Source organism: Achromobacter sp. 1011811831 (assembly GCF_059760905.1).
In genome coordinates this window covers 1-112586 of sequence record NZ_JCBANG010000006.1, presented here as the reverse complement: position 1 = coordinate 112586, position 112586 = coordinate 1, and the positions used below count along the sequence as shown (strand labels likewise).

Sequence of the window (112586 nt, the reverse complement as noted above, 5' to 3'; positions counted from 1 at the left end):
CAAGATGCTGGCCGGCAACAAGGCATGAGCGTTCTTCTTTTTTCCACCGCTACATCGATAAAGGAAACAACATGGGTCTGCTGAATTTCATCAAGGACGTGGGCGAGAAGCTTTTCGGCGCCAGCGAAGCCAAGGCCGCCACCGTCGACGAGCTGAAGAAGGAACTGGACAAGCACGGCCTGAACGCCGACGGACTGCAGATCGCGGTCGACGGCGACAAGGTCACGGTCAGCGGCACCGCCGCCAATACCGAAACCGCCGAGAAGATCGCGCTGGCGCTGGGCAACACCGTGGGCGTGGCCCAGGTGGACAACCAGCTCAAGGCCACCCAGGCCGCCCCCGAGGCCAAGATGTACACGGTGCAGAAGGGCGACAACCTCTGGAAGATCGCCGAGGCGCAATACGGCAAGGGCCAGGGCGCCAAGAACACGCTGATCTTCGAGGCCAACAAGCCCATGCTGACCAGCCCGGACAAGATCTATCCCGGCCAGGTGCTGCGCATCCCGCCGGCGGCCTGACGCCCACGCAAGCATCCGAATAGCCGGAAGGCGCGCCCGCGCCGCCCGGCTGATCGCGGCACTGATCCCCCAGATTGCCGCGATGACTTGGCCAGACGCAATGTCTGGCCATTTTTTTGGGGCCGCCGGGCGAGCCTTACTTCATCCCGAAGCGGCCCAGCCCTTTCAGGCCGCCCATGGCGCGCATCATCTTGGCCATGCCGCCCTTCTTCATCTGCTTCATCATGCCCTGCATCTGGTCGAACTGGGCCAGCAGGCGGTTCACTTCCTGCACCGGCACGCCGGAGCCGGCGGCGATGCGGCGCTTGCGCGAGGCCTTGATGAGTTCAGGCTTGGCGCGCTCGGCCGGGGTCATGGAATTGAGGATGCCTTCCGTGCGGCGCAGCTGCTTCTCGGCCTGGCCGCCCTGCAGCTGGCCGGCGGCCTGCTGGAACTGGGCTGGCAGCTTTTCCAGCAGCGAGCCCATGTCGCCCAGCTTCTTGACCTGGCCGAGCTGGTCGCGGAAGTCGTTCAGGTCGAACTTGTTGCCCGACTTGATCTTGGACGCGAGCTTCTGCGCCTCGGCGATGTCGATGTTCTTCTGCGCCTGCTCGACCAGCGACACGATGTCGCCCATGCCCAGCACGCGCTGCGCCATGCGCTCGGGATAGAACGGCTCCAGGCCGTCGAGCTTTTCCGAGACGCCGACGAACTTCAACGGCTTGCCGGTGACGTGGCGCACCGACAGGGCCGCGCCGCCACGGGCGTCGCCGTCCAGCTTGGTCAGCACCACGCCGGTCAGCGGCAGCGCGTCGGCGAAGGCGCGCGCGGTGTTGACCGCGTCCTGGCCCTGCATGGCGTCCACCACGAACAGCGTTTCCACCGGCTTGACCAGGTCATGCAGCGCGCGGATCTCGCGCATCATGGCCTCGTCGATGCCCAGGCGGCCGGCCGTGTCCAGGATCAGCACGTCGTAGTGATGGCGGCGCGCGTGGTCGACCGCGTTGCGGGCGATGTCCTCGGGCTTCTGGCTGGGGTCGGAGGGCAGGAAGTCCACGCCGACCTGCGCGGCCACGGTCTTCAACTGCTCGATGGCGGCGGGACGGTAGACGTCGGCCGACACCACCAGCACTTTCTTCTTGCCGGTCTTGCGGCCGTGCTGGGTGTGCTGGCCCTCGGACAGCCAGCGCGCCAGCTTGCCGGTGGTGGTGGTCTTGCCCGCGCCCTGCAGGCCGGCCATCAGGATCACGGCGGGCGGCTGCACGGCCAGCGACAGTTCGCCGGAGTCGGCGCCCAGGTCGCCGCCCATCAGCGCGGTCAGTTCCTTGTGGACCACGCCGACCAGGGCCTGGCCGGGGCTGAGGCTGCCGGCGACTTCTTCGCCCAGCGCCTTGTCCTTGACCCGGGCGACGAACTCGCGCACCACGGGCAGCGCCACGTCGGCTTCCAGCAGGGCCATGCGCACTTCGCGCAGCATCTCCTGGGTGTTGGCCTCGGTCAGGCGGGCTTCGCCGCGCAGCGTCTTGACGACGCGCGACAGGCGTTGAGTTAGGTTATCGAGCATGAGAGGCGTTTCCGCTTAAACTAGTCGACTCGAACGGTGGCCGCCCGCGCGAATTCCGCGCTTTCCGGGTCATTTGGACCCCGGCCCCATCCTGACGACGGTTTCTATGTCACTAGGCATTGTATTTCACGCGGCGGCCGCCCTGGCCTACGCGCTGCTCGGGGGGGCTTTGTGGCTCCGGCTGGCCGGCGCTGGCGCCGGCGCCAGCGGCATCGAACAGACCGGCAAGATCGCCCGCGCCTGCCTGCTGGGCGCCCTGGTGCTGCAGGGCATCGGCCTGCAGCAGTCCATGCTGGGCGCGCAGCACCTGTTCATCGGCTGGGCGCTGGCCCTGTCGGCGGCCATCTGGCTGGGCATGGTGGTGTTCTGGCTGGAAAGCCTGCTGGTGCGCATCGACGGTCTGCAACTGCTGCTGCTGCCCGCCGCCACCATCGCCAGCGCCCTGGCGGCGCTGTTTCCCCAGGGGCAGTTCGTGCCTCACGCCAACGACGCCTGGCTGCGCGCCCACCTGCTGATCGCGCTGGCTGCCTATGGCCTGATCACCATCGCCGCCCTGCACGCCATGCTGATGGCGCTGCTGGACCGCCACCTGCACCGCCCGCTGGACGCGCCGGCCGAGCGCAGCATGATCGGGCGCGTGCTGGATTCCCAGCCGCCGCTGCTGGTGCAGGAACACCTGCTGTTCGTGATCATCTGGATCGGCTTCGCCGTGTTGTCGCTGGCGGTCGTGTCCGGCTCGATCGCCTCGCTCAAGCTCACCGGCAAGATCCTGCCCTTCGACCACAAGACCGTCTTCACGCTGCTGTCCTGGGCGACCTTCGGCGTGCTGCTGCTGGGCCGCCACGTCTGGGGCTGGCGCGGCCGGGTGGCGCTGCGCTGGACGCTGACCGGCTTCGGCTTCCTGATCCTGGCCTACACCGGCAGCCGGTTCGTGCTGGAAATGATTCTGCATCGGGGTTGAACGTGGGCAAGCTGCTGTTCTGGATCGTTATCATCATCGCGGTGCTGTTCGTGGCCCGCATCGCCGCGCGCATGGCGGCGGCGCGCGACGCGCGCCCGGCTTCCCCGCCGCCCAAGCCGCCCGCCCAGCCCGGCGGCGGCGCCGAGGCCATGGTGCGCTGCGCGCACTGCGGCATCCATCTGCCCCGCTCGGAAGCGCTGCTGCAGAACGGCCGCACCTGGTGCAGCGCCGACCACGCGCAGCGCGGACCGACCGGCAAATAGCCGGCAGATAACCCACGAACAACCCACGAACGCCGCGCGCAGGCGGCAAATGAGCGACGATCAGCCGGCCGCCTGCCGGTTGCGCGTCTTCGGTCCGCCGCATCCGGCCCGCTGTCCCTGGGCATGTCTCCAAGCTTGGCATAATGGCCGCTGGAGACACACACTCACCGAGCATCGAATTGCCATGGCCCTGCAACTGGATCGACATGGCTGGCTGAGACCGGCCCCCGGCGTCACCCTCATGCCCTCGCCCAACCGCGACGCGCGCCCCGCCGGCGCGCAGGTGTCGCTGCTGGTGCTGCACAACATCAGCCTGCCCCCGGGCCGCTTCGGCGGGCCGGAAGTGGCCGGCCTGTTCCTGAACCGGCTCGACTACGGCTCGCATCCCTGGCTGGAACGGCTGCGCGGCCTGCGCGTGTCGGCGCATTTCTTCATCCGCCGCGACGGCGCCGTGATCCAGTTCGTGTCCACCGAGGACCGCGCCTGGCACGCCGGCGTGTCGCGCTACGCGGGCCGGGAACGCTGCAACGACTTTTCCATCGGCATCGAGCTGGAGGGCACCGACACCCTGCCCTACGCCGACGCCCAGTACCAGGCCCTGCGCCAGCTGGCGCCCGCGCTGCGCGCGCGCTACCCGCTGGCCGCCGCCTGGGGCCACGAACACATCGCCCCGGGCCGCAAGACCGACCCCGGGCCGGCTTTCAACTGGACGCGCTTCGGGCGCGAAAACGGCTTCGCGCGGCGGCAACTGCCGCCCGCCTGATGCGCCGTCTCATCACTCAAGGAACGGATATGCTGAAGATCTGGGGACGACTGACGTCCGTCAACGTGCAGAAAGTCATGCTGGCCGTGCGCGAACTGGCGCTGCCGCACGAGTTCATCCTGGCCGGCGGCGCGCATGGCGTGGTCGACACGCCTGAATACGCCGAACGCAACCCCAACCGACAGGTGCCGGTGATCGACGATGGCGGCTTCGTGCTGTGGGAATCGAACGCCATCGTGCGCTACCTGTCCGCCCGCTACGGCGCGGGTTCGCTGTGGACCGAGGATCTGGGCCTGCGCGCCGATGCCGACCGCTGGATGGATTGGCAGGCCACCGAGTGGCAGCCCGCCATGGTGCCTGCCTTCCTGGGCCTGATCCGCACGCCCGAGGACAAGCGCGACCGCGCCGCCGTCGACGCCTCGATGCAGCGCGCCAATGCGCGCGCGCTGATCCTGGAACGCGCGCTGCAGGGCCGCGAATTCATCGCCGGCCGTCAGCTGAGCATGGGCGACATCGCGCTGGTGGCCTCGGCGCACCGCTGGCTGGGCCTGCCGGCCGAGCGGCCGCAGACGCCGGCGCTGTCGGCCTGGTACCGCCGCATCATGATGCGGCCGGCCGCCCAGGGCGTGCTGTCGCTGCCGCTGGAATGATCCAGCCCAGTTCCGCCGAGATCCGCATGGCCGCGTCGCGCACCACCGGCACCATCTCGTCCATCCGCTCCAGCGACATATAGGGCACGGTGCTGGACACGCTTATGGCGGCCACGATGCCGCTGGACGCGTCGCGCACCGGCGCCGCCACGCAGCGGATCGAAGGCTCGTTGTCTTCCAGGTCGAAGGCATAGCCCTGCGCCGCGTAGCCGCGCATGCGCTCGCGGAACGCCTCCCAGCCCTGCTGTCCGCCGGGCGCGCGCGACGACACCGGGCCGCCCACGCGGTGCAGCGCCTTCCATTGCGGCTCATCCGCGTCCAGCAACAAGGCCTTGCCCACGCCCGTGGCCGCCAGCGGCATGCGGTGGCCGACGCGCGAGCGCATCTCCAGGCCCTTCTTGCCGGGGATTTTTTCCAGATACAGCACTTCGTCGTTGTCACGCACCGCCAGGTGGATGGTGTCGCCCGTCAGCTCGGCCAGACCGTCCAGGTACGGGCGCGCCAGCGTGGCCAGCGGAAAGGCCTCGCGCGCCTGAAAGCCCAGTTCGATCAGCTTGGGGCCCAGCACATAGCCCACGCCGGGCAGCACCCGCAGATAGCGTTCCTGCACCAGGCAGCTGGCCAGCCGGTGCGTGGTGCTGCGCGCCACGCCGATGCGGGCGCACAGCTCCTTCAGGTCGCGCGCGCCGTCGGCCACGGCCTGCACCACAGCCAATCCGCGCATCAGCGTCTGCGTGCCGGCGGGCGCGGCGGCGTCGGGGTCCAGGGGCGTGAGGGAGGAAGCATCGGTCATGGGAATCGTCACGGCGGCGAGCGCGGGAAAGGAAGCGGGAAGGCGGGGGAAATGCGAGGGACTGCGAGCGGGGGATCCCGTTTCAGGCTCACACCAAATTCCCTATATATGGGATTAAATTCTATATTTTGAGAATTTTCAAGCGCTGATCTAGAATTTTTCCCAATGCCCGGCCGCCGTCCTTTGCGCGAGTCCCGGGCCTGGACACAACAAGGTCCGCGCCCTCCTTGCGCTTTCCCGAGCCGGCGCGGCCAGACACGAGACAGACTCAGATGACATCCGCCACGCCCGCCCGCGCCGCCCTGATCGCGCTGGACTGGGGCACGTCCTCGCTGCGCGCCTACCGCCTGGACGGCGCCGGCCGCACGCTGGACGCGCGCCACCTGCCCTGGGGCATCATGCGCCTGCCGCAACCGCTGCAGGATGGCGCCGCCACGCCGGCCTTGTCCGGCTTCGAACTGGCTTTCGAGCAGGCTTGCGGCGACTGGCTGCGGGCCGAGCCCGCGCTGCCCGTGATCGCCTGCGGCATGGTCGGCAGCGCCCAGGGCTGGCAGGAGGCCGCCTACCTGGACGTGCCGGTGGACCTGGACAGCATCGGCACGCTGCTGACCGTGGTCGAGCGGCCCGGCGCCACGCCCGTGCGCATCGTGCCCGGCCTGATCCAGCGCCACGGCCTGCCCAACGTGATGCGCGGCGAGGAAACCCAGGTCTTCGGCGTGCTGCGCGACGCTCGCGCCATTCCGGACGCCGGCCTGCTGATCGGCCTGCCCGGCACGCATTCCAAGTGGGTCGGCGCGCGCCACGGCCAGGTCACGCACTTCGACACCTTCATGACCGGCGAGGTCTACGCCGCGCTGCGCGGCCACACCATCCTGGGCCGCACCATGAGCGATGCCGCCGCGCCCGACATGGCCGCCTTCGAGCGCGGCGTGAAGGTCGCCGGCGCGCCGGAAGGCCGCGCCGGGGTGCTGTCCACCATCTTCAGCACGCGCGCGCTGGGCCTGACCGGCGAACTGGCGCCGGCCTCGCAGGCCGACTACCTGTCGGGCCTCTTGATCGGCCACGAGATCGCCGCCCTTGCCGCCATGCTGCGCGCGCAGGGCCAGGCGCCCCGCATCGTGCTTTGCGGCGAGCCGGCGCTGTGCGAGCGCTACACGCTGGCCATGACCCACTACGGCCTGGGCGCGCCCGAACAGGCGCAGAACGCCACCGAGCGCGGCCTGTGGCACCTGGCGCTGGCCGCCGGGCTGGTCCCCTCATCTTCGATTTCCGCCTAGGAGCCCCTCCATGACGCATCCCGGTCTGCAAACCGCCATGGCCCATTGCGGCCTCATCGCCATCCTGCGCGGCATCACGCCCGCCGATGCCGCCGCCACCGCGCGCGAGCTCTACGCCGCCGGTTTCCGGCTGATCGAAGTGCCGCTGAATTCGCCCGAACCGTACGCCAGCATCCGCGCCATGCGCGACGCGCTGCCGGCCGACTGCCTGGTCGGCGCCGGCACCGTGCTGGATCCGGCCGACGTGGCGCGCGTCAAGGACGCCGGCGGCGAGATCATCGTCATGCCGCACAGTGACCCCGCCGTGATCCGCGCCGCCAAGGCCGCCGGCCTGGCTTCCAGCCCCGGCGTGGCCACGCCCACCGAGGCCTATGCCGCGCTGGCCGCGGGCGCCGACGTGCTGAAGATGTTCCCCGCCGAGCAGCTCGGCCCCGTCGTGCTCAAGGCCTGGCGCGCCGTGCTGCGCCCACCTGTCGCGCTGGTGCCGGTGGGCGGCATCACGCCCGACAACCTGTCCACCTACGCCCAGGAGGGCGCCAGCGGCTTCGGCCTGGGCTCCGCCTTGTACAAGCCCGGCCAGACGGCCGCCGAAACCGGCCAGCGCGCGCGCGACTTCGTCGCCGCCTGGCAACGCGCCTATCCCGCCCAGGAGACCCAAGCATGAAGATCACCAAGCTCACCACCTACATCGTGCCGCCCCGGTGGTGCTTCCTGAAGATCGAGACCGACGCCGGCATCGTCGGCTGGGGCGAGCCCGTGGTGGAAGGCCGCGCGCACTCGGTCGCGGCCGCGGTCGAGGAACTGTCGGACTACCTGGTCGGCAAGGACCCGCGCAACATCGAGGACCACTGGACCGTGCTGTACCGCGGCGGCTTCTATCGCGGCGGCGCCATCCACATGAGCGCGCTGGCCGGCATCGACCAGGCGCTGTGGGACATCAAGGGCAAGCACCTGGGCGTGCCCGTGTCGCAGCTGCTGGGCGGCAACGTGCGCGACCGCATCCGCGTGTACTCGTGGATCGGCGGCGACCGCCCGGCCGACACCGCCGCGGCCGCCAAGAGCGCCGTCGAACGCGGTTTCACCGCCGTGAAGATGAACGGCACCGAAGAGCTGCAATACATCGATTCGTTCGACAAGGTCGAGAAGTGCCTGGAGAACGTGGCCGCCGTGCGCGACGCGGTCGGCCCGAACGTGGGCATCGGCGTGGACTTCCATGGCCGCGTGCACAAGCCCATGGCCAAGGTGCTGATGAAGGAGCTGGACCCGTACAAGCTGATGTTCATCGAAGAGCCCGTGCTCAGCGAGCACTACGAGGCGCTCAAGGAACTGGCGCCGCTGACGTCCACGCCCATCGCGCTGGGCGAGCGGCTGTATTCGCGCTGGGACTTCAAGCGGGTGCTGTCCGAAGGCTATGTGGACATCATCCAGCCGGATCCCTCGCACGCTGGCGGCATCACCGAAACGCGCAAGATCGCCGCCATGGCCGAGGCCTATGACGTGGCGCTGGCGCTGCATTGCCCGCTGGGCCCGATCGCGCTGGCCACCTGCCTGCAGATCGACGCCGGCTGCTACAACGCCTTCATCCAGGAACAGAGCCTGGGCATCCACTACAACGCCGCCAACGACCTGCTCGATTACGTCAGCAACCGCGAGGCGTTCGCCTACCAGGACGGCATGGTCATGATCCCGCAGGGGCCGGGCCTGGGCATCGAGGTCAACGAGGAATACGTCAAGGAACGCGCCGCCGTCGGCCACCGCTGGCGCAACCCCGTCTGGCGCCACGCCGACGGCAGCTTCGCCGAATGGTAGGCCGATAGAAGAACGCGAGAGAGGAGACCCCCTTGACCACCGCCACCCACCTGGGCGCGCAACGCGCCCAGCGGCCGACCCGCAGCCGCTATCTCATCATGGTGATGTTATTCATCACTGTCGTGATCAACTATCTGGACCGCAGCAACCTGTCCATCGCCGCGCCCGCGCTCAAGGACGAGTTCGGGCTGGACACCGTGCACGAAGGCCTGATCCTGTCGGCCTTCGGCTGGACCTATGCCGCCATGCAGATCCCCGGCGGCTGGCTGGTGGACCGCGTGGCGCCGCGCGTGCTGTACGCCGCCGCGCTGATCCTGTGGTCCGCCGCCACGTTCTTCATGGGCTTCGCCAGCAGCTTCATCGTGCTGTTCGTGCTGCGCCTGGCGGTGGGCGCGCTGGAAGCGCCCGCGTATCCGATCAACAATCGCGTCGTCACCACCTGGTTCCCGGAAAAGGAACGCGCCACCGCCATCGGCTTTTACACGTCCGGCCAGTTCGTCGGCCTGGCCTTCCTGACACCGGTGCTGGCCTGGCTGCAGCACCACTACGGCTGGCACATGGTGTTCGTCAGCACGGGCCTGTTGGGCATCGTCTGGGGCGTGGTGTGGTTCATGGTGTATCGCGAGCCGCGCCAGTTCAAGGGCGCCAACGCGGCCGAGATCGAGCTGATCCAACAGGGCGGCGGCGTGGTCGACCTGGAGAAGCGCGTGACCGAGGAAAATGCCCCCACGGCGCGCCCGCAAGACGGGCTTCCTGCCCCCCAAGGGGGCGCCTTTCGCCTTGGGGCGGCCCGGCGGCGAAAGAAAGCGCCGTTCTCGTGGACCGACCTCGGTCTGGTCATGTCCCAACGCAAGCTGTGGGGCGTGTACCTGGGCCAGTTCTGCCTGACCTCGACGCTGTGGTTCTTCCTGACCTGGTTCCCGACCTACCTGGTGAAGTATCGCGGCATGGACTTCATCAAGTCGGGCTTCCTGGCCTCGGTGCCCTTCCTGGCCGCCTTCGTCGGCGTGCTGTGCTCGGGCGTGCTGTCGGACTTCCTGATCCGCCGCGGCGCCACGGTGGGCCTGGCGCGCAAGCTGCCCATCATCCTGGGCCTGCTGATCTCCACGTCCATGATCGGCGCCAACTTCACCGATTCCACGCCCTGGGTCATCTTCTTCCTGGCGGTGGCCTTCTTCGGCAACGGGCTGGCCTCGATCACCTGGTCGCTGGTGTCGGCGCTGGCGCCGGTGCGGCTGCTGGGCCTGACCGGCGGGGTGTTCAACTTCGTCGGCAACCTGTCGTCCATCTGCACCCCGATCGTGATCGGCTTCCTGGTGTCCAAGGACAGCTTCGCGCCCGCCATCGTGTACGTGTCCTCGCTGGCCCTGCTGGGCGCGCTGTCGTACATCCTGCTGGTGGGCAAGGTGGAGCGGATCGAAGCCTGAGTCCCCGTCCGCGCGCTTGCCGCAAAGCCCTTGGCCTGTTCAGGCCAAGGGCTTTTTTCCTGGATAGCCCGGCTCTGCGCGACGGCCTCGCGCCGTGGCCGCTCAGACCGCCGGCCGCATCCACACATGCGCTAAATCCTGCGCCCGTCCACCTGCGCGGCAAGGCGACAAGGCTTGTCCGTCCTATTTTTGTTATGTTATAACAATTCAAATTATCCAAAAATTGCTCACTGCGATAGGTGTGCCCCCCCAGCGCCGTTCGCCGCGCGCCGTGGTGCCACGGTCGCCCGCAGCACCCCTCCATTCAGGAAACTCCCTCCGTGCTCGAAGCCATCGGCCTGACCAAGCGCTACGGCGACCAGACCGCGCTCCATCCGCTGACCCTGCGCATCGCGCCCGGCGAGATCTATTGCCTGCTGGGCGCGAACGGCGCCGGCAAAACCACCACCATCAACCTGTTCCTGAACTTCATCCAGGCGGACGGCGGCAAGGCGCTGATCAACGGCCTGGACGTTGCGCGCGAGCCGCTGGAAAGCAAGCGCCACGTGGCCTACATCCCGGAACAGGTCAACCTCTACGGCACCCTGAGTGGCCTGGAGAACCTGCGCTATTTCGCGGCCCTGGCCCTGGGCGAGACGCCGCCGCGCGAGCGCCTGCTGACCTGGATGGCGCAAGCCGGCCTGGACGCCGCGGCGGCCGACAAGCGCGTGGCCGCCTATTCCAAGGGCATGCGCCAGAAGGTCTGGATCGCGGTGGCGCTGGCCAAGAACGCCCGCGCGCTGCTGCTGGACGAACCGACATCCGGCCTGGATCCGTCGGCCGCCGCCGAGTTCACCGAGCTGCTGCAACGCGCCAGCAACCAGGGCGTGGCCATCCTGGCCACCACGCATGACCTGTTCCATGCCCGCCAGACCGCCACGCGCATCGGCATCATGAAGCGCGGCCGCCTGGTGGAGAACCTGGACAGCAGCCAGATCAGCGACGTCGACCTGCAGGCCCTGTACCTGGAACACATGAGGACCGCCGCATGATCACGCTGATCGCACGGAAGGATCTGCGCGAGCGGCTGCGCGACGGCCGGCTGTACTGGGCCGGCGGCATCGTCGCGCTGCTGCTGCTCACCGCGCTGGCGGTAGGCTACGCACACCAGCGCGATGCGCGCGCCGAACAGGCCGCGGCCCAGGATGCCGACTACCGGGACTGGCTGCGGCAGGGCGCGCGCCATCCGCACGACGCGGCCCACCAGGGTATGCACGTGTTCAAGCCCGATCCCGCGCTGGCGCTGCTGGACCCCGGCATCAATCCCTATATCGGCAACGCCATCTGGCTGCAGGCGCACCGGCAGAGCGAAGTGAAATTCCGGCCGGCGCAGGACGCCACCGGCCTGCAGCGCTTCGGTGATCTGTCGGCGGCGTGGATCCTGCAGGCGCTGGGCCCGCTGCTGGTGATCGTGCTGGGCTTCAATGCCTTTTCCGGCGAACGCGAACAAGGCACGCTGCGCCAGGCGCTGAGCCTGGGCGTGGCGCCGCGCCAGCTGCTGTGGGGCAAGGCAGCCTCGCTGGGCCTGAGCCTGCTGTGGCTGCTGGCGCCGGCGGGCCTGGTCGCCGCCGTCGCCGTGGCGCTGGCTGGCGGCGGCGCGGACGCCGCGCTGCGCTATGCGGCCCTGCTCGGCGGCTATGCGCTGTATCTGGCCATCTTCGTCTTCGTCACGCTGGGCGTCTCGGCGGCCGCGGGTTCATCGCGCGTGGCCATCACCGTGCTGCTGGCGATCTGGATCGCCAATACCGTGGTGGCCCCGCGCGTCATGGCGCAAGCCTCGCGCGCGCTTTATCCCAGCCCCACGCGGCTGGAATTCAACCAGGCGCTGAACGACGATCTCAAGGCCACCTCGGACCGCGTCTGGATGCAGGCCTTCGGCACCACCGAACGCTGGAGCCGCGACGTGCCGCTGAACCAGTGGGGCCTGGCGCTCAAGCTGGACGACCAGTCCAGCTACAAGGTCTATGACCGCCACTACGGCCGGCTCTGGGACACCTGGGAACGCCAGCAGACGGTGCAGGAAGCGGGCGGCTGGCTGATGCCGCTGCTGGCGCTGCGCGCCTATTCGGCCACCATGGCCGGCACCGATTTCGCGCATCACCGCGACTTCACCGTGGCCGCCGAAGGCCAGCGCCGCGTGATCCAGGATCTGGTCAGCGCCGATCTGGTGGCGCATGCGGATCCGCTCGGGCACCAGCACTTCTCCTATAAGGCCGGCGCCTCGCTGTGGGCCCGCGTGCCGGCCTTCGACTACCACCCGCCCTCCGCCGGCTGGGCGCTGCGCCACGGCGCGCCGGCCCTGCTGATGCTGTGCGCCGGCCTGGTCCTGAGCCTGGCCTTCGCGCTGCGCGCCGTCGCCCGCCAACCCGTGCTGTAGGAACGCGACGATGTCCGCCTCCCAGACCCCGCGTTTCTTCCTGGTCCTGCGCCACGAGCTGCGCCTGCTGCTGCGCGAACAGGTGCTGTGGCTGGCAGGCGGCCTGTTCCTGCTGCTGGTGGCCTACGCCATGTTCAACGGCCTGCTGCAGACCACCCAGCGCGACGCGGCGCAGGCCGCGCTGGCGCAGGCCGACGCGCAGGCGCGCGACCGGCTGCAGGCCCAGCTGGAGCGCATCCTGGCCGGCCAGGAGACGCCCACGCCGTTCGGCAATCCGGCCAGTCCCGCCAACGTGGGCGGCGGCCTGGGCGGGCAATACGCCATCCTGCCCAGCCTGCCGATGGCGCCGGTGGCGCTGGGCCAGACCGACCTGTTCCCCTCGCAGTTCAAGGTGACCTATCAAAGCAAGGTCAACTTCATCCACAACAACGACATCGAGAATCCCTGGCACCTGCAAAGCGGACATTTCGATCTGGCCTTCGTGGTGGTTTACCTGCTGCCGCTGCTGATCTTCGCGCTCAGCTACAACCTGCTGTCCGGCGAAAGGGAAGACGGCACGCTGCGCCTGTTGCTGTCGCAGCCGCTGACGCTGGGCACCCTGGTGGCCGGCAAGATCGCGCTGCGCGCCGCCGTGCTGCTGGGCGCGGCGGTGGCCGTGCCCCTGGCCGCGCTGCTGCTCGCCCGGCCGCAACTGCTGCACGCCCCCGCCGCCGCCATCTGGTGGACGTTGCTGGTGGGCGCCTACGCGCTGTTCTGGTTCGCGGCGGCGGTGGCCGTCAATGCCTATGGCCGTTCGTCGGCCGCCAACGCCGTGACGCTGATGGCGGCCTGGGTGCTGCTGGTGCTGGTGGCGCCCGTGCTGCTGAACCTGGCCGCCACCTGGATCGAGCCCGCGCCCTCGCGCGCCGAACTGGCCACGCGCACCCGCGTCGCCACGGCCCAAGCCATGACGCGCAACGCCGACCAGCTGTCCACCGACTACGCCCACATGGATCGCCCCGAAGTGCTGCTGCCCAAGGACGGCCGCATCGACATGCATGGCCGCGCCATGGGGCATGCGCGCGTGCAGCGCGAGGTCGACAAGGCGATGCAGCCCGAGCTGGACCGCTACGACGCGCAGATGGCGCGCCGGCAGGCGCTGATCACGCGCTACAGCCTCGTGTCGCCGGCCGCCGTGGCTTACGAGGGCATCACCGCGCTGGCCGGCACCGGCGAGCACCGCCACGCCGCATTCATGCGCCAGGTCGACCGCCATCATCGCGCCTGGAAGGACTTCTTCCTGCCGCGCATCGACGCCGGCCTGGCGATCACGCCCGCTGATTTCGCCTCGATGCCGCGCTTCCACTGGCATGAGGAACAGGCCGGCATCGGCCACGCACAGGCCTTGCGGGCGCTGATGCAGCTGCTGCTGCCGGCCTGCGCCTTGCTGCTCCTGGCCGGCTGGCGCATGCGCCGCTATCGCCTGGCCTAGGACACGCATCATCCGCCCTGACCGGCACACCACATACGCAAGCACCACGCACCGGGGAAAACATCCATGAGGAAAGTCCTGTCCATCGCCGCGGCCTTCGCGGCCTGCGCGCCCGTGGGCGCCGAAGAAGCGCCCGAGCAGTTGTCCCCCATCACCGTCGAGGCCCGCGACGAGCAGCCCGGCCTGCGGCTGGAATCGCGCAGCGGCACGGCCTCGCGCCTGGGACTGACGCTGCGCGAGACGCCGGCGTCGGTGGAGATCCTGTCGCAGCAGACCATGCAGGAACGCGGCGCGCGCACCTTGAGCGAGGCGCTGCGCGGCGCGGCCGGCATGGCCGGCGGCGGGCCGCCGTCCTCGCCCACCACGCTGTCCACGCGCGGCTTCACCGATATCCTGTACCTGTACGACGGCATGCGCATGTCGGGCGCCGGCGTCACCAACCGCGTCCAGGACACCTGGAACTACGAGCGCATCGAGGTCCTGAAAGGCCCCGCATCGGTGCTGCAGGGCGACAGCGCCATCGGCGGCATCGTCGACTTCCAGACCAGGCGGCCCGACCGTGACAATCCCGGCCGCCAGGCCATGCTGTCCTATGGCAGCTACGGTTCCACGCGCGCGGCCTTCGGCCTGGGCGACAAGTTCGGCGAGACCGGCGCCTATCGCCTGGACTACAGCCGCAACGACAGCCGCGAGGCCATCGACCGCAACAGCCAGACGCTGGACCACCTGACGGCGGGGCTGTCCTTCGACGTGGCGCCCGCCACGCGGCTGGACCTGTCCTACGACTACTCGCGCGACAGCGGCCACGCCTATTGGGGCACGCCGCTAGTGCCGCGCAGCGTGGCGCGCGATCCGACCGGCGTGGTCAGCGCGCCGAACGACATGGTGCTGGACCGCGGCATCGCCCGCAACAACTACAACGTGCGCGACGACAGGAACACGTCCGAAGCCCACTGGCTGCGCGCGCGCATCACGCACCGGCTGACGCCGGAATGGACGCTGCGCAACGATTTCGCGGCCAACAAGGTGGACCGGTTGTGGCGCAACTCGGAGTCGGCCGTGTACCGCGCCCCGGCCTGGATCGACCGCGACCAGACCCTCATCACCCATCACCAGCGCTACATCGTGAACCGTTTCGACGCCACCCACGAGGGTCCACTCGCCGGCCTGTCGAACAAGTTCGTGATCGGCGGCGAGCTGAGCAAGACGAGCTTCGACAGCGAGCGGCGCTTCTCCAACCGCTCGGCCGCGACCGCCGACCGCCTGCGTGTGCCGCTGTTCGGCCCGGACACCGGCTACTACGACAATGACCCGGCGCTGATGGCCGGCGGCGGCAACCGCACGGACTACGCCACCGACGTGCGCTCCGCCTCGGTCTTCATGGAGGACGCCATCAAGCTGACGCCGGCCTGGACCGTGGTGGCCGGCTACCGCCACGACCGCATCCGCGTGGACCGGGGCATCAAGGACCTGAACCTGGGCACGCGCAGCGACTTCGGCACGCGCTATTCCTCGAACTCCGCGCGGCTGGGCACGGTGCTGGACCTGACGCCGTCCTCGTCCGTCTATGCGCAGTACACCAACGCCACCATGCCGGTCGGCTCGCTGTTCCTGCTGTCTTCCGGCAACGCCGCGTTCCCGCTGTCCAAGGGCGAGCAATGGGAAGCGGGCTTCAAGCAGAGCCTGGACAATGTGGAATGGACCGCGGCGGTCTATCACATCGCGCTGGACAACGTGCTGTCGCGCGATCCGAACAACCCCGGCGTGGCGGTCAACAACGGCAAGCAGTCTTCGCGCGGCGTGGAGCTGTCGGCGGCCTGGCGCGTGACGCCGCAGCTGACGCTGTCGGGCAACGCCGCCATGCTGAACGCGCGCTTCGATACGCTGACCGAGGCAGACGGTTCATCGCGCGTGGGCAACACGCCGCCCAACGTACCCGAGCGCGTCTTCAACCTGTACGCCGACTACCGCTTGCGCGACATACCGGTCAATCTCTACCTGGGCATGAACCACACGGGCCCTATCTACACCGACCGCGCCAACCGGATCCGCATCAACGGCCACACCACGATGGACGCGGCCGTCAGCTACCGGATGCGCAACGTGCTGCTGACCTTCCGCGTGCGCAACCTGACCGACAGGCTGTATGCCTACTACGCCGGTCGCTCGGAAAGCCAGGTGCTGCTGGCGCCAGGACGCACGTACGAACTGACCAGCAGCTTCGAGTTCTGAGGCAGGCGCCACATCCAGCCAGCAGATCAATGAGAATTTGCCGGCACGGATGCAGCGTGGCGGACGCCCGTGCGGCGTCCGCCCAACCGGTCCCTCAGCAGGCCTGCGCGGCCAGCTTGCGGCGCTGGTTGCTGGCGCGTTGCAACAGCACCAGCGCCAGCCCGGCCACGGCGATCAGCGCGCCGGCCACCGGCACCGCCGCATAGCCCATGCCCGCCGAGATCACCGCGCCGCCGGCCGCCGCGCCCAGCGCATTGCCCAGGTTGAAGGCGCCCACGTTCACCGACGAGGCCAGCCCCGGCGCCTCGGTGGCGGCGCGCATCACGCGCATCTGCAGCGGCGGCACCACGGCGAAGGTGCCGAAGCCGAAGATCAACAGGCCCACGGCCGCGCCGACCTGCGTGGACGCCAGCCACGGAAAGGCCAGCATGTCCACGATCACCAGCACCAGGAAGGCGATCAGGCTGCCGTCCAGCGAACGGTCGGCATAGCGCCCGCCCGCCGTGTTGCCGATGGTGAAGCCGATGCCGATCAGCACCAGCATGGCGGTCACGAAGCCGGGCGACGCGCCGGTCAGCTCGGCCAGCGTCGGCGCCACATACGTGTACAGCGTGAACATCGCGCCGGCGCCCAGCACCGTGGTCAACAGCGCCACCAGCACCACCGGGCTCTTGAGCACGGCCAGCTCGCGCCTGAGGTCCGGACGGCGGCCCGCCTCGCCGGCCGGCAGCGCGGTCCACAGCGCCAGCATCGCCACCAGGCCGAGCACGGCGGTGGCGGCGAAGGACATGCGCCAGCCGATCACCTGCCCCAGCCACGTCGCCGCCGGCACGCCGCCCACGTTGGCGATGGTCAGCCCCAGGAACATGGTGGCGACCGCGCTGGCCTGCTTGTGGCGCGGCACCACACTGGCCGCCACCAGCGAACCCAGGCCGAAGAAGGCGCCATGGTTCAGGCTGGTGACCAGCCGCGCCAGCAGCAGCGTGGTGTAGTTGGGCGCCATCGCCGACAGCAGGTTGCCCAGCGTGAAGATCGCCATCAGCGCGATCAGCGCCTTGCGCCTCGACCAGCGCGACAGCGCCAGCGTCATCAGCGGCGCGCCCAGCATCACGCCGATGGCGTAGGCGCTAACCAGCATGCCGGCGCTGGGAATGGACACGTCCACGCCTTCGGCGATCACGGGCAGCAGGCCCATGGGCGAGAACTCGGTCACGCCGATGCCGAAGGCGCCGACGGCCAGGGCCAGCAGGGGCAGGCCGCCCTTGTTGGCGGGGGTTTCAGGGCTTGTCATGCGCAGTTCCTTGGAGTCGTTGGTTCCCGGGGCGAGTCGCGCGCCTGGACGGCTCGACGGCCGCTGCATGCGTGGAAACCCTTAGGAGAGATGGGCGCAGTATGACGGGAGGATCATTGCGGAAAAAGCCCGGCGTTTGCCAAACACCTTTGACTCCCGGTCATGAATCCGGCCCGGGCCTGTATCCCCGGAAAAGAAAAAGGGCGCCCCGCAGGACGCCCCCTTCCCTACCCCACGCCCCGCCTACTTAAGCAGCAGCGCGTTCAAGCGCTTGACGAAGGCCGCCGGATCGGCGATCTGGGCGCCTTCGGCCAGCAGCGCCTGGTCCAGCAGCAGCCGGGCCCACTGGTCGAACTCGCCGTCCTGGGCCGCGCGGATGCGGGCCAGCAGCGGATGCTCGGGGTTGATCTCCAGCACCGGCTTGACGTTGGGCGCTTCCTGGCCGGCGGCCTTGAGCATGCGCAGCAGGTGCGGGCTGAGTTCGTTCTGGCCCACCACCACGCAAGCCGGGGAGTCCACCAGGCGCAGCGTCACGCGCACTTCCTTGACCTGGTCTTCCAGCGTCTTCTGCAGGCGCTCGACCAGCGGCTTGAAGTCCTCGGCCACTTCGGCCTGGTGCTTCTTTTCTTCCTCGTCGGCCAGCTCGGCCAGGTCCAGGCCGCCCTTGGCCACCGAGACCAGCGACTTGCCGTCGAACTCGCGCAGGTACGACAGCATCCATTCGTCGACGCGGTCGGACAGCAGCAGCACCTCGATGCCCTTCTTGCGGAAGATCTCCAGGTGCGGGCTGTTGCTGGCGGCGGCGAAGGTGTCGGCGGTGACGTAGTAGATCTTGTCCTGGCCTTCCTTCATGCGCGCCACGTAGTCGGCGAAGGACACGGTCTGCGCCTGGTCGCCGCTATGGGTCGAGGCGAAGCGCATCAGCTTGGCGATGCGTTCCTGGTTGGCCTGGTCCTCGCCGGCGCCTTCCTTCAGCACCTGGCCGAACTCGGACCAGAACGCGGCGTAGTCGTCCTGGCGGTTCTCGGCCAGGTCTTCCAGCAGCGACAGGATGCGCTTGGCCGAGCCTTCGCGGATGGCGCGCACGTCGCGGCTTTCCTGCAGGATCTCGCGCGACACGTTCAGCGGCAGGTCGGCCGAATCGATCACCCCGCGCACGAAGCGCAGGTACGAGGGCAGCAGCTGGTCGGCGTCGTCCATGATGAAGACGCGCTTGACGTAGAGCTTCACGCCACGGCGGCCGTCGCGGTCCCACAGATCCATGGGCGCGTGCTTGGGCACGTACAGCAGCTGGGTGTATTCGCTGCGGCCTTCGACGCGGTTGTGGGTCCAGGCCAGCGGGTCGTCGTAGTCGTGCGAGACGGTCTTGTAGAACTCGCGATACTGTTCCTCGGTCACGTCGGACTTGCTGCGGGCCCACAGCGCGTTGGCCTGGTTCACCGTTTCCAGCTCGTCGGTCTTGACCTGCTCGCCCTTCTCCTGATCCCACTCTTCCTTCTGCATGCGGATCGGCAGCGAGATGTGGTCGGAATAGCGGCGCAGGATCTCGCGCAGCTTCCAGCCGTTGAGCAGCTCGTCCTCGTCGGCGCGCAGGTGCAGCGTGACGTCGGTGCCGCGGCTGGATTTTTCAGCGGCGGCGATGGTGAATTCGCCCTGGCCGTCGGATTCCCACCGGATCGCGTCGGCCGAACCGGCGCGGCGGCTGACCACGCTGACCTTGTCGGCCACGATGAACGAGGAATAGAAGCCCACGCCGAACTGGCCGATGAGCTGCGCGTCCTTCTGCTTGTCGCCGGTCAGCTGCGAGAAGAACTCGCGCGTGCCCGAGCGGGCGATGGTGCCCAGGTTGGCCACGGCTTCCTCGCGCGACAGGCCGATGCCGTTGTCCGAGATGGTGATGGTGCGGGCATCCTTGTCGTAGCGGACCGTGATGCCCAGCTCGCTATCGCCTTCCAGCAGCGCCGGCTGGTCGATGGCTTCGAAGCGCAGCTTGTCGCAAGCGTCCGAGGCGTTCGACACCAGCTCGCGCAGGAAGATTTCCTTGTTGCTGTACAGCGAATGGATCATCAGGTGCAGCAGCTGCTTCACCTCGGCCTGGAAGCCCAGGGTTTCGGACGCGGACGGCGTGGCGGTTTGGCTCATGGGTATCGGCGTGTATGTTGGAAATTTAGGGACGGAATATTTGGACCAGACCGCGCAAGGCTGCGCGGCGGCCGGGAAACCCTACTGATGTGGGGGCCAATCGCGGACTTTCAAGGGCGGGCGGCTGATCCGCTCCAGCCGGCTTGCGCGGCGGGCCAGCGACCGTCACCCCGCCCGCTCGCTGCCCGGGTCAGCCGCGATACTCGCTGGCGATGCCGCTGTCCGTCAGCTGCCGCCGCAGCGTCTCGATGCAGGCCTCCAGCTCCGCCCTGGGCGCGCGGCGAAAGCGGATGTTGTCGACGCTGAAGATGTATTCCCCGCTGCTGCCGGCGTGCCGGGTCTGGACGACGAAGGCGCCGACGTAGCCGGCTCGTTCCGACCCTTGCGCCGAGAACACCACGCGCTCGATGTCGCCCAGCGGATAGCGCCGGCTGACGACGCGGCCCGCCACCAGGTGACCATCCTCGATCCGGAAGGCATGGGCGCGCTTGACCGCGGCCAGGCCCGCCAGCGGGCCGCCGATACACAACACCAGCAGGACGATCAGGAACAGGGCGATGGTCGTGTTCATTGCGTTGAATCGGCCTAGAAAATCGAGAAGATCTTGCGGTAGCGCGTCTTGGCTTCCAGCACGGTCTCGTACTGCGGCACCGCCAGCTTGCCGCCGCGGATCAGCTTGCGGATATCGTCGGCCGTGATCTGCCGCGTCTCTTGCGAGCGCAAGAGGAAGTCCGCCGCGACAGGGTCCATGATCTGGTAGATCGGGTTGGAGATGAGCTGCGATGGCCCCATCTCGTCGAAGTAGTAGAGCGTGCCGCCCTTCTGCCAGACCGTGCCGAAGTTGTGATACACGACGCCGCGCTTGATCCACGCGCCATCCGGCGCGTCCCGCAGCCGGTTGACCAGCGTCGAGCGCGACACCAGCCCGCCGCCGCTGCCTCGGGTGGAACGGGCCCAGGCTTCCTCCGCCCGCAGGAACAGCGTCTGCTTGCCGTCCGAATAGACATAGGGCGACAGCTCGGCATACGCCCCCGAGGCGAAGGGATCGTCGCCCGCGCGCTCCAGCTGCCGCGCCTGCGTGTTGTAGAAATAGAGGCCGTCCTTGCTGGCGAACAGCGCCTGGTAGACGTGCCGGCCTTTCTCGTTGATCAGCCGGTACGGCGCATGCGTGGCGTCGAAGGGCTGCGCGCCCACGTACACCATGCCGTCGCGCGGGTCGCGCAGATAGGGCTGCTGGTACAGGTCGCCCACCATGAAGGCGTGCAGCGCGGGATTATCCGACAGCGGCAGCGGCTGCTGGTGGAAATAGACGCGGCTTCCATCGGCGAAGAAATCATCGCTGGGCCGCACGTCGCCATCCCGGCCCGCCGGTACGCGCCGGAGCGTGGCGGGGTTCGCCTGGGGCATCTCCAGGCCCCGGTAGAACGCGCGCGCGCCGTCGGTGGCCAGGTCGCGGTCCAGCAACGGCCGGTAGGGCCGGGCGCTGGCCGGCAGGGCCACGTAGGGATACAAGTAGGTCTGCGGCTTGGGCCCCGCGCCGGCCCGGTGCTGGATCTTCTGCCAGAACTCGTCCAGCGGCTCCAGCTCCCGGTTGAGCCTGCTGTGCATCGAACAGAAGTAGGTGGCCGCGCCATCGCTGAAGTAGCTGTTGCCCAGGTAGCGCGCCGATGCCGGCCGCAGGTCCGGCAGGATCAGGTTGCCGCAGTACACGTGGCGCTGGTCCCGGCCCGCCTGCCTGCCGTCGAAGGCGCCGGTGTCGAAGGCCTGGAAGCTCGCCGGGTCCGCCGCGTCGATGCGGTAGTAGCCGTTGCTGGGCACGGCGGCATAGACGACATCCTGGTAGCGCTTGTAGATGCTGTTGCCATAGGACTGCCCGTGGTCGATGGTGGCGAAGTTCTCGTCATCGCCCGACATCAACCAGAACAGCAGGAACATGGGCAGGATCGCGACGATCAGCACGATCGTGATGACGATCCGTTTGGCTCTTTTTTGCATGGCGTGGCGGTCCGGCGGGCGCGGTTGCGCGCCCTGGCCGGCCCTGGGTTGGCGGCAAGGGATTCTAGCAAGCGGCCCGTCCCCGACCGACTCAGCGTCGACGCCCTGCGACGGGTGGGGCACGCTGCGGGGGCTTCCCCGCTAAAATCCCGCACTTTCCTCCCATCCCTCCCGTCCCTGGCCGGCCCATCCGCCATGCAACCCGCCTCCCTGACCCAACCCGCCCCCCACGACGCGCACGACGCCGACGCCCCCAGCCACGACCTGGTCTACGGCCCCGACGATCGCCCCGCCGCCCCTGTCGCCTTTCTCGCCGCCCTGCAGCACCTGCTGGCTATCCTGGTGCCCATCGTCACCCCCGGCCTGCTGATCTGCCAGGCGCTGGGCGTGTCCAGCCGCGACACCACGCTGATCGTGTCCATGTCGCTGGTCATCTCCGGCATCGCCACCTATGTGCAGTGCAAGCGCTTCGGCCCGCTGGGCGCGGGGCTGCTGATCGTGCAGGGCACCAGCTTCAACTTCGTCGGCCCGCTGATCGCCGGCGGCACCCTGATGGTCAAGCAAGGCACGCCGGTCGAGGCCGTCATGGCCACGATCTTCGGCGTGGTCATCGCCGGTTCCTTCGTGGAAATGGGCGTCTCGCGCATCCTGCCCTTCGTCAAGCGCCTGATCACGCCGCTGGTCACCGGCATCGTGGTGCTGCTGATCGGCCTGACGCTGATCAAGGTCGGCCTGGTCAGCATGGGCGGCGGCTTCGGCGCCATGGCCAACGGCACCTTCGCCAGCGCCGAGAACCTGGCGCTGTCGGGCCTGGTGCTGGGCACCATCATCCTGCTGAACCGCGTGCCCGTGGTCTGGGTGCGCAGCACGGCGCTGGTCATCGCGCTGGCCGTCGGCTACCTGGCCGCCGCCTGGATGGGCCGCCTGGACTTCACCGGCGCGCGCGAAGCCGCGCTGTTCCAGGTGCCCACGCCGCTGCACTTCGGCCTGGGCTTCTCGTGGTCGCTGTTCGTGCCGATGCTGATCATCTATCTGGTCACCTCGCTCGAAGCCATCGGCGACGTGACCGCCACCAGCAAGGTGTCCAAGCAGCCCGTCGAAGGCCCGCTGTGGATGCAGCGCATCAAGGGCGGCGTGCTGGTCAACGGCGCCAACTCGCTGCTGGCCGGCGTATTCAACACCTTCCCCAGCTCGGTGTTCGCGCAGAACAACGGCGTCATCCAGCTCACCGGCATCGCCAGCCGCCACGTCGGCCTGTGGATCGCCGGCATGCTGGTGGTGCTGGGCCTGTTCCCGGCCGTGGCCGGCGTGCTGCAGGCCGTGCCCGAACCCGTGCTGGGCGGCGCCGCCATGGTGATGTTCGGCGCCGTGGCCGCCTCGGGCATCAACATCCTGGCCGGCATCCGCCTGGACCGCCGCGCCCTGCTCATCATCGCCGTGTCGCTGGCCCTGGGCCTGGGCGTGTCGCAAGTGCCGGAAATCCTGTCGCACCTGCCGCACGCGGTGAAGAGCGTGCTGGAATCTGGCGTGGCGACCGGCGGCATCTGCGCGCTGGTGATGAACTGGTTCCTGCCTGAGAAGAAGTAGACGGGTGCGGGCCGGGCGACACAACCGTCCGGCGCCTTACCGCTACCGGCGAGGCTTGCTACCCGGCGAGCCGCCGGCAACGCCCTGCCCGGGGCCGCCGCCTGACAATTTTTCCCAGGCCGCATATAATCGCGGTCTTCGCTTCTCCCGCAGCCGTCTTTCGGGCATCAGCCCAGGCATGGTGCCAAAGCATCTTGCCAACCCCGACGCGCTCGCGACCCTCCTGCCCGAGTGGTGAAATTGGTAGACGCAGGGGACTCAAAATCCCCCGCCGCAAGGCGTGCCGGTTCGATTCCGGCCTCGGGCACCATCTTCTGATCTTCCCGCGCAAATCGTGCATCGTGGAAGATCCCGCAATACCAGCCCCCCCCGGATGTAGCAGACCTGCCGCGCGCCTAAGGCACGCACAACCCTGCACGGTCCGATGCGCCTGCCACAAGCGCAGCCCGGAGCACGCAGCCGTCCTGGCCATTCGTCGGCAGATTGGGGGCTTGCACATGCAGATCAAACCTGCCCTCTGCGATACGCGATCGGTACAGTGCTGCTGCGCGTCATCGCAACATCGTGATGGCATCCGCTTCAACATCGCCCCCGACGACAGGACGTTCCAACCCACGCTGATGGATGGTCGGGCCACACCTATCATTATCTGTCATTGCAATTTTTATTTGAATTTGCGATATTCATGCCTATGCACATCATCTCCAAGCAAGCATTGCGCGAGTTCTGGGCACATCATCCCGGATCCGCCAATGCGCTGGCCCATTGGCATACCACGCTGATGCATGCCCGGGCCGCCGATTTCTCGATGCTGAAGAGGGTGTTCAACACCGTCGACTGGGTGAATGGATACGTTGTTTTCAACGTCGGGGGCAACAAGTACCGCATCGTTGCCGACATCATGTTCCGGTCGCAAACCGTCTTCATCAAGCATGTCTTTACGCACAAGGAGTACGACTCATGGCAGCCGTAATCCCACATCTGGCCGAGTTGGCCCGCAGTTATGACGCATTCCGCACGGTGGCAGGCGTAGGCGCGATCCGCAGCGAAGCAGACCACCGCCGCGCCTTGGCGTTGATTGAAGCCATTCTCGACGAAACCCGCGACACGCCCGCGCGCGAAGACGCCTCGCATCCGCTGGCCGATCTGCTGGATCTGCTGACGGCGGCAGTGCATGAGTACGAGGCCGACCACTACGCCATCCCGGTCTCATCGCCCCGTGAGGTGCTGCGCTTCCTGATGGATCAACATGGGCTCACTCAGTCCGACCTGCCCGAAGTCGGTAGTCAAAGCGTGATCTCCGAGATCCTGGCGGGACGCAGGACGTTCAATACCCGGCAGATTGCCGCCCTGGTGCAACGATTCCATGTAGCTGCTGACGCCTTCATCGAGCACGATGCCGCGCGCTAGCGATCGCGCCCGCCCCGTAAATTCCGCTCCTTGGACTTAAAGGGAATTCCCCGATACTCCCCTCCAGGACCCGTCGCTACCATTCGCCGCACTTCAGCCTCCCGGCTGACGCGAAAACAGACATATCCCTGCAGTACGGAGACACCATGAAAGCACTGAAACTTGCCGCGGCGGGCGCCGCGCTGTTCGTTTCGTCCTGGAGCGCCCACGCTGGCGCGACGTTCGACAGCATCAAGAACAAGGGCTTCGTCCAGTGCGGCGTGTCCACCGGCGTGTCGGGCCTGTCGGCCAACGACAGCAAGGGCGACTGGGTCGGCCTGGACGTGGACCTGTGCCGCGCGATCGCCATCACCCTGTTCGGCGATGCGTCCAAGGCCAAGATCCTGTCCATCAGCGCGTTGCAGCGCTTCACCGCCCTGCAGTCCGGCGAAGTGGATGTACTGACCCGCAACACCACGCTCTCGCTGACGCGCGACACCACGCTGGGCCTGATCGGCGTGGGCGTGAACTACTACGACAGCCAGGGCATCATGGTGAACAAGTCCCTGAACGTCAAAAGCGCCAAGGAACTGGACGGTGCCACGGTCTGCGTGCAGCCCGGCACCACCACCGAGCTGAACCTGGCCGACTGGTTCCGCGCGCAAGGCATCGCGTTCAAGCCCGTCGTGGTCGAGCGCCTGGACGAGATCATCCGCTCGTTCGCCGTGGGTCGCTGCGACGCCTTCACCGGCGACAAATCCCAGCTGGCCGCCGCGCGCAGCACGCTGGCCAATCCCGATCAGTACATGATCCTGCCCGAGAACTTCTCCAAGGAGCCGCTCGGCCCCATGGTGCGCCAGGGCGACGAGCAGTGGTTCAACATCGTGCGCTGGACCATGTACGCGATGATGGAAGCCGAGGAATACGGCATCACCTCCAAGAACGTGGACGAAATGCTGAAAAGCACCAACCCCAACGTGCAGCGCCTGCTGGGCGTGACCCCGGGCATGGGCAAGAACCTGGGCGTGGATGACAAGTGGGCCTACAACATCATCAAGCGCATCGGCAACTACGGCGAAAGCTACGAGAAAAACCTGGGCGAGAGCAGCCCGCTGAAGCTGCCGCGCGGCCTGAACGCCTCGTATCGCGATGGCGGCCTGATTTACGGCTGGCCAGTGCGCTAGCGCCACGGCGCCGATGACGGCGCCCACCGCATGCATCGGGACGCCTGCCTTTGCCGGCGTCCCTTTTTTTGACCACTGGAAACCACTGCGGCAACGCGCGCCGTCTATGATGGCTGGGCGCCGAGTCCGCCCAAATGCGTTACTCTCCCCACCCCAACCGATTTCCCGCAAGGAGCCTCTCATGGCAAAAGCCGCCGCCCGCCACATCCTGGTCTCGACCGAAGCCAAGGCCAACGAACTGAAGACCGCCATCGAGAACGGCGCCGACTTCGCCCAGGTGGCGAAGGAAAACTCCAGCTGCCCGTCCAGCCGCGACGGCGGCAACCTGGGCACCTTCGGCCGTGGCGAGATGGTCAAGGAATTCGACGCCGTGGTGTTCAGCGCCCCGGTCGGCGAGGTCCAGGGCCCGGTCAAGACGCAGTTCGGCTACCACCTGGTCGAAGTGACCAGCCGCCAGGACTGAGCCGTCCCGCAGCGACAGCAAAACGCCGCCAGGAGCGATCCTGGCGGCGTTTTTCATTGCGCCCGGCCTATTGCCGCGCCTGGAACAGCTCCGGGTCGAACGGCTCGGGCTGCGCCAGCACGGCCAGCGCCCCGACGATAAGCGCGTACATGCCCTGCGCGAACTCCGCCTCGACCTGGGCCTCTTCGGTGGCGCGGTCCGGCCTGGCGGCGGGCTCTTCCCCCGCCACCGAATACACCGTGTCGGCCACGGCGATGCAGTGGAACGCCACCGTCGCCAGCAGCACGCGCGCCTGGTCCGGCGGCACGCCGTAGACGCGCGCGACCTCCGTCTGGTGGCCGTGGATCTTGGCCATCATGGGCTGGGTCGTGACCGACGGGCGCAGCAGGTACGGCGCCAGTCCGGGATGCGTCTTGACCATGTCGCGCAGCGAGATGACCAGCGCGACCAGGTAGTCCCTCAGTTCGGGATGGGTATCGGCGCCGGCATGCGGCACCGGCCAGCGGGTGAAGATCTCCTCGGCCACCATCAGCTTGAGCGCCTCCAGGCTTTCCACCCGCTTGTACAGCGCCATGTGGCTCACCCCCAGCGCGGCGGCGACATTGACGAAGCTGACGTTCGGCAGGCCGACGGCGATGCCGGCATCGGCAATCCGTTCACGCGTGATGGTGCGCGGGCGTCCGCGAGCCGCGGGCGGGGTGTCGGGGGGCATGGAGTCTCCGTGTGATGGGCGGCAACCCGGGGTTCTGCCGCGCCAGCCTCTGAACGGGGAGTTTACTTCGCCGGCCGAATTAGTTTAGTATTCGTAAACTAATTCATCTAATTAGTTCAGATTCTCATTTACATCTGCGTTTCCATGACTATCCCACCCCAGCCTCCGGGGGGCGACCGGGCGGGAAACCCGCCAATTCCGTATTCCTGGATGCCCCTGTTCCATGAGCGCTCGTGACGCGGCCGCGGCCGGCCCAAACCCTCCCTCCCCGATCCGCTGGGCCCTGGCGCCCATCCGCGCCCGCCTGATGCTGGCGGCGGCGCTGGCCGCGACCGGCACCGCGCTGACGCTGGCGCCGCTGGCGGGCATGGTCCGGATCGCGCAGATCGCCCTGGGCGGCGCCGGCGGCGACATCTGGACGCTGGTCATCGCCAGCGTGGCCAGCCTGTTCGCGGGCATGGCGCTGATCCTGGCCGGCGAACTGGCCGCCCACCTGGCCGACAACCGCCTCACCCATCACCTGCGCCTGGCCGCCGCGCGGCGGCTGTCCCGGGTACCGCTGGGCTGGTTCACGCAGCGCGCCTCGGGCGAGGTCAAGCAGGTGCTGCAGGACGACATCGCCACCCTGCACAGCCTGACCGCGCACTTCTACACCGCCGTGGGACGCGCGGCGGGCGCCATCGTCGCGTCGGCGGCCTACCTGTTCGCCATGGACTGGCGCCTGGCCATCGTCGCGCTGCTGCCGTTTCCGGGCTTCTTCCTGTTCCTGCGCCGCGCCATGAAGGCCAGCGGCGCGCATATGCAGGAATTCGTGGAACGGCTCGGCCGCATCAACAGCGCCACGGTCGAGTTCGTCAACGGCATACCCGTGATCAAGGCCTTCGGCGACAGCGGCCGCGCGCATGGCGGCTATCGCGAGGCGGTCGACGGTTTCGCCCGCGCCTTCGCCGCCTTCGCGCGCCCGCTGGTGGGCACCATGGCCCATGCCCACGCGATGATCGCCCCGGTGACGGTGCTGGGCCTGGTGCTGGCCTTCGGCCTGCTGTACGCGCATCTGGGCTGGATGGCGCCGCTGGACGTGCTGCCCTTCGCGCTGGTCGCGCCGGGCATCTGCGCGCCGATGCTGCTGCTGCACACGCTGCTGCATGACCTGGGCGGCGCGGCCGGCGCGGCCCAGCGCGTGCAGGCGCTGCTGCAAACGCCCACGCTGGACGTCCCCGCGCCCGGCCAACAGCAGCAGCCCGACGGCCAGGAAATCCGCTTCGAGGACGTCAGCTACGCCTACGGCCCGGACCATCAGGCGCTGTCGAACCTCAGCTTCACGCTCGCGCCCGGCACGGTCACCGCCGTCGTCGGTCCGTCAGGCGCGGGCAAATCCACGCTGGCGCGGCTGCTGCTGCGCTTCTTCGACCCCACCAGCGGCCGCATCACGCTGGGCGGCGCCGACCTGCGACAGCTCGACAGCACGGCGCTGTACCGCCGCATCGGCTTCGTGCTGCAGGACGTGCGCCTGATCCACGCCAGCGTGCGCGACAACATCGCGCTGGGCCGGCCCTCGGCCAGCCAGGCAGAGATCGAGGACGCCGCGCGCACCGCCAACATCCACGAACGCATCCTGGCGCTGCCGCGCGGCTACGACTCCGTGGTCGGCGAAGACGCCCTGCTGTCGGGCGGCGAACGCCAGCGCGTGAGCATCGCGCGCGCCGTGCTGCTGGATCCGCCCGTGCTGGTGCTGGACGAGGCCACGGCCGCCGCCGATGCCGGCAATGAAGTCGCGATCCAGGACGCCCTGTCGCGCTTCGCGCGGGGCCGCACGCTGCTGGTGATCGCGCACCGGCTCGACACCGTGATGCACGCCGACCGCATCCTGGTACTGGACGGCGGCGTCATCGCCGAACACGGCACGCATGCGCAACTGCTGGCGCAACAGGGCCGCTACGCGCGCCTCTGGGCCATGGGCGGCTACGAGGCGCCCGCGCATCTCCCGGAATTCCCATGCTGAAAACCTTCCTGCAACTGCTGGGCGAAGACGCGCCCGTCTTTCGCCGCTATGCCTGGATGGCCGTGGCGCATGGCCTGCTCTGCGGGCTGACCATCGCCGCGCTGGCGCCGCTGCTCTCGCGGCTGCTGGCCGGCGACCTCGGCGGCGCCGCGCGCTGGCTGGCCGCGCTGCTGACTGGCGTGGTCGCCTGCTGGGCGTGGCGCCGCCGGGTTGAACAGGCCGGCGTGCGCGTCGGCACCACGGTGCTGCAAACCGCGCGCCACCGCCTGGGCGACCATGTGGCCAGCCTGCCGGTAGGCTGGTTCACGCCGCAGAACACGGCGCGCCTGTCCCACATCGTCACGCAAGGCACGATGGCCGTGGCCCAATTGCCCGCGCACGTGTTCACGCCGGTGATCGGCGGCCTGGTGACGCCCTTCGTCATCGTCGCCGCCTTGTTCGCCCTTCACTGGCAGCTGGGGCTGATCGCGCTGGCGGCGCTGCCGCTGCTGGCCGGCGTGCTGTTCCTGACCGGCCGGCTGGCGCGGCACGCGGACGGCGCGTTCCATGAACGCTACGCCGGCGCCAGCCAGCGCATGGTGGAGTTCTCGCAGGCGCAATCGGTGCTGCGCGCCTTCAATGGCGAAGGCGGCGGCATGCGCTTCCTGGAGCAGGCGGTGGACAGGCAACGACAATCGGCGACGCGGCTGATCTTCCTGTCCTCGCTGGCGGCGGTGCTGAACGTATGGGCGATCCAGGCCGTGTTCGCCGCGCTGCTGGTCGCGGCGGCCGTGTGGCTGAACGGCAGCCTGGGCGGCGCCATGGCGACGCCTGACGTGATCGGCGCCATCGTCGCCCTGCTGCTGGTGGGACGCTATATCGATCCGTTGCTGGAAGTGGCCGGCTACGGCGACGCGCTGCGCGGCGCGCGCGGACAGCTCGACGCGATCCGCGACCTGTTCGCTGTCCAGCCGCTGCCCGAGACGGACGCGCCCCGGGCGCCGAGCGACGCCGCCATCGAGCTGCGCGGCCTGCATTTCCGCTACGCGCCCGACGCGGCCGAGGTGTTGCGCGGCATCGATCTGCGCATCGCGCCGGGCAGCATGACCGCGCTGATCGGCCCGTCGGGGTCGGGCAAGACCACGCTGGCGCGGCTGATCGCGCGCTTCTTCGACGCCAGCCAGGGCAGCGTGCTGATCGGCGGCGTCGACGTGCGCAGGATGTCAGGCGCGCAACTGGCCGGCCAGCTCAGCCAGATCTTCCAGGACAGCTATCTGTTCACGGGCAGCATCGCCGACAACATCCGCATCGGCAAGCCCGGCGCCACCGAGGCCGAGCTCATGCAAGCCGCGCGCCAGGCCGGCGTGACGGAGATCGTCGCGCGCCTGCCGCAAGGCATGGACACCCCGGTCGGCGAGGGCGGCGCGCGGCTGTCGGGCGGCGAACGCCAACGCATCGCCATCGCCCGCGCGCTGCTCAAGGACGCTCCCATCCTGCTGGTGGACGAGGCGACCGCGGCGCTGGACGCCGAGAACCAGCACGTCATCGCCGAGACGCTGGCGCGCCTGCGCGGCCGCTGCACGCTGGTCGTGATCGCGCACCAGCTGTCCACCGTGGCGATGGCCGACCAGATCGTGGTGCTGGAAGACGGCCGCGTCGTCGAACAAGGCGCGCCGACGCAACTGCGCGAACGCCAGGGCCGCTATGCCGAGTTCCTGGCCCAGCGCCAGGCGGCCAAGGGCTGGCGCATCACGGCGACCGACGGAGCGCGGCCCTGATGCGTCTGCGCCTGTCCCTGCTGCTGCTCGCATTGAGCTGCGCGTCGGTGCTGATCGGCGCGCGGCAGATGGAATGGCAACAGCTTTTTTCGATGTCGGGCGACGCCTGGCTGACGCTGACCGCCAGCCGGCTGCCGCGCCTGGCGGCGCTGGTGCTGACCGGCGTGGGCCTGTCCGTCTGCGGCGTGATCCTGCAGCACATCGTGCGCAACCGCTTTGTCGAGCCCGGCACATCCGGCGGGCTGGACGCCGCCAAGCTCGGCATCCTGGTGTCGCTGACGCTGGCGCCGGCCGCCGGCACCGCCAGCCGCATGCTGTTCGCGCTGGCCTTCTGCTTCGCGGCCAGCATGGTCTATGTCGCCATCATCCGCCGCATCAAGTTCCGCAACACGGTGCTGGTGCCCGTCGTCGGCCTGATGTATGGCAGCGTGCTCAGCGCCATCGCCGAGTTCTACGCCTACCGCCACAACATCCTGCAAAGCATGCAGGGCTGGCTGCTGGGCGATTTCTCGCGCGTGGTGCAGGGCCGCTACGAAATCCTCTACCTGGTGCTGCCCGTGGTCGCGCTGGCCTATCTGTACGCGCACCGCTTCACCGTGCTGGGCATGGGCGAGGAAATGGCCGCCAGCCTGGGCCTGGGCTACGCCGCCACGGCCGCGCTGGGGCTGGTGCTGGTGGCGGTGACGGTGTCCGCCAGCGTGATCGTGGTGGGCGCGATTCCCTTCATCGGGCTGGTGGTGCCCAATCTGGTCGCGATGCGCTATGGCGAGAACCTGGGCCGCACGCTGCCCATCGTCGCGCTGGGCGGCGCCTCGCTGCTGCTGGCCTGCGATATCGTCGGCCGCCTGCTGATGTACCCGTTCGAAGTGCCGATCGGCCTGACGGCCGGCGGCGTGGGCGGCGTGCTGTTCCTGATACTGATCCTGCGGGGGCTGCGATGAGGCGCGTCTCCCGCCTGTGGCTGATCCTGGCGGCGGTGGCCGCGCTGGCGGCGGTATTCGTGCTGGCGGGTTCCGGCCTGGACATTGGCTACGTGATCCCGAAGCGGCTGGTCCGGCTGGCCGCCATCGTCGTCGGCGGCGTCTGCGTGGCGCTGTCGGCCATCGTGTTCCAGACGCTGGTGAACAACCGCATCCTGACGCCGGCCATCATGGGCTACGAGGCGGTCTACCTGCTGTGGCAGTCGCTGCTCCTGCTGCTGGCCGGCGCGCAGGCCCAGGCGGCGCTGGGCGCGGGCGGCGGCTTCCTCGTGTCGCTGCTGCTGATGCTGGCCTACTCCTGGGGCATCCATCGCTGGCTGCTGCGCGGCGGCCGCAACGACGTGTACCTCCTGCTGCTGGTCGGGCTGGTGCTGACGATGGTGATCGGCACCTTCACGCAGTTCGTGCAGCTGCGCATCAGCCCGGGCGAATTCGCCGTGTTCCAGGGCCTGAGCTATGCCTCGTTCAACCGCGCGCGGCCCGACACGCTGCTCTATGCCGCGCTGGCCGTGGCGGCCGTCTGCCTGGCCTGCCGCAAATCGCTGCCGGTGCTGGACGTGCTGGCGCTGGGCCGCGAACAGTCCCTGTCGCTGGGCGTGGACCATCCGCGCCATGTGCGGCGCTACCTGGCGCTGATCGCCGTGCTGGTGGCGGTGTCGACCAGCCTGATCGGGCCGACGGCCTTCATGGGCATCTTCGTCGCCAACATCGCCTATGCGCTGGCGGGCAGCGTCAGGCATCGGATCGTGCTGCCGCTGGGCTGCGCCATCGCGATCGCCATCTTCCTCGCCGCCCAGCTGCTGGTCGAGCATGTCTTCAACTACAAGACCACCGTCAGCATCCTGGTGAACCTGGTGTGCGGCGCGTACTTCCTGGCGCTGACGGTCCGCGCCCGAGGCACCTCATGATCGCCGTCCGCAATCTCCACAAAGCCTATGGCGCCAAGACGGTGCTGGCCGACGTCAGCTGCGAATTCCCCGCCGGCCGCGTCACCTCGCTGATCGGCCCCAACGGCGCCGGCAAGTCCACCCTCTTGATGCTGATGGCGCGGCTGCACGCGCCCAGCCAGGGCCAGATCCTGCTGGACGGCCGCGACGCCGGCGCCATCCGCATCGCCGACTACGCCAGGCGCGTGGCCACGCTGCGCCAGTCGCCGGGCTTCAACCTGCGCCTGACGGTGGACGAGCTGGTCGCCTTCGGCCGCTTCCCATACAGTCGCGGCGCGCTGACCGCCCAGGACCGCAAGGCCATCGACGAGGCCATCGCCTTCCTGGACCTGGCGCCGCTGCGCCAGTCCTACCTGGACGAACTGAGCGGCGGCCAGCGCCAGATGGCCTTCCTGGCCATGACCATCGCGCAGCAGACCGACGTGCTGCTGCTGGACGAGCCGCTGAACAACCTGGACATGAAGCACGCGGTGCAGATCATGCGCGCGCTGCGCCGCCTGTGCGACGAGCATGGGCGCACCGTGATCCTGGTGATCCACGACATCAATTTCGCGGCCAACTATTCCGATCACATCGTGGCGCTCAAGCATGGCGCGCTGCGTTTCAGCGGCCCGGTCGACGAGGTCGTTACCGAGCCGCGGCTGGGCGAACTGTACGACCTGGATTTCGAGATCGTGCCGAACGGACGCGGCCGTCTCTGCAATTACTTCACCCCCTCTGGAGCATGAGCGTGTACTGGAAGATCAAGCGCCGGGCAGCGGCATCGGCAATGGTTGTGGCGGCCGTCCTGGCAGGTTGCGGCGACGGCCCCGCAGAAGCGCCGAAAGCCGCGAAGGCGCTGGCCGCGCCCGTCACGGTCAAGCACCAGCTGGGCACCACCACGGTCGCCAATGTGCCGCGCAAGGTCGCGGTGCTGGACATGAACGAGGCCGATTTCCTCGACCAGCTCGGCGTGCCGATCGCCGGCATGACCAAGGACTATGTGCCGCACTTCCTGTCCAAATACAAGGACGCGCCCGACGTGCAGGACCTGGGCGCCATCGTGCAGCCCAACCTGGAACGCGTGCACGCGCTCAAGCCCGACCTGATCCTGATCACGCCGATCCAGGCCAATCATTATCAGGAGCTGGCCGAAATCGCGCCCACGCTGCATTTCGACGTGGACTACAAGAACAGCCAGCGCACCCACATCGCCACCGTGAAGCAGCACCTGCTGACGCTGGGCCGCATCTTCGACAAGGAAGCGCTGGCGCGGCAAAAGGCCGCCGAGCTGGACGCCAAGGTGGAAGAAGCCCGGCGCGTGACCGCCGGCCGCCCCGAGAAGGCCATGATCGTGATGCACAACAACGGCGCCTTCAGCGCGTTCGGCGTGCAGTCGCGCTATGCCTTCGTGTTCGACGCCCTGGGCGTGCAGCCCGCCAGCACCGCCGTCGAGACCAGTCTGCACGGCCAGCCGATATCCAGCGAGTTCATCCAGGAGGCCAATCCCGACATCCTCTACGTGGTGGACCGCAGCGCCGTAATGGAGCGCCGTCCCGTCATGGACGCCGAGCGCATGGCCAACCCGCTGCTGCGCCAGACCAATGCCTGGAAGAACGGCCGCGTGGTGTTCGTCGACGCCGACGCCTGGTACATCACCGCCGCCAGCGTGACCTCGCTGAAGCTGCTGATCGATGACGTGATCAAGGGCTATCAACGCTGACCCGGCATCGGGTCCCTGGCTTCCCGCTATTCGCTTTCTTGTCCGGCTCCGGCCGGCAACCGCTACCCCGTTTCGAACGAAAGGAAACTGGCATGACCACACTCGGCCATACACAACGCACCGCCCGGTCCGCCGGACAGGCGGCGCACTCCCGCAACGGCCTGCCCGCGCCGCGCGCCACCGCGCTGTTGCTGGGCCTGACGTTGGGCGCACTGGCGTCCTCCGCGCTGGCGCAGACGAGCGGCAGCGCGGCACCGGCCTCGACGGAGGCGGCAACCCTGGCGCCCATCAAGGTGCAAGGGCATGCCGAGGAAGTCGGCGCCTACGCCGGCGGCCAGGTGGCGACCGGCGGCCGCGTCGGGCTGCTGGGCGACAAGGACTTCATGGAGACGCCGTTCAACACCATCAGCTACACGGACAAGTTCATCGCGGACCGGCAGGCTCGGGATATCACCGACGTGATTTCCGCCACCGATCCCACCGTGTTCAGCAACGGCCAGACCGGCGCCATCAACGAGTTCTATTACATCCGTGGTTTCTCATCGGCCATCGGCGACGTTTCCTTCGGCGGGCTGTACGGCATCTCGCCCTACTACCGGGTCTCGCCCGAGATGTTCGAGCGCATCGACGTGCTGAAGGGCCCGTCCGCGCTGCTCAACGGCATGCCGCCCGGCGGCTCCGTCGGCGGCAGCGTCAACCTGGTGCCCAAGCGCGCCGGCGACGATCCGCTGGCGCGCCTGACAGGCACCTATATGTCCGACGCGCAGTTCGGCACCCATGTGGACCTGGGCCGGCGCTTCGGCGACAACAAGCAGTTCGGCATCCGCTTCAACGGCGTGTACCGCGACGGCGAAGGCGCGATCAACAACCAGAAGCACAAGTCGCAGCTGGGGTCGCTGGGCCTGGACTGGCGCGGCGAGCGCGCCCGCGTCTCGGCCGACCTGTACAGCAGCGAAGACCGCGTCAAGGGCCAGACGCGCGGCATCAGCCTGGCGCCCGGCATCGCCGTGCCCAGGCCGCCCAAGCCCGACACGCTGCTGAACCCGGACTGGGCCTTCGTCGAGACCAAGGATAAGGGCGCTGTCATCCGCGGCGAGTACGACATCAGCGACCGGCTCATGGCCTATGCGGCCTTCGGCGCCAGCAAGACCAACTACAAGCAGAACGGCGCGATCTCGGCCCAGGTGCTGAACCCGGCCGGCGACTTCAAGACGGTCATGGGCCAGCTGGCCTTCGATGTGGAGAAACGCTCGGGCGAACTGGGCCTGAAGGGCAAGCTCGACACCGGTCCGGTCAAGCATCAATGGGCCTTGAACGCCACCCACTACTCGCACACGCAGAACGACTACGGCCGCCGCAGCGTGCCGGGCGCGGACTGGACCACCAACATCTATCACCCGGTCTGGGGCGATGCGCCCGCCTTCATCGCGCCACACATCTCCAAGACCAAGCTGCGCCTGGCCAGCTACGGCCTGGCCGACACGATGTCGTTCGCCGAGGACCGCGTGCAGCTGACGCTGGGCGTGCGCCGCCAGCAGGTGATCAGCGACACCTACAACATCAAGACCGGCGACCGCACCTCGCGCTATGACGAAAGCGCGACCACGCCGGCCGCCGCGATCCTGGTCAAGGTCACAGACCGCGTGTCGGTCTACGCCAACTACATCGAAGGCCTGAGCCAGGGCGCCACCGCGCCCATGACGGCGGCCAACGCCGGCGATGTGTTCGCGCCCTACAAGACCAAGCAGAAGGAAATCGGCCTGAAGCTGGACCTGGGCGACTTCGCCCACACCGTCAGCCTGTACGAGATCAAGCGTCCAAACGGCTACACCGATCCATACACCAACGTCTTTTCCTTCGGCGGCGAACAGCGCAACCGTGGCGTGGAATGGAGCTTCTTCGGCACGCCGTGGACCGGCCTGCGCCTGATGGGCGGCGTGGCCTACGTCGACCCCGAGCTCACCAAGACCGCCGGCGGCGTCAACCAGGGCAAGACCGCCACCGGCGTACCCAAGCTGCAGGGCAAGCTGGGCGTGGAATGGGACGTGCCCGCCGTGCAGGGCTTCACGCTCACCGCCAACGCAACCGCCGCGACCAAGCAGTACATCAGCGCCGACAACTCGCTGTCGGTGCCGGGACGCGTGGTCTATGACGTGGGCGCGCGCTACGCCACCACGGTCGGCAACCACCCCGTGACCTTGCGCGCCAACGTGCTGAACGTGACCAACAAGGCCTACTGGGGCATGCCGCAGCTGACCAGCCTGGGCCTGGGCGCGCCGCGCACGTTCATGCTGTCGGCGACGGTGGATTTCTAGGCACGAGCGCAAGCGCTCCGTCGGCGCCCCTGGGCCGACGGCCGGGCATGTCGCCGGCATGGGTCTGCTGCGGGATGGCCGCAATGCTGGCTTTCCGCCGTCCCCAACCTCCGGTCGGGACGGTCCGCGCTACGCCTGGTCCTCCGAGTAGATCCCCGCCGAGATCGTGGCGCTGCCCACGATCATCTCGCCGTAGATCACGGGCACGGGGTTGCCCTGCGCCGTGGTGTTGACCGGGCCGTTGAAGTTGTAGGAAGCGCCGTTGTCCGGACCGTCCTTGACGCTGAGCAGGCGCTGCTGCGGCGTCAGCAGCTGCGCCACGCCGCTCAGCGCCATGGCCGCGCCCATGGACGCCAGCCCGGCGGACCACGTGGCGGTGGTGCCGGACCACATGGCCACGTTCAGCCCGGGAATGAAGCTGGCCGCGATCATGGCCACGCCCAGGATCACCTGGAACAGGCCGCCGCGCTTGGCGCCGGCCGGCATCGGCGCGATGCGGATCTCGTCCTGCCCGGCAGGCAGGCCGAGTTCGTCCTCGGCCAGGTTGCGCCGGCCGATGAAGCAGGCATAGCGCACGCCCTTGTCGCCGCTGTCCAGCATGCGCCGCTCGAAGCCGGGCAGCAGCGCGCACAGGGCGCGCACGGCTTCGGCGGCGCTGCCGACGGCCAGGCGGTGCAGGCGGCCGAATTCGGCGCCCAGGGCGCCGTAGAGGCGGATGGTTTTGAGGGCCGGCGTCATGGTGTGCCAGGCTCCGCGTTGCCGGCCGTGACCAATGGCGCGGGCGCATGCCATTCGCCGCCGGCGCGCCGCCAGCCGATGCCGCAGTGCGACGGGAAGTCGCGCAGCAAGGTCATGCCCTGGGGCGGCTCGTAGGCGCGGTCCGGAGACAGCATGATGGCGTTGACGGCCAGGCCGTCGTGATCCAGCAGCAGCGCGATCAGCGCCGCGCCGGCCGCGTTGCCAGCGCTCGTGGCGGGATCATGGGTAGGCGTGTTTTCTTGTGTCATTCAATACTCCAGGATGACGATGCCGGAGCGACCTGCCGCGCCAGCCGCGTAATTGCCATTGGCGGCGCCACGCGAGCCGCCGCCTCCTCCACCGCCCGCGCCCCAGGCACGGGAATGCGGCGGATAACCGGCGCCGCCGGCATAGTCGAGCGAACCCGATCGATGTCCGCCGGCCCCCCCTGCGCCAAATGGCGAGAACCCACCGCCGCCGCCATTGCCGGGCGGAGAGGCATAACCGCTCAAGCCTGCGAACCAAGCGGTGCCGGTACCGCCTGGCTGCCCGCCGCCCGCGCCCGAAACACCGCCGAAGGTATACGAGGCGCGACCGCCTCCGCCCCCGCCAGACAGGCTTTTCAGCACGGAGGCGCCTTGCTGGATCAGGGTTTGGCCACCCGCTGTGCCGTCGGTGGTAGAACTGCCGGTACCTCCGCCGGCGCCGATGGTGATGGCCAGAGGAATGCCGGGCGCGACGGCCAGTTCGCCTTCGTAGTATTCACCGGCGCCACCGCCCGCGCCGCCGCCGGAGCCAATGTAGACCGTGCCATAGCTGGGGGTGTTCTCGGTCGCGCCTTGATGCGAATACGCCCCGCCTCCGCCGCCGCCGATCGCGCGGACAAACACCCGGCGCACATAGGCAGGCACCGGCACCGAACCCGACGCCGTGATCTCGAGCCGGGTATTGCGCTGTCCCGGTTTCAGGTAATAGCCGGCGGGCGCGGCGGCATCCCATGCCATCCAGCCGATGCCGTCCACATAGACCTCGCCGGCGTCCGCCTTCGGCAGCTGGGCAACGCCGCTGAGGCCGCCCGAGATCCGCCACGCCCCCCAGGCGCCGGCCGCGCCGTCCCCGGAGCGCGTGTACATGCCGGGCTTGGCCGCCGGCCCCGCGTCCAGCAGCGCCGTCTGCAGCACGCGGCCGGTCGATGCCACGGCGGTGTAGAGCACGCCAGCGGCGGGCGCGGCGGGCGGGAAGTTCAGTCCCGCCGTCATCGTCTCTCCGGCGTCCCAGGTGTAGTAGCTCTCGCCCAGGTAGCAGCGGTTCAGGTCCACACCCGCGCCCGCCAGCCGCACATGGGTCATGTAGCTGCCGCTGGCTTCGTTGATGTCCTCCGTGGTCGCGATCTTCTTCCACGGCGTCCAGCTCTCGCCCACCAGCGAGCGCGTGTACGCGCTGTTCGAATTCAGCGCCCGATAGACCTGCACGGCGCCGGACACGGGCTGGTCGCCCTGCCCCGCCGCCGACAGTACCTCCAGCTGCCCGGCCTGGGCCACCGGGAAATGCTTGCCGGCGCTGGCGGCGGAAATGGACGCCACCGTGTACAGGCCGCGCAGCGCGTAGTTGTCCAGGTCGGCCTCGGCGGGCAGCGGGCCCATGTAGGGCAAGGCATGCGCGCGCAGGGGCTTGAGCAATTGCACGGCGGGCACGGCGCCGTCCTCGTCCAGCGCGGCGATGCCCTTCGGCGCGCCGCGATAGGCGCGGATCCAGTCCTGATCCACGGCCTCGGCCCAGGCCGACCATGACCGGTCCACGCCGCGCACGCGCCAATAGCGCTGCGGCGCCTGGCTGGCGCCTGCGTCGGCGGTATAGGCCTGCAACACGGCATCGCCCGCGGCCTGGACTTCCAGGAAACCGGCGCGCGGCGCGGGATAGTGCGCGCCCGCCGCCGCGCCGGCGTCCGCTTCCTGACGGTAGGCGCCCGGCGCGACGGTGCCGTCCAGGTCATGGGCGGCCAGCGGCAGGCTGGCGGCGCGCAGCGGCGAAACCTGGGCCTGCGGAACGAGGCCCTGCCCGTCCAGCGTGGCCACGCCCAGCGCGACACCCTTCTGCGCGGCGGGAATGGCGGCGGCCGCAAGGGCCTGCACGGCCAGCAGGTCGGATTGCTCAGCCGCGCGCGACCAGGCGGTCCACGCGCCCGCGTGCCAGACGCGCCAAAAGATATGCGGCGCCACGGCGGTGCCGGCGCCGTCGCTGATGTAGACCTGATAGCGCAGCGCGCCGGTGTTCCACACGCGCAGCAGACCGGCGCGCGGCAGCGGATAGTTCTTGCCGCTGGCAGCGCGCTCGTCGGCGTTCTGGTAGTACACGCCGGTATCGGCCAGTGCGTTCAGGTCCGTGCCGGGCTCGTCCAGCGGCCGGGCGATGGCCTGGCTTTCCAGCAGCCCGATCGCCGGGCCAATGGCCTGGAAGTTCTGGTTGATGCGATCGAAGGCGGTGCGGTGCGCATCGCCGGTGTGATCGTTCGGCGACTGGCCGATGTTGATGGTGTCGAGTTTCTTCATGAAGTGCCCTGTAATTCGCCCGCGCGCCGGCGCGAAGGCTGGCTGACGCCGGACGAAAAAAAACCCGCTAAGCGGGCGGGTGCTCGTTCGCGGGGCCGGAACTGCCGGCCGCCTGGACGGGTTTGGGATATCGCTGCTTGACGCGCTGGCAGTCATCCACCCATTGCTGCACCGACGCCGGCAACGGCTGGCCGGCATCGCGAAGATGGCAGGCGAATTTCATGATGGCGTCGAGCTGGTCGCCGATGGCGGGGTAGGCCCGCGCGCGCAGGGGCGCGTAGGGCTCGCTATGCCGGATTTTCAATGGTGAACTCCTTGTCGAGGTAGGGCCAGGCTTGGACCGATACGCGGTAGCTTCCCGGTTGATCGAATTCCAGTTCGGCCATTTCCGTGGTCGCTTCGTATCGGCGGTTGTTGATCAGGATCTCGCAAGGCACCGGAAGACTGCTCAAAACCCGGTCTTGCAGAATCGCCGGATTGTCCAATCTCGGCACTACCTGACCATCACGAACGTAGTGCGTACTGCCGTCGACAGCCCCCTCGACATGGCCAATCGCCTGATTCAAATTTGCGACATCGTCAATCAGGTCCTGCTGCAAGGAACACATACTGAAAATGCGCCCGTCCGCGTCATAGAGAGAGAAGGTTTTCATCGCAAAAGTCCCATCAAAGCGATATCCCCGGAGGCATATCCATAGCCATCTCCGGGACGAGGAAACGTAACAGTCAAGGTGTAGGTTCCAGGATCCAAGGACCTGCTCAACCAGGATGCAGGCGCAATGCCGCTGAAGCCAAAATTGGAAGACCAGACTCCGTGCGGATTGTTCTCCCATCGATAGTCGCCCGAAAAGTTGTGATTCTGCATGACCAAAATCCGCGCAGGCACATTGAGCGAAATAGAAACCGAAGCGGTCGTTGTTCCTGAATACACGCCCATCTTCAGAGAAAAACTGACCGAGTTGTTCACCACTACCGCGCCACTGGCAATGCGCAGCGTATCCACCTGAGCAATACCGATGTTCGCGGTCTTGATGTATGCATCCGTCAGGGTGGCCATCTTTGCGGTCAGGGAACCCGCATTGAGACGATCCACGTTCAGGTAGCCGGCGTTGATCTTCTCGGCGTCCAGGTTGCGAACCATCGCGTTCGTGATCCGCCCAGTCCCGATCACCGCATCATTGATCACCGTCTGCCCGTTCTCGATCACGAACGGCGTCGTGACCGCGCCGTTGGCCAGGCTCAGGAAACCGAAGCGGTCGGCCAGGAAATACACCGAGCTTTGTACCTGACCGTCGGGATTGGTGTATGCCCCCAGCGACATGCCTGCCGCATAGACCTTGTTGTCCTGCGTGACCTGGGCCTTGACGCTCCACGTGGCCTTGAGCTTGCCGTCCAGGCCGGCCAGCGCCGTGCGCGATTCCTGCACGCCGGCGGCCGCGCCATTGGCTACCGCCAGCGTGGTGTCCACCCGCGTGGCCAGCGCCCCGTCGGCGTCGACCCGCTCCGTCTTCTCGGCCGTGATCGCGGCGCGCGCCTGGTCCAGGCCGGTGGTCAGCCCATCGATGGTCGAGGTCAGTTCCTGCGCCAGCTGGTCCCGCTTGATCTGGCCGTTCAGGTATTCCAGGATCTCGCTGGCCTGCCAGCTGGCCTCGCCCATCACGCCCTGTCCGTCCGGATACCAGGCGCCGATCTCGCCGTTCAGGGCGACGATGCGGCCCCAGAAGTAGAAACGCTTGCCGGCGGACAGGCCAGATAAAGTGTGCGCGTTCTGCGGAAAGGCGAAATCCCCCAGCTTGATCGCGCTGGCGCGGTCATTGGTCGGGCCGTACCAGATCTCGGTGCGCTGCGCGGTGAAGCGCCCTTCCGGAAAGCCCCAGCGCAGGCCGATGCCGAACACCTGCGATTGCGTGGCCAGCTGGGCCAGCGCCGGCGGCGGCGCCAGGTCGCCCTGGAGCTGGGTCTCGGTCGAGCTGGCCCAGACCGAGGACACGTCGGCGACGTTGATGGCGCGCACCCGCGCCACATAGGCGCCGGCGCGGATGTCGGGCAGTTCCAGCGTCAGCGAGCCGGTGCGACCGGCCTCGACCCAATCGGAATTGTCGCGGCGCCACTGCACGTGGTAGGCCACGGCGGACGGCGCGGCGGCCCACGAGATCTCGGCCACGTGACGCGCGATGCCCTGGTCGATGACCGAGCGCGAGGCCAGCCGGATGTTCTGCGGCGCGGCCTGCACCGACGGCGGCACGACCGTGATGGGCTTGGGATCCAGCCGCGTGCCGAAGTCCACATTGTCGAACTTGCCGGGCTCGTGCTGGATGGCGGAAATCTCGGCCACCAGCCCTTCCTTGCGCTTGACGGCAAGCACGCGGAAGGTCTGCGCCGACAGCGCCTCGGATTCCAGCGTCCACACGCACTCGGCCTGCGGCGCCTGCGAGAACGGCGCGGTGACGGTGATGTGCAGCACCGCGCCGGGCAGGCCCACCAGGTCGGCGGTCAGCTCGGTGGTGTCCACGGTGAACTCGGTGTTGTCCGCGGTGAGCCCGGTGCCCACCGCGCCCGCCACCACGCGCGTCTCGGACACGCCGCTGGGCAGGTTGACGGTCAGCCGGTCGCCGTGGCGCACGCCCAGCTCCGCGTCCACCGTGACCACGGTGGTCGTGGCCTCGCGGATGCGGCCGCCGATGCGGCGGCCGGCCAGGTGCTGGTCGGCGACGCGGATGATGCTGCCGGGACGCACGCGGCAGGCGTCCAGGCCCACCGAGAACGTGACCGAGCGCGTTTCCAGGTTGGAGGTCAGCAGCATCCACTTACCGACGCGATGCGCCTGGCCGCGCGAGGTGCAGCCAAAGCCCGTTACCTCGACCTGCTGGATGCCGTAGCGCGCGATGCCCTCGCGGTTCTCGACGTACTCGACCTTCTGCCGGCCCATCTCGGACAGGTCGTTCCACGACACCAGCGCCACCGTGTAGCGGGTGCCCAGGGCCGAGCCCACGTAGCTGAACTTGCCATCCACCACGTTGGCCGACGAGTAGGTATAGACCGGGTCGGACGGCATGTCGGCGGCCGCGAACACCGAGGCATTGGCCCAGTAGGCCATGCCTCGGAAAATGGACGCGAAGTCCTGCACCACGCGGTAGGCGTCGGCGGCCTGCTGCAGGTAGACGTTGCAGGTGAAGCGCGGTTCCTTGCCGCCGAAGCCGTCGTCGACCAGCTCGTCGCAGTAGCGGCCGATCTGGTACAGGCCCCACTTGTCGAGCCAGCCGGCCGGCACGCGCGTGCCCAGGCCGTAGCGGTCGTTGCTGATCAGGTCGTGGAAGACCCAGGCCGGGTTGTTGGTCCAGGCCAGCTTGAAGGTGCCGTCCCAGACGCCGCTGTAGCTGCGCAGTTCGGGATCGTAGTTGGACGGCACGCGGATGATGCGGCCGCGCACGTGATAGGCGCGCGTCGGGATGCTCTGGAACTGCGAGGCGTTGATCTTGATGCCGACCACGGCCGACATGGGATAGCGCAGCTTGGCGTCGATGACCTCGGTGACGCTGTCGATGAAGGTGCGGTCGGCGATGGTATTGCTGTTGGCATTGGGCGTGATGCGGCGCAGCCGAATACTCCAGCCCTGGCGCGCGCGCGGCAGCTCGATGCGGTGCGAGCGCATGTAGCGCTGCGTGGTCTTGCCGTCGAACGCGCTGGCCAGCACTTCCTGATAGCCGGCGCCGTCCACGCTCAGGTCGATGGCGTACTCGACGCGATAGCCGTTGATGTCGCCATTCTTGGTGTTGGCCTTGCTCAGCCCTTCCACGCCCAGCGTGACGCGGATGGCCGAGGCCTGCAGGTTGGCGAACAGCCGCGTCCAGTGCTGCGCGGCCTTCAGCTCGGCGCCGACGGCGATGGTGCTCTCGGCCGCCGGAAAGCCGGGCAGCGGCTCCTGCAGCTGGGTGCCGGTGCGAAAGTCGATGGCCGCGCCGCTGAAATTCAGCGTGCCATCGGCATTGGCGACCGGCGTGCCGTTCAGGTAGACGTCGCGCAGCGCGTTGTCCATGCCATGCACCGGCCCGTAGATCTCGCCCTCGCCCAGCAGGTCGATGACGCGGGCATAGGCCGTGCTGTGCAGGCTGTCGCGCACTTCCACGGGCGTGCGGCCGCCGCCGCCGCCCTTGCCGCCCTTGTGGCCGGCCGGGAGGGGCGCGCCATGAGAAAAGGCGCCCTCGGGCGCCTTTTTCCTGATGCGTTGTCGTTGTTTCATGCTTGGTCTTCCGAGTAGATGCCCGCGGAGATGGTGGCGCTGCCGACGAACATTTCGCCGTACAGCAGCGGCACGGGATTGCCCTGGGCCGTGGTGTTCACGGGGCCGTTGAAGTTGTAGGAAGCGCCGTTGTCCGGGCCGTCGCTGACGCTCAGCATGCGCTGCTGCGGCGACAGCATCTGCGCCACGCCGTTGAGCATCATGGACGCGCCCATGGCGGCGACGGCGCTGACCCAGGTGCCGGCCTTGAAGGCCGCGGCCATTCCGCCCGAGTAGAAGGTCGCCGCCGCCAGCAGCACGGCGCCGAGAATGGTCTGGAACAGGCCGCCGCTCTTGGCCCCGGCCAGCACCGGCGCGATGCGGATGGCATCGTCGCCCACCGGCAGGCCCAGCTCGTCTTCGGCCAGGTTGCGCCGGCCCGCGAAGCAGGCGAAGCGCACGCCGCGATCATCGCTGTCGGCCAGCGCCTTCTCAAAACCGGGCAGCAGCGCGCACAGCGCCCTGACCGCCTCGGCCGGGCTGGCCACGGCCAGCCGGTGCTCGCGGCCAAAGGCGCGGCCCAGCCAGCCGTACAGCCGCACGGTACGTATTCTTTCGATCATGCTTGTCCTTGGTAGCGCAACACTGCGCGGGTCGATTCGCGCCAGAAGCCGCCGTACACCACGCGTTCGGAATCGCGTCCGTACAGGTGATGCAGCATGGCGTCCGGCAATGGGTGCAGCCCGGGTTCCTCGGCCAGGGCCGCGTCGCCCAGGAACACGCCGGCGTGGTTGGCGCGATCCGAGCGGACCTGCATCAGCACCACGTCGCCCGGCCCCAGCGTTTCATCGGCACGCAAGGGGCGAAAACCGGCTTCGGCGTAGTGGTCCATGTACAGGTCGCCCGGCTTGCCGGGTTCCCACCAGCCGTCATCGCGCGAAAAATCGGGCAGGACGATATCGCGCTCGCGCGCGTACCAGTCGCGCACCAGCGTGTAGCAGTCCAGCACGCCGTGCGCGAACTGGCGGCCCAGCAGCGGCGCCCGGTAGCCCTCGGGCGCGAAGCCGCGGATCTCGCCGGCGGCGACGCCGCCGTCGTCGGCCTTTTCCACCGCCACGATGTACCAGGGCAGGCCCGAGGCCTCGCAGGCGACGCGGTCGGCCTCGCTGGGCGCGGCCGGCGCGTCAGGATGCGAGTGCACCACGGCCACGATGTCGCCGCTTTCCTCGGCGGCGGCGTAGTCCTCGGCCGACATCACGAAGTGCTCGGCGCTGGCCGCCGTGTTGCGGCAGGGCTGATACCACTCGCGCCGGCCGGACTTGAGCACCAGGCCGCAGCATTCCAGCGGATAAGCCGCCACGCCATGGTCGCGGATCGCCTGCAAGGTCTTCTTGCGCATGCTAGCCCCTGATCAGGTCGGCCGACGGAAAGCCGCCGAAGTTGATGACCTCGTACTCGCCAAAGCGCTGCTTGCAGTCGGACATCAGGCCCGAGCAGCGGTCCAGCGTGGGATCGGTGACCCGGTTGCCGTTGAGGTCGAACATGCGCCCGCCGGTGTAGCCGCAGTAGGGGCCGCGATAGCCGCCCTTGCGCAGCCACGCGCACACGCCGGCGATGATGGGCCGGTCGGGCAGCTTCTGGCCGTTGAAGTCGAGCGCGCTGGCGAGGGTGAACTCGACCACCTTCGCCGTCTCCAGCGTCTTCTGCTGCACGATCCAGATTTCCGGCGGCAGCTCTTCGCGCGGATCGGCGCTGGGGTTGCCTTCCGGGAAATTGGCGGCGTCCAGGTATCTGCCCAACGTGCGCCGCGCCACCACGCGCGCGCCCACCAGGTCGTCCAGGTGCACGCACAGCGACGAGATCACGCCTGCCAGCGGCCGGCCCTGCGCGTCCTGGCCGATGTTGCCCACGCGCAGCGTGGGCGAGGGCTGCTGCCCTTCGCCCACCTGCTCGAAACCCTCGGCCTGGATGGCCCAGGGCTCGTAGCGCTGGCCCTGCCAGAAGATCGGTCCGACCTGCATGTAGCCGTGGAACCGCAGGACCTCGCCGCCGATGCCGCTGGCGTCCAGCTCGAACAGCTCGACCAGCGCGCCCGGCTCAAGTTTTTGTATGTCTGCGTTGATGCCCATTTGCTCAAACTCCATCCGCATCGCGGAAATTGCGCGCGCCCGACCGGGTCCGCCGGCGCGCGCTTCAGGGGGCCACGGACTCTTCGAACGTGACCGCGATGGTGTACATGTCCGCGCCCATGGGCTGCACCGACAGCGAGCGCGCCTTGTAGCGGCCCGCCTCGCCCAGCGGCGGCGTCCACAGGAAGGACTTGCCGCCGGCATGCCGGCGCACGAAATCCAGGATGGGACGCACGTAGACCTCGTTGCCCACGAATTGCAGCGGCCAGGACTGCGTAACGGTATGGATGCCGTCGGCGGCTTCCTGCTCGTAGCCATCGCCGAACTGCACGCGCAGCGTGCGGTCCTTGAAGGCGCCGACGGGATTGGGCCGCGGCGACCAGTTGAAGACTTCGAATGCCATGCTCAGGCTCCCAAACGGTTGTTGCTGGCCTGCCAGGCGAGACCGCCCTGGCGGTAGGACTGCGACATGCGCCGGTCCACCAGCTGCGTGACGTACTCGCCGATTTGCTGGCCGAACTGCTTCCAGCCGGGTTCGCCGGAATCGGAACTGGCGCTGACGTTGCCGTCCTGCACGTAGACGTTCACGGCCACGCCGCCCGCGCCGGTGCCGGCGCCGCTGTCCTGGGGCAGCCCGGCGAAGGAGGCGCGGATGCCCAGCGAGCCGTCGGCGCCGCGTTGCAGCGGCATGATGGCTTCGGGACCGGCTTCGCCCATCAGGCCCATGGGGAAGGCGACGGCGCGGTTGACGATGCCGTTAGTGAATGCTCCGCCTGTCGCGAACTTGACCGGAAAGGCCTGTGCGACAGGCTGGGAACCAAACCCAAAGAGACCCATCACCGAATTGCCGATATCCCCGAAAAATCCGCCGATGTCGCCAAGCAAGCCGCCTAGGGGCCCGCCCTTAGTGAAATCACCGAACATCAGGTCCATGAGCTTGGCCGACGCGGCCGAGCTGACCATCTTTGCCACCGAGTTCAGGAACGACAGCCCCATCTTGTCGAACTTGTCGGAAACGAAGTCATACATGCGGGTACCCAGGATGTCCTGGATCTTGCCCGCGCCCTCGCGCGCCGAGTCGGTCAGGCTATCGACCAGCTTGGTCATGAAGTCCGGGTCGTCCTTCTTGCCGAGTTCGCGTTCCTGCTTGTAGAGCTCCGTGTCGGTCAGGCCGCCCCTGGCGTACTCGTCCCTGGCCCAGCCGAGCTTCCTGGCGTTCTCGGCGTCGCGTTCCGGATTCTTGCCGGTCACGCTGTTGATATAGGCGCGCCGTGCGCTTTCCTCGTCGTTCCAGTCGGTTTCCCTGGCCGCCGACATCAGCATGTTCTTGGTGCCCTCGTCCTCGCCCGCGAACTTGCCGCGCGAGGTTTCGTACACCATCTTGTCCGCCGCGGAGGTCTTGCCCGACAGCGCCAGGGCGCGGTCCATGTCGGCAATGGCCTGATCCGCCAGCGAGGACTGGCGCGCCTGCGTTTCCTTGCCCAGCAATTGCACGGACTTGCCACGTTCGGCGTTGGAGGCTTTCAGCGAGACGGCTTCTGCCTTGCCCGTCGTGCCGGCCAGACCCGCCGCCTTGTTGTAGTCGCGCATGGCCAGCGCGGCTTTCTGCATTTCGAGCGTCTGCGCCTTCAGGCTGGCGGTCGTCTGCTTCACAGCACTGTCCAAGGCCTGTTGCGCGGCGACGCTGCTTGAGTTGTTCGTCATGATTTTCCACACATCATCGTGCCGCCCCCGGCCCGCACGCGGCGGGCCGGACACGTCATCAAGACCCCTTGTTGACCTTCGACAGCAGGAACGCCTTCAACGCGTCGGCGCCCGCCTCGGCGGACGGCTGCGCATCGTCGGCGTCCCAGCGCACCAGCATGTCCGTGACGCGGACCTTGGCTCCCGCCGCCTGCGCCACCACGGCGGCGAGGCTTGCGGCCAGCAGGTCGGCGCGCTCGTCGCCCAGCGGCGACTGGCGGTTGAACTCCCGCCACAGGGACAGCTCATGGGTGTCGATGGCGTCCATCAACTCGCCCAGGGTGCGGCCCAGCCGAAGGGCCAGGATCATCAGGAAACGGAGGTCTGGCGTTTCCTGGAAGGCTTTTTTGCGTGCGCGTCGGCTCCCTCCCCGAGGTTGCCCAGCTCGATCGCCTTGGCCGCCAGCATCAGGTGCGCCGGGCCGAAGGCCGCAGCCACCGCATCCACGTCGGCGTCGCCGAAGACGCGGCGCGGGCCGGCCTCGGTCTGCTCGTACAGCGTGCGCACCAGCAGGCTGGCCGAGGCGCGGGTGTAGTCCACGCCCGGCGCGTCCAGCTTGGCGCGCACGCTGTCATCGGCCTCGCCGGGCGTGACGCCCGCGGCGGCCCAGATGGCGCGGATGTGGAACAGGTGATCGCTGGGACTGGGCGCGCGCACGATCACGCTGGCGCCGTCCCACTCGGGAACGTTCAGCGCTTCCGAGCGAAAGCCCGCCAGCGGATCGGTGACCCGGTCGCGCAAGCTGGCCGGCGCCTTGGCGCGGGCCTTGATCGACGTGTCCGTCATGGCGCTCAGCCTCCGTTGGCCGGGGCGTCGGTCATCTTGACGGCGCCGGTGACGCGCACGTTGAACGTGGCGGACACGACGTTGTCCAGCTGGCCTTGCCACTGGTATTGCGTGACCAGGCCCAGGAACTCGAACTTCGAGCCGTCGGCGAAGGTCACGCGGAAGGCGCGGCTCTTCTTGTCGCTGCGGGCCGCGACCAGCACCTTCTGGGCGGCGTCGCCGGCCTTCCAGTTGCCGGCCATGCTGAAGGTGCCGCTGTCGTCCAGGCCCAGCGCGTATTCCTTGGCGGCGGACTTGAGCACGGTGACGTCGATCTCGGTGGTCTGGCCGCCCTGGAAGTTCGGGTCCTTGATGGTGATGGCCAGGTCGGCGTAGGTCAGGCCGGTGGCGGCCAGGTCGTTGGTGCTCGTGGTGGACACTTCCAGCTGCGTGCCCTGGGTCTGAACGAATTGCGAAACGGTAGTACCAGCCATTGCTGACTCCAAAAAAAAACCCGCCGGAAATGGCGGGCGAAACGGACTTGCGGACCCTGCCGCTCATCCATGAAGGAAGGAACCACCGGGCCGCGCGCATGGCGATGCGCTAGCGTCCCGCAAGTAGCGAACGCCGCGGCCGGAATGGTTCTGTGAAGAAAAAGAGGCTCCGGGGCATGCGCCCGGGAGCCTCTAGCAAAACCTGTCGGAATGCCGCGTCTCGGCCGACAACAAAAAACCCGCGGCCTGCTTGTCGGTGCAGTTCCGCGGGTTCTGTTTCGGCCGGGCGCAACTTGCCCCGACGGAAGTAATTATGCAGCGGCCGCCCGACCCTCACAAGCGCTTTGGCGATCGGCATGTCGCACCTGGCCGGCGGCCAGCAGCGCGCGCCGGCGCAGGGCCGGCAGCAGAGCGGCGCGCGCGTCCAGGTAGGCGGCATGCTGCGCTTGCGGCGACAGGCGCGGATTGCGGAACACGGCCGCGCCGGCGGCCTTGTTGCCGGCATGCACGCCGATGGCGGCGCGCTGCTGCCAGGGCAGCTCGTCGATGCACAGATCGACCTGCTGGCAACGCGCGGCGTTCAGGCGCGCATCCACGTCTTCGCTGTCGACATAGGCGTCGTCCGGCACCATGCCGCGCGCGAAGGCGGCGATGCGGCCCACGCCCAGCCTGGGACGATAGCCGCGCGTCCAGTGATACCAGTCCATGATCAGGGCTTCGGCCTGATCGGCTTCCGTGGGCGCCGTGCGCGGCGCCAGCCTGATGATCGCGCGCGGCGCCGCCGCCTTGGGCGTGACCGCCGCCTCGCGCCGCGCCGGCGCGACCCAGCCCTGCGACACCCGCAATACCGCCTGCCTTGCCTGTTCCATCTGCCGCTCCTTGTCCATGTGATCCATTGCCTTGCCCGGCTCCGCCGCCGGCCTTGCCGACGCCGCGCCGGCCCGGGCGCGCGCCAGGGCGCCCAGCGGCGGGCAGCCGGGTTTCAGTAGCAAAACGCTACCAATACTTCCATCTGAAAGACGTACATATTTCGTGTGGTTCGTGCAGCAATTCTACAAATGTATAATCTTGATTTCAACATTTGTTGTTGCACAATTTTCCACAACTGTTAGCGTCCCACCCCATGCCACTCGGAAAACAAATCAGGCGCTACCGCAGCGCGCTCGGCCTCACCCTCGAACAACTCGAAGCGCGCACCGGCGTGGGCGTCGGCACCATCGCCGCGCTCGAGGGCCGCGACAGCGAACGCTCGAAGTACGCCTCGCGGCTGGCCGCCGGGCTGGGCCTGACGCTGGAGCAATTGCTGGACGAATCGGCCGACGCCGGCTCGGGATCCGGCTCGCTGGTGCTGGACTCGCCGCACCAGTCGCCCACGGACGACGATGACCTGCGTATCCCTCGCTTCGACACCGGCGGCGCCATGGGCGCGGGCGTGGAACTGCGCGACCAGCCGGGCGTGATCCAGAGCCTGCGCGTCAGCCAGGAATGGCTGCACAGGAACGTGCGCCACTACACGGCGGCCAACAAGCTCTGCGTGGTGACGGGTTTCGGCGACAGCATGCGGCCCATGTTCAATCCGGGCGATCCGCTGCTGGTGGACCTGGGCGTGGAAAAGGCCGACATCGACGGCGTGTTCTTCTTCCGCGTCGGCAACGAGGGGTTCATCAAGCGCCTGCAGCGCATTCCCAGCGCGCGCGGCCTGCTGATCCGCGCGAAGTCGGAAAACCCCAAGTACGACGCCTGGGACATCACCGAAGGCATGGACCTGCAGATCTTCGGCCGCGTGCTGAAGGTCTGGCGCAGCGACGACTTCTAGCGCCGTCGCCCCGCCGGGCGGCTCAGTCCAGGCGTTCCAGGCCGGTCAGGCGACGCGCCGGTATCGCCGCGATGGCGCTTTCCGTGATCGATGCGTCCGTGCTCAGGTGCTGGATCAGGTCCAGCGTGGTCGAGCGGCGCGTGAGCATCAGGCAGGCCACTTCGCCGCCGGCCACGCGCGTCGCGTGCCAGCAACCGGCGCGCATGCAGACGCCCTGCCCCTGCGGCACGCGAAAGGCCGCCAGCGTGGCCAGGTCCGGGCTGCCGTCCTGCGCGCTCTGCGCCACCACCTGCACCACCGCGCCGGTCAGCGGCACGATGGCCTGCTGGGTCAGCAGGTGCTTTTCCAGGCTGGCGATATCGGCGTCGCGGCTGCGATAGTTGACCCACAAGAGCTCGGCGTCGCCGCCGCCCCCCGTGTTGAACACGTGTTCCTGCCAGAAATCCGTCGCGGAGTTGGTGTGCAGCGGCACGCCGTTGCCGTCCGGCATGGGTTTGCCCAGCATCCAGCCATAGGCGCGGAAAGTGTCGGGCGTCAGGTCCTGCAGGGGTATGGAGGTATCGCTGGTCATGCTGGATCTTGAGTGGGCTTGCCGGCAGCGCCGCGCTTGGGAAACTCGGTGTCGTAATCGAAATCGCCGCGCGCGATGGCTGCCTGGATGGCGCTCCTGCGCTCGGCGGCGCGCTTCAGGTTGGCGGCGGTGGGCTTGGCGCGGATGCGCTCGACGCAGCGCCGGCCTTCGAACTCGAAGCTGATCTCGATGGATGATTCGGACGCCGGCCTGACGCCTTCGAATCCGCGATTCATGCTGATCCCCCGTGCGCCACGGCCTCGCCGCGTGAGGCGACGCGGCGGCCATGGCTGTTCATGATGGCGCAGCGGGCGACGGCCCGTCCGCGAGGACCTTACTGTAACCCTGCCGCGACCGCCATGGCGCATCGGCCCCGGCATCCGCACCGCGCCCGCATATGCGCGATTTGACAGGTCCGCGAGCGCCATGAATAATAATTAGATCAATCGATCTAATAATAAAACCGCGCATACCGACCACGACAGGCCTGTCTTGCCCACTATCCCACCGACATGGTTCCCGCTGCGCCGGCGCGCGCGGATCCTCATCGCCGCCGTACTCGTCCTGAGCGTCGCCGTCGCCGCGCTGCTGTGCTTCAGCGGCCTGCGCGACTTCTCGCTGGAATCGGCGACGACGCGCACGCTCACCTTCCATGCCGGGCCGGACCGGCTGTCCGGCACGCTGATCCTGCCGCGCGACGTGGCCGCGCCGCCAGTGGCCCTGTTCGTGCACGGCGACGGTCCGCAGGACCGCTACTCGGACGACGGCTACCTGCCCTTCATCAACCAGCTGCTGGACCAGGGCATCGGCGTGTTCACCTGGGACAAGCCCGGCGTGGGCCGCAGCGCCGGCAACTGGCTGGACCAATCCATGCAGGACCGCGCCGCCGAGGCCATGGCCGCCTACCTGCGCGTGCGCTCCGAACCCGGCGTGGATGCCGCCAAGGTCGGCTTCCTGGGCTTCTCGCAAGCGGGCTGGGTGCTTCCCATCGTCGCCAGCCGCGCTCAACCCGCCTTCACCGTCATCATCGGCGGCGCGGTGAACTGGCGTGACCAGGGCGCCTACTACACGCGCAAGCGGCTACAGGCCCAGGGCGTGGCGGCCGACGAGATCGAACGCCGCCTGGCGGCCGAACGGACCAGCAACGACGCGCTGTTCGGCGAACCGCGTCCGCTCGCGGACGTACTGGCGGCGCGGCCCGACATGAACCCGGCGCGCGCCCGCTACGTGCAACGCAACTATCTGTCGGACGCGTCCGGCTGGATCCCGAAAATGCGCGGCCCGGTGCTGGCCGTGTGGGGCGAGATGGACCCGAACGTGGACGCGGCCGTGAACGCCGCGCGCTATCGCCTGCTGTTCGCCGGCGCACCGGACAAGCGCGTCATGCTGGTGCCCGACGCCGGCCACGTGCTGCTGCGCGCGCCGCAATTCAACGACCAGATCGTCAGCGACTGGACCGTCTGGAAAAAACTGCGTTTCACGCTGCTGGGCCGCGCGGCCTACGTGCAGCCGGCCGTGCGCGACATCGCGGACTGGATCAAGCAGGCGGCCGCCGGCCATTGAACGCGGGACAGAGGCGGCTCAAGCCTCGACGTGGACCGCGCCCAGCTTGCGCAGGTCACGGCCAGCGGCTTCCGAGAACGCCGCGCAGGCCTGCGTCAGCCAGCGTACGAAGGCATGCGCGCGCGGGTCCGAGGCGTTGTTCAGCCGCACGCAATGACTGGCCGGCGAACGCAGTAGCTCCGGCACGGCCAGCTTGAGCGTGCCGGCGGCCAGCTCGTCCATCATCAGCGAACGCCGTCCCACCGCCACGCCCTGCCCGCTCATGGCGGCGCCGATGGCCATGCTGACTAGGTTGAACTGCGCATGCGCGCCCTGCGCCAGCCACGCGGGCTGCAACGCGCCCGCCCAGTATTCCCATTCCGCGTGTTCCGAGCCGCCATGCCAGGCCAGGCTGTCGTGCAGCAGCACCACGCCGTCCAGCGAGGCCCGCGCCGCGATGCCGGGATGCCGTTCCAGATAGGCGGGGCTACCGGCCAGGCCCAGGTATTCGGGCATGAGCTCGATGTCGGCCGGGTCCGGCATGCGCGGATAGCTGATCTCCACATCGGCGTCTACCGCGCTTTCCCCGGAGCCGGCGAGCACCGGGAATTCCGCCCAGATCTTCACCTCGATGCCGGGCTCGGCCTTGCGGAAGGCATCCAGCCTCGGCACCAGCCATTGCAGCGCGAAGGACGGGCAACAGGCCACCTGCAGCTGGCGCCGGCGCGCGCTCAGCCGCGCCAGCGTGCGTTCGATGTCCAGGAAGGCGCGGCTGGCGCTGTCCAGCAGCGCCTGGCCTTCGGCGGTCAACGACAGGCTGCGATGGCCGCGCAGGAACAGCGCATAGCCCAGCTGCGTTTCCAGCGTGCGGATCTGCTGACTGACCGCGCTCTGCGTCAGGTGCAGCGCGCGCGCCGCCTTGGTGAAGCTCAGCAATCGCGCGGACACCTCGAAGCAGCGCAGCGCGTTGAGCGACAGGGAATCAATCATCGGTGGCATTAAAAATTCTAAGGATCGAATTAGAAAATCGCGTTTGTAGGGTAAACCATTATGTTCCAGAATGAGCCGCGACTACGGAAGCGACCGCGCACGCGGCGCTTCCGTTCATTAGCAATGCTGTTGCATGAGAGGACACGGCGGTTTCATGCCGGAATGGATGCGCGACCCTGCGATTTCGTATCACCGCCCCGCGATCGCCCGCGCGCGGACGCTGCCGCCCTGGCGCGCGCGACTGGTGCTGCTGCTGGTGCTGGCGGGCTTCGGCGCGCTGGCCGCAAGAGCGCTCTGGGTACAGGTTGTGGACCGCGAGTTCTATGCCTACCAGGGCCGGCTGCGCTTTGAGCGCACCGTGGAAAGCACGCCCGCGCGGGCGCGGGTGCTGGACCGCAACGGCGCGATCCTGGCGATCAGCGAACCGGTGGCGGACGTCTGGGTGGTGCCGCAGGACTTCGCCTCGGCCACGCCCGCGCAGTTGCGCCAGGTGGCCGTCGCGCTCGACATGCCGCCGGACGAGGTGGCCGCGCGCGGCCACGGCGACAGGCGCTTCCTGTACCTGAAACGCCAGGTGGCGCGCGACACGGCGCTGGCGCTGCACAGCGAACGCATCCCCGGCCTGAACCTTACCGAGACCACGCGCCGCTCCTTCCCCGAAGGCAGCGATATCGCCAACGTGATCGGCCTGACCAATATCGACGGCGAAGGGCTGGAAGGCATCGAACTGGCCAACGAGGCGGAACTGCGCGGCAGCGCCGGCCGCCGCCGCGTGATCGTCGACCGGCTCGGACGCGTGGTGGAACAGCTGGGCACGCTGGCCGCGCCGCAGCCAGGCCGCGACGTGACGCTATCCATCGACATGCGCATCCAGCGCGTGGCCATGCAGGCCCTGGGCGCCGCGATGGAGCGCTCGGCCGCGCGCGCGGCCAGCGCCATCGTGGTGGACACGCGCACTGGCGAAATCCTGGCGCTGGCCAACCTGCCCAGCGCCGACCCGGCCCATCCCGGCGGACAGCGCGCCGACGGCATGCGCAACCGCGCCGTGACCGACACCTTCGAGCCGGGTTCGACCATCAAGCCCCTGACGGTGGCGCTGGCGCTGGAGCACGGCCGGGTCGCGCCGGACACGCGCTTCGACACCACGCCGGGCGTGCTGGAAATCCACGGAGCGCGCATCCGCGACACGCGAGACTTCGGCACGCTGGACCTGGGCCAGGTGGTGGCCAAGTCCAGCAACATCGGCATGGTCCGCATCGCGCAGCGGCTCAGCGCGGAAGAAATGTGGCAGAACTTCCGGCTATTCGGCCTGGGCGAGAAGCCGTTGCGGGACTACCCCGGCGTGGCGCCGGGCCGATTGCGCCCGGCGCAGCGCTGGAAGCCGATCGAGCAGGCCACCATGGCCTATGGCTATGGCCTGTCGGTGTCGCTGGCGCAGCTGGCCCAGGCCTACGCGGCCTTCGGCAACGATGGCCTGCGTCCACCGCTGACGCTGTATGCCGGCCGCGCGTCCGCGCCCGCGGTGCGCGTGATGTCGCCCGAGGTCGCGCGCTCGGTGCGGCTGATGCTGGAAGCGTCCGCCTCGCCCGGCGGCACCGCCCGCATCGCGATGCTGGACGGCTATCGCGTCGGCGCCAAGACCGGCACCGCGCGCAAGCAGGAGGGCAACGGTTACGCGGCCGGCAAGTACCGCGCCACCTTCGTCGGCCTGGCGCCGGTTTCCGACCCGAAGCTGGTGGTGGCCGTGATGATCGACGAGCCCACGCGCGGCTCGTACTACGGCGGCCCGGCGGCCGGACCCGTGTTCGCGGAGATCCTGCGCGGCGCGCTGCGCATCCTGGCCACGCCGCCCGACCGCCGCGGCGCCGACATCTGACGCCCGCCGCCTCACGCTGTTTCCGACACGCCTGGATGAAGACCTTTCTTACCCTGCTGGTCGCGGCCCTGGTGGCCGCCCTCGTCATCGCCGGCGCGGGCCTGTACTACGTGGCCACCGTGCTGTACCCGTCGCTGCCGGAGGTGAACGCGCTGTCCGGCTACCAGCCCAAGGAACCGCTGCGGATCTACGCGGCCGACGGCACGCAGATCGCGGAATACGGCCTGGAGCGCCGCATCCCGCTGTCCATCGACGAATTCCCGCGCACGCTCAAACTGGCCCTGCTGGCCGCCGAGGATGCGCGCTTCTATGAACACAATGGCGTGGACCTGGTGGGCGTGGCGCGCGCCGTGCTGGTCAACCTGGCCGACGACAGCCGCGCCCAGGGCGCCAGCACCATCACCATGCAGCTGGCGCGCAATTTCTACCTGTCCAGCGCCAAGACCTATGCGCGCAAGCTGACCGAAATCCTGCTGGCCATGAAGATCGAGCAGACGCTGGACAAGGACCAGATCCTGCAGCTCTACATGAACCAGATCTACCTGGGCCAGCGCGCCTACGGCTTCGGCGCGGCGGCGCGCGCCTACTTCGGCGTGGACGCGCACGAACTCACGCTGAGCCAGTCGGCCATGCTGGCTGGCCTGCCGAAGGCGCCGTCCAGCTTCAATCCCATCAGCGACCCGCGCCGGGCCAAGGTCCGCCAGCGCTACATCCTGGACCGCATGCGCGCGCTGGGCTACGTCACCGAGGACGAGTACCAGGAGGCATTGCGCGCGCCCGGCTACCGCCCGCCCGCGCCGGCGCCGCGCGACGACGCCGGCGCTTCGGTGGCCGAACAGGTCCGCCGCCTGCTGCACGAGCAACAGGGCGACGCCATCTATGAAAGCGGCCTGCGCGTCTGGACCACGATCGACCTGGCCGAGCAGCGCGCCGCCGAGGCCGCCGTGCGCCGTGGCCTGGACGCGCACACCCATCGCCATCCCTATCCCGGCCCCGAGGCCCACGCCGATCCGGCGACGCTGGGCCTGACCGACGCGGCGCCGGACGCCAAGGCGATCGCGCGGCTGCTGCGCGAACGGCCTGCCCTGCCCGACGCCGAGGCCGCGCTGGTGCTGACCGCCGCCGAGGATGCGGTGACGGTGATGCGCGCCGATGGCACGACCGAACGCATCGGCAAACCGGGCCTGGCCTATGCGCGCACGGCCAGCGCGGCGCGCAGCGTGACGCGCGCGGGCATCCGGCCTGGCGCCGTGCTGCGGCTGCGTACCGGCAGGCAGGGCCTGGAGATCACCGCGCCCGCCGAGGCGCAGGCGGCGCTGGCCGCCGTGTCGCCACGCGACGGCGCGATCCGCGCCATGGTCGGCGGCAATGGCGCGGACCATCTGAACCGCGCCACGCAGACCTGGCGACAGGCCGGCTCGGCCTTCAAGCCTTTCGTCTATTCCGCCGCGCTGGCGCGCGGCATGGGGCCGTCCACGCTGGTGAACGACGCGCCGGTCGAGCTGCCCTCGCGCAAGGGCGTCTGGAAACCCAAGGGCAACGGCGTGGCGCTGGGGCCGATCCCGTTGCTTGAAGGCGTGGCGCGGTCCAAGAACTATGTGGCGATCCGCGTGCTGCAGCATGTCGGCGTGGCCTACGCGCGGCAGTACGTGACCGAGGCCTTCGATTTCGATCCGCGCCGGATTCCGTCCAACCTGCCGATGGCGCTGGGGGCCGGCGAAGTCACGCCGTTGCAGCTGGCCGGCGCCTACGCGGTGTTCGCCAACGGCGGCTACAAGGTCAAGCCGTACCTCATCAGCCGCATCGTCGACGCCACCGGGGCCGAGACCTTCCGGGCCAGGCCGGACGTGGCGGGCGAGGGCGCGCCGCGCGCCATCTCGGCGGCCAACGCCTACCTGGTCACCTATCTGCTGCGCAACGCCGCGCAGCGCGGCACCGGCTCGGCCACCAACGCGCTCAAGCGGCGCGACCTCGCCGGCAAGACCGGCACCACCAACGACTACCGCGACGGCTGGTTCGCCGGCTACCAGGACGAGCTGGCCACGGTGGTCTGGTTCGGTCGCGACATCCCGCGCTCGCTGGGCCGGCTGGAATATGGCTCGCGCAACGCGCTACCGGTCTGGATCGACTTCATGCGCGAGGCGCTGGCCGGGGTGCGTGAACGGCCGCAGCAGGCGCCGGCCGACATCGCCGTCTTGGGCGGCGTTCCCTACAGCGTGGACCATCTGCCCGGCCACGGCTTCATCGACCGGGTCGACGTGCCGGCCAAGCCAACGGACGACGCGGCCGGGGGACCGGACGAGGACTGGTTCCAACAGCTTTTCCACTGACATGGATTGGCCGTACCATGGCCGCAACATCACCCCGCGCAGGAGCGCATGCCATGGCCACCGATCTTACGAAGCACTACGTGCTGCTCAACACCGACGGCGCCTCCATCACGACGCAGGGCGGCAATGCCTTCTGGTCGCAGTCGCCGGACCAGCTCGACGCCTACGGCCGAGGCTGGCTGGTGTCGGAATATGAATTCGCCTCGGACTGGAAGCAGTGGGAAATGCACCCCGAGGCCGACGAGCTGCTGCGCGTGATCGCCGGCGAAACCGAGCTGCAACTGGAATGGCCGACGGGCATCCAGTCCGTGATGCTGCGCGCCGACCAGGCCTTTGTCGTGCCCAAGGGCGTCTGGCACACGGCCAAGGCGACCGCCCCCTGTCGCATGCTGCACATCACGATGGGCGCGGGCACGCAGCACCGGCCGCTGTAGCGCCCTGGCGCCGTTCCTTCGCGCGAGCGCCGGGGCCGGCCGTCAGGCGCGCACCGGCGCCACGCGCGGGCGCGGCAGTTCGCGGTCGTCGATGGGCCAGTGCAGCATGGCGGCCAGCAGTCCCAGCGCGATCGCGCCCAGCCAGATCAGGTCGTAGGAGTGCGTGGCCTCGTACACCAGCCCGCCCAGCCACACGCCCAGGAACGAGCCCAGCTGATGGCCGAAGAACACGAAGCCGAACAGCGTGGTGATGTAGCGCACGCCAAACACCTGCGAGATCAGGCCATTGGTCAGCGGCACCGTGCCCAGCCAGATGAAGCCCATGACGGCCGAGAACGCATAGACCGACCACACCGACAGCGGCAGCAGGAAGAACAGCGCCATCGCGCCGGCGCGGATCAGGTAGATATAGGCCAGCAGGTGCTTGCGGCGATGCCGCGCGCCCAGGATGCCGCAGACATAGGTGCCGGCGATGTTGGCCAGCGCGATGATGGCCAGCGCCGCCACGCCATCGGCCGCGCGCAGGCCACGATCGGCCAGGTAGGCGGGCAGGTGCGTGCCGATGAAGGCCAGCTGGAAGCCGCAGGCCAGGAAGCCCAGGTTCAGCAGCCAGAAGCCGCGCTGCGCGAAGGCTTCGCGGATCGCCTGTCCCAACGGCTGGTCGCGCTCCGACGGGCCGGCGCCGGACGCGGGGCGCCGCGCTTCCCGCAGGATCAGCGCCAGCGGCAGGGCCACGGCCAGCGCCACGGCGAACAGCGACAGCGCCCGCGTCCAGCCCGAGCCGCTGATCAGCCACTGCGCCGCCGGCACCAGCGTGAACTGCCCCAGTCCGCCAACCGCGCCGGCCACGGCCAATGCCCAGCTGCGCCGCTCGGGCGCGACCAGCCGGCTCAGTGCGCCGTAGATGACGGCGAAGGCGGTGCCGGACAGGGCGATGCCGACACAGATCCCCGCCGTCAGCACGAACATCGCCGGCGTGGCCGCGTGCGTCATGCCGACCAGGCCCAGCACATAGAAAACCAGCCCGGCGGCGATGACCTTGGCCGAACCGTAGCGGTCGGCGATCATGCCGGTGAAGGGCTGGGCGACGCCCCAGGTCAGGTTCTGCAGCGCCATGGCCATGGCGAAGGTCTCGCGCGACCAGCCCCGGTCCATGCTGACCGGCAGCAGGAACAGCCCCTGCACATGGCGCACGCCCAGGGCCAGGCCCATGATGACGCCGCCGGTCAGCACCATGGCCCACAACAGGGCGGGCGCGGCGCGCGGGGGCGAGGAAGAGGCGGCAAGGGGCATGGCGGACTCCGGCGTATGGCGTCGGCCCCCATGCTGGCGGGCATGACGGCATTACAGCCTCGCGCGGGCGCGCGCTCAACCGATTATTTTTCACGCTCCGCATGCGCGTGGCGCATGCCAGCCCCTGGCGGCCGGCGCGTATCGGCACGCGCCCGGCGCGGTTGGCACTGGCGGGCAGTCGCGGGCGGCTCGCCGGAGTGCGCGGCACCCATGACGTCCTCTTGTTAACGGATCGTTTTCTATAGTTACATTTATCGCGGCGATGCCGGCCACGCTTGGTTACAGTGCCCGCTTCCCAACTATTTCCGGCAGACATACCATGCGGCAGGTCCGGCCAGGCAACATCCAGGCGGCGCGCACGCGCGCGCCCTCCCCCGCGCGCGAGGCGACATGACGCGCGCGCCGTTCTTCCGTCCGCTGGCGCTGGCCGCCGCGCTGGCCGCCCTGGGCGCCGCCGGCCCCGCCCACGCCATGTCCGACTGGCAGCGCGAATGCCAGCGCGGCACCTACGAGATCAATCCCTACACGCCCTGCGCTCAGCCCTTCCACGAAGGGCTGGCCGCCGTCATGACCGGCAGCGAGGAAGATGAGGCCGGCCGCTGGGGCTATATCGACAAGCAAGGCCGCATGGCGATCGCGCCCGCGTTCCAGGAGGCCGCGCCGTTCCAGAACGGGCTGGCCGCGGTGCGCCAGGACGACTTGTGGGGCTATATCGACGCCAAGGGCGCCTGGGCCATCCGCCCGGCCTATGCGGAAGCAACCGGCTTCAACGCGCAAGGCACCGCGCTGGTCCGGATCGACGAACGCGACGTGCTCATCGACCGCCAGGGCCGGACCGTCAAGACGCTGCCGCTGGGCGCGCGCAGTTGGGGCTTCCAGCCCGGACAGACGCTGGCCGAGATCGAGGTGCCGCAGCCGCCGCGCCTGTTCAACGTCGCCACCGGCCGCGCACTGACGCTGCCGGATGACGTCATGGCGCTGGGCGAGCCGACGCAGGGCCAGATCCCCGCCCAGCGGCGCGCCTCGCGCTACAACGGCTGGTGGGGACTGCTGGACGCCAATGGCCGCTGGGCCGTCACGCCGGAAACGCTGCGCTCCGAAGAGGCGGCGCTGCGCGACGGCAACGTCATCGCCGTGCGCCGCGACGGGCGCTGGCAGTTCGTGGATCCGCAGGGCCGAGCGCTGTCGAAGCAACGCCATGGCGACCGCGTCGCGCTGCTGGCGCCCGGCGCATGGCTGGTCAAGCGGGAACACAACGCCCCGGCGATGCTGCTGGACGCCGACCTTCGACCGATGCGCAGCTTCAAGCAGGACTATGCCTGGCCGGACAAGCGCGAGGGCTGGACGGTGCTGAGTGACGACGAGGCGATCCTGCTGGTCGATCCCGCCGGCCGGCTCAGCATTCTGTCCCTGCCACAAGGCCGCGTGGACATCCAGAACGGCCGCGCCTGGGTCTATGCCCGGACCTCGGACGGCGCCGCCGATGCGGCGGCCGAAGGAGCGATGGACGAGGCGGTGGACGCCACCCGCGCCGCCATCGACGCCTCGCAGGCCGCCGCCGACACCTCGCTCGCCGAACCGCCGTCGCCGCGCACGGCGCGCAAGCGCAACGACAGGAACGCCGAACCGGGCGCGGCCGCCGACGCGGCGCAGGCCCGCCCCGCGCGCGAGCCGGACCCGGCGCCCCCGACGCCGCCGCCGGTCTATCGGCTGCCCGATCCTCCCGCCGTCGCGGACCCGCCGCCGCCCATGGTCATCATGCCCAAGCCCGCCGCGAACATGCCCGCGCCAGGGCCGACCGCCATGCCGGTCGAGGCGCAAGCCGCCGATGCCGCGCCCGTGGCGGCGGACGCGGCGCAGGAAGCCGGCCAGGCCGTGGATGCCGCCGTCGCGGAAACAGCAGTCGCGGAAGCGGCGGCAGCCGCCGCCGCGGCCGCGGCCGACGCGGCCATAGGCGCGGCCAACCGCCCGGAGACCCTGATCCAGATCTACGCCGCCGACGGTCGGCCGCTGCTGAGCCCCACGCTGGCGGCGCGCTTGCGCGACTACAGCGTGACGCCGGTGCGGCCCGACAAGCGGCTGTCGGCAAGCGAGGCCGCGCTGCTGCCGCTGGCGACGCTGTCGCCGGATGACTACGAACAGCCCAACGGCATCCTCACCGCCAGCGGCAAGATCGTGACGGATCCCTCGTGGAGCCGCATCGCGACCTACGACGCCAGCCTGCCGCTGGTGACGCACACGCGCGACGACAAGGTCGGCGCGATCGACGCCGCCGGCCGCTGGGCGGTGCCGCCGAAGTACCAGGAGCTGGATACGTTCAATGGCGGCTACGCCTGGGCCCTGCCCTTTGATGCCAACAGCCGCAACCAGACCGTGCTGCTCGACGCTCTGGGCCGCAAGACGGCCCTGCCCGATGGCGTCCGCCGCAATGGCGAGTACCTCGACGGCGGCCTGATCACGTACTACGCGCTGGACGACGATCACGAACGCGTCTGGGGCCTGTGGGACATCCGCAAGAACGCGCCCGCGCTCAAGCCCTCGCTCGCCGCCATCGAAAAGTTCGAGGGCGACTGGGCTCGCGCGCAATCCGGCGAGCGCTGGGGCGTGATCGGCCGCGACGGCAAATGGCGCATCAAGCCCGACTACGAAGGCGCGTACCGGCTGGACTACCTGGGCCAGGGCTACATGCTGACCGAGGAAGCCAAGCCGGCCGGGCAGTCCGATGCCTACGACAGCTTCTACCGCCTGCACCACCTGCCCTCCGGCAAGGCCTCGCCGCTGCTGCGCGGCAAGCCCCAGGCGCTGGAGGGCGGCCGCCAGATGGGCCTGCTGGCCGACGGCGGCACCATGCTGTTCGACACGCGCGGCGGTTCGGTCCGCCTGTTCCAGGGCAAGCCCGAGAACCAGCGCCAGTTCGGCGACTGGATCTCGCTCAGCTACGACGACCGCAAGGGCGCCATCGACGCGCGCGGCAACCTGAAGATCGCCGCCGAGAACGGCGAATTCAATCCCTTCTTCGTGCAGCCCGATGGCCTGGCGCGCGTCAACACGCCGCAGGGCTATCGCCTGATGGACCAGAACGGCGCCATCGTGCAGGCCAGGCTGGGCGACGCCATGCCGCTGGCCTCGATGCAGCGGCTGGTGGTCGAGGACCGCGACGGCTCGCGCAGCATGATGGTGGACATGCAGGGCCGCGAGATCGCGCGCTTCAACAAGACCTACAGCGTGGACGCGTCCACCGCCAGCGAAGGCGTGGTGGTGTACGAAGGCGACAACGGCCGCCAAGGGTTCATCAATGCCGAGGGCAAGCGCGTCGTGGGCCCATACTTCAACAAGCTGGGCCCGCTGCGCGACGGCCTGGCGCGGGCGCGGCGCGAGCAGCGCAGCGGCAAGCTGTATGGCTACATCGACCTCACCGGCCGCTACGCCATCGCGCCCGAGTTCGCCTGGGCCGATGATTTCCGCGAAGGCCGCGCCCTGGCGCGGCGCGGCAGCCAGCTCATGTACATCGACCCGCGCGGCCAGGCAGCCGCCTCGTTCTCGCTGGTCTGCGGCGCCGTCGTCATCCAGGACGCGCAGCAGCGCGTGACCTGGCCGGCCAAGCCGCTCGCCTGCCCCGACGCCGCCGGCCTGCAATACGCGCCGGCCACCGAAACCGCCCAAGCCGGACAGTCATGACCTTTCGCCTGATTCCCCTCACCCGCCTGGCCTGCGCCGTCGCCGCGCTGGGCCTGCCCCTGGCCGCGCAGGCGCAGCAGTACTGGCACGCGTCCTGCGCCTATGACGCACCCAGCCCGCTGGCGACGGGCGGCTTCTATGATGGCGAGAGCGACGCCGTCAGCGGTTGCATCCGTTCCATTTCCGAAGGCCGCGCCGCCGTGCTGCTGCCTTCCGCCCTGCGCTCGATCAAGCGCGTGCCGACCGACACCTCGCTGCGCGGACATGCCTGGGGTTTCCTGGACGGCCAGGGCCGTCTCGCGATCAAGCCGATCTTCGAGCAGGTCGGCGATTTCCATCACGGGCTGGCCGCTGTGCAGTGGCAAGGCAAGTGGGGCTATATCGACACCCGCGGCCGCATGGCCATCGCGCCGCGCTTCGACGAAGTCTCCGATTTCGTCGAGGCCGGGCTGGCGATCGCCACGCTGGACGGCAAGCGCCAGATCATCGACCGACAGGGCAAGCCGGCCGGCGACGCGCTGGACGCGTCCGTGGACAACGCGCAGCTGTCGGACGGCCTGCCCGCGCGGCTGATCGTGCGCTACCGCCCCGAGTACCAGGCGCCCGACGGCACCCGGCGCTACGACGAGCCGGGCCGGCGCATCACTGGCGCCTACGGCAAGGACCTGCTGATCGCCGCCACCGAGCGCGGCGAGTACGGCCTCTTGAACGACAAGTGGGAATGGGTGGTCGAGCCGCGCTACGAGGAAATCACGGTCCAGTCCGACTGGACGCTGGCCGTCGCCCAGGGACGCGAGGAAGTCGTGCTGCTGGACGCCAAGGGCGAGGCCATCGGTGCAGGCAAGGGCTATCGCAGCCTGGCGCCGATGGGCGCCTTCTGGCTGGCCGAGCTGCGGCGCGGCAGCTACGAGCTGCTGGACGCGAAAGGCCAGCGCCTGGGCGCCATCAGCGAGCGCGAATCGCGTCGCATGGAGCCGATACATCAGGCCCTGATGTCCCTGAGCGGCGAGACCGCCAGGCTGTGGGTGCCCGGCAGGACCGAGGCGGTAACCCTGGGCAAGGATCTGGCCACGCCGCGCCAGACGCAGGGCTATGCGCTGTTCCTGAGCGAAGCGCGCCGGCCGCTCGGCCTGCTGACGCCGGACAAGGGTTGGATCGATGGCGCCGCCCTGCCGGCCGCCGTCGGCCAGGTCGATGGCTTCGACGAAGTCCACGGCCGCCTGTGGCTGCACGACGCCGACGGCAAGCTGCTGGCCGTGTTCAATCCCGATGGCAAGCCGGCGCTGGACGCCGCCGCGCTGACGACGCTGGGCGATCAACCCATGCGCGCGTTGCGCCATGCAGGACCGGACGCCCCGCTGGCCCTGCTGACGCGCGGCCACTGCCAATGCGAGGAGGCGCGCGCCGGCCTGGTGCTGGCCGACGGCGCCATCGTGACCGATCCTTCCTGGGAATCGGTGGCCTCGCTGGATGAATCCGAAGACGAGTACGGCGGCGACGAGGACGGCGACAAGCCGGCCGCGCAGGACATGCGCTTCGTCGCCCGCACCGAGGCCGGCGAGCGCCTGCTCGACGCGCGCGGCAAGCCCATGGACCTGCCGCCTCAGCAGCACATCGGTCTGTTCCGCCACGGCTACGCGCTGGCCTATGCCCAGGGCGCCGCGCGCATCGTGGACCGCGCCGGCAAGCTGTACGAACTGCCCGATTTCTTCGAGGCCGAAGTGGCCGGTCCGGGCCTGGTGCGCTTCCTGAACACCGCCGCCGAGGGCGATCCCTGGGGCCTGTACGACTTCATCGCCGGCAAGGAAATCTCGCCGCCGGCATTCCAGCGCATTGGCATGTTCCGCGACGGACGGGCCGAGGCCGCGCTGGGCGAGAACCGCGCCGGCATCATCGACGCGCAGGGCAAGTGGATCGTGCCGCCCGAGTACCGCGAGGCGCGCCCGCAGGTCGGCGGCTTGTGGCAGCTGCGCCAGGCCGGCGCGCAGGAAGACGAGTACCAGCGCCCGTCCGCGCTGGCGTCCCGCGACGGCCGCGTGCTCACGCCCTTTGCCTCGCATCTGGAGGTGGCGCAGGACGCGTCGGGCGGCTACATGGCCCGGACCAACCAGCGCCTTTGGCAGATCTCGCGCGACACGACGTCGATCCGGGAAATCTCCGACGCCGACGTTACGCCGCTGGGCGGCTGGCTGGGCATCCAGCGCAGCGACCGGCTCGGCTACGTCGACAGGACGGGAAGCTGGCAGATCGCGCCCGAGCGCCTGGGCGGCTCCACCTTCCACGGCTCGCCGGCGCGCGCGCTGCGCCTGGGCCACCAGGAAGGCCAGGAAGACCGCCTTGTCGACACGCAGGGCAACACCGTGGCCACGCTGCCGGTCGGCGACTGGCGCTGGCCCGTCGGCTCGGACTGGCTGATCCGGCTGCGCCACGTGGCCAACGTGGGCTCGGTCACGGACTACTTCGACACCGAGGGCAAGCCCAGGCTCAGCGCCGTGCCGGGCCGGGTCGGCGCCTATTCCGAAGGCCGCGCGGTGAAATCGCTGGCCAACGGCCAGGCGCGCGCGGTCAACGAGCAAGGCAAGCACGTCGGCCCGGTCTACGACGAGCTGTGGCAGCGCCGCGACGGCCTGGCCGTGGCGCGGGTGGACCAGCACTACGGCTACGTCGACGGCCAGGGCAAGCTGGCCATCCCCGCCACGTATGCGCGCGCCTCCACATTCCAGGACCAGCGCGCGGTGGCATCGACCGACGCGGCCTCCCTGCTGATCGACACGCGCGGTGAAATGCTGGCCTCGGTCGGCATGGAGTGCGGCATGCGGACCCTGCGCAATGCGCGCGGCCAGCGCCTGTGGCCGCTGAGCCTGCCGCCGCGCTGCCCGGCCGAACCGACCGGGGAATAAGGCAACGGCGGCGGAGATGTTTTCGCCGCCATTGCTTCATTCTCTCCCGCTCGCGGCCGAACGTTCGCCCGACCGTGAACTCCCGTCATCGAGTCTGAGACTGTTCTCAATCTCTTGTTTAATCGATTGAAACGCAACCACTATGATCATTTTCAATCACACGCCAGTCCCCAACGCGGGCTAAAACCAACTCAGATGAAAGGTGGGACATGAGGGTGGCAACCAAGGGGCGTACGGCGTACGTTCATCTTCCATCGACAGGCAAGGCGGATCAGAGAACCGCATAGCGCGGACGCTCACGCGACCTTTTATGACAACATCGCCTTCCGCTCGGAGCGCACAGGAAGATCATCGCGACCAATTGACCCACGAAGGCTTAGCTGACGTGGATACTGATCGCGTCATCGACCACCACGCCGTGCGAGCATGGGCAGAGCGTCTGACTGCAAGCCAGCCGTTGCCTAGCCCCCCGCCCTACACCCGATCCAGCTCCAGATAACGCCGGGTCTGCACGATCTCCTCGCGTTCCTTGAAACTGGCCAAGCGCTCGGCCAGCCCGCTGCTGTCGCCGTGCTTGCGAATCTCGGCCAGCGTCGCCTGCATGGCGTGGATGGCGGCGCGCTGCAGGTCCGAGGGAATGATGGACAGGCGATAACCCATCGCCTCCAGGTCGGGCAGCGGCACCAGCGGCGTCTTGCCGCCGTAGAACATGTTGATGAGCTTCAGGCCCGGCAGGCGCTGCGCGATGGCGCGGATCTGCTCCAGCGTCTCGGGCGCCTCGACGAAGATCATGTCGGCGCCAGCCTCGATATAGCGTTCGGCGCGCGCGATGGCGGCATCGAAACCTTCCACCGCGATGGCGTCGGTGCGCGCGATGACCAGCGCATCGTCGTCGGCCAGCGTCTGGCGCGCGATGCGGATCTTGCGGCACATTTCCCCGGCGTCGATCAGGCTCTTGTCGTCCAGGTGGCCGCAGCGCTTGGGGAAGGACTGATCCTCGATGTGGAAGGCGGCCACGCCGGCGCGCTCCATCGCGCGCACGGTGCGCTCCACGTTGGCCGAGCCGCCAAAGCCGGTGTCGGCATCGGCCACCACCGGCAGGCCGCCGGCGTCGACGATCTTCTCGACGCGGTCCATCACTTCGCTGAAGCTGAGCAGGCCGATGTCGGGATAGCCGGCGGCGCGGGCGATGGCGCCGCCGCTGGCGTAGACCGCGTCGAAGCCCGCGGCTTCCACCAGGCGGGCGGACAGGCCGTCGTAGGCGCCGGGGGCGGCGACGATGCCGCGCGACAGCAGTTCGCGCAACCGGGTGCTGGCTTTCATGATGAATCCTTGGAAGATGAACGATGGCTCATCTTCGCCGCCGCAAACTAGAATGTCCAATATATGGAAAATTGATAACTGGAACTTCAAAGGTATCAATATGGAATTGCGGCATCTGCGCTATTTCGTCGCCACCGCCGAAGCCCAGCACTTCACACAGGCCGCCGAGCAGTTGGGCATGGCGCAGCCGCCGCTGTCGCAGCAGATCCGCCAGCTGGAAGCAGAGGTCGGCACGCCGCTGTTCGACCGCAAGGGCCGCGGCGTGCGGCTGAACGATGCCGGACGCGCCTTCCTGGCCTGCGCCCAGGACATCCTGCAACGCGCCGACGCGGCGCTGCAGGCCGCCCGGCGCGCGGCGCGCGGCGAGGTGGGCGAGCTGACGCTGGGCTTCACCGAAAGCGCCTCGTTCAATGCCGTGGTGACCGAGCTGATCCGCCAGTACCGGCAGCGCTATCCGGATGTGGAAATGACGCTGACCCAGGGCGACAGCGAAACCCTGGTCGCGCAGCTGCGCGAGGGCGCGATCGACGCGGCCTTCGTGCGGCCGCCCTTCGCGCTGGACGGCGGCCTGGCCTTCGCCCCGCTGGACGAAGAGCCGCTGATGGTGGCGCTGCCGCTGGGCCATGCGCTGGCACGGCGCAAACGGCTGGCGCCGGCCGACCTCGCGCAGGAACGCTTCATCCTCTATTCGCGCAAGTCCGGCTACGGGCTCAGCGCCGACATCATGGCGGCCTGCCGCCAGCATGGGCTCAATCCCCTGATCGGCCAGCGCGCGCCGCAGCTGTCGTCGGCGGTGAACCTGGTGGCCGCCGGCATGGGCGTGGCCATCGTGCCGGCGTCGCTGCGCCACCTGCGGCCGGACGGCGTGGCCTGCCGTCCCTTCGCGCTGGACTGGCCGCGCGCGGTATTGGGACTGGCCCTGCGCGAGGACGCCGGCGGGCGCGCCGCCAACCTGCTGCTGCTGGCGCGGGAACGGAACGGCGCGGCGGAGCAACCGCGTTGAAGCGAGATTGAAAAAGCCGCCGCAGCGTTCAGACGCGCGCGGCGGCCACCGCGCCGGCCACTGTCGGGATGAGCGAGACTCAGTCGTCGTGCGACTCGTGCACGGCCTCGACGCCGCGCTTCCAGTAGCTGGCCGCGCGGATGCGGCTCTTGTCCACGCCGTGCTGGCCCACCATGATCTCGCGCAGCGCCTTGGCGGTGGCCGACTCCGCCGCCACCCAGACATAGCCCTCGCCTTCCGGCAGCTTCAGCTCGCGCGCGGCTTCCAGCAGCAGGGTGCTGTAGCCGGCCGCCACGCCGTTGCGATGCAGCCAGCGCACCGAGGCCCGCGCGCGGGTGTCCAGCGCGATTTCATTGTCCGCTTCCGGCACTTCGATCAGCGCGATGACCTGCGCGGACGCGGGCAATTCCTCGATCCGCCGGGAGATCGCGGGCAAGGCGGTCTCGTCGCCGATCAGCACATGCCAGTCGAAGCCCATCGGCACCACGAAGGAACCGCGCGGGCCGCCGATGCCCAGCACCTGGCCGGGCGCGGCGCGCTCGGCCCAGGTGGACGCGGGGCCGTCGCCGTGCATCACGAAGTCGATGACCAGTTCCTGGCGGGCCGCGTCGAAATAGCGCGGCGTGTAGTCGCGCGCCTGCGGGCGCGGCGCGTCGTCGGGAAACTTGATGCCGTCGGGCGTGACGCTGGGCAGGACCAGCGGCTGCGACGGATCGGACGGAAAGAACAGCTTGACGTGATCGTCGAAGGACGGCGACACGAAGTCCTGCAGGTCGACCCCGGTGAAGGTGACACGGGCCATCAGCCCGGCCACGCGCTCCACGCGGGACACGATGAGCATGCGCATTTTCAGGTGGTGGCGCACGCGCTCGACGGATAGATCGCTACGGCTCATGAATGCTCCGGATAGGAAAACGGGGAATCAATCGCGGGACTTGCCCGTGATGGCTTCGGTGGCGCGACGCAGGATGTCGGCGATGCGGCGCTGCTCGGCCGGCTTGGCGTCGGTGCTGTCCAGCAGGGCGCGCTTGAGCGCGCTGCGGGCCTGCACGAACTCCGGCACCCAGCCGGTAGCGCGGTCCTCGCCCTCGGGCCCCAGGTCCGGCGGCTGGCCGCTCCACGCTTGGCGCATCCAATCCATCTTGCGCGCGATGTGCTTGAACTTGTTGAACTGCACCGACAGGCGGTCGCGGTTGGCTTCAAGGTATTCGCGGCCCGGCTCGGCCAGGCTGTAGCGCTTCTTGGCGCCGTCCTGCTCCACGGTGGCATAACCCAGCTCTTCCAGGTACGTCAGCGCGGGATACACCATGCCGGGGCTGGGCGTGTAGAAGCCGTTGCTCAGCGTGCCCAGCGCCTTGATGAGCTCGTAGCCGTGGCTGGGATTCTGCTCCAGCAGGCCCAGCAGCATCAGTTGCAGGTCCTCGGCCGACACGCGGCGTCCACGCGTCCAGCCTCGGCCATCGCCGCCGAAACCGTCGTCGGCTTCGCCGCCGCGACCGCCGGGGCCGCCGGGGCCGCCAGGCATCCAGCCGCCGCTGGCATGGCGTGCGTGGCGGCCGCGCATGCCGTGCCGGTCGTGGTCTTCGTGGCGGCCATGGCGTTCGTGACGGCCGTGGTCTTCACGACTGCCGCGACGTGCGTGATGGCCGTGGCCTTCGTGATGGGCGTGACGCTCATGGTCGCCGTGATGGCCATGGTGTTCGTGATGGCCTTGATGGCCACGGCCATCATGGTGGCCGTGACGCTCGTGACGGTCATGGCCGTCGTGATGACCAGCATGGCCGTGATGGCCGTGACCGTCATGGTGGCCGTGGAACGCATGGCGGCCGTCATGGCCGTGGTGTCCGTGGCGATGGGAATGCTCGTTCCATTCACCGCAGAACGCGCCGACGTAACGGTCGTGTTGTTCGGCGCGGCGGCCGTCGCGGTGGTGCTTGGAATGGTCGCGGCGGTCGCTGCGGTGCCCGCCGTGGGCGTCGCGGCGCATCTGGCGCGCGGCGCGCGCAAAGGCGGCAAAGAATTCGGTATGGCGCATGGGGGCCTCTCTCGGTAAGTCTTTAGATATATCTAAAGATATAGATCGAAAGATACACCCCGGTCTTTGCCGCCGTCAAGCGCCGCGTTCGCGCCCCCCCCAGCGCGATGCCGCCCACGATCAGCCCCATGCCGGCCAGCAGCGCGCCGTCCAGGGACTCGCCCAGCACCGCCGCCGAGCACAACAGGCCGAACACGGGCACGCCCAGCAGGCCGATGGACGTGACGCCGGCCGGTAGGGAGCGATTGACGTTGACCGCTGCCCAGTACGCCACGGCAATGCCGAACACCCCGCCGTAGCCGAGCAGCCACGCCAGATCCGCGCCCCAGGTCACGCGCGGCGCGCCTTCCGTCGCCCAGGCCACCGCCGACAACACCACGGTCGCCAGCAGCGCCTGCCAGAAGGCCAGCTCGAAGGGCGGCGTCACCCAGCGGTGCGCGCGCACATAGACGATGTTGGCGGCCCAGCACAGCGCTGCGAGCAGCACCAGCGCATTGCCGAAGATGGCCGCGCGGTCGCTCCAGTCGAATGCCAGCGGATTGAAGATCAGGACCAGGCCGGCCAGCCCCAGCAGCAACCCGGCGCGGCGCCCCGGTCCGATCGGCTCGCCCAGGAACAGCCGCGCGGCCGGGATGACCCAGAGCGGCGTGGTGTAGGCCAGCACCACCGAGCGTCCGGCCGGCACATGCTGCAGGCCCAGGCTCACCAGCGCGGCGAACACGCCCATGTGCAACAGGCCCACGCTGAGGATCACGGGGATGTCGGCCCGCACCGGCCAGGCCACGCGGCGCAGCGCCAGTCCCAATAACAGCAAGGCCGCGGCGCCGACGGCGCTGCGCGCGGCCACCGCCCACAAGGGCGTCATGTATTGCAACAGCAGCTTGCTGACGACCCAGGTGAAGCCCCAGGCCAACACCACCACGGCCAGCAACGCCAGCGCCTGGCGCCGGGAAAGCGAATCCTTGCTCATTTTCTACGGCGCCGCGCGGCGCGTTGCGGACAAGCCCAGACTATAGGAGCCGGGCGCGCCGCCGCCGTAGCGCCACGCCGCGCCTATTCTCTGGAGCCACGCGCGGCGGGCCGGCGCGCCAGCCATTTCGCGGCCTCGGCCGCCCTGGCATCGTCGGGCGCCGGCGCGTACACCACCAGGCTCAGGTGCCGGTTCTCGTCCACGGTCAGCGTGGCGTGCTCGAACGCCACCTCGCCCAGCGCGCCCAGGCTCAGGCTGCGCAGGCCCAGGCAGGAACCGTGCACATCGTGCTCGCGCCACCAGGCCTTGAAATCCGGCGACACGCGCTCCAGCTCCTCGACCAGTTCGACGATGTCGGGCACGTCGGAGGCGCTGGCAAAGCTCCGGCGAAAGCTCGACAGCATGCGCGGCGCCTGCGCCTGCCAGTCGACGAAGACCTCGCGCATGTGCGGATCGACGAACAGCATCCACAGCAGGTTGCGCCGGCCCGGCGCCTGCGCCGAATAGCGGAATACCTTGTCCGCCGCCGCATTCCAGGCCACCACGTCCCAGCGCAGGTTGAGGATGTAGGCGGGTCGGGCCGGCAGATCGTCCATCAGCCGGCGCAGCTGCGGCGGCACGGTGCACAGCGTGCGGCCGGGCTCCGCCGGCGGACGCTGGTGCGCCAGCAGGTACAGGTGGCGGCGCTCGGCCGCGTCCAGCTTCAATACCCGCGCTAGGTTGTCCAGGAAGCCGGCCGACACGCTGATGTTGCGGCCCTGCTCGAACCAGGTGTACCAGGCCAGGCCCACGCCAGCGAGCGCGGCCACTTCCTCGCGCCGCAGTCCTGGCGTGCGCCGCCGCCCGCCGGCCGGCAGGCCGAGTTCGACGGGACTCAGGCGTTCGCGCCGCAGGCGCAGGAATTCGGACAGGTCGGCGCGGGTGCGCGCCAGGCGCGGCGCGGCCGCAGCGGTGATCGTGGTGCTGTCGTTCATGGGAGCCTGAAGCAAGGATCACGCCGCTCGAACCCGTGCGGCAGGGACGCGCGCAATGGCGCGGACCATCCCGCCGACGGGCCACCCGGCGCTTGCGCGGGAACAGCGGCGGGCAGCCAGTCTATTGCCTGTAGTAACAGCATAAACAGCTAAATTGTATAAGCCTGAAGAGGCTCACAGAATAGCGCCGTTTCCTTCTGGATTTCATTGTCCCGGCGCCTCCATGACCACTTCCGCCCTTCCCTCCCCCTGCCCCGCCCAGGCCGCGCAACCCGGCCGCCTGGGTCTGGCCGTGCTGCTGTCCGGCGGCTTCATCACCATCTTCGACCTGTTCGTGGTGAACATCGCCATCCCCAGCATGCAGCGCACGCTGGACGCGAGCTTCGCGCAGATCAACTTCATCATCGTGGCCTACGAGCTGGCCTATGGCGTGCTGCTGATCGCCGGCAGCCGGCTGGGCGACCGCCTGGGCCGGCGCCGGCTGTTCGTGCTGGGCATGCTGGGCTTCGCGCTGACCTCGGCGCTGTGCGGGCTGGCGCCGGACGCCAATGCGCTGATCGCGGCGCGCGTGCTGCAGGGCGTGGCGGCGGCCATGCTGTTCCCACAGGTGTACGCGCTGATCCGCGTCAGCTACGACGGCCACGCGCGCCGCCGCGCCTTCGGCCTGCTGGGCATGACGCTGGGGCTGGCGGCCATCGCCGGCCAGGTGCTGGGCGGCTGGATCGTGCATGCCGACCTGTTCGGCCTGTCCTGGCGCGTGATCTTCCTGGTCAATGTGCCGCTGGGCCTGGCCGCCTGGAAGCTGGCGCGCCATCTGCCGGAGTCGCACGAACCTTCGGCCTCGTCGATGGACTGGCCCGGCGCCGCGCTGGCCGGGCTGGGCCTGGGCCTGCTGATGCTGGCGCTGATCGAGGGCCCGGCGCGGCACTGGCCTGCCTGGACGCTGGCCAGCGCCATGCTGGCCGTGGCCGCGCTGGCATTGTTCGTGCGTGCGCAGCGCCGCATCGGCGCGGCCGGCGGCGCGCCGCTGGTGGACATGACCCTGCTGACGCAGCCGCGCTTCGCCACCGGTTGCCTGCTGGTGCTGCTGGTGTTCTCGACGGCCGCCGCGCTGTTCCTGTGCTACGCGCTGCTGATGCAGACCGGGCTGGGCGTGGACGCGCTGACGGCGGGTTCCATTTTCGCGCCGGCCAGCGTGGGCTGCGTGGCCGGCTCGATGCTGGCGCCGCGACTGGTGGCGCGCTACGGCACGCCGGCCATCGCGCTGGCCGCGCTGCTCTATGGCGGCGCCACGGCGGCGGTGATGCTGCAGGTGGGCGCGGCCGGCGGCGCGCTGGCGCCCTGGTCGCTGGTGCCGGTGCTGGTGTGGCTGGGCGCGGCGCAAGGCGCGGTCAACACGCCGCTGGTGAACCTGGCGCTGGGCCTGGTGCCGGACCATCAGGCCGGCATGGCCGCCGGCGTGGTGTCGACCTTGCAACAGGTGGGCGCCGCGCTGGGCGTGGCGGCGGCGGGCATGCTGTTCAGCGGCGCGCTGGAGGCCGGCGCCGGCCTGCCTGCCGGCGACCGCTATGCGCAGGCCTTCGCCAGCGCGCTGCAATTCAACGTGGCCGCCATTGCGCTGTCGGCGCTGCTGCTGTGGCGGCTGGGCCGGCGCGGCTGAGGCCGGGCTCAGCCCGCCAGCGGCACGCCCGGCTGGCTGGCCGAGCGCGTGCCGGGCAGCGGGTGACAGGATTGCGGATGGTAGGTGTGGACCAGCGACAGCTTGACGCGGTCGCTGCTGTTGCCCTGGGCGGCGTGCAGCGTGCGGCAGTGGAAGAACACCACGTCGCCCGGCTCCAGGTCCGGACAGACCGCGCGCGCGATCCAGGGCGTGTTCAGCGGCTCGTCATCGCGGAAGAATTTCTTGGCGTCGAACTGGGCCGGCTGGAACGCCGCCGCATGCGAACCGGGGATGAATGAAAGGCCGCCGTTGGCGCGGGTCTCGTGGCCCAGGGCGAGCCAGCAGGACACCAGATCGGTATCCGAGAACGACCAGTAGCGGATGTCCTGATGCCAGCCGGTCAGGCTGCCGTAGGCCGGATGCTTGGTCATGACGCAGTTGTGGTGCACGGTGGACAGCACCGGCGTCTCGCCGAAATAGCGCGCCAGCCACTGGCCGATGGCCGGGTCCGTGGCCCATTGCGCGTACAGCGGGTCGCGACCATAGGCGGACAGCAGGCGGCGCACGGTCTGGCCGCCCTCGGCCTGGCGCGATTCTGGCGCGCCGGGGTAGCGCAGGTCGGCCTCGTATTCGATCGGCGCGACGTGATCCCGCAAGTGGCGCTCGGACAGCGCGCGCAAGGCGGCCACCCTGCCGGCATCGGCGAAACCGCGCGCCACCACGAAGCCCTGCTCGCGCAGGACGGCTATCTGTTCATCTGTGGGCAACGCGGCCATCTCGATTCTCAAGGCAACACGGGCATCCGCGGGGCATCGACAGCAAGCGGACGCAAGGGCGCTAGATTACTGCAAATCGCCCTGGGCAAGCCGCCCTGGGCAAGCCCGCGCTCCCGACGCGGGTTTCATGCGCCCCACAGCGCCGGCTTGTTGACCATCAGGTAGTAGGTCACGGCCATGGCGATGAAGGCCGGGTAGCCCAGCGCCTCCCAACGCCGCGCATACCGTGCGTACAGTTCGGGCAGCGCCCCCTGCGCCGCGTGCGCGTCGCGCGCCATGACCGCCATGCGCAGCTGCAGCCAGACCACCGGCAGCCAGCAGGCGCCCGCCAGCGCGTACAGGCCGATGGACAGTGCCAGCCAGGGCGTCGTCAGCGACCAGCCCGCCATGTGCGCCAGCGCGATGCCCGAGATCGGCTGAATGATCACGCAGGGCGTGGTGAACCACCAGTCGGCGCGCACCACCAGCCGGCTGACCACGGCCTGGGCGGCGACGTTGCCGCTGCGGTTGGTGAAGAACATGTAGAAGGCCGACCCGAGCCCGGTGCCCACCATCAGCACGCTGGACACGATATGCACGGACTTGAGCAACAGATAGGCATTCATGCGAGCTCCTTCTTCTTGGCTTGGGCCGACATCAGGTGCAGCAGCATGGCCGCGATCGGCAGGTTCTTGAGCAGCGGCCCGAGCGGATGCAGCCACAGCGCGGGCTGCAGGACGGTGGCCGTCACGGTCATCGCCAGCATCAGCGCCAGCGCCGCCAGATAGCTGGCGCGGCCGGGCCGCAGCCACAGCGCCAGGCCCACGGCCAGGTCGGCCAGCAGGCCGCTCCAGACCAGCAGGGCCTGCCAGCGCGTGTCGAGGATGCCGGCATCGGCCAGCAGCCGCGCGCTCAGGCCTTTGTGTTCCAGCGCGCTGACGAGCGCCGTGCCCAGCCAGACGATGACCAGGCTGGCATGCATGAGGCGCAGCCCGGGAGGAATGATGTTCGCGGCGGACAATGACATGCGACGGCTCCGTTTCAATCGCTGCGCAGCGTGGCCAGCAGCTGCCCGGGCGCGACGCCGGGCCGGCCCAGCCAGCGTTCCAGGGTGGCCGGATCAGTGACGTTGTCGCTTTCCAGCAGCGCCAGCGTTTCGCTGCACCAGGGCGACACCGGCAGCCAGTCGCCAGCGCGCGCGCTGGCCCGGCTCAGCCAGCCGGGCAGCGGGCCGACGCAAGCCGGCCGGTGGCCCATCTGCGCGCGCAGGCTGGCGATCAGCTGCGCCAGCGGCAGGGCCTCGGGTCCGCCGATCTCGACCAGGCCCGACGGCGCATCCGAACCCGCCATGCGCGCCACCGCGTCGGCCAGGTCGCGCACGGCCACGGGCTGCACGCGCGCCTGCAAGACCGGGCGCGGCAGCAGCAGGGCCGGCAGGCGCGCCAGGGCCAGGAACAGCTGGCTGCTGGCGCCGCCGGCGCCGAACACCACGCTGGGACGCAGCACGCAGCCGTTCAACCGCCCCTGCTGCGTCAGCGCCAGCAGATGCTCGTCGGCGGCGCGCCTGGTGCTGGCGTAGCGCGTGGCGCTGTGGGCGATGCCCAGGGCCGAGATCTGCGCCACCCGCCGCACGCCCGCCGCCGCGCAGGCATCGAACAGCGCGATGGGGGCGTCGGCGTGCATGGCTTGCAGCGGCCGGCTGGCGCTGTCGCGCAGCACGCCCGCGGCGTTGACCACGGCGTCGATGCCGGCCAGATGCGGCAGCCAGGCCTCGGCCGCGAGCGCCCTGGAAAAATCCAGCGGGGGCGCCGTGCGGCGGCTGCGCTGCACGGGCTCGTGGCCCGCCTGCTTCAGGCTGTCGACGATATGGCGGCCGATGAAACCCGTGCCGCCGCAGACCAGGATACGTATGGTGGCCTCACATTTCTCTGATTACAGAAATATTCGCTCAGCGCTTGCGCTTGGGCGCGGCCGTGGGCGGCGGCCCGGAACGGATGAAGCGTTGCACGCTGGCGCCCAGGCGCAGCACCTTGTCCAGCGTGGCGGGAGACAGGCGCAGCATCTCGTCGGTCCAGATGCCCAGCGATTCCATCAGGCGCAGCGTCTCGTGCACGCGGTCCTGGGTGTCGGGCGATTCCGCCTCGAAGCCGGGTTCGGCGATCAGGTCGCGCAGCATCTGCGAGGTGGGGTCGAACTCGCGCTGCTTGCGCTCGCGCACGATGGTGCGCAGCAGTTCCCAGACGTCGGCGGAGGTTTCGAAGTAGTCGCGCCGATCGCCGGGCCGGCGACTGCTGCGGATCAGGCCCCAGTTCAGCAATTCCTTGATGCTGTTGCTGACGTTGGAGCGCGCGGCGCTCAGCGTGTCGGCGATTTCCTCGGCGTTCAGCGGCCTGCCGTGGAAGAAGAGTAGCGCGTGGATCTGCGCGACCGTCCGGTTCACGCCCCAGCTGTTGCCCATGTCTCCCCAGTGGAGAATGAAGCGTTGTGCGATGGGAGTCAGTTTCATGACTCCAGTGTCGAGGCGCCTGAAATTTCTGTCAAGACAGAAATTTCAATTTCCCGTGGCGCGGAGGAGAAGCGGCCGTCGGCCGTGCCGGATCACTTGCCGGCGGCGGCGTCGCGCTCCTGTTCCTCGTGGTGCACCCATTCGCGCCACACGGCCACCAGCAGCGCCATCAGCACCGGGCCGACGAACAGGCCCACGATGCCCATGGTCTTGACCCCGCCCACCAGGCCGAAGAAGGTTGGCAGGAACGGCAGCTTGACCGGCCCGCCCACCAGGCGCGGACGCAGGGTCTTGTCGACGATGAACAGCTCCACGCTGCCCCAGACCATCAGCGCGATGCCGGCGACCATGTGGCCGGAGCCGACCAGGTACAGCGACACCAGCGTGAAGGACAGCGGCGCGCCGCCGGGGATCAGCGCCATGAAGCCGGTCACCACGCCCAGCAGCACCGGCGAAGGCACGCCCGCGACCCAGTAGGCCACGCCCAGCACCACGCCCTCGCCCAGGGCGATCAGGCCCATGCCGGTGACGGTGGAGTTGATGGTGGCCGGCACCACGCGCGAGAAACGCTGCCAGCGCGCCGGCAGGATGCGTTCGCCCAGCACGTCCAGCTGGGCCACCATGCGGTTACCGTCCTTGTAGACGAAGAACAGCGTGATCAGCATGAACAGCACGGTCAGCAGCAGCTGGAACACATTGCCGGTGGCGGCCAGCACCATGCGGTAGATGTTGCCCAGGTGTTCGCCACTGACGGCCTCGACCAGCGCGCCCAGCGCGTGGGGCTGGCCAATGTAGGCCTGCCAGTATTCCGCCAGCCGCTCGCCCAGCACCGGCATGGACGTGATCCAGGCGGGCACGTCGACGCCGTGGCGGTTAGCCGCGATGGCCCAGGCGAAGAAGGAGCTGGCTTCCTTGATGGCGTAGGACAGCGCCAGCGACAGCGGCACGACCAGCACCACGATGACCACCAGCAGCGCCAGCGTGGCCGCCAACGCGGTGCGTCCGCCGCAGCGCGCCACCAGGCGCTGGTAGACCGGCCAGCTGGCCAGGCCGATGATCAGCGCCGCCAGCGCGGGCACCAGGAAACCGCTGAGGAAATACGCTCCCGCCAACAGTACGAGCAACAAAAGCCCACGGGCGATCAGGTATGCGGGAAGGACAGGCTGCATGTATGCGTATCGACAGAAAAGGCGTTACGGGCTTTGACTGTCGGACTATACAGACGTTTCACATCATGCGATGGACGCGAAGCCTGTAATTGCTACGGGGTTTCCCCAGGAAATGGGGACGGGCGGACGCGAAAGCGTCCGGGCCGGAGTCCCGCGCCTCTCGGCGCAATGGCGGCCGGCCCTGATCGTGCCGGCGCCATCATCCGCCTACAGCGCGTATTCCGCCGCTTCCTCGCGGGCGCTGCGCCGGCCGAGCAGGGCCTCGGTCAGCGTGGCGCGGGCGGGCTCGGGCTGCGGCGCGGGCAGCCGGGCCTTGGCCGCCTCGGTCTTGAAGACGCCGCAGGTGAGCGCGGCGGGATCGGTCTCGTCGCGGCCGCTCAGCAAGGGGCAGCTGGCGAACAGCTCGGCCACCCAGTCGGCGAAGGCGCGCACCTTGGGCGAGAGCTGGCGGCTCTGCGGGTAGAGGATGGACATCGGCACGGCGCCGGGCTTCCACTGCGGCAGCACCTCGATCAGCTCGCCCGATTGCAGGTGCGGCAGCGCCATGTAGCGCGGGGTCTGGATCAGGCCGAAGCCCTTCAGCCCGCAATCCAGGTAGGCGCCGGCCTCGTTCACCGCCACCGTGCCCTTCATTTCGACTTCCTGGTGCTTGCCGTCCACCTTGAAGTTCCAGGCGCAATTGCGGCCGCTGCGGCTCATGAAGTAATGCACCGCGTGGTGCCGGCCCAGTTCCTCGATGGTCTGCGGCATGCCATGGCGCGCGATGTACGACGGCGACGCGCAGGTCACGGTCTGCAGCATGCCGATGCGGCGCGCCACCAGGCTGGAATCCTCCAGGTCGCCGGAGCGGATCACGCAGTCGACGGCTTCCTGCACCATGTCCACCGGCCGGTCGCCCAGGCCCAGCACCAGCTCGACATCGGGGTACTTGTCGTGGAAATCGCACAATGACGGAATCAGGATCAGCCGGCCGATGCAGGTCGGCACGTCGATGCGCAGCCGCCCCTTCAGGCGCAGCGCCGCTTCCTGGAAGCAGGCCTCGGTTTCCTCGACGTCGGCCAGGATGCGCACGCAGTGCTGGTAATAGCCGGCGCCGTCCGGCGTCAGGCCGATGCGCCGCGTGGTGCGGTTCAGCAGACGCACGCCCAGCAGGCGTTCGAGGTTCTGGATGATGGTGGTGACGGTGGTGCGCGGAAGGGAAAGGCTGTCGGCCGCCCGGGTGAAGCTATTGGCGTCCACGACGCGCACGAACACCTGCATAGCCTGGAAGCGGTCCATGTCGGCGTGCTCTGTAAAAGTCGGGGTGTGGGAAGCATAACCCGAAACCCGTCGAGATTAGTCGTTCCTGACGACTAGTGTTGCCGAATTAGACGGGTTTATCCGGCACCAGATAACACTCAGAATGGCAACCATCTTGAAGCGCCCGTGCCTCCCGGCACCGCCAGACGGGCACGTCAACCCTCAGCCTCCGCGTCCGCGCCCCGGCCAGCCCTAGCCAAGCTGCCAGCGCCGGACAGCCGACCCCGGTCGATGTTGCAACGCAGCATGAAACGGAAGCCGAGGATTGCCGTGCCCAGGCGGCCCGCCGGCCGCCGCCGCCCGCCCCCCGGCCTTTACGCGCGGACGCTTCGCTCCTCTCCTCACATCAAGGAACATCATGGTTTCGCGTAATCGTTTTGCTGTGCTCGCCGTTTTCGCAGCCGTCATCGCGGCCGGCGGCGGCTATGCCCTGTTTCGCGCGCCCGCCGGCGCCAATGCCGCCCAGGCCCAGACAGCGCCCGCCGCGCCCCAGGTCGACGTGGCCGAAGTGGTCAACAAGACCATCGTCGACTGGCAGCGCTATTCCGGCCGGCTGGAAGCCATCGACCGGGTCGACATCCGACCGCTGGTCTCCGGCACCCTGACCGCGGTGCACTTCCAGGACGGCACCATCGTCAAGAAGGGCGACGTGCTCTTCACCATCGACCCGCGCCCCTACGCGGCCGAGGTGGACCGCGCCGCCGCCACCCTGACGGCGGCTCGCGCCCGCGCTTCCTACACCGCCAGCGAGCTGGCGCGCGGCCAGCGCCTGCTGGGCGACAACGCCATCGCGCGCCGCGACTTCGAGGAAAAGCAGAACGCCGCCCGCGAAGCCGCCGCCAACCTGCAGGGCGCCCAGGCCGCGCTGGACTACGCCAAGCTGAACCTGGGCTACACCCGCATCGAGGCCCCGGTGGCCGGCCGCGTCTCGCGCGCCGAGGTCACGGTGGGCAACGTGGTCGCCGCCGGCGCCGCCTCGGTGCCGCTGACCACGCTGGTGTCGGTGTCCAAGATGTACGCATCGTTCGACGTGGACGAACAAACCTTCCTGAAGTACATCAACCCGGCCCGCAACGGCAAGGCCGGCAGCGTGCCGGTGGAACTGGGCCTGGCCAACGAGGACGGTTATTCGCGCACCGGCGTCGTGCAATCGGTGGACAACCGCCTGGACGCCACGTCCGGCACCATCCGCGTGCGCGCCGAGTTCGACAACGGCGACGGTTCGCTGCTGCCCGGACTGTACGCCCGCATCCGCCTGGGAGGCACCGAGCCGCGCCAGGCCGTGCTGATCGACGAGAAGGCCATCGGCACCGACCAGGACAAGCGCTACGTGCTGGTGCTGGACGACAAGAACAACGCCATCTATCGCCAGGTCAAGCTGGGCGCCAACCAGGACGGCCTGCGCGTGGTCGATTCCGGCCTGGCGGCCGGCGAGCGCATCGTCGTCAACGGCCTGCAACGCGTGCGTCCGGGCGACCCCGTGACGCCCACCGTCGTGCCCATGGCCTCGGCCCAGCGCAAGCCGGTCCAGACCGCATCGAACGCCGTGGCCTCGGTGAACTGAGCCGCCGCACCCGAAGAGTATCCTCATGAACATCTCGAAATTCTTCATCGACCGGCCGATCTTCGCGGGCGTGCTGTCCGTGCTGGTGCTGCTGGCGGGCCTGCTGGCCATGTTCCAGCTGCCCATCTCGGAGTACCCGGAAGTCGTGCCGCCCTCGGTGGTGGTGCGCGCCCAGTACCCCGGCGCCAACCCCAAGGTCATCGCCGAAACCGTCGCCTCGCCGCTGGAGGAATCCATCAACGGCGTCGAGAACATGCTCTACATGCAGTCTCAGGCCAACAGCGACGGCAACCTGACGCTGACGGTCAACTTCAAGCTGGGCGTGGACCCGGACAAGGCCCAGCAGCTGGTGCAGAACCGCGTCTCGCAGGCGCTGCCACGCCTGCCGCCGGACGTGCAGCGCCTGGGCGTGACCACGGCCAAGAGCTCGCCCACGCTGACGCTGGTGGTGCACCTGATCTCGCCCAATGACCGCTACGACATCACCTACCTGCGTAACTACGCGATCCTGAACGTCAAGGACCGCCTGGCCCGCATCACGGGCGTGGGCGAAGTGACGGTGTGGGGCTCGGGCAACTACTCGATGCGCGTCTGGCTGGACCCGCAGAAGGTCGCCCAGCGCGGCATGACCGCCGGCGAAGTGGTCAGCGCCATCCGCGAGCAGAACGTGCAGGTCGCCGCCGGCGTGATCGGCGCCTCGCCCACGCTCGGCGACGTGCCGCTGCAGCTGAACGTGAACGCGCGCGGCCGCCTGCAGACCGAGGAAGAGTTCCGCGACATCATCCTGAAGACCTCGCCCGACGGCGCCGTGACGCACCTGTCCGACGTGGCGCGCGTGGAGCTGGACGCCCAGGAATACGGCCTGCGCTCGCTGCTGGACAACAAGCAGGCGGTGGGCATGGGCATCATGCAGTCGCCCGGCGCCAACGCGCTGGACGTGTCCACCAAGGTGCGCGCGGCCATGGCCGAGCTGGCCCAGGACTTTCCCCCGGGCGTGGAGTACCGCATCGAGTACGACCCCACCCAGTTCGTCAGCGCCAGCATCGAGGCGGTGGTTCACACGCTGCTGGAAGCGATCGCGCTGGTGGTTCTGGTGGTGATCCTGTTCCTGCAGACCTGGCGCGCGTCCATCATCCCGCTGCTGGCCGTGCCGGTCTCCATCGTGGGCACCTTCGCGCTGCTCCTGGTCTTCGGCTATTCCATCAACGCGCTGTCGCTGTTCGGCATGGTGCTGGCCATCGGCATCGTGGTGGACGACGCCATCGTGGTGGTGGAAAACGTCGAGCGCAACATCGCCGCCGGGCTCACCCCGCGCGAGGCGACCTACCGCGCCATGCGGGAAGTGAGCGGCCCCATCATCGCCATCGCGCTGACGCTGTGCGCGGTGTTCGTGCCGCTGGCCTTCATGACCGGTCTGACCGGGCAGTTCTACAAGCAGTTCGCCATGACCATCGCCATCTCGACGGTGATCTCGGCGTTCAACTCGCTGACCCTGTCGCCGGCGCTGTCGGCCATCCTGCTCAAGGGCCATCACGAGAAACCCGACTGGCTGACCCGTGGCATGAACCGCGTCTTCGGCCGCTTCTTCAACTGGTTCAACAACATGTTCGGCCGCGCCTCGGAATCCTATGGCGTGGGCGTGTCCGGCGTGATCCGCCGCAAGGCCGGCGCCATGGGCGTATACGCCCTGCTGGTGGCCGCCACCATCGGCGTGTCGTACCTGGTGCCCGGCGGCTTCGTGCCCGCGCAGGACAAGCAGTACCTGATCGGCTTCACGCAGCTGCCCAACGGCGCCTCGCTGGACCGCACCGACGCGGTGATCCGACGCATGAGCGACATCGCCCTGAAGGAACCCGGCGTGCAGAGCGCCATCGCCTTCCCCGGCCTGTCGATCAACGGCTTCACCAACAGCTCCAGCGCCGGCATCGTGTTCGTGATGCTCAAGCCCTTCAACGAGCGCAAGGGCGCCGCGCTGTCGGGCAACGCCATCGCGGGCTCGCTGAACCAGAAGTTCGCCGCCATCCAGGACGCGTTCATCGCCGTGTTCCCGCCCCCGCCCGTGATGGGTTTGGGCACGCTGGGCGGCTTCAAGTTCCAGATCGAGGACCGCGGCGCAGCCGGCTACGCCGAGCTGGACAAAGCCAAGGCCGCCTTCCTGGCCAAGGCGCGCCAGGCGCCGGAACTGGGCCCGGCCTTCTCCAGCTACGAGATCAACGTGCCGCAGCTGGACGTCGACCTGGACCGCGTCAAGGCCAAGCAGCTGGGCGTGCCGGTGACGGAAGTGTTCGACACCATGCAGATCTACCTGGGCTCGATGTACGTGAACGACTTCAACCGCTTCGGCCGCGTCTTCCAGGTGCGGGCACAGGCGGACGCGCCGTTCCGCGCCCATGCCGACGACATCCTGCAGCTGAAGACCCGCAACAGCGCCGGCGACATGGTGCCGCTGTCGTCGCTGGTCACGGTCAAGCAGACCTTCGGCCCGGAAATGGTGGTGCGCTACAACGGCTACACCGCCGCCGACATCAACGGCGGGCCGGCGCCGGGCTATTCGTCCGACCAGGCCCAGGCCGCGGCCGAGCGCGTGGCCGCCGAGACGCTGCCGCGCGGCATGAAGCTGGAATGGACCGACCTGACCTATCAGCAGATCCTGGCGGGCAACGCCGGCCTGTGGGTGTTCCCCATCAGCGTGCTGCTGGTGTTCCTGGTGCTGGCCGCGCTGTACGAAAGCCTGACGCTGCCGCTGGCCGTGATCATGATCGTGCCGATGAGCATCCTGGCGGCGCTGACGGGCGTGTACCTGACCGGCGCCGACAACAACATCTTCACCCAGATCGGGCTGATGGTGCTGGTGGGCCTGTCGGCCAAGAACGCGATCCTGATCGTGGAATTCGCCCGCGAGCTGGAGATGAACGGCCGCAGCCCGCTGGAAGCCGCCATCGAGGCCAGCCGCCTGCGCCTGCGCCCCATCCTGATGACGTCGATCGCCTTCATCATGGGCGTGGTGCCGCTGGTGCTGTCGTCCGGCGCCGGCTCGGAAATGCGCCACGCCATGGGCGTCGCCGTGTTCTTCGGCATGCTGGGCGTGACCCTGTTCGGCCTGTTCCTGACGCCGGTGTTCTACGTGCTGCTGCGCTCCATCGGCGGCAAGCAGCTGCATTCGGCGGCGCCGCATGAAGCGCCGGTCTGCGTGCCGCACATCGACCCGCACGCGCCGCCCGCCTCGCAGCACGGCGCCTGATCCGGCCATCGAACCAGGACTAGAGCGAGAAGCCAGCGCGTCCCGTCCAGCGGGGCGGGACGCGCCCTCAAGAGAATAGCCATCATGAAGAAAAGACTGATCCGCGGTTCCGCCCTGCTTGCCACGCTGCTCGTGCTGGCCGGCTGCGCGGTGGGACCGGACTACCAGCGGCCCGCGGCCGCCACCCCGGCTGCCTACAAGGAAGCCGCCCTGCCCGCCTCGGAAGCCGGCAGCTGGAAAACCGCCGAACCCTCCGAGGAAGCCCTGCGCGGCGAATGGTGGAAGCTGTTCGGCGACGAGGGCCTGAACCAGTTGCAGGAAGAAGCGCTGCGCGCCAACCAGAACCTGCAGGCCGCCGCCGCCCGCCTGACCCAGGCCCGCGCCCTGCAGCGCGAGGCGCGCGCCGCCTTCTTCCCCAGCCTGGACGCCGCCTTCGGCCCGTCGCGCCAGCGCCCCTCGGCGGTGTCGCGCGGCCTGCCCGACGGCACGCCGACCAGCCCGTCGACCACCTGGCGCGCCCAGGCCAGCGTGGCCTACGAGGCCGACCTGTTCGGCCGTGTCTCGTCGACGGCCGACGCCGCCACCGCCGACGCGCAGCAGAGCGAGGCGCTGTACCGCTCGGTGCTGCTGGCGCTGCAGGCCGACGTCGCCACCACCTATTTCCAGGTGCGGGAACAGGACGCCGAGGCACAGCTCTATCGCCAGACGGTCAAGCTGCGCACCGACACGCTGCAGCTGATCCAGCGGCGCTATGACGCCGGCGACATCAGCGAGCTGGACCTGGCGCGCGCCAGGTCCGAGCTGGCGCAGGCGCAGTCCGAGGCGCTGGGCATCGACCGCCGCCGCGCCGCCGCCGAGCACGCGCTGGCCGTGCTGCTGGGCCGCGCGCCGTCCGACTTCGCCATGCCGCCGCAGCCGCTGCAGAAGGTCGCGGTATCGGTGCCGGCCGGCCTGCCGTCCACGCTGCTGGAACGCCGCCCCGACATCGCCGCCGCCGAGCGCGCGATGGCCGCCGCCAACGCCCGCGTCGGCGCGGCCAAGTCGGCGTTCTTCCCGCGCCTGGATATCACCGGCGCCTTCGGCTACGAGTCGTCGGAGCTGGGCAATCTGTTCCAGTGGTCCAGCCGCACGTTCCTGCTGGGTCCGCTGGTGGGCGCGGCGCTGTCGATGCCGATCTTCGACGGCGGCCGCCGCCAGGCCGGCCTGGATCGCGCCCGCGCGGTCTACGAGGAAGACGTGGCGGTGTACCGGCAGACGGTGCTGAATGCGTTCCGCGAGGTCGAGGACAATCTGGCGAACCTGCGGATTCTGGCGGACCAGACGCGGGCGCAGGACGCGGCCGTGGAGTCGGCGGCGCGGGCAGCGAAGCTGTCGCACACGCAGTACCGGGAGGGGGCGATCAACTATCTGGATGTGATCGAAGCGGATCGCAGCGTGTTGCTGCAGCAGCGGGTGTCGGTGCAGTTGAGCGGGGAGCAGGCTCGGTCTGCCGTGGGGTTGATTCGGGCGCTGGGTGGGGGATGGGGAAATCCTGTGCCTGGTGGGGCTGGGCAGGTGGCTGTCAAGTAGGTAGCCTCTTGCGGGGGCGGGTGCTGGGTGTGCTCGCTGCCGTTGAATTGCGTGTTGTGCTTCGTGGGACCTGTCGTTGCTGTCGCTTCGTGGGCCGCCCCTCGGGCGGGGCTACGGGTTTCGAGGGATGTGGCGTTGCTGGAGCCGTGGTCGGTGGCGAGGCTTGCTTCGCCCGCAGAAACTGGCCGCGCGGGCGGCCAGTTTCTGCATACGTGGTGTCTTGCGTTGGGTTTCGACGCTGCGCGCTGATACAGAGCCCGGAGAATTGGCGGCTTCTCGGACTGCGGCGTACCGCGAACCTTCGTGACGAGCAGGGCAAAGCAGCCAAAGTCGGAGCACTCGAATCGAGCTACGTCACCATGATCTTCACCATCGGCTATGAAGGCATTGACCTCACCAGGTTCATGTCCTTGCTTTCGCACGACAACATTGGCACCGTCGTCGATGTTCGCGAAATGCCGCTTTCCCGCAAGCGGGGTTTTTCAAAAACCGCATTGAGAACGGCGCTCAATCAATCGGGCTACGAATACGTCCACCTGTCGATGGCAGTGCGCCCTGCATCGTTGGCGTTTTCCTGGGCGGATAGATGAGACTGATGATGAGCCATTGATTCTGGAAGCGATGCTGATTGCCCTTCAACAGCATCATGTCCTTGGATTGTATTGATCCCGACAGCTTCTGCCGGAAGACCTCATCGCAATCCGATCCGTAGTCCCTGCGACATCGCCGATAAAGCTGCCCTGCCCCCGAGCACGCGTCAGCTTGAGGATTTCCTCTTCGGACCACTCCGCCTTTGTGGCAGTCACAATGCTCAATCCGGTCGGTTCGCGCGGCTTCAGAAGCGCCAGCGATCCTTTGGATTCCCTTGCCCATTTTTCAAGATCGGAAAAAATTTCAAGCTGAGAAATGCGGCGTATCCATTCCCTGCGCAGCTGCCATTCTGCATGGGTTGAGACTTTCTCGCCGCATGTAAGCCGAGGCCCGACTGACAGCAAAAATCAGACAAGCGATCCATTGCAGGATCAATGGAGGTATTCCTATACTTTCCCCGCCGCCACGTCATCGCTAGCCCGGGCTGAGAGCCGGAATACGAATTGCGCGCCACCGCAGTTTTCAGCCTGTCCCAAGGAAGCTCCGTGACCACCCAGCCTCATCCCCTGACCACCAATCGCTGGTCCATCGCGGACGAGCCCGAATACGGCCGCCTGCGCCTTTCCCGCCTGCATCAACTGGAACGCGCCCGGCTCGGCATAGAGACGATTGCGCGGCTGGTTGGCAACAGCGCACTGGAACCGGGCGCCAGCGGCGCTGCCCCCTTCGACGCGGAAACCGTGGCCCGCTTGATGGGGGGCGTGGAGAGCCTTTGCGAGCACCTCGGCGTGCTGGGCGAGACCATCCAGGAAGAGTCATTGCGGCACAACGACAGCGCGCATTGATCTCCTGGCGTCATGAGCAAGGCGTCTCGTTAGGTGATGCCTCATGCTCAGATAGCCAGCCGCGCCGGCCAGCGCCACAACCGCCGTCAGTACTCTATTGTCATGATCGGCCGATCCATATAGGCGCCCACCGGCACGTCGGCCTGCTGGGTGTTGATGCGCCCTTCTATCGCTATTGATTGATTGAGACCCATGCCCGTGCCGTTGAGCGGCGCGCCCTGGCTGATGATGTTGCCTGTGCCCGGCTGGTAGAGCTGGTATTCGATGTAGTTATTGCCAGGTCCTTTCATCCTGCGCATGCCGTTGGCGGGATTTTCCCCATCGTCGACGTAGAATTTATATGGCGCCAGCAACGTGCAATAGACTTCCAGATTGGCGGTCGACGACTTGAACATCGAGACCAGCGGCTGGGCGCCAAAGTTCAACGTGGCCGTCGCGCCATTGATATTGCAGGACTTGCGCACGTTGATGGCGACGTTGACGGTCGTATTCGCGGTGCCGCTATGCCAGAAAAATGGGGCGCAAAATCCAAGCGCGCCAAACGAGCAGTAGCCCCACTCCCACCTGAGGGAAATGATGTCGGTGTATTTGCCGGCGATCGGCACCGCGTTGGCCTGCGTTTCCAGGAAGAGCTGCACGCTGCCGCCCACAGAACCGCCCAGCCCCAGGAAACTGAGTCCGCCTTGCGGCAGATTAACCTGCTGGCCAAATGGCAAGTTGATGGTACTTTTCGCATCGCTGTACAGCTTGTAGGGCACGCGGAAGGCGCCCCCTGACGATGCGACCATCGAACCCCCATTGGCGCTCAATGCCGTCACCTTGAGTTCGGAATTTGTCCCGAGATTGACAAGCGAAAAGAAATTGCATTGAAAGCTGGAATCGAATTGCCGCGAATTCTGGCTCTTGTAGAGCTCCCAGGAATAGAACGCGCCGAAGTCGACGGGCGGCGCGATGCCACCCTGGCAATTCTGGACGACCTGGGCCGGGGTCTGCGCCCGGCCAGCTGCCGCCATGCCGGCCATCAGCGCCAGGAAAACCAGTAACGATCGAAGCAGGATGCGCATGATGAATGGGCTCATTGGCAGGTAAGGGCGCCGAGGCGGACGATGCCGGTCTGCGGCGGCGGGGAACCGAGGGACACCTGGCAGGCGGGCTTGCCGTCGGCGGGCAGCACGCTCAAGGTCGGGGCGGCCGGCAGCGCTTCCAGGTAGACCTCGCCTTCGCGGCCGACCCAGGCGACATCCTTGCCGTCTGCCTGGACCCGGCTGCCGGCGGCTACCTGACGGCCGTCGCCATGCATCGCCGAGAACACGCCCGCCCGCAGCTTTTCGATAGGAAAGCGCAACAGCAGCCCGCTGCGGTCGCGGACGGCGGCCTGGGTCTTGGCCACGGGAATCTTCACGTCCGCCGGCAGATTCACCGGATCGATCCCGATATGCGCGGCATACCAGGATGTGACGGAGGGAATCAGCAGGTGGCCGTTGGCATCGGTCACGCCCACGTCCTGGTTCTCGAAACTCACGGGCACGCCGGCGTAGCCATCGGTGGAGACCAGGGCGAAGGCGTCGGTCACGGGCCGGGCCAGATGCAATGCGCCGTCCATGGCGATGATCGATCCGCCCAGTTGCGCCCATTGCGTCAACTCGCTGCGCTGGCCGTAGACGCCGCCGCGCAGGTCGAAGCGCCGGGCGCGCCAGTTGATCTCGGCCTGGCGGTACATATCGTCCGCCGTGGCATGGCTGGCGCCCAGGCTCCAGCCGACGCCGCCAGCCAGGGGCGCGGCTTTCGCATAGCCGACCTGTTCCGTGCGCCGACCGTCGCGGTCGCGGCTGACGCTGGCGCTGGCGCTGGCGCCCTCGCCCAGCGAGATCGACAAGGACAGCTGGGCGCCGAAACCCGACGAGCCGATCTCGCGATTGGCGCTGGTATACAGGTTCATTCCTTGTCCCAGCGGCAAGCCGTAGGACAGGTTGAGCAGGCGCGTGCGCTGGCCGGGGCCATAGTCCATATCGAACCAGCCCAAGCCCAGCGCGCCGTAGCTGCCCATGGACAGGCTGGCGGTGGCCTGGTCTTCCCGCCTGGCCAGGCGGCCCGTGTTCCGGTACAGGCCCAGGTTCGCGAAACCCTCGTCGCGCTGTGTGCGCCGCAGCCCCACGCTGAAGTTCTGGTTGGCATACGAATAGCCGAGCGACCATTGCCGGCCGTTGAGGGCGCTGTCGTTGTACTCCGGACCGCCGCGCGTCGCCGGCGCGCGCCCCAGCATCACTTCGACGATCGACCGCGCGCGCGGGTCCTGCGCCTGCGGTTGGCCGATCTTGCCTGGTGCTGCGTGGCTGGCGGCGATCGAGGCATTGACCACGCCCAGCATTCCCACCTGGATGTTCGAGCCAAGGCCGCCGGCGGCGAAACCGGGCGCCCCCTGCGCCCAGGCGGTTCCGGTCCATCCGGAACTCAGGCCCCGGCGAACCACGCCGCTGGCGGCGATGTCGCCATAATCGAAGGAGACCACACCGTACTGCCTGCGCAGCACGCCCACAGAGGCGCTGTAGTCCGTCAAGCCCGGACTCAGCAGCTCATTCGACACATAGAAAGACACTTCCTGGCTGACCTCCCGGCCCAGCGCATCGCGCGTGACCACCGTGGCTGTGCCGGCGCCGTTGATATAGGGCAGGCTTTGCACCGTGAACGGCCCCGGCCCGACCTCGCGCGTGCCCATGCGATAGTTGTTGATGAACAGGTCCACCGCCGTCGGCACGGCCGCCTGGCCGGCGAACTGCGGCACGGGGTAGGTCACCAGGTCTGGCCGCGTGGCGAAGTTGCGCCCGATCTGCACGCCCGCCATGCGCACGGAACTGGAATCGGCCAGGGAGTCGGTCACGAGATCGCCCAGGACGTACTTGCGCATGGTGGCGGGGTCGTTATAGCGCCATTGCGTGTCGTAGCGCATGAAACGCGGGCCGCCCGTCGTGTACTGCCCGCGCAGGGAACCGCGCCACGCGCCAGTCGACGACAGCGCGCCAAAGGGACTGAACAGGCGTTGCTCGCTCCACGCCGAGAACGTCGACGTGTGGCGGTTCCGGTTGAAATACGCGTCGTAGTTCAGCAGCACGCCGGTCGAGCTGTCGGCCTGTATCGACGGCCTGGCCTGCGCCTGCATGTCGACCATCTGTTGCGGCAGCCAGTCCGTCGGCACGGTCACCGCCAGCTGTTGCGCCGCGTTGTTCAAGGCCACCTGGACGCCAGGAATCTGGTCCACCGCGACCACGTCCTGGTCCGGCGACTCGACCTTCACGCCCAGATGCTTCAGCACGGAGGCCGGCAGGTAGTAGTGGCCCTGCCGGTACTCCACCTTCTGGATCTCGCCGGCGGACTTGCCGTTGACCAGCACGTCCAGGTAGAGCGTGCCGTCCGGCATCGAGAATGCGCCGCTCTCGGTTTGGGCCTCGGCGTTCCACCCGCAGGCGGCCAGCGACAGGATGGCGAGGAGCCGGCGCGATCGCGCCGCGCGGGTTCGCCTGATGAGCATGGAAGACATGGACACGGCCGCTTCAACGCCCCGGGATCGTCCGCGATTCGCGGTCGCTGTTGATATTGGCCTTCAAGGTGCCGCCGGCCTGGACGGCGGCCGGCGCGTCGAAACGCATTTCGGCGCCCGGCAACACATAGCCGAGCAGCCCAGGCACGGACCAGACTTCGCGGCCGCCCAGCGCATAGCTGACATGGGACAGGCGCGCATGCACCGCGCCGGTGTTGCGCACCACCAGCTGGCGCTGGCCCTGCTTGCCCTGGATGGAATAACTCAGTTCCGGCTGGGCGGCTTTCGCGTCCGGATGCTTGCGCGCATCCTCGCGCGTCCATGCGCCCTGCCCGCTGACAAAGAGCGGCACGGAATAGCGCAGCTGGAAAGCCAGGCCGGCGCCGCCCTGGTTGGCGGGTTGGGGCGCCGCCGCGCCGTCCTGGCCTTCGCCCACAGTCCGCGCCGCGCCGTCGCTGGGAATCTCGTCGATGAGGATGCGATAGGCATCTTCCTTGCCGGCCTGGACCACGACGGTGCGGATCAGGCGCAGCAGCTGGCGCTGGCCCGGCTTGATCTCGGCCGCGGGCGGACTGACCACGATGTGGTCCTGCGGCGCCAGCTCGTCCGTGCCATTGGCCTGGCTCCAGCGCAATGCGCGGATCTGGATCCGGGAGGCAGACTGTCCATTGTTCTCCAGCCAGATCGCGGCGCCGGATTCGTCATGTTCGATGACCGGATCAATCGGCCAGACCAGAATGGAGGTCGCGGCGGGCGCGGCGCTGGACAGGCACAGCGCAAGCAGCGCGCCGGCGGAGCGGACTAGGGATTTCATGGGAAGGAGGATCAGTAGTAGACAGTGACGATCAATTCGTCGGTGTAGACGCCCGGCGAGGGCTGTGTGGCGGCGCTTTGCAATTTGGCGTAGACCGGCAGCTCGATGCGCCCGCCGGGCGCCGTCATCCGCATGCCTTCGCTGTTCGCGCCCCAGCGCAGGCTGTGGCTGCTGTCGCGGTACAGCTCATACTTGAGGACATTGCCGCTGGTGGCGTGCTTCAACTTGCGCCCGGATGCCGACGCGCCCGCGTTCTGGCCGTCGTTGATATCCACCCGGAAATCGGTGCCGGGCGTGCAGGTCATCACGACGCTGCCCGCGCCGACCGAGGATACGGTCGTCATATCCTTGTCGAGCTTTTGCACCGTACCGAAATCGATAACGCCCAATGATTGGCCTAGCTGCGCCGAACCCAATGCCCCGAACCAGCAGCCGGCAGTAATCTCGGCCCGCACCGTCAACCGCTGGGTCACCGTCTCGGCGCCCGCCCCTCCCGCATGACTCAACACGCAGGCAAGCAGCGTCGATAACACGCCGCGCACTGGCCACCGCCGCGCGACTACCATTGAATCGTCACCTTGACCGTATCGCTGTACACGCCGTTAACCGGGGTCGACTGACGATCGATCGCCGCGTAGACGGGTATCGTTTCCTCGGTCCCGGTGCCGGACCGCGCCACCGGCGCCACCGCAGTCCAGGGCACGCTCATGGCGGCGTCGCTGTACAGCGCGTAGCGGACCAGCGCGCCGGTCGGACCTTTCAACTGGCGCTGCGAACCCGCATCGTTCTGGCCCGCGCCCAGCACCACGCGATAGGGCACGCCCGCCGCGCATTGCACGCGGATGCCCGATGCGCCCGCGCCGCTCGTCGTTTTCACGCCGTGGGAGAGGCTGGAGTACGAACCAAAGTCGACTTTGCCGAAGGCGTCCGGCGCGCCGCCCGGCGCCAAGGCGCCGGCCGAGCAGAGATTGGCGACCACGGCGCGCACGCCCAAGGTCGCGCTACCAGAATGCGAAAAACTCTGCGCGCCCGCCGGCGCGATGGCTGCGACGCACAACAGGGAAAAGAGAAAGCGGCTAGGCATGATGGCTTCCGGGGGCCGGCGTCGATGCGCCAGCCCCGCGCGGGGTGACGGTTTACCAGCTGACGGTCATCGTGACGACATCGGAGTACTTGCCCGATCCAGGCGTTTTCGCCATGGCGGGAATGCGGCCGTAGACCACCATCTCGGCCTCGCCGCCGCTGCCATTGCCAAGGTAGGGGTTCTTGCTGTCCCAGGCCTTCTGACGGGCGGCATCCTGGTACAGGACGTAGGGCACGTACTCGACGCCCTGCGCGCCGGTCATGGCCATGCGGCGGGTATCGCCATCCACGTTGCGCCCGTTGTCCAGCGATACGCGGTAATCCACGCCCGAGGTGCAATTGAGCTTGATGACCGCTCCCCCGGTGCCCCTGGCCTGCCCGTCGATCGCGGAGGTCAGGGCGGAGACTTCGCCGAAGCTCAGGGTGCCGAAGTTATTGGCGGTCGTCGTGCCGTTGACGACTTCGCAGCCCTTGCCGATCGTCAGTTCGACGCCAAGTTTGCCCTGCACCTGGCCCGTGGAATAGGTGGGAGCGGCCGGGGCGGCCGGGGTTGTGGTTGTGGCCGCGGCCGCGGCGCCGGTGTTGGCGAACGACGTCGCGGAAAACGCGCAAACAACGCACGCAAGGGAACTGCTCAGGAGGGTCTTCTTCATGAGAGGGCTCGGGTTCTATCCGGTGGTGTGGAAGGTAAATTCGGCGCACCGCCCGTGGCGCGCTGCAATTCGAAGGCATTACATCAACCCCGCCGCGCGCCCAGCATCAGACGATTCCGAATACCTTACAAACAGCTGTCATAAACTCGTCATATAGCTATCGATTCAGAACTGTCCGACCCCCATCAAGGTAACAACGCACCCCGACGACCGCATCGACCGACGCTTACAATCGGCGCATGTCCACCATGCGCCTCTTCTACGCCCTCTGGCCCGACGCCGCCCTCGCCAATACCCTGGCCGGCTGGGCCGGGCAGGCCCGGCCCGCCACCGGCGGGCGGATCATGCGCACCGAGACCTTGCACCTGACGCTCGCCTTCCTCGGCAACATCGACATGGAAACCGCCGAGGAACTGATCGACGCCACGCCCGTGCATCGCCTTGAACCCGGCGCCCTCACGCTCGACCAGTACGGCGTCTTCAACCGCCAGCGCATCCTCTGGGCCGGCCCCTCCCGCACCCCCGACGACCTGCAAGCCATCCACGACGGCCTGTGGCTATGGCTGTCCGGCTACGGCGTTCAAGCGCCCGCGCAACCGTTCCGTCCCCACGTCACCCTGCTGCGCGACATCGACCCCGCCAAGGCCCCGGAAGCAGCCCCCGAACCGCTGACCTGGCACTACGACCGCATGGTGCTCGTCGCCTCTGAATCCAGGCAGGATGGCAGCCGCTACCGCGTCGTCGCCCAATCCCGCCCACAGCCCCACCCTCAGCCCGCCGCCTGAGCGCTCTGGCACAATCTGCGGGTCGCAACGACCCGGGATCCCCATGATCATCCTGCTCGACCAAGACGGCGTGCTCGCCGACTTCGAACACGCCTTCATCGACGCCTGGCGCGCCCGCCATCCCGATATCGCGCCGGTGGCCTTCGACGACCGCAAGTCCTTCTACATCCGCGAGGACTACGCGCCCGAGTTGCGCGCCAAGGCCGAAGCCATCTACACCGCGCCCGGCTTCATCCGCAGCCTGCCGCCCGTGCCCGGCGCGCTCGATGCCGTCAAGGAACTGCTGGCGCTGGGCATGGACGTGCGCATCTGCACCTCGCCGCTGTCGCAATTCGAGAACTGCGTGGCGGAGAAATACCTGTGGGTGGAAAAGCACCTGGGCCGCGACGCCACCAACCGGCTGATCCTGACCAAGGACAAGACCCTGGTCCACGGCAACCTGCTGATCGACGACAAGCCTCGCATCCTGGGCGCGGTCAAGCCGCGCTGGAAACACATCCTGTTCGACGCGCCCTACAACCGCGAAGTGACCGACCGCCCCCGCATCACCTGGAGCAACTGGCGCAACGTGCTGGCGGGCGAGCTATACGCGGCGGACGCCTAGCGCGCGGTCCCGCAAACGGACCCGCATGACGACATGCATCGATCTGCGTCAAGGCCGGGCGTGAACCGCCGCCGTGAAACGCCACCCAATGCCGGCCCGCGGGCCGGCATTTTTTTTCGCCCGCCACATGCCCGGCACAGGCACGCCCCGCGGGCGCGGCGACGCGCGATCGCCTCAAGGCAGCGAACGTCGGTTTGTTATGGAAAATTCCAATTGACAAAAATAGTAAATAAATAATTAAAAATCCATGGTTTGAGATTTTTCTTATTAAACCTCTGATTACTTCTACTTAGTCTTAAGACTCCCCCTTTCCCCTGCGAGCCGGCATGACGCGCACGGGAACCTCGCGGCGGCGGCATTGCCCGCGCCAGACCGCGCCCGCCGCTGGCGCGCCAGGGAAGTTCATGCACAGACAAGTAGGTGATTCAAATGGAAGGTCGTCCTTTCCGCCCGCGCCAGCTCTCGCTACTGATCGGCTTCCTGCTGCTCCCCTCGGCATACGCCGGACAAGACGCTCCCCCGACCATGCCTCGCAATCCCGCAAAAGAAGTCACGCCGCACGATCTGGATCCGCAGGGCGAGAACTTCTGGGGTACGGATGCCACGCTCATCTCCAACGATGGCAACACGATTTTGGGACTTAGCTGTATCGCCACCGCGCCGGGATCGAACGGGTGCTCGACCAGCGCCCTCGTCTGGACCAATGGCTTGGCCAACCCGACGGTCCTGGAGGCGCATGGCAACCGGCACACCCATGCCGCGGCGGTGTCCGCCGATGGTGGCATCATCGCGGGATACGGCGCGCTACCGTCGGGCTCCAGAGTTGCGACCGCCTGGATCAACGGCCCCACCTACACGGCGATCCAACTGCACCACGACCTCGACAAGTTCACCTCGCAAGCGACCGGGATTTCCGCCGACGGCTCGGTGATCATCGGAACCGCGTCCGGATGGGCGGGAAATATGCAGTCGTACCGCAACCAGGCGCTCTTGTGGAGCAATGGCTCGACCATGGCCACGCAACTCCAGGCGCTTCCCGGCGATTCGAGCTCCACCGCCGGGTTCGTCTCCGCTGACGGCTCGGTGATTGCGGGATCCTCCTTCAGCGGTTCCTACCAACAACACGCCGTCACCTGGACCAACGGCTCCACCACCGCGACCGACCTGGGCGTAAGCGAAGGCCAGTCTGCTTCCGGCGTGACCGGCATTTCCGCCAATGGCTCCGTCATCGTGGGCTGGTCCGGGGACGCCGAAGCGTTCAACCGGCAGGCCGTCTCCTGGACCAACGGCGCGACCTCCCCCACCAACCTGGGCACGCTCGAGGGCGGCACGGACTCCATCGCCAAGGCCGTGTCCGCCGATGGCTCGGTGATTGTCGGCAACGCCAATCTCGGCGCCCACCCGGAGCTCACGCATGCGGTGTCATGGAGCCATGGCGCGACCACTCCAACGGATCTGGGATCCCTCCACCCATACGACTCGTCGACCGCCACCGCCGTTTCCGCCAATGGCGCGGTCATCATCGGTTCGTCATCCGCCCCCAGTTTCTGGAACTACGCTGTGGCCTGGATCAACGGCGCCACCACGCCCACGGCCCTGGGAACCCTGGGAAGCAACTACAGCCAGGCCAATGCCATCTCGGCCGACGGAACCGTCGTCGTCGGGTCATCTCTGGTCCCCGGCGGCGATATGCATGCCGTCCTGTGGAAGCTTCCCGCGCCAACGCCGAATCCTGATCCCGATCCTGATCCCGATCCGAATCCCGATCCCGGCCCCAATCCCGACCCCAATCCCGATCCCGATCCCGGCGAGGATGACGACGGCATCGTCATGGTCGATGTGGACAACACCATCCAGACCGTCGGCAGCCTGGCCAACGACACCTTCTCCGCCTTTGAAACCCAGCGCCTGGCCCTGGACCGCCTGCGGCGCGGCTGCGATGCGTCCACCCCTGGCACGTCCTGCTATTCCCTCATGACCGACCTGGGCAAGGCCGGCTCGGACGCCCACACGCTTTCCGGCGTCTCGTTCGGGCACGCCTTCACCGAGCACTTCTCCGCAGGCGTCTCCCTGGCCACCTCCGTCGGACAAGCCCTGCCCGGCAGCCTGAACCGCAAGGGCGGCAACCTGGGCGGCGGCCTGCATGCCCAATGGCGCGGCGGCACCCCCGGCGGCAGCTGGTACTTGCGCGGCGCTGTCGCCGCCAATACGCACGGTATCGAACGCACCCGCACAGTCATGAACCACACCGAAGCAGGATCCGGCAACAGCCGCATCAAGGGCTGGGAAGCCTCGCTCGAATTGGGCCGCACCCACGCCCTGAACCGGGCCGCCTCCGTGAGCTACTACGGCGGCCTGCGCCGCAGCGACCTGCGCATGGCCGGCTATACCGAGGACAATGCAGCCTTCCCCTTCACCTATGCCGACGCATCCTACCGCCTGACCACCGCCTATGTCGGCGCCACCTATGCAAAGCCCTTGTCGCCCAAGCTGACCTGGTCGCTCAACGCGGAACTCGAACAGGATCTTTCCGGCCACGGCCCCCGCGTCATCGCCACGGCCGAGCACATCGGCAAGCTCAACATGGATTCGGATTTCACACGCACCCGCGCACGCCTGTCCTCCACCGCGTCCTATGCGCTGAACCCCAAGTTCCGCATCAACATCACGCCCTACGTCGGACGCACCGCCACCCGGGAAACCGACTTCGGCGTCACCGTGGGCATCAGCGGCAGGTTCTGAACCGAACCAGGATGGTGCGAGCGGGGGCGCTATCCAGCTGACATGGTTTGGATCTATCCTGTACGGCGACATGCCCTGTACAGGAGCGTTTCCATGAATCTGCATCGCCTGCTCAAGCAGCGGGAAGCCGACAAGAAGCCGCTGCGCGTCGCGCTGCTGGGCGCCGGCAAGTTCGGTTCCATGTTCATGAGCCAGGCCGCGCGCACGCCCGGCCTGCGCCTGGTGGCGGTGGCCGACCTGTCGCCGGGACGGGCGCGCGCCGCGCTGACCCGGGTGGGCTGGCCGGCGGCCGCGCTCAACGCCGAGAGCACCGCCGACGCGCTCAAGAACGGCAAGGTCTATTTCACCGACGACACCGATGCCGTCATCGCCAGCCCCGACGTCGAGATCGTGGTCGACGCGACCGGCCAGGCGGCCGCCGGCGTCGAGCACGTGCTGGCGTGCTGCCAACACGGCAAGCACATCATCATGGTCAACGTCGAGGCCGACGCGCTGGCCGGGCCGCTGCTGGCGCGCCGCGCGCGCGAGGCCGGCATCGTCTATTCGCTGGCCTACGGCGACCAGCCCGCGCTGATCTGCGAAATGGTCGACTGGGCGCGCGCCTGCGGCTTCGAGGTCATGGCCGCCGGCAAGGGCACCAAGTACCTGCCCGAATTCCATACCTCCACGCCCGACACGGTCTGGCCGTACTACGGTTTCACCGCTGAAATGGTCGCCGCCGGCGATTTCAACGCGCAGATGTTCAACAGCTTCCTGGACGGCACCAAGAGCGCCATCGAGATGGCCGCCGTGTCCAACGCCACCGGCCTGCAGCCCTCGCCGTCCGGCCTGCACTTCCCGCCCTGCGGCGTGGACGACCTGGCGCGCGTGCTGCGGCCGCGCGAGGACGGCGGCATCCTGCACCATCGCGGGCAGGTGGAAGTGGTGTCGTCGCTGGAGCGCGACGGCCGGCCGGTATTCCGCGACCTGCGCTGGGGCGTGTACGTGACGCTGGCGGCCGACAGCGACTACGTGCGCCGCTGCTTCAAGGAATACGGACTGGTCACCGATCCCGGCGGCAACTACACCGCCATGTACAAGCCCCATCACCTGCTGGGCCTGGAACTGGGCGTCAGCGTGGCCAGCGTCGGCCTGCGCCGCGAACCCACCGGCGCGCCGGCCGGCTGGCATGGCGACGTGGTGGCCACCGCCAAGCGCGACCTGCCCGCCGGACAGGCGCTGGACGGCGAAGGCGGCTACACGGTTTATGGCCGGCTGATGCCGGCGCGCGATTCGGTCGAGGAAGGCTACCTGCCGCTGGGCCTGTCGCACCAGGTCAAGCTCAAGCACGCCGTGCGCCAGTCGCAGCCGATACGCTGGCGCGATGTGGAATACGACGAGCAGTCCACGGCCTTGCGCTTCCGGCGGGAGATGGAGCAGATCTTCGCGTAGGGCTACTGCGGTAAAATCGAGTGATCGGATTTACGGAGGCCGCCCATGCCGGACTCGAACGAATTTTCGCTGCGGGAGCGCCAGCGCGCATTCGACAACGCCCTGGCAAGCCAGCGCCTGGAAGGTCTGGAGCCTGATGCGCGCACGGTTGCGGAACTGGCCTTGGTCGTGAAAGGCGAACTGACTTTCGACACCGTACTGGAACGCCTGCAAACGCGGATCACCGCCGGTGAGTTCCAGCAGATGCCGGTCCGGTAGACCGGCATTTTTCTACCGCCAGCGCTGTCCAGGATATGGTCAAGTACCCGGCAAACGCGCATGATCCTTACGTCGATCAGAAATCAGGCGTATTGAAGAATCGTCTGGGCATTGCCGACGATGCCATCCTCCAGAGGGTCGAGGCCTCCCTCACGTTCCTGCGGTCCTATGAAGTGGCGCGAACTCCCATCCAGGGAGTGTTCGACCTGGCCCATCTGCAAGCAATCCACAAACGGCTGTTTGGCGACCTCTATGACTGGGCCGGCCAAATCAGGACCGTCGACATATCGAAAGGCAATACGCGCTTCGCGAGTTTTCAGCAGATAGAGAGCTACGCGCCCGAAATCACTCGGCCGCTGCAACGCGAAAAGTACTTGAGGGGCCTCGACATCGACATGTTCTGCCAGCGCGCAGGACACTATCTAGGCGAATTCAACGTCCTGCATCCTTTCAGGGAAGGCAATGGCCGGTCGATCCGCGAGTTCATCAGCCAACTCGCGCGCGACGCTGGATATGCCCTGAACTGGACGGGCATAGAACAGGCAGAAATGATCCAGGCTTCGATCGAAGCCTACCAAGGTGACTCTTCGCACCTGGCCCGCATCATTCGCAGCCGCATCACAGATCTCGGTCAGGAACGCGGGCTCAACACCTAGGCCGGAATCCGATTCGGGATAAGGGGAGTCCGCCACGAATACACTCGAAGCGGACTCGGCACATGGCACTAGCCCGGCCGCGCATGGTGAAATCAGCTTGCAAGCAAGCGCAGCCCAGGCAATACCTCAAACCGGCGCCGGACGCTCCGCCTGGAACAGCCGCAGCCGATCCGCCGCATTGCGCAGATGCTGTTCCGCCGCGCGGCCAGCCGCGTCGGGATCCCCCGCCTCGATGGCCGCGAAGATCGCCTGGTGTTCGCTCTGCACCGCCGCCATGCGCTCGGTGTACATGCGCGCGGTGTTGTTGCGCGCGCTGCGGATCACGCGGCGCACGTTGGCTTCCAGGTAGTCGTTCAGCGCCACCAGGTGCGGGTTGTGGGTGGCCTGCACGATGGCGAGGTGGAACTGGTAGTCCTCTTCGTCGCCCAGCTTGTCGTTGACCAGCGCGTATTCCATGCCGACCAGCGCCTGCTTCATCTTCTTCAGGTCCTGGTCGCCACGGCGCTGCGCGGCGTAGCGCGCCGCCGTCACCTCGATGGACAGCATCAGTTCCAGGATGTGTTCCAGCTCCTGGCTGTCGCCCGGCGCGGGCGCGGCGATGCGGAAGGCGTTCTTCTGGAAGTTGGGGTCCACGAACACGCCGCTGCCTTGCTGCGAGGTGACCAGGCCCTCGGACTTCAGGCGGGCCAGGGCCTCGCGCACCACGGCGCGGCTGACGGCGTAGATTTCGGTCAGCTGCTTCTCGGTGGGCAGGCGGTCGCCGGGCGCGAGCGCGCCCTGGCGGATCTGTTCGGCCAGGGCGTCGGCCACTGACGCGGACAGCGAACTGCGGGGCGCGGCGCGCGCGGAATCCTGATCTTGACTGGGCTGCATAGGGAAACGTGAAGATTCGGCGGCTCGCGGGGCGGCCGCCTTGGGCTTATAGGAATGTCTCGACGTTCTGTTGCGGCGGACGCCTGCGAAAAGTATAGGGTTTGCCGGTATGCCGGGCGCCGCCGCACTGCACTTTACGCGATATAGATGCCCCCGTTCACCTGCATGACCTCACCGGTCACGAAGGCCGCCAGCGGCGAGCACAGGAAGGCGATCGGGCCGGCGATTTCCTCGGCCGAGCCGAAACGGCGCAGCGGCGTGCTGGCCAGCAGCTGGTCACCCTTCTGGCCGATCAGGTCGTTGGTCATGGAGGTGGCGATGATGCCGGGCGCGACCGCGTTCACGCGCACCTTGGGCGCCAGCTCCAGCGCCAGGCTGCGGGTGAAGCTCTGCACCGCGCCCTTGGACGCCGAATAGGCGGCGTGCGCGTAGCTGCCGCGCTGGGCCGCCAGCGAGGTCAGCAGCACGATGGAGCCGTTCTCGCGCAGGTGGCGCTCGGCGGCGCGGCAGACGTAGAAGGTGCCGTCCAGGTTCACGCCCATCAGCTTCTTCCAGCCCTGGTCGGTGGTGTCGCGCACCAGGCTTTCCGGATAGATGCCGGCGCAGTGCACCAAGTGGTCCAGCCCGCCGAAGTCCTGAGCGGCCTGGGCCAGCGCCCGGTCACAGTCGGCCGAGGACGACACGTCCAGCGCGTAGGCGCGCACGCGCTCACCACCGGGATCCAGCTCGGCCGCCACCTGCGCCAGGCGCGCGCCATCGATGTCGGTCAATGCCAGGCGCGCGCCGTGCGCGGCCATCAGCCTGGCGGTAGCCAGCCCGATGCCGTTGCCCGCGCCCGTGATGGCGATCACCTGCCGTTCGAATGAAATCATCTTGTCTCCGTCTGCTTGACACGGCAAAAACGCTTGCCCTATGATTTATCGGACAACTTAATAAAGTTGCCTGACAACTTGCCTGAAAGCGTAAATCACTTGGCGCGAACAGGCAAGCGGATCAGAAAACACGGCGCCAAGCCGCAGGACAGGCAGGGGACAATCAGGTGGAAATCACCGGCAGCACAACCGTATACGCGATCGCGGCGGACCCGATCGCACACGTCAAGACGCCGCAGCGGCTCAACGCCCTGCTGCGCGAGCGCGGCGCCGATGGCGTCATGGTCCCGTTCCACGTCTCGCCCGACGGCCTGCCGGCGCTGTTCGCCGGCCTGCGCGGCTTGCGCAACCTGGGCGGGCTGGTCGTCACCGTGCCCCACAAGGAACAGGCCGCCGTCCTGTGCGACGAGATCACGCCGGCCGCGCGCCTGATCGGCGCCGTCAACGCGATCCGCCTGCGCGACGGCAAGCTGGCCGGCGGCAATTTCGACGGGCTGGGCTTCGTGGCCGGCCTGCGCGCCCAGGGCCATGAACCCGCCGGCCGCCGCGTCTACCTGGCCGGCCTGGGCGGCGCGGGCAAGGCCATCGCCTGTGCCCTGGCCGACGCCGGCCCGGCCCGCCTGGATCTGTACAACCGCTCCCCCGAACGCGCCCGCGAGTTCGCCGCGCGCCTGTCGGCCGCCTACCCCGCGCTGGACATCCGCCTGGCCGACGCCGCGCCCGGCGCCGATTGCGAGATCGCCGTCAACGCCACTTCGCTGGGCCTGTCCGACACCGATCCCCTGCCCTTCCCCCTTGATGCGCTGCCCGCCGGCGCGGTCGTGGCCGACGCCGTGATGAGCCGCGTCGACACGCCGCTGCTGCGCGCCGCCGCCGCGCGCGGCCTGCGCACGCACGCCGGCCTGCACATGCTGGAAGGACAGATCGCCGAGATTGCCCGCTACCTGGGCATACCGGAGTCGCGCTAGGGTCCGCCCCGCCAGCGCGCTCGCTTGATCCACGGATTCACCACACTCCCGTTCCACGGAGGAGACACGCATGAAATTGGCTTTCACCACCGGCCTGCTGTGCCTGGCCGGCATCGCCGCCTCGGCGCAGGCCGCGCCCGTCAAGATCGGCCTGATCGAGACGCTGTCCGGCCCGCAGGCCTCGACCGGCCTGATCTTCCGCGCCGCGGTCAAGTACCAGCTGGACCGCATCAACGCCGCCGGCGGCTGGAACGGCCAGCCGCTGGAACTGGTCGAGTTCGACAACCAGGGCGGCCCGGTGGGCGCGTCCGACCGCTTCCGCGCGGCCGCCGCCGAAGGCGTGCAGATCCTGGTGCAGGGTTCCTCGTCCGCCATTTCCGGCCAGCTGACCGAAGACGTGCGCAAGCACAACCTGCGCAATCCCGGCAAGGAAGTGCTGTTCCTGAACGTGGGCGGCGAGGCGCTGGAACTGACCGGCCAGAAGTGCCACTTCTACCATTTCCGCTTCGCCACCAACGCCGACCTGCGCGTCAAGGCGCTGACCTCGGTCATGTCGGCCGACGGCACGCTGGGCAAGCGCGTCTACGCCATCAACCAGAACTATTCCTGGGGCCAGGACATGGAAGGCGCCACCGAGCGCTTCGCCAAGCAGTACGGCTATGAAGTGGTCGGCAAGACCCTGCACGAGGTCAACAAGATCCAGGACTTCGCGCCCTATGTCGCGCGCATCCGCTCGGCCAATCCCGACACCGTCATCACCGGCAACTGGTCCAACGACCTGCTGCTGCTGATGAAGGCCACCCAGGCCGCCGGCCTGAAGGTGCGCTTCGCCACCGTGTTCCTGGACCAGGTGGGCAATCTGGCCAACGCTGGCGAAGTCGCGCTGGGCCACTACATCGCCCACCCGTACAACATCGAGGCCGCCGGCGAGGAAGGCGCCAGGTTCGCCGAGGACTACAAGGCCAAGACCGGCCACTACCCCAGCTACACCGAGCCGCAGACCGTGATCGGCGTCACCTTCCTGGGCGAGGCGCTCAAGCAGGTCAAGCCGCAGGACGGCAAGCTGTCGGTGCCGGAACTGGCCAAGGCGCTGGAGAAGGTCACCTACACCTCGTCGCTGGGCACTTACACCATGCGCGCCGAGGACCACCAGGTGCAACTGCCGATGGTGGTGTCCAAGGTCGGCAAGAACGCCAAGTACAAGGCCGACGACACCGACATGGGCTTCGAGCCGGTCAAGGTGCTAAGCGCCGCCGACGTGTCGGCGCCGGTGCAGTCCACTTGCAAGATGGTCCGCCCGAACTGATGCGGCTGGGGGCGGGCCGCGCTCGCGGCCCGTCCGATCACCCGCAGGAAACAACGCCCGCCGGCGCGGGGCCGGCCACGACAGGGCGCGATGGATCGCGCGGCGCATCGCGCCCGCGCGCAGGATTTATGGAGCGGACATGGAATACTTTACCGTCTCGCTGTTGAACGGCGTGATTTACGGCCTGCTGCTGTTCATGGTGTCGGCAGGCCTGACACTGATTTTCGGGATGATGGGCGTGCTGAACTTCGCGCACGCCTCGTTCTACATGATAGGCGCCTATGCCGCCTATACCTTGACCCCGGTCACGGGCTTCTGGGCCGCGCTGGCGCTGGCCACCGTGATCTCGGGCGCGCTGGGCATGGCGGTGGAGCGCTACTTCCTGCGCCGCGTGCACAAGTTCGGCCACGCGCAGGAATTGCTGGTCACCTTCGGCCTGGCCTTCATCGTGGCCGAGCTGGTCAAGCTCTTCTACGGCGACTTTCCGGTCGACTACCGCGTGCCGCAGTTCCTGAACTTCGCGGCCTTCCGCGTGTTCGACGCCGACTACCCCTTCTACCGCCTGCTGATGGGCGGCGTGTCGCTGGCCATGTTCGCGGCGATCTACCTGCTGCTGTCTCGCACCCGCGTCGGCATCGTGGTGCGCTCGGCCATCTACCGCCCGCGCATGGCCGAGGCGCTGGGCCACAACGTGCCGCTGGTGTTCATGAGCGTGTTCGGCGTGGGCGCGGCCATGGCCGGCCTGGCCGGCGCGGTGGCCGGCGCCTTCTACACCACCAACCCCAACATGGCGCTGGAACTGGGCGTGCTGGTGTTCGTGGTGGTGGTCGTGGGCGGACTGGGTTCGCTCGGCGGCGCCATGATCGCCTCGCTGCTGATCGGCCTGATCAGCTCTTTCTCGGTCGGCATCGACGCCAGCCTGGCCACGCTGTTCGGCCTGTTCGGCGCCGGTGAGTGGGCCGAGAGCATGGGCGGATTGATGACGGTGAAGATATCCAGCCTGGCGGCGACCCTGCCCTTCCTGCTGATGCTGGTGGTGCTGCTGGTCAAGCCTTCGGGCCTGAAGGGAGAACAGGCATGAGCCAATCGACAACCCATGCTCGCCGCGCCTCGGGCGCGCTGCTGCTGATCCTGTGCGTGGCCGCGCTGTGCGCGCTGCCCTGGCTGCTGCCCCCGGGCCAGCTGGTGGCCGCGGTGCAGATGCTGATCGCGGCGCTGTTCGCCTGCGCCTTCAACCTGCTGGCCGGCCAGGGCGGCATGCTGTCCTTCGGCCACGCCGCCTACTTCGGCGTCGGCACCTTCGCCACCATCCATGCCATGAACGCGCTGGGCGGCGCCGGGCTGCTGCCCACGCCGCTGATGCCGCTGGTCGGCGGCGTGGCCGGCCTGCTGTTCGGGCTGGTCGCGGGCTGGTTCGCCACCATGCGGTCGGGCGTGTATTTCTCGATGATCACGCTGGCCCTGGCCGAGCTGCTGCACGCGCTGGCGCCACACCTGAAGGGTGTGTTCGGTGGCGAGGCCGGCCTGTCGGCCATGCGCATGCCGGCCTGGGGTTTCTCGTTCGGCTCGGACATCGAGGTCTATTTCCTGGTGCTGGCCTGGGTGCTGGTGTCGCTGGCGGCGCTGTACGGCCTGACCCGCACGCCGCTGGGACGGCTCACGCTGGGCCTGCGCGAGAACGCGCACCGCCTGCGCTACCTGGGCTACCGTCCGCACACGCTCAAGACGCTGGTGTTCGCGCTGTCCGCCATGTTCGCCGGCATCGCCGGCGGCCTGCAGGCGCTCAACATCGAGGCCGGCAACTACGTGTTGTTCGAGGTCAAGCTGTCCACCGACGCGGTGCTGTTCGCCTACATCGGCGGCGTCAACGCCTTCCTGGGTCCGGTGCTGGGCGCGTCCATCCTGACCTTCCTGTCGCAGACGCTGGCCGACATCACCCGCTCGTGGCTGCTGTACCAGGGCATCCTGTTCGTGCTGGTGATGCTGTTCGTGCCGGACGGCCTGGTCGGCCTGGTGCAGCGCGCCGCCCGCTCGCTGCGCGAGCGCGGCCTGGCCGACTGGCTGCCGCGCGCCGCCGTATCGACGGCAGGCGGCCTGCTGCTGACGGCCGGCACGGTCTTCACGGTGGAACTGCTGCAACGCATGTTCGCCCGCGACTACCGCTCGCTGCTGGCCCTGAACCCCGACGCCGGCTGGCCGGCCATTTCCCTGTTCGGCCGCGAATGGGCGCCGCTGGCGCTGTCGACTTGGCTGATTCCGCTGGCGCTGCTGGCCGCGGGCCTCGTGGCCTGCCGCTGGGCGCTGGCGCTGTGGCGCGACGGCGACTCGGCCGCCCCCGCCCTGGAGACGGCGCAATGAACCACGACATCCTCACTCTCACCGACCTGCGCAAGTCCTTCGGCGACGCGCAGATCATCCGCGGCGTGAACCTGGCGGTGCGCGCCGGCGAACGCCACGCGGTCATCGGTCCCAACGGCGCCGGCAAGTCCACGCTGTTTCACCTGATGTCGGGCTCGTTCGCGCCGACGTCCGGCGACATCAGCCTGCAATCGCGCGCCATCGGCGGCCTGGCGCCCGAGCGCATCAACCGCCTGGGCCTGGCGCGCTCGTTCCAGATCACCAATGTGTTCCCGCGCCTGTCGGTGCGCGAGAACCTGCGGCTGGCGGTGCTGCGCATGCACGGCCTGGTCTACACCTTCTGGCGTCCCGTCGCGCGCAACCGCGCCGTCAACGAAGACGTGGACCGCCTGCTGGAAAAGGTGCGACTGGCGCCGCGCCAGCACGTGGCGGCCGGCGACCTGAACTATTCGGAACAGCGCTCGCTGGAAATCGGCATGACGCTGGCCTCGCGGCCGCGCGTGATCCTGCTCGACGAGCCCATGGCCGGCATGTCCCAGCATGAAGTGGACTACACGGTCGAGCTGATCAAGGACGTGACGCGCGACTGCACGCTGCTGATCGTCGAGCACGACATGCAGGTGGTGTTCTCGCTGGCCGACCGCATCAGCGTGCTGGTGTATGGCGAGATCCTGGCCACCGGCACGCCCGCCGAGATCCGTGGCGACGCCCGCGTGCGCGAGGCCTATCTCGGGGAGGAAGCCGTATGAGCCAGCACGCCACCCATCCCGCCGCCGCCTCCAAGGGGAACAACAACGCGCGCAGCGCGAAGGACGACGCGATGAGCGCGCAAACCGGGGAACTGCTCAGCCTGCGGGGCGTGCACGCCCACTACGGCAAGAGCCATATCCTGCATGGCATCGACCTGGCCATCGGCCGAGGCGAAGTCATCAGCCTGCTGGGCCGCAACGGCGCCGGCCGCTCCACCACCATGAAAAGCATCATGGGCCTGGTGGACGTGACCGGCGGGCAGATCAGCATCGAAGGGCGCGACATCACCAACAAGCGCCCCTTCGAGATCGCCCGCGCGGGCCTGGGTTTCGTGCCCGAGGAACGCGAGGTCTTCGCCAACCTGACGGTGGACGAAAACCTGCGCATGGGCGAGCAGCCGCGCCGCGCCGACGCGCCGTTCTGGACCGTCGAGCAGATGTTCGACTACTTCCCGCGCCTGAAGGAACGGCGCGGCACCCGCGCCGGCAACCTGTCGGGCGGCGAGCAGCAGATGCTGACCATGTGCCGCTCGCTGCTGGGCAATCCCAAGGTCATGCTGATCGACGAGCCGACCGAGGGCCTGGCGCCCAAGATCGTGGAAGTGATCGCCGACGTGATCCGCGACATCCACCAGCGCGGCGTGTCGGTGGTGCTGGTCGAGCAGAAGCTGACCATCGCGCTGAAGGTCTCCACCCGCGTCAGCGTGATGGGCCACGGCCGCATCGTTTTCGAAGGACCGCCCGCCGAGCTGCAGCAGCGCCAGGACGTGGTCCAGGAATGGCTGGCGGTCTGAGCCGCCGCCCACAACCATCATAGGCAATCATCTTGCAACAGACTCCCGACACCGTGTACGCCGACCTGCGCGGCCAGACCGTCGTCATCACCGGCGGCGCCAAGGGCATCGGCTACGCCGCCGCCCAGGCCTTCGTGCGCCAGGGCGCGCGCGTGGCCCTGCTGGACATGGACGAGGCCGCGCTGGCCGTCGCCGTCGCCGGCCTGCAGGCCGAGGGCGGCGAGGCCCTGGCCTGCCAGGCCTCGGTCACCGACGCCGACGCGGTCGAGCGCGCCTTCGCCCAGGTCGAGCAGGCCTGGAGCCGCATCGACGTGCTGGTCAACAACGCCGGCATCTCGGCCAACAAGCCCACGCTGGAAGTCAGCGCCGAGGAATGGCGCCGCGCCGTGGACATCAACCTGACCGGCGTGTTCCTGTGCGCCCAGGCCGCCGGCCGCCGCATGGTGCCGGCCGGCGCCGGCTGCATCATCAACCTGGCCTCCATGTACGGCGTGGTGGCCGCGCCCGACCGCGCCGCCTACTGCGCCACCAAGGGCGCGGTGGTGCTGCTGACCGAGACGCTGGCCGTGGAATGGGGCCCGCTGGGCGTGCGCGTGAACGCGCTGGCGCCCGGCTACGTCGAGACCGACCTGGTGCGCGACCTGGCCGCGCGCGGCCGCCTCGACCCCGAACGACTGAAGCAGCGCACGCCGCTGCGGCGCCTGGCGCAGCCGGCCGAAATGGCCGACCTGGCGGTGTTCCTGGCCTCGCGCCAGGCCGCCTACATCACCGGACACACCCTGGTGGCAGACGGCGGCTGGAGCCGCTACAGCTACCTCTAAAACTCTTCACGCCCGACATTTCTGGAGATTCACTCATGGCCACCCATCACCCGCTTGCGCCGCAAGCGCCCTGGCGCCAACTGACGGTCGACGCCAAGGACTGGCAACAGGCCGATCCGGCGCTGCTGTCCAACATGCTGACGCAGCTGCACTGGATCCGCGCCTTCGAGGAAGCGGTGCTGGAACTGGCCGCCGAAGGCCTGGTGCACGGCCCGGCGCACTCGTCCGTGGGCCAGGAAGGCGGCGCGGTCGGCTCGGTGCTGGCGCTGGGCGCCGGCGACCAGATCAACGGCTCGCACCGCGGCCACCACCAGTTCCTGGCCAAGGCGCTGCAACACGTCGCGCCGCAAGGGCTGGACCTGCGCAACCCGATCAACGCCGCCGTCGACGAAGTGCTGCAACGCACGCTGGCCGAGATCATGGGCCTGGCGCAAGGCTATTGCCGCGGCCGTGGCGGCTCCATGCACCTGCGCTGGCTCGAGGCCGGCGCGCTGGGCACCAACGCCATCGTCGGCGGCGGCGTGCCGCTGGCCGCCGGCGCGGGCTGGGCGCACAAGCACGCCGGCACCGACCGCGTGGCCGTGACCTACTTCGGCGACGGCGCGGTCAACATCGGCTCGGTGCTGGAAACCATGAACCTGACCGCGGCCTGGAAAACGCCGCTGTGCTTCTTCATCGAGAACAACCGCTACGCGGTCTCGACCACGGTCGAGGAATCCACCGCCGAACCGCGCCTGTCGGCGCGCGGCCTGGCCTTCAACATCCCGTCGTGGCAGGTGGACGGCATGGACCCGCTGGCCGTGTACCTGGCCATGTCGGAAGCCGTGGCGCACATGCGCGCCGGCAAGGGCCCGACCATCATCGAAGTGGACGTGTACCGCTACTTCCACCAGAACGGCCCCTTCCCCGGCAGCGCCTTCGGCTACCGCAGCAAGGACGAGGAAGCGCAATGGCGCCGCCGCGACCCGCTGGACAAGGTCGCCGCCGAGATGATCGGCCGCAAGCTCATCACCCAGGCGGAAGTCGACGCGCTGCGCCAGCGCTGCAAGGACGTGATGAAGGACGTGGCCGGCCGCCTGACCGAGGCCGCCGACGGCGGCAAGCGCCGCGTGCGCGCCGACCTGTGGCCCAGCCCTGACTTCCGCGACGTGGGCCTGCGCAGCGACGGCTCGGAACTGGCCGGCCTGCGCTACCAGGAAGCCTCGGAACACGCCGGCGAGCGCGTCGAGCGCAAGTTCGTCGACGCCATCGCCGACGTGCTGGACCGCCGCATGGAAACCGATCCCGGCGTGGTGGTGCTGGGCGAGGACGTGCACCGCCTGAAGGGCGGCACCAACGGCGCCACGCGCGGCCTGAAGGACAAGTATCCGGACCGCGTGCTGGGCACCCCGATCTCCGAGAACGCCTTCGCCGGCCTGGGCGGCGGCCTGGCCATGGACGGCCGCTACCGTCCGATCGTCGAGTTCATGTACCCCGACTTCATGTGGGTCGCGGCCGACCAGGTCTTCAACCAGATCGGCAAGGCCCGCCACATGTTCGGCGGCGACATCGACGTGCCCTTCGTGCTGCGCACCAAGGTCGCGATGGGCACGGGCTACGGCTCGCAGCACTCGATGGACCCGGCCGGCATCTTCGCCACCGCGCCCGGCTGGCGCATCGTGGCGCCGTCCTCGCCCTACGACTACGTCGGCCTGATGAACACCGCGCTGGCGTCCAAGGATCCAGTGCTGGTGATCGAGCACGTGGACCTGTACGGTTCGTCGGGCGAGGTGCCCACGGGCGACCTGGACTATGCCATCCCCTTCGGCAAGGCGCAGGTGCGCCGCCAGGGCGGCAAGGTCACCATCCTGACCTACCTGTCCATGGTCAGCCGCGCGCTCAAGGCCGCCGAGGCCGCCGGCGTCGACGCCGAGATCATCGACCTGCGCACGCTGGACCGCGCCAGCCTGGACTGGGACACCATCGGCGAGAGCATCAAGAAGACCAACAACGTGCTGATCGTCGAACAGGGCGCGCGCGGCACGTCCTACGGCGCCATGCTGGCCGACGAGATCCAGCGCCGCTGGTTCGACTGGCTGGACCAGCCCGTCAAGCGCGTCACGGGCGGCGAGGCCTCGCCCAGCATCTCCAAGGTGCTGGAACGCGCCGCCTTCGCCGACACCGAGGAAGTCATGGCCGGCCTGGCCGACGTGCTGGCCGACCTGGGAGAGCAGGCATGAACGCGCCCGAACAGGCCCGCCTGCGCATGACGGTGCCGATGGAAGTCGGCATCTGCTGCGCAGACCTGGACAGGATGCTGGCCTTCTACACCGGCGTGCTGGGGCTGGCGCTGGTCAACCGCGTGAGCGTGCCCGCCGACAAGGCGGCCGCCACCGGCCTGACCTCGGCCGGCTACGACGTGGCGCGGCTGCAGACCAGCTACGGCGAGCGCGTCAAGCTGCTGCAGCCCGCCGTGGCGCCCCAGCCGCGCCCGGCCGCCGGCGCCATCCTGGACCGCCAGGGCGCCACCTATCTCACCTTCATCGTGCGCGACCTGCCCGGCGTGGTGCGCCAGCTGCAAGCGCAGGGCGTGACGTTCGACAGCGCGCCCGCGCCGATGGAAGTGCGCCCCGGCACCTGGCTGGCGTTCTTCCGCGATCCCGAAGGCAATGTGCTGGAGCTGGTGGAGTACGAAGACCCCGCCGCCTATCGACCCGACCTCCAGCCCGACACGGCCGCCGCCGCTGAATAGGACATCAACGTGGCATACCTCATCAAGCTTCCCTCCGTGGCCGCCGACACCTCGGGCGGCAATCTGCACCAGTGGCTCAAGCAGGAAGGCGACACGGTCGCCGTCGGCGACGCGCTGGCCGAAATCGAGACCGAGAAGGCCATCGTCGAGATCAACGCCGAACACGCCGGCGTGCTCGGCCGCATCGTCGTGGCCGCCGGCGCCGCGTCGGTGCCGGTGAACACCGTGCTGGGCGTGCTGCTGGCCGACGGCGAGGACGCCTCCGCCATCGAGCGCGCGCTGGCCGAACAGGGCGTGGCCCCGGCCGCAGCACCGGCTGCCGCAGCACCGGCTGCCGCACCCCCCGCCTCTTCGAGCTGCGCCGCCACCACGACCTGCGCGCCCGCCACGGCC

At 68.6% G+C, this 112586-nt stretch carries 104 protein-coding genes and 1 tRNA gene (1 of these 105 running past the window's edge); 58 read left to right on the top strand and 47 right to left on the bottom strand.

The window, feature by feature from the left end; all coding sequences use genetic code 11:
* Window positions 1-28, top strand: partial view of a hypothetical protein gene (locus tag AC6LJ9_RS04370; protein ID WP_498146572.1) — the final stretch only. The gene continues 284 nt to the left of window position 1, outside the view; 28 of the gene's 312 nt are visible here — the last part of the coding sequence; its start codon lies off the left edge, out of view; its stop codon occupies window positions 26-28.
* A gap of 43 nt (window positions 29-71) precedes the next feature.
* Window positions 72-518 (top strand): peptidoglycan-binding protein LysM, encoded by a 447-nt coding sequence (gene lysM / locus AC6LJ9_RS04365; protein ID WP_103271210.1) that lies wholly within the window; start codon window positions 72-74, stop codon window positions 516-518.
* Window positions 519-654: 136 nt separating this feature from the next.
* Here lysM and ffh read toward each other — a convergent pair whose 3' ends face one another.
* The gene (ffh, locus tag AC6LJ9_RS04360) at window positions 655-2061 is read right to left on the bottom strand and encodes a signal recognition particle protein (RefSeq protein WP_212312121.1); all 1407 of its coding nucleotides are present in this window, start codon (window positions 2059-2061) and stop codon (window positions 655-657) included.
* A 106-nt stretch (window positions 2062-2167) separates the two neighbouring features.
* Here ffh and AC6LJ9_RS04355 point away from each other — a divergent pair, with 106 nt between their 5' ends.
* The 4 genes from AC6LJ9_RS04355 (at window position 2168) to AC6LJ9_RS04340 (ending at window position 4698) form a co-directional block, all read left to right on the top strand.
* The gene (locus tag AC6LJ9_RS04355) at window positions 2168-3022 is read left to right on the top strand and encodes a cytochrome C assembly family protein (RefSeq protein ID WP_212312122.1); all 855 of its coding nucleotides are present in this window, start codon (window positions 2168-2170) and stop codon (window positions 3020-3022) included.
* Between the two features lie 2 nt (window positions 3023-3024).
* Window positions 3025-3285 (top strand): PP0621 family protein, encoded by a 261-nt coding sequence (locus AC6LJ9_RS04350; RefSeq protein ID WP_498146571.1) that lies wholly within the window; start codon window positions 3025-3027, stop codon window positions 3283-3285.
* Between the two features lie 184 nt (window positions 3286-3469).
* Entirely contained in the window at window positions 3470-4048 is a 579-nt protein-coding gene (ampD, locus tag AC6LJ9_RS04345) for a 1,6-anhydro-N-acetylmuramyl-L-alanine amidase AmpD (RefSeq protein WP_392408800.1), read from the top strand.
* Between the two features lie 29 nt (window positions 4049-4077).
* Complete coding sequence (locus AC6LJ9_RS04340) at window positions 4078-4698, top strand: glutathione S-transferase family protein (protein ID WP_498146570.1); 621 nt, start codon at window positions 4078-4080, stop codon at window positions 4696-4698.
* On the opposite strand, the gene AC6LJ9_RS04335 is transcribed toward AC6LJ9_RS04340, so the two are convergent.
* Window positions 4649-5491: an IclR family transcriptional regulator gene (locus tag AC6LJ9_RS04335; protein WP_498146569.1), complete on the bottom strand. Its 843-nt coding sequence runs from the start codon at window positions 5489-5491 to the stop codon at window positions 4649-4651. The two genes, AC6LJ9_RS04340 and AC6LJ9_RS04335, sit on opposite strands and share 50 nt — an antisense overlap.
* A 272-nt stretch (window positions 5492-5763) precedes the next feature.
* Between AC6LJ9_RS04335 and AC6LJ9_RS04330 the strand changes: the two genes are divergently transcribed.
* The 8 genes from AC6LJ9_RS04330 (at window position 5764) to AC6LJ9_RS04295 (ending at window position 16123) form a co-directional block, all read left to right on the top strand.
* Window positions 5764-6768, top strand: a complete 1005-nt coding sequence (locus AC6LJ9_RS04330; RefSeq protein ID WP_498146568.1) for a 2-dehydro-3-deoxygalactonokinase — start codon at window positions 5764-5766, stop codon at window positions 6766-6768.
* A 10-nt stretch (window positions 6769-6778) separates the two neighbouring features.
* A complete protein-coding gene (locus tag AC6LJ9_RS04325; protein WP_498146567.1) occupies window positions 6779-7432 on the top strand; it encodes a 2-dehydro-3-deoxy-6-phosphogalactonate aldolase in 654 nt (217 codons plus the stop codon).
* Window positions 7429-8577 carry a galactonate dehydratase gene (dgoD, locus tag AC6LJ9_RS04320; protein WP_212312131.1) on the top strand — a complete coding sequence of 383 codons (1149 nt, stop codon included), beginning with the start codon at window positions 7429-7431 and terminating at the stop codon, window positions 8575-8577. Before AC6LJ9_RS04325 ends, dgoD begins: the two co-directional genes overlap by 4 nt.
* 32 nt (window positions 8578-8609) lie before the next feature.
* Entirely contained in the window at window positions 8610-10004 is a 1395-nt protein-coding gene (locus AC6LJ9_RS04315; protein ID WP_498146566.1) for an MFS transporter, read from the top strand.
* Between the two features lie 320 nt (window positions 10005-10324).
* Complete coding sequence (locus AC6LJ9_RS04310; protein ID WP_498146565.1) at window positions 10325-11035, top strand: ABC transporter ATP-binding protein; 711 nt, start codon at window positions 10325-10327, stop codon at window positions 11033-11035.
* Window positions 11032-12420 (top strand): ABC transporter permease subunit, encoded by a 1389-nt coding sequence (locus AC6LJ9_RS04305; RefSeq protein ID WP_498146564.1) that lies wholly within the window; start codon window positions 11032-11034, stop codon window positions 12418-12420. The genes AC6LJ9_RS04310 and AC6LJ9_RS04305 overlap by 4 nt, the downstream gene beginning before the upstream one ends.
* A 10-nt stretch (window positions 12421-12430) precedes the next feature.
* Entirely contained in the window at window positions 12431-13891 is a 1461-nt protein-coding gene (locus AC6LJ9_RS04300) for an ABC transporter permease subunit (protein WP_498146563.1), read from the top strand.
* A 66-nt stretch (window positions 13892-13957) separates the two neighbouring features.
* The gene (locus AC6LJ9_RS04295) at window positions 13958-16123 is read left to right on the top strand and encodes a TonB-dependent receptor (protein ID WP_498146562.1); all 2166 of its coding nucleotides are present in this window, start codon (window positions 13958-13960) and stop codon (window positions 16121-16123) included.
* 94 nt (window positions 16124-16217) lie between these two features.
* On the opposite strand, the gene AC6LJ9_RS04290 is transcribed toward AC6LJ9_RS04295, so the two are convergent.
* The 4 genes from AC6LJ9_RS04290 to AC6LJ9_RS04275 form a co-directional block, all read right to left on the bottom strand.
* Complete coding sequence (locus AC6LJ9_RS04290; protein WP_498146561.1) at window positions 16218-17414, bottom strand: MFS transporter; 1197 nt, start codon at window positions 17412-17414, stop codon at window positions 16218-16220.
* Window positions 17415-17657: 243 nt separating this feature from the next.
* Window positions 17658-19556, bottom strand: a complete 1899-nt coding sequence (gene htpG, locus AC6LJ9_RS04285; RefSeq protein ID WP_498146560.1) for a molecular chaperone HtpG — start codon at window positions 19554-19556, stop codon at window positions 17658-17660.
* A 190-nt stretch (window positions 19557-19746) separates the two neighbouring features.
* Entirely contained in the window at window positions 19747-20127 is a 381-nt protein-coding gene (locus tag AC6LJ9_RS04280; RefSeq protein ID WP_498146559.1) for a hypothetical protein, read from the bottom strand.
* Window positions 20128-20141: 14 nt separating this feature from the next.
* Window positions 20142-21551: a DKNYY domain-containing protein gene (locus tag AC6LJ9_RS04275; RefSeq protein WP_498146558.1), complete on the bottom strand. Its 1410-nt coding sequence runs from the start codon at window positions 21549-21551 to the stop codon at window positions 20142-20144.
* A 195-nt stretch (window positions 21552-21746) separates the two neighbouring features.
* Between AC6LJ9_RS04275 and AC6LJ9_RS04270 the strand changes: the two genes are divergently transcribed.
* The 6 genes from AC6LJ9_RS04270 to AC6LJ9_RS04245 all read left to right on the top strand — a co-directional run bounded on the left by AC6LJ9_RS04270 (window position 21747) and on the right by AC6LJ9_RS04245 (window position 26174).
* Complete coding sequence (locus tag AC6LJ9_RS04270) at window positions 21747-23138, top strand: uracil-xanthine permease family protein (RefSeq protein WP_498146557.1); 1392 nt, start codon at window positions 21747-21749, stop codon at window positions 23136-23138.
* Between the two features lie 225 nt (window positions 23139-23363).
* A tRNA-Leu gene (locus tag AC6LJ9_RS04265) sits at window positions 23364-23448 on the top strand.
* 381 nt (window positions 23449-23829) lie between these two features.
* Window positions 23830-24111, top strand: a complete 282-nt coding sequence (locus AC6LJ9_RS04260; RefSeq protein ID WP_392408810.1) for a type II toxin-antitoxin system HigB family toxin — start codon at window positions 23830-23832, stop codon at window positions 24109-24111.
* Window positions 24099-24548, top strand: coding sequence for a helix-turn-helix domain-containing protein (locus AC6LJ9_RS04255; RefSeq protein ID WP_103271235.1), 450 nt, complete (start codon window positions 24099-24101; stop codon window positions 24546-24548). The genes AC6LJ9_RS04260 and AC6LJ9_RS04255 overlap by 13 nt, the downstream gene beginning before the upstream one ends.
* A 146-nt stretch (window positions 24549-24694) precedes the next feature.
* Window positions 24695-25711 (top strand): amino acid ABC transporter substrate-binding protein, encoded by a 1017-nt coding sequence (locus AC6LJ9_RS04250; protein WP_498146556.1) that lies wholly within the window; start codon window positions 24695-24697, stop codon window positions 25709-25711.
* A 181-nt stretch (window positions 25712-25892) separates the two neighbouring features.
* Complete coding sequence (locus AC6LJ9_RS04245) at window positions 25893-26174, top strand: peptidylprolyl isomerase (protein ID WP_103271237.1); 282 nt, start codon at window positions 25893-25895, stop codon at window positions 26172-26174.
* Window positions 26175-26241: 67 nt separating this feature from the next.
* Here AC6LJ9_RS04245 and AC6LJ9_RS04240 read toward each other — a convergent pair whose 3' ends face one another.
* Complete coding sequence (locus tag AC6LJ9_RS04240; protein ID WP_498146555.1) at window positions 26242-26886, bottom strand: TetR/AcrR family transcriptional regulator; 645 nt, start codon at window positions 26884-26886, stop codon at window positions 26242-26244.
* Between the two features lie 223 nt (window positions 26887-27109).
* Here AC6LJ9_RS04240 and AC6LJ9_RS04235 point away from each other — a divergent pair, with 223 nt between their 5' ends.
* The 7 genes from AC6LJ9_RS04235 (at window position 27110) to AC6LJ9_RS04205 (ending at window position 36589) form a co-directional block, all read left to right on the top strand.
* Window positions 27110-28888 carry an ABC transporter ATP-binding protein gene (locus AC6LJ9_RS04235; protein ID WP_498146554.1) on the top strand — a complete coding sequence of 593 codons (1779 nt, stop codon included), beginning with the start codon at window positions 27110-27112 and terminating at the stop codon, window positions 28886-28888.
* Complete coding sequence (locus AC6LJ9_RS04230; RefSeq protein ID WP_498146553.1) at window positions 28882-30645, top strand: ABC transporter ATP-binding protein; 1764 nt, start codon at window positions 28882-28884, stop codon at window positions 30643-30645. Before AC6LJ9_RS04235 ends, AC6LJ9_RS04230 begins: the two co-directional genes overlap by 7 nt.
* The gene (locus tag AC6LJ9_RS04225; protein ID WP_498146552.1) at window positions 30645-31586 is read left to right on the top strand and encodes an ABC transporter permease; all 942 of its coding nucleotides are present in this window, start codon (window positions 30645-30647) and stop codon (window positions 31584-31586) included. Before AC6LJ9_RS04230 ends, AC6LJ9_RS04225 begins: the two co-directional genes overlap by 1 nt.
* Window positions 31583-32533 (top strand): iron chelate uptake ABC transporter family permease subunit, encoded by a 951-nt coding sequence (locus AC6LJ9_RS04220; RefSeq protein WP_498146551.1) that lies wholly within the window; start codon window positions 31583-31585, stop codon window positions 32531-32533. The genes AC6LJ9_RS04225 and AC6LJ9_RS04220 overlap by 4 nt, the downstream gene beginning before the upstream one ends.
* On the top strand, window positions 32530-33300 hold the full coding sequence (locus tag AC6LJ9_RS04215; protein WP_498146550.1) for an iron ABC transporter ATP-binding protein: 771 nt from the start codon (window positions 32530-32532) through the stop codon (window positions 33298-33300). The genes AC6LJ9_RS04220 and AC6LJ9_RS04215 overlap by 4 nt, the downstream gene beginning before the upstream one ends.
* The gene (locus tag AC6LJ9_RS04210) at window positions 33297-34274 is read left to right on the top strand and encodes a siderophore ABC transporter substrate-binding protein (protein WP_498146549.1); all 978 of its coding nucleotides are present in this window, start codon (window positions 33297-33299) and stop codon (window positions 34272-34274) included. The genes AC6LJ9_RS04215 and AC6LJ9_RS04210 overlap by 4 nt, the downstream gene beginning before the upstream one ends.
* Window positions 34275-34366: 92 nt before the next feature.
* Window positions 34367-36589 carry a TonB-dependent receptor gene (locus tag AC6LJ9_RS04205; RefSeq protein WP_498146548.1) on the top strand — a complete coding sequence of 741 codons (2223 nt, stop codon included), beginning with the start codon at window positions 34367-34369 and terminating at the stop codon, window positions 36587-36589.
* A gap of 129 nt (window positions 36590-36718) precedes the next feature.
* Here AC6LJ9_RS04205 and AC6LJ9_RS04200 read toward each other — a convergent pair whose 3' ends face one another.
* The 15 genes from AC6LJ9_RS04200 to AC6LJ9_RS04130 all read right to left on the bottom strand — a co-directional run bounded on the left by AC6LJ9_RS04200 (window position 36719) and on the right by AC6LJ9_RS04130 (window position 50122).
* Complete coding sequence (locus tag AC6LJ9_RS04200; RefSeq protein ID WP_498146547.1) at window positions 36719-37327, bottom strand: tail assembly protein; 609 nt, start codon at window positions 37325-37327, stop codon at window positions 36719-36721.
* Window positions 37324-37596: a hypothetical protein gene (locus AC6LJ9_RS04195; protein ID WP_498146546.1), complete on the bottom strand. Its 273-nt coding sequence runs from the start codon at window positions 37594-37596 to the stop codon at window positions 37324-37326. The genes AC6LJ9_RS04200 and AC6LJ9_RS04195 overlap by 4 nt, the downstream gene beginning before the upstream one ends.
* The gene (locus AC6LJ9_RS04190) at window positions 37597-39876 is read right to left on the bottom strand and encodes a pyocin knob domain-containing protein (protein ID WP_498146545.1); all 2280 of its coding nucleotides are present in this window, start codon (window positions 39874-39876) and stop codon (window positions 37597-37599) included.
* Window positions 39877-39943: 67 nt separating this feature from the next.
* Window positions 39944-40180: a hypothetical protein gene (locus tag AC6LJ9_RS04185; protein WP_498146544.1), complete on the bottom strand. Its 237-nt coding sequence runs from the start codon at window positions 40178-40180 to the stop codon at window positions 39944-39946.
* Window positions 40164-40529, bottom strand: a complete 366-nt coding sequence (locus AC6LJ9_RS04180; protein WP_498146543.1) for a hypothetical protein — start codon at window positions 40527-40529, stop codon at window positions 40164-40166. The genes AC6LJ9_RS04185 and AC6LJ9_RS04180 overlap by 17 nt, the downstream gene beginning before the upstream one ends.
* Window positions 40526-44116, bottom strand: coding sequence for a TipJ family phage tail tip protein (locus AC6LJ9_RS04175; protein WP_498146542.1), 3591 nt, complete (start codon window positions 44114-44116; stop codon window positions 40526-40528). Before AC6LJ9_RS04175 ends, AC6LJ9_RS04180 begins: the two co-directional genes overlap by 4 nt.
* Window positions 44113-44718, bottom strand: a complete 606-nt coding sequence (locus AC6LJ9_RS04170; RefSeq protein WP_498146541.1) for a tail assembly protein — start codon at window positions 44716-44718, stop codon at window positions 44113-44115. The genes AC6LJ9_RS04175 and AC6LJ9_RS04170 overlap by 4 nt, the downstream gene beginning before the upstream one ends.
* The gene (locus AC6LJ9_RS04165) at window positions 44715-45494 is read right to left on the bottom strand and encodes a C40 family peptidase (protein WP_498146540.1); all 780 of its coding nucleotides are present in this window, start codon (window positions 45492-45494) and stop codon (window positions 44715-44717) included. Before AC6LJ9_RS04165 ends, AC6LJ9_RS04170 begins: the two co-directional genes overlap by 4 nt.
* A gap of 1 nt (window position 45495) precedes the next feature.
* Window positions 45496-46224, bottom strand: a complete 729-nt coding sequence (locus tag AC6LJ9_RS04160; RefSeq protein WP_498146539.1) for a phage minor tail protein L — start codon at window positions 46222-46224, stop codon at window positions 45496-45498.
* 64 nt (window positions 46225-46288) lie between these two features.
* Window positions 46289-46627, bottom strand: a complete 339-nt coding sequence (locus AC6LJ9_RS04155) for a phage tail protein (RefSeq protein ID WP_498146538.1) — start codon at window positions 46625-46627, stop codon at window positions 46289-46291.
* A gap of 2 nt (window positions 46628-46629) precedes the next feature.
* The gene (locus AC6LJ9_RS04150; RefSeq protein WP_498146537.1) at window positions 46630-47928 is read right to left on the bottom strand and encodes a phage tail tape measure protein; all 1299 of its coding nucleotides are present in this window, start codon (window positions 47926-47928) and stop codon (window positions 46630-46632) included.
* Window positions 47929-47986: 58 nt separating this feature from the next.
* Complete coding sequence (locus AC6LJ9_RS04145; protein WP_103271253.1) at window positions 47987-48277, bottom strand: phage tail assembly protein T; 291 nt, start codon at window positions 48275-48277, stop codon at window positions 47987-47989.
* On the bottom strand, window positions 48277-48753 hold the full coding sequence (locus AC6LJ9_RS04140) for a phage tail assembly chaperone (RefSeq protein ID WP_103271254.1): 477 nt from the start codon (window positions 48751-48753) through the stop codon (window positions 48277-48279). Before AC6LJ9_RS04140 ends, AC6LJ9_RS04145 begins: the two co-directional genes overlap by 1 nt.
* A 5-nt stretch (window positions 48754-48758) precedes the next feature.
* Window positions 48759-49226 carry a phage tail tube protein gene (locus AC6LJ9_RS04135; protein ID WP_103271255.1) on the bottom strand — a complete coding sequence of 156 codons (468 nt, stop codon included), beginning with the start codon at window positions 49224-49226 and terminating at the stop codon, window positions 48759-48761.
* A gap of 311 nt (window positions 49227-49537) precedes the next feature.
* Window positions 49538-50122, bottom strand: a complete 585-nt coding sequence (locus tag AC6LJ9_RS04130) for a hypothetical protein (RefSeq protein WP_498146536.1) — start codon at window positions 50120-50122, stop codon at window positions 49538-49540.
* A 227-nt stretch (window positions 50123-50349) separates the two neighbouring features.
* On the opposite strand from AC6LJ9_RS04130, the gene AC6LJ9_RS04125 reads away from it, so the two are divergent.
* Window positions 50350-51042, top strand: a complete 693-nt coding sequence (locus AC6LJ9_RS04125; protein WP_498146535.1) for an XRE family transcriptional regulator — start codon at window positions 50350-50352, stop codon at window positions 51040-51042.
* A 22-nt stretch (window positions 51043-51064) separates the two neighbouring features.
* Here AC6LJ9_RS04125 and AC6LJ9_RS04120 read toward each other — a convergent pair whose 3' ends face one another.
* Window positions 51065-51613 carry an ureidoglycolate lyase gene (locus tag AC6LJ9_RS04120; RefSeq protein ID WP_498146534.1) on the bottom strand — a complete coding sequence of 183 codons (549 nt, stop codon included), beginning with the start codon at window positions 51611-51613 and terminating at the stop codon, window positions 51065-51067.
* Entirely contained in the window at window positions 51610-51849 is a 240-nt protein-coding gene (locus tag AC6LJ9_RS04115; protein WP_212315762.1) for an Arm DNA-binding domain-containing protein, read from the bottom strand. The genes AC6LJ9_RS04120 and AC6LJ9_RS04115 overlap by 4 nt, the downstream gene beginning before the upstream one ends.
* Before the next feature lie 256 nt (window positions 51850-52105).
* Between AC6LJ9_RS04115 and AC6LJ9_RS04110 the strand changes: the two genes are divergently transcribed.
* Window positions 52106-53176 carry an alpha/beta hydrolase family protein gene (locus AC6LJ9_RS04110; protein ID WP_498146533.1) on the top strand — a complete coding sequence of 357 codons (1071 nt, stop codon included), beginning with the start codon at window positions 52106-52108 and terminating at the stop codon, window positions 53174-53176.
* A gap of 18 nt (window positions 53177-53194) precedes the next feature.
* Here the strand turns inward: AC6LJ9_RS04110 and AC6LJ9_RS04105 are convergent, their stop codons facing one another.
* Window positions 53195-54145 carry a LysR family transcriptional regulator gene (locus tag AC6LJ9_RS04105; protein WP_498146532.1) on the bottom strand — a complete coding sequence of 317 codons (951 nt, stop codon included), beginning with the start codon at window positions 54143-54145 and terminating at the stop codon, window positions 53195-53197.
* 133 nt (window positions 54146-54278) lie between these two features.
* Between AC6LJ9_RS04105 and AC6LJ9_RS04100 the strand changes: the two genes are divergently transcribed.
* From AC6LJ9_RS04100 to AC6LJ9_RS04090, 3 genes are read left to right on the top strand one after another with little or no spacing between them, the layout of a single operon-like run.
* Window positions 54279-56021: a peptidoglycan D,D-transpeptidase FtsI family protein gene (locus AC6LJ9_RS04100; RefSeq protein ID WP_498146531.1), complete on the top strand. Its 1743-nt coding sequence runs from the start codon at window positions 54279-54281 to the stop codon at window positions 56019-56021.
* Between the two features lie 35 nt (window positions 56022-56056).
* Window positions 56057-58351, top strand: a complete 2295-nt coding sequence (locus AC6LJ9_RS04095) for a penicillin-binding protein 1A (RefSeq protein WP_498146530.1) — start codon at window positions 56057-56059, stop codon at window positions 58349-58351.
* A 53-nt stretch (window positions 58352-58404) separates the two neighbouring features.
* Window positions 58405-58785 (top strand): cupin domain-containing protein, encoded by a 381-nt coding sequence (locus AC6LJ9_RS04090; protein ID WP_498146529.1) that lies wholly within the window; start codon window positions 58405-58407, stop codon window positions 58783-58785.
* 42 nt (window positions 58786-58827) lie between these two features.
* Here AC6LJ9_RS04090 and AC6LJ9_RS04085 read toward each other — a convergent pair whose 3' ends face one another.
* Window positions 58828-60078, bottom strand: a complete 1251-nt coding sequence (locus AC6LJ9_RS04085; protein WP_498146528.1) for an MFS transporter — start codon at window positions 60076-60078, stop codon at window positions 58828-58830.
* A 390-nt stretch (window positions 60079-60468) separates the two neighbouring features.
* On the opposite strand from AC6LJ9_RS04085, the gene AC6LJ9_RS04080 reads away from it, so the two are divergent.
* Both AC6LJ9_RS04080 and AC6LJ9_RS04075 read left to right on the top strand, forming a co-directional pair.
* Window positions 60469-63756, top strand: coding sequence for a WG repeat-containing protein (locus tag AC6LJ9_RS04080; protein WP_498146527.1), 3288 nt, complete (start codon window positions 60469-60471; stop codon window positions 63754-63756).
* Window positions 63753-66656 (top strand): WG repeat-containing protein, encoded by a 2904-nt coding sequence (locus AC6LJ9_RS04075; protein ID WP_498146526.1) that lies wholly within the window; start codon window positions 63753-63755, stop codon window positions 66654-66656. Before AC6LJ9_RS04080 ends, AC6LJ9_RS04075 begins: the two co-directional genes overlap by 4 nt.
* 474 nt (window positions 66657-67130) lie before the next feature.
* Here AC6LJ9_RS04075 and AC6LJ9_RS04070 read toward each other — a convergent pair whose 3' ends face one another.
* On the bottom strand, window positions 67131-67979 hold the full coding sequence (locus tag AC6LJ9_RS04070) for an isocitrate lyase/PEP mutase family protein (RefSeq protein ID WP_498146525.1): 849 nt from the start codon (window positions 67977-67979) through the stop codon (window positions 67131-67133).
* Window positions 67980-68079: 100 nt separating this feature from the next.
* Here AC6LJ9_RS04070 and AC6LJ9_RS04065 point away from each other — a divergent pair, with 100 nt between their 5' ends.
* Window positions 68080-68982: a LysR family transcriptional regulator gene (locus AC6LJ9_RS04065; protein WP_498146524.1), complete on the top strand. Its 903-nt coding sequence runs from the start codon at window positions 68080-68082 to the stop codon at window positions 68980-68982.
* 79 nt (window positions 68983-69061) lie between these two features.
* On the opposite strand, the gene AC6LJ9_RS04060 is transcribed toward AC6LJ9_RS04065, so the two are convergent.
* Window positions 69062-69877 (bottom strand): siderophore-interacting protein, encoded by an 816-nt coding sequence (locus tag AC6LJ9_RS04060; protein ID WP_212315744.1) that lies wholly within the window; start codon window positions 69875-69877, stop codon window positions 69062-69064.
* Between the two features lie 27 nt (window positions 69878-69904).
* Window positions 69905-70546, bottom strand: coding sequence for a PadR family transcriptional regulator (locus AC6LJ9_RS04055; protein ID WP_498146523.1), 642 nt, complete (start codon window positions 70544-70546; stop codon window positions 69905-69907).
* Here AC6LJ9_RS04055 and AC6LJ9_RS04050 point away from each other — a divergent pair.
* Entirely contained in the window at window positions 70532-71035 is a 504-nt protein-coding gene (locus tag AC6LJ9_RS04050) for a hypothetical protein (protein ID WP_498146522.1), read from the top strand. The genes AC6LJ9_RS04055 and AC6LJ9_RS04050 overlap by 15 nt on opposite strands.
* A gap of 4 nt (window positions 71036-71039) precedes the next feature.
* On the opposite strand, the gene AC6LJ9_RS04045 is transcribed toward AC6LJ9_RS04050, so the two are convergent.
* Both AC6LJ9_RS04045 and AC6LJ9_RS04040 read right to left on the bottom strand, forming a co-directional pair.
* A complete protein-coding gene (locus tag AC6LJ9_RS04045; RefSeq protein ID WP_498146521.1) occupies window positions 71040-71987 on the bottom strand; it encodes a DMT family transporter in 948 nt (315 codons plus the stop codon).
* An 83-nt stretch (window positions 71988-72070) separates the two neighbouring features.
* Complete coding sequence (locus AC6LJ9_RS04040) at window positions 72071-72961, bottom strand: helix-turn-helix transcriptional regulator (protein ID WP_498146520.1); 891 nt, start codon at window positions 72959-72961, stop codon at window positions 72071-72073.
* A gap of 223 nt (window positions 72962-73184) precedes the next feature.
* Here AC6LJ9_RS04040 and AC6LJ9_RS04035 point away from each other — a divergent pair, with 223 nt between their 5' ends.
* Entirely contained in the window at window positions 73185-74621 is a 1437-nt protein-coding gene (locus tag AC6LJ9_RS04035) for an MFS transporter (protein WP_498146519.1), read from the top strand.
* A gap of 8 nt (window positions 74622-74629) precedes the next feature.
* Here AC6LJ9_RS04035 and AC6LJ9_RS04030 read toward each other — a convergent pair whose 3' ends face one another.
* From AC6LJ9_RS04030 to AC6LJ9_RS04000, 7 genes are all read right to left on the bottom strand, one after another.
* Window positions 74630-75397 carry a phytanoyl-CoA dioxygenase family protein gene (locus tag AC6LJ9_RS04030; RefSeq protein WP_212320734.1) on the bottom strand — a complete coding sequence of 256 codons (768 nt, stop codon included), beginning with the start codon at window positions 75395-75397 and terminating at the stop codon, window positions 74630-74632.
* A gap of 125 nt (window positions 75398-75522) precedes the next feature.
* A complete protein-coding gene (locus AC6LJ9_RS04025; protein ID WP_498146518.1) occupies window positions 75523-76002 on the bottom strand; it encodes a DUF2269 family protein in 480 nt (159 codons plus the stop codon).
* A complete protein-coding gene (locus tag AC6LJ9_RS04020) occupies window positions 75999-76403 on the bottom strand; it encodes a DoxX-like family protein (protein ID WP_498146517.1) in 405 nt (134 codons plus the stop codon). The genes AC6LJ9_RS04025 and AC6LJ9_RS04020 overlap by 4 nt, the downstream gene beginning before the upstream one ends.
* Before the next feature lie 14 nt (window positions 76404-76417).
* Complete coding sequence (locus AC6LJ9_RS04015; protein ID WP_498146585.1) at window positions 76418-77287, bottom strand: NAD-dependent epimerase/dehydratase family protein; 870 nt, start codon at window positions 77285-77287, stop codon at window positions 76418-76420.
* A 37-nt stretch (window positions 77288-77324) separates the two neighbouring features.
* Window positions 77325-77882, bottom strand: a complete 558-nt coding sequence (locus AC6LJ9_RS04010) for a GbsR/MarR family transcriptional regulator (protein ID WP_498146516.1) — start codon at window positions 77880-77882, stop codon at window positions 77325-77327.
* Between the two features lie 92 nt (window positions 77883-77974).
* Window positions 77975-79051 carry an AI-2E family transporter gene (locus tag AC6LJ9_RS04005; protein WP_498146515.1) on the bottom strand — a complete coding sequence of 359 codons (1077 nt, stop codon included), beginning with the start codon at window positions 79049-79051 and terminating at the stop codon, window positions 77975-77977.
* Window positions 79052-79258: 207 nt separating this feature from the next.
* Window positions 79259-80329 carry a LysR family transcriptional regulator gene (locus tag AC6LJ9_RS04000; RefSeq protein ID WP_212320728.1) on the bottom strand — a complete coding sequence of 357 codons (1071 nt, stop codon included), beginning with the start codon at window positions 80327-80329 and terminating at the stop codon, window positions 79259-79261.
* A 379-nt stretch (window positions 80330-80708) separates the two neighbouring features.
* Between AC6LJ9_RS04000 and AC6LJ9_RS03995 the strand changes: the two genes are divergently transcribed.
* From AC6LJ9_RS03995 to AC6LJ9_RS03980, 4 genes are all read left to right on the top strand, one after another.
* Window positions 80709-81914 carry an efflux RND transporter periplasmic adaptor subunit gene (locus AC6LJ9_RS03995; protein WP_498146514.1) on the top strand — a complete coding sequence of 402 codons (1206 nt, stop codon included), beginning with the start codon at window positions 80709-80711 and terminating at the stop codon, window positions 81912-81914.
* Between the two features lie 25 nt (window positions 81915-81939).
* A complete protein-coding gene (locus AC6LJ9_RS03990) occupies window positions 81940-85155 on the top strand; it encodes an efflux RND transporter permease subunit (RefSeq protein ID WP_498146513.1) in 3216 nt (1071 codons plus the stop codon).
* Window positions 85156-85239: 84 nt separating this feature from the next.
* Window positions 85240-86724, top strand: a complete 1485-nt coding sequence (locus AC6LJ9_RS03985) for an efflux transporter outer membrane subunit (protein ID WP_498146512.1) — start codon at window positions 85240-85242, stop codon at window positions 86722-86724.
* A gap of 359 nt (window positions 86725-87083) precedes the next feature.
* Window positions 87084-87314 carry a DUF488 family protein gene (locus AC6LJ9_RS03980; RefSeq protein ID WP_498146584.1) on the top strand — a complete coding sequence of 77 codons (231 nt, stop codon included), beginning with the start codon at window positions 87084-87086 and terminating at the stop codon, window positions 87312-87314.
* Here AC6LJ9_RS03980 and AC6LJ9_RS03975 read toward each other — a convergent pair.
* Window positions 87232-87597, bottom strand: coding sequence for a DUF8757 domain-containing protein (locus AC6LJ9_RS03975; RefSeq protein WP_498146511.1), 366 nt, complete (start codon window positions 87595-87597; stop codon window positions 87232-87234). The genes AC6LJ9_RS03980 and AC6LJ9_RS03975 overlap by 83 nt on opposite strands.
* A gap of 263 nt (window positions 87598-87860) precedes the next feature.
* Between AC6LJ9_RS03975 and AC6LJ9_RS03970 the strand changes: the two genes are divergently transcribed.
* A complete protein-coding gene (locus AC6LJ9_RS03970) occupies window positions 87861-88160 on the top strand; it encodes a hypothetical protein (RefSeq protein WP_498146510.1) in 300 nt (99 codons plus the stop codon).
* Window positions 88161-88246: 86 nt separating this feature from the next.
* Here the strand turns inward: AC6LJ9_RS03970 and AC6LJ9_RS03965 are convergent, their stop codons facing one another.
* The 6 genes from AC6LJ9_RS03965 to AC6LJ9_RS03940 are packed head-to-tail and all read right to left on the bottom strand — an operon-like array spanning window position 88247 to window position 94245.
* A complete protein-coding gene (locus tag AC6LJ9_RS03965) occupies window positions 88247-89224 on the bottom strand; it encodes a Csu type fimbrial protein (RefSeq protein WP_498146509.1) in 978 nt (325 codons plus the stop codon).
* An 11-nt stretch (window positions 89225-89235) separates the two neighbouring features.
* Window positions 89236-91695, bottom strand: a complete 2460-nt coding sequence (locus tag AC6LJ9_RS03960) for a fimbria/pilus outer membrane usher protein (protein ID WP_498146583.1) — start codon at window positions 91693-91695, stop codon at window positions 89236-89238.
* Window positions 91696-91708: 13 nt separating this feature from the next.
* Window positions 91709-92509, bottom strand: a complete 801-nt coding sequence (locus AC6LJ9_RS03955) for a fimbrial biogenesis chaperone (RefSeq protein ID WP_498146508.1) — start codon at window positions 92507-92509, stop codon at window positions 91709-91711.
* Between the two features lie 11 nt (window positions 92510-92520).
* On the bottom strand, window positions 92521-93075 hold the full coding sequence (locus AC6LJ9_RS03950) for a Csu type fimbrial protein (protein ID WP_498146507.1): 555 nt from the start codon (window positions 93073-93075) through the stop codon (window positions 92521-92523).
* Window positions 93069-93593, bottom strand: a complete 525-nt coding sequence (locus AC6LJ9_RS03945; protein ID WP_498146506.1) for a Csu type fimbrial protein — start codon at window positions 93591-93593, stop codon at window positions 93069-93071. Before AC6LJ9_RS03945 ends, AC6LJ9_RS03950 begins: the two co-directional genes overlap by 7 nt.
* A 52-nt stretch (window positions 93594-93645) precedes the next feature.
* The gene (locus AC6LJ9_RS03940) at window positions 93646-94245 is read right to left on the bottom strand and encodes a Csu type fimbrial protein (protein ID WP_498146505.1); all 600 of its coding nucleotides are present in this window, start codon (window positions 94243-94245) and stop codon (window positions 93646-93648) included.
* A 239-nt stretch (window positions 94246-94484) separates the two neighbouring features.
* Here AC6LJ9_RS03940 and thpR point away from each other — a divergent pair, with 239 nt between their 5' ends.
* The 6 genes from thpR (at window position 94485) to AC6LJ9_RS03910 (ending at window position 100721) form a co-directional block, all read left to right on the top strand.
* Complete coding sequence (thpR, locus tag AC6LJ9_RS03935) at window positions 94485-95030, top strand: RNA 2',3'-cyclic phosphodiesterase (protein WP_498146504.1); 546 nt, start codon at window positions 94485-94487, stop codon at window positions 95028-95030.
* Between the two features lie 43 nt (window positions 95031-95073).
* The gene (locus tag AC6LJ9_RS03930) at window positions 95074-95634 is read left to right on the top strand and encodes a 5'-3'-deoxyribonucleotidase (protein WP_498146503.1); all 561 of its coding nucleotides are present in this window, start codon (window positions 95074-95076) and stop codon (window positions 95632-95634) included.
* A gap of 429 nt (window positions 95635-96063) precedes the next feature.
* Window positions 96064-98376 (top strand): autotransporter domain-containing protein, encoded by a 2313-nt coding sequence (locus AC6LJ9_RS03925; RefSeq protein WP_498146502.1) that lies wholly within the window; start codon window positions 96064-96066, stop codon window positions 98374-98376.
* Between the two features lie 93 nt (window positions 98377-98469).
* Complete coding sequence (locus tag AC6LJ9_RS03920) at window positions 98470-99807, top strand: NAD(P)H-dependent oxidoreductase (RefSeq protein WP_212319283.1); 1338 nt, start codon at window positions 98470-98472, stop codon at window positions 99805-99807.
* 45 nt (window positions 99808-99852) lie between these two features.
* The gene (locus tag AC6LJ9_RS03915; RefSeq protein WP_498141874.1) at window positions 99853-100065 is read left to right on the top strand and encodes an antitoxin VbhA family protein; all 213 of its coding nucleotides are present in this window, start codon (window positions 99853-99855) and stop codon (window positions 100063-100065) included.
* A gap of 35 nt (window positions 100066-100100) precedes the next feature.
* The gene (locus AC6LJ9_RS03910) at window positions 100101-100721 is read left to right on the top strand and encodes a Fic/DOC family protein (RefSeq protein ID WP_498146501.1); all 621 of its coding nucleotides are present in this window, start codon (window positions 100101-100103) and stop codon (window positions 100719-100721) included.
* A gap of 126 nt (window positions 100722-100847) precedes the next feature.
* Here AC6LJ9_RS03910 and AC6LJ9_RS03905 read toward each other — a convergent pair whose 3' ends face one another.
* Both AC6LJ9_RS03905 and AC6LJ9_RS03900 read right to left on the bottom strand, forming a co-directional pair.
* Window positions 100848-101594 carry a FadR/GntR family transcriptional regulator gene (locus AC6LJ9_RS03905; protein WP_103271286.1) on the bottom strand — a complete coding sequence of 249 codons (747 nt, stop codon included), beginning with the start codon at window positions 101592-101594 and terminating at the stop codon, window positions 100848-100850.
* Between the two features lie 134 nt (window positions 101595-101728).
* Complete coding sequence (locus AC6LJ9_RS03900) at window positions 101729-102466, bottom strand: SDR family NAD(P)-dependent oxidoreductase (RefSeq protein ID WP_498146500.1); 738 nt, start codon at window positions 102464-102466, stop codon at window positions 101729-101731.
* Window positions 102467-102633: 167 nt separating this feature from the next.
* Between AC6LJ9_RS03900 and AC6LJ9_RS03895 the strand changes: the two genes are divergently transcribed.
* From AC6LJ9_RS03895 to AC6LJ9_RS03850, 10 genes are all read left to right on the top strand, one after another.
* Entirely contained in the window at window positions 102634-103434 is an 801-nt protein-coding gene (locus AC6LJ9_RS03895) for a shikimate dehydrogenase family protein (RefSeq protein WP_498146499.1), read from the top strand.
* 70 nt (window positions 103435-103504) lie between these two features.
* A complete protein-coding gene (locus tag AC6LJ9_RS03890) occupies window positions 103505-104740 on the top strand; it encodes a branched-chain amino acid ABC transporter substrate-binding protein (RefSeq protein ID WP_498146498.1) in 1236 nt (411 codons plus the stop codon).
* Between the two features lie 139 nt (window positions 104741-104879).
* Window positions 104880-105821, top strand: a complete 942-nt coding sequence (locus tag AC6LJ9_RS03885) for a branched-chain amino acid ABC transporter permease (protein WP_498146497.1) — start codon at window positions 104880-104882, stop codon at window positions 105819-105821.
* Entirely contained in the window at window positions 105818-107098 is a 1281-nt protein-coding gene (locus tag AC6LJ9_RS03880; RefSeq protein WP_498146496.1) for a branched-chain amino acid ABC transporter permease, read from the top strand. The genes AC6LJ9_RS03885 and AC6LJ9_RS03880 overlap by 4 nt, the downstream gene beginning before the upstream one ends.
* The gene (locus AC6LJ9_RS03875; protein ID WP_498146495.1) at window positions 107095-107847 is read left to right on the top strand and encodes an ABC transporter ATP-binding protein; all 753 of its coding nucleotides are present in this window, start codon (window positions 107095-107097) and stop codon (window positions 107845-107847) included. The genes AC6LJ9_RS03880 and AC6LJ9_RS03875 overlap by 4 nt, the downstream gene beginning before the upstream one ends.
* A gap of 71 nt (window positions 107848-107918) precedes the next feature.
* Window positions 107919-108641 carry an ABC transporter ATP-binding protein gene (locus tag AC6LJ9_RS03870; protein ID WP_498146582.1) on the top strand — a complete coding sequence of 241 codons (723 nt, stop codon included), beginning with the start codon at window positions 107919-107921 and terminating at the stop codon, window positions 108639-108641.
* A gap of 32 nt (window positions 108642-108673) precedes the next feature.
* Entirely contained in the window at window positions 108674-109462 is a 789-nt protein-coding gene (locus AC6LJ9_RS03865; RefSeq protein WP_498146494.1) for an SDR family NAD(P)-dependent oxidoreductase, read from the top strand.
* A gap of 35 nt (window positions 109463-109497) precedes the next feature.
* A complete protein-coding gene (locus tag AC6LJ9_RS03860; protein ID WP_498146493.1) occupies window positions 109498-111681 on the top strand; it encodes an alpha-ketoacid dehydrogenase subunit alpha/beta in 2184 nt (727 codons plus the stop codon).
* Window positions 111678-112193 carry a VOC family protein gene (locus tag AC6LJ9_RS03855; protein WP_498146492.1) on the top strand — a complete coding sequence of 172 codons (516 nt, stop codon included), beginning with the start codon at window positions 111678-111680 and terminating at the stop codon, window positions 112191-112193. The genes AC6LJ9_RS03860 and AC6LJ9_RS03855 overlap by 4 nt, the downstream gene beginning before the upstream one ends.
* A gap of 9 nt (window positions 112194-112202) precedes the next feature.
* Window positions 112203-112586, top strand: a 384-nt coding sequence (locus AC6LJ9_RS03850) for a biotin/lipoyl-containing protein (protein WP_498146491.1), incomplete at its 3' end; no start/stop codon positions are given.

Coding starts and splice junctions, on each gene's coding strand:
- lysM (WP_103271210.1), top strand. CDS start 72: ATGGGTCTGCTGAATTTCATCAAGGACGTGGGCGAGAAGCTTTTCGGC.
- ffh (WP_212312121.1), bottom strand. CDS start 2,061: ATGCTCGATAACCTAACTCAACGCCTGTCGCGCGTCGTCAAGACGCTG.
- AC6LJ9_RS04355 (WP_212312122.1), top strand. CDS start 2,168: ATGTCACTAGGCATTGTATTTCACGCGGCGGCCGCCCTGGCCTACGCG.
- ampD (WP_392408800.1), top strand. CDS start 3,470: ATGGCCCTGCAACTGGATCGACATGGCTGGCTGAGACCGGCCCCCGGC.
- AC6LJ9_RS04340 (WP_498146570.1), top strand. CDS start 4,078: ATGCTGAAGATCTGGGGACGACTGACGTCCGTCAACGTGCAGAAAGTC.
- AC6LJ9_RS04335 (WP_498146569.1), bottom strand. CDS start 5,491: ATGACCGATGCTTCCTCCCTCACGCCCCTGGACCCCGACGCCGCCGCG.
- AC6LJ9_RS04330 (WP_498146568.1), top strand. CDS start 5,764: ATGACATCCGCCACGCCCGCCCGCGCCGCCCTGATCGCGCTGGACTGG.
- AC6LJ9_RS04325 (WP_498146567.1), top strand. CDS start 6,779: ATGACGCATCCCGGTCTGCAAACCGCCATGGCCCATTGCGGCCTCATC.
- dgoD (WP_212312131.1), top strand. CDS start 7,429: ATGAAGATCACCAAGCTCACCACCTACATCGTGCCGCCCCGGTGGTGC.
- AC6LJ9_RS04305 (WP_498146564.1), top strand. CDS start 11,032: ATGATCACGCTGATCGCACGGAAGGATCTGCGCGAGCGGCTGCGCGAC.
- AC6LJ9_RS04300 (WP_498146563.1), top strand. CDS start 12,431: ATGTCCGCCTCCCAGACCCCGCGTTTCTTCCTGGTCCTGCGCCACGAG.
- AC6LJ9_RS04295 (WP_498146562.1), top strand. CDS start 13,958: ATGAGGAAAGTCCTGTCCATCGCCGCGGCCTTCGCGGCCTGCGCGCCC.
- AC6LJ9_RS04290 (WP_498146561.1), bottom strand. CDS start 17,414: ATGACAAGCCCTGAAACCCCCGCCAACAAGGGCGGCCTGCCCCTGCTG.
- htpG (WP_498146560.1), bottom strand. CDS start 19,556: ATGAGCCAAACCGCCACGCCGTCCGCGTCCGAAACCCTGGGCTTCCAG.
- AC6LJ9_RS04280 (WP_498146559.1), bottom strand. CDS start 20,127: ATGAACACGACCATCGCCCTGTTCCTGATCGTCCTGCTGGTGTTGTGT.
- AC6LJ9_RS04275 (WP_498146558.1), bottom strand. CDS start 21,551: ATGCAAAAAAGAGCCAAACGGATCGTCATCACGATCGTGCTGATCGTC.
- AC6LJ9_RS04270 (WP_498146557.1), top strand. CDS start 21,747: ATGCAACCCGCCTCCCTGACCCAACCCGCCCCCCACGACGCGCACGAC.
- AC6LJ9_RS04260 (WP_392408810.1), top strand. CDS start 23,830: ATGCACATCATCTCCAAGCAAGCATTGCGCGAGTTCTGGGCACATCAT.
- AC6LJ9_RS04255 (WP_103271235.1), top strand. CDS start 24,099: ATGGCAGCCGTAATCCCACATCTGGCCGAGTTGGCCCGCAGTTATGAC.
- AC6LJ9_RS04250 (WP_498146556.1), top strand. CDS start 24,695: ATGAAAGCACTGAAACTTGCCGCGGCGGGCGCCGCGCTGTTCGTTTCG.
- AC6LJ9_RS04245 (WP_103271237.1), top strand. CDS start 25,893: ATGGCAAAAGCCGCCGCCCGCCACATCCTGGTCTCGACCGAAGCCAAG.
- AC6LJ9_RS04240 (WP_498146555.1), bottom strand. CDS start 26,886: ATGCCCCCCGACACCCCGCCCGCGGCTCGCGGACGCCCGCGCACCATC.
- AC6LJ9_RS04235 (WP_498146554.1), top strand. CDS start 27,110: ATGAGCGCTCGTGACGCGGCCGCGGCCGGCCCAAACCCTCCCTCCCCG.
- AC6LJ9_RS04230 (WP_498146553.1), top strand. CDS start 28,882: ATGCTGAAAACCTTCCTGCAACTGCTGGGCGAAGACGCGCCCGTCTTT.
- AC6LJ9_RS04225 (WP_498146552.1), top strand. CDS start 30,645: ATGCGTCTGCGCCTGTCCCTGCTGCTGCTCGCATTGAGCTGCGCGTCG.
- AC6LJ9_RS04220 (WP_498146551.1), top strand. CDS start 31,583: ATGAGGCGCGTCTCCCGCCTGTGGCTGATCCTGGCGGCGGTGGCCGCG.
- AC6LJ9_RS04215 (WP_498146550.1), top strand. CDS start 32,530: ATGATCGCCGTCCGCAATCTCCACAAAGCCTATGGCGCCAAGACGGTG.
- AC6LJ9_RS04210 (WP_498146549.1), top strand. CDS start 33,297: ATGAGCGTGTACTGGAAGATCAAGCGCCGGGCAGCGGCATCGGCAATG.
- AC6LJ9_RS04205 (WP_498146548.1), top strand. CDS start 34,367: ATGACCACACTCGGCCATACACAACGCACCGCCCGGTCCGCCGGACAG.
- AC6LJ9_RS04200 (WP_498146547.1), bottom strand. CDS start 37,327: ATGACGCCGGCCCTCAAAACCATCCGCCTCTACGGCGCCCTGGGCGCC.
- AC6LJ9_RS04195 (WP_498146546.1), bottom strand. CDS start 37,596: ATGACACAAGAAAACACGCCTACCCATGATCCCGCCACGAGCGCTGGC.
- AC6LJ9_RS04190 (WP_498146545.1), bottom strand. CDS start 39,876: ATGAAGAAACTCGACACCATCAACATCGGCCAGTCGCCGAACGATCAC.
- AC6LJ9_RS04180 (WP_498146543.1), bottom strand. CDS start 40,529: ATGAAAACCTTCTCTCTCTATGACGCGGACGGGCGCATTTTCAGTATG.
- AC6LJ9_RS04175 (WP_498146542.1), bottom strand. CDS start 44,116: ATGAAACAACGACAACGCATCAGGAAAAAGGCGCCCGAGGGCGCCTTT.
- AC6LJ9_RS04170 (WP_498146541.1), bottom strand. CDS start 44,718: ATGATCGAAAGAATACGTACCGTGCGGCTGTACGGCTGGCTGGGCCGC.
- AC6LJ9_RS04165 (WP_498146540.1), bottom strand. CDS start 45,494: ATGCGCAAGAAGACCTTGCAGGCGATCCGCGACCATGGCGTGGCGGCT.
- AC6LJ9_RS04160 (WP_498146539.1), bottom strand. CDS start 46,224: ATGGGCATCAACGCAGACATACAAAAACTTGAGCCGGGCGCGCTGGTC.
- AC6LJ9_RS04155 (WP_498146538.1), bottom strand. CDS start 46,627: ATGGCATTCGAAGTCTTCAACTGGTCGCCGCGGCCCAATCCCGTCGGC.
- AC6LJ9_RS04150 (WP_498146537.1), bottom strand. CDS start 47,928: ATGACGAACAACTCAAGCAGCGTCGCCGCGCAACAGGCCTTGGACAGT.
- AC6LJ9_RS04145 (WP_103271253.1), bottom strand. CDS start 48,277: ATGATCCTGGCCCTTCGGCTGGGCCGCACCCTGGGCGAGTTGATGGAC.
- AC6LJ9_RS04140 (WP_103271254.1), bottom strand. CDS start 48,753: ATGACGGACACGTCGATCAAGGCCCGCGCCAAGGCGCCGGCCAGCTTG.
- AC6LJ9_RS04135 (WP_103271255.1), bottom strand. CDS start 49,226: ATGGCTGGTACTACCGTTTCGCAATTCGTTCAGACCCAGGGCACGCAG.
- AC6LJ9_RS04130 (WP_498146536.1), bottom strand. CDS start 50,122: ATGGATCACATGGACAAGGAGCGGCAGATGGAACAGGCAAGGCAGGCG.
- AC6LJ9_RS04125 (WP_498146535.1), top strand. CDS start 50,350: ATGCCACTCGGAAAACAAATCAGGCGCTACCGCAGCGCGCTCGGCCTC.
- AC6LJ9_RS04120 (WP_498146534.1), bottom strand. CDS start 51,613: ATGACCAGCGATACCTCCATACCCCTGCAGGACCTGACGCCCGACACT.
- AC6LJ9_RS04115 (WP_212315762.1), bottom strand. CDS start 51,849: ATGAATCGCGGATTCGAAGGCGTCAGGCCGGCGTCCGAATCATCCATC.
- AC6LJ9_RS04105 (WP_498146532.1), bottom strand. CDS start 54,145: ATGATTGATTCCCTGTCGCTCAACGCGCTGCGCTGCTTCGAGGTGTCC.
- AC6LJ9_RS04100 (WP_498146531.1), top strand. CDS start 54,279: ATGAGAGGACACGGCGGTTTCATGCCGGAATGGATGCGCGACCCTGCG.
- AC6LJ9_RS04095 (WP_498146530.1), top strand. CDS start 56,057: ATGAAGACCTTTCTTACCCTGCTGGTCGCGGCCCTGGTGGCCGCCCTC.
- AC6LJ9_RS04090 (WP_498146529.1), top strand. CDS start 58,405: ATGGCCACCGATCTTACGAAGCACTACGTGCTGCTCAACACCGACGGC.
- AC6LJ9_RS04085 (WP_498146528.1), bottom strand. CDS start 60,078: ATGCCCCTTGCCGCCTCTTCCTCGCCCCCGCGCGCCGCGCCCGCCCTG.
- AC6LJ9_RS04080 (WP_498146527.1), top strand. CDS start 60,469: ATGACGCGCGCGCCGTTCTTCCGTCCGCTGGCGCTGGCCGCCGCGCTG.
- AC6LJ9_RS04075 (WP_498146526.1), top strand. CDS start 63,753: ATGACCTTTCGCCTGATTCCCCTCACCCGCCTGGCCTGCGCCGTCGCC.
- AC6LJ9_RS04070 (WP_498146525.1), bottom strand. CDS start 67,979: ATGAAAGCCAGCACCCGGTTGCGCGAACTGCTGTCGCGCGGCATCGTC.
- AC6LJ9_RS04065 (WP_498146524.1), top strand. CDS start 68,080: ATGGAATTGCGGCATCTGCGCTATTTCGTCGCCACCGCCGAAGCCCAG.
- AC6LJ9_RS04060 (WP_212315744.1), bottom strand. CDS start 69,877: ATGAGCCGTAGCGATCTATCCGTCGAGCGCGTGCGCCACCACCTGAAA.
- AC6LJ9_RS04055 (WP_498146523.1), bottom strand. CDS start 70,546: ATGCGCGGCCGCCACGCACGCCATGCCAGCGGCGGCTGGATGCCTGGC.
- AC6LJ9_RS04045 (WP_498146521.1), bottom strand. CDS start 71,987: ATGAGCAAGGATTCGCTTTCCCGGCGCCAGGCGCTGGCGTTGCTGGCC.
- AC6LJ9_RS04040 (WP_498146520.1), bottom strand. CDS start 72,961: ATGAACGACAGCACCACGATCACCGCTGCGGCCGCGCCGCGCCTGGCG.
- AC6LJ9_RS04035 (WP_498146519.1), top strand. CDS start 73,185: ATGACCACTTCCGCCCTTCCCTCCCCCTGCCCCGCCCAGGCCGCGCAA.
- AC6LJ9_RS04030 (WP_212320734.1), bottom strand. CDS start 75,397: ATGGCCGCGTTGCCCACAGATGAACAGATAGCCGTCCTGCGCGAGCAG.
- AC6LJ9_RS04025 (WP_498146518.1), bottom strand. CDS start 76,002: ATGAATGCCTATCTGTTGCTCAAGTCCGTGCATATCGTGTCCAGCGTG.
- AC6LJ9_RS04020 (WP_498146517.1), bottom strand. CDS start 76,403: ATGTCATTGTCCGCCGCGAACATCATTCCTCCCGGGCTGCGCCTCATG.
- AC6LJ9_RS04010 (WP_498146516.1), bottom strand. CDS start 77,882: ATGAAACTGACTCCCATCGCACAACGCTTCATTCTCCACTGGGGAGAC.
- AC6LJ9_RS04005 (WP_498146515.1), bottom strand. CDS start 79,051: ATGCAGCCTGTCCTTCCCGCATACCTGATCGCCCGTGGGCTTTTGTTG.
- AC6LJ9_RS04000 (WP_212320728.1), bottom strand. CDS start 80,329: ATGGACCGCTTCCAGGCTATGCAGGTGTTCGTGCGCGTCGTGGACGCC.
- AC6LJ9_RS03995 (WP_498146514.1), top strand. CDS start 80,709: ATGGTTTCGCGTAATCGTTTTGCTGTGCTCGCCGTTTTCGCAGCCGTC.
- AC6LJ9_RS03990 (WP_498146513.1), top strand. CDS start 81,940: ATGAACATCTCGAAATTCTTCATCGACCGGCCGATCTTCGCGGGCGTG.
- AC6LJ9_RS03985 (WP_498146512.1), top strand. CDS start 85,240: ATGAAGAAAAGACTGATCCGCGGTTCCGCCCTGCTTGCCACGCTGCTC.
- AC6LJ9_RS03980 (WP_498146584.1), top strand. CDS start 87,084: ATGATCTTCACCATCGGCTATGAAGGCATTGACCTCACCAGGTTCATG.
- AC6LJ9_RS03975 (WP_498146511.1), bottom strand. CDS start 87,597: ATGGGCAAGGGAATCCAAAGGATCGCTGGCGCTTCTGAAGCCGCGCGA.
- AC6LJ9_RS03965 (WP_498146509.1), bottom strand. CDS start 89,224: ATGCGCATCCTGCTTCGATCGTTACTGGTTTTCCTGGCGCTGATGGCC.
- AC6LJ9_RS03960 (WP_498146583.1), bottom strand. CDS start 91,695: ATGTCTTCCATGCTCATCAGGCGAACCCGCGCGGCGCGATCGCGCCGG.
- AC6LJ9_RS03955 (WP_498146508.1), bottom strand. CDS start 92,509: ATGAAATCCCTAGTCCGCTCCGCCGGCGCGCTGCTTGCGCTGTGCCTG.
- AC6LJ9_RS03950 (WP_498146507.1), bottom strand. CDS start 93,075: ATGGTAGTCGCGCGGCGGTGGCCAGTGCGCGGCGTGTTATCGACGCTG.
- AC6LJ9_RS03945 (WP_498146506.1), bottom strand. CDS start 93,593: ATGCCTAGCCGCTTTCTCTTTTCCCTGTTGTGCGTCGCAGCCATCGCG.
- AC6LJ9_RS03940 (WP_498146505.1), bottom strand. CDS start 94,245: ATGAAGAAGACCCTCCTGAGCAGTTCCCTTGCGTGCGTTGTTTGCGCG.
- thpR (WP_498146504.1), top strand. CDS start 94,485: ATGTCCACCATGCGCCTCTTCTACGCCCTCTGGCCCGACGCCGCCCTC.
- AC6LJ9_RS03930 (WP_498146503.1), top strand. CDS start 95,074: ATGATCATCCTGCTCGACCAAGACGGCGTGCTCGCCGACTTCGAACAC.
- AC6LJ9_RS03925 (WP_498146502.1), top strand. CDS start 96,064: ATGGAAGGTCGTCCTTTCCGCCCGCGCCAGCTCTCGCTACTGATCGGC.
- AC6LJ9_RS03920 (WP_212319283.1), top strand. CDS start 98,470: ATGAATCTGCATCGCCTGCTCAAGCAGCGGGAAGCCGACAAGAAGCCG.
- AC6LJ9_RS03915 (WP_498141874.1), top strand. CDS start 99,853: ATGCCGGACTCGAACGAATTTTCGCTGCGGGAGCGCCAGCGCGCATTC.
- AC6LJ9_RS03910 (WP_498146501.1), top strand. CDS start 100,101: ATGGTCAAGTACCCGGCAAACGCGCATGATCCTTACGTCGATCAGAAA.
- AC6LJ9_RS03905 (WP_103271286.1), bottom strand. CDS start 101,594: ATGCAGCCCAGTCAAGATCAGGATTCCGCGCGCGCCGCGCCCCGCAGT.
- AC6LJ9_RS03900 (WP_498146500.1), bottom strand. CDS start 102,466: ATGATTTCATTCGAACGGCAGGTGATCGCCATCACGGGCGCGGGCAAC.
- AC6LJ9_RS03890 (WP_498146498.1), top strand. CDS start 103,505: ATGAAATTGGCTTTCACCACCGGCCTGCTGTGCCTGGCCGGCATCGCC.
- AC6LJ9_RS03885 (WP_498146497.1), top strand. CDS start 104,880: ATGGAATACTTTACCGTCTCGCTGTTGAACGGCGTGATTTACGGCCTG.
- AC6LJ9_RS03880 (WP_498146496.1), top strand. CDS start 105,818: ATGAGCCAATCGACAACCCATGCTCGCCGCGCCTCGGGCGCGCTGCTG.
- AC6LJ9_RS03875 (WP_498146495.1), top strand. CDS start 107,095: ATGAACCACGACATCCTCACTCTCACCGACCTGCGCAAGTCCTTCGGC.
- AC6LJ9_RS03870 (WP_498146582.1), top strand. CDS start 107,919: ATGAGCGCGCAAACCGGGGAACTGCTCAGCCTGCGGGGCGTGCACGCC.
- AC6LJ9_RS03860 (WP_498146493.1), top strand. CDS start 109,498: ATGGCCACCCATCACCCGCTTGCGCCGCAAGCGCCCTGGCGCCAACTG.
- AC6LJ9_RS03855 (WP_498146492.1), top strand. CDS start 111,678: ATGAACGCGCCCGAACAGGCCCGCCTGCGCATGACGGTGCCGATGGAA.